The sequence below is a fragment of the Nocardia sp. NPDC052001 genome, from assembly GCF_040680615.1.
Lineage (GTDB): Bacteria > Actinomycetota > Actinomycetes > Mycobacteriales > Mycobacteriaceae > Nocardia.
Genome location: NZ_JBFAXC010000014.1, coordinates 56,858 through 166,722, shown reverse-complemented (window position 1 = coordinate 166,722; position 109,865 = coordinate 56,858). Strand labels below are relative to the sequence as shown.

General features: G+C 66.2%; 116 protein-coding genes and 1 pseudogene (1 of these 117 cut by a window edge). 62 read left to right on the top strand and 55 right to left on the bottom strand.

Translation table 11 applies throughout. From position 1 onward, the window contains the following. The first annotated feature begins 176 nt into the window (after positions 1-176). Positions 177-1,268, top strand: coding sequence for a hypothetical protein (locus tag AB0L82_RS38740; RefSeq protein ID WP_364648644.1), 1,092 nt, complete (start codon positions 177-179; stop codon positions 1,266-1,268). A 70-nt stretch (positions 1,269-1,338) separates the two neighbouring features. Here AB0L82_RS38740 and AB0L82_RS38735 read toward each other — a convergent pair whose 3' ends face one another. The 3 genes and pseudogenes from AB0L82_RS38735 to AB0L82_RS38725 all read right to left on the bottom strand — a co-directional run bounded on the left by AB0L82_RS38735 (position 1,339) and on the right by AB0L82_RS38725 (position 3,418). Beyond that, positions 1,339-2,178, bottom strand: coding sequence for an alpha/beta fold hydrolase (locus tag AB0L82_RS38735; RefSeq protein ID WP_364648642.1), 840 nt, complete (start codon positions 2,176-2,178; stop codon positions 1,339-1,341). 258 nt (positions 2,179-2,436) lie between these two features. Then, positions 2,437-2,772, bottom strand: a pseudogene (locus AB0L82_RS38730) (hypothetical protein); the annotation flags it as partial. 226 nt (positions 2,773-2,998) lie between these two features. Then, on the bottom strand, positions 2,999-3,418 hold the full coding sequence (locus AB0L82_RS38725) for a hypothetical protein (protein WP_364648639.1): 420 nt from the start codon (positions 3,416-3,418) through the stop codon (positions 2,999-3,001). Between the two features lie 257 nt (positions 3,419-3,675). Between AB0L82_RS38725 and AB0L82_RS38720 the strand changes: the two genes are divergently transcribed. Further along, the gene (locus AB0L82_RS38720) at positions 3,676-4,503 is read left to right on the top strand and encodes an alpha/beta fold hydrolase (protein WP_364648636.1); all 828 of its coding nucleotides are present in this window, start codon (positions 3,676-3,678) and stop codon (positions 4,501-4,503) included. Positions 4,504-4,587: 84 nt separating this feature from the next. Here AB0L82_RS38720 and AB0L82_RS38715 read toward each other — a convergent pair whose 3' ends face one another. After that, positions 4,588-5,070, bottom strand: a complete 483-nt coding sequence (locus tag AB0L82_RS38715; RefSeq protein WP_364648634.1) for a hypothetical protein — start codon at positions 5,068-5,070, stop codon at positions 4,588-4,590. A 6-nt stretch (positions 5,071-5,076) separates the two neighbouring features. Beyond that, positions 5,077-6,225 carry a DUF1152 domain-containing protein gene (locus AB0L82_RS38710; protein ID WP_364648631.1) on the bottom strand — a complete coding sequence of 383 codons (1,149 nt, stop codon included), beginning with the start codon at positions 6,223-6,225 and terminating at the stop codon, positions 5,077-5,079. Between the two features lies 1 nt (position 6,226). On the opposite strand from AB0L82_RS38710, the gene cutA reads away from it, so the two are divergent. Continuing rightward, positions 6,227-6,655, top strand: a complete 429-nt coding sequence (gene cutA, locus AB0L82_RS38705) for a divalent cation tolerance protein CutA (RefSeq protein ID WP_364648628.1) — start codon at positions 6,227-6,229, stop codon at positions 6,653-6,655. Between the two features lie 18 nt (positions 6,656-6,673). Here the strand turns inward: cutA and AB0L82_RS38700 are convergent, their stop codons facing one another. Together AB0L82_RS38700 and AB0L82_RS38695 are read right to left on the bottom strand one after the other, a co-directional pair. Then, complete coding sequence (locus tag AB0L82_RS38700; protein ID WP_364648625.1) at positions 6,674-7,378, bottom strand: dihydrofolate reductase family protein; 705 nt, start codon at positions 7,376-7,378, stop codon at positions 6,674-6,676. After that, positions 7,360-8,559 carry a hypothetical protein gene (locus AB0L82_RS38695; protein ID WP_364648622.1) on the bottom strand — a complete coding sequence of 400 codons (1,200 nt, stop codon included), beginning with the start codon at positions 8,557-8,559 and terminating at the stop codon, positions 7,360-7,362. The genes AB0L82_RS38700 and AB0L82_RS38695 overlap by 19 nt, the downstream gene beginning before the upstream one ends. A 396-nt stretch (positions 8,560-8,955) precedes the next feature. Between AB0L82_RS38695 and AB0L82_RS38690 the strand changes: the two genes are divergently transcribed. The 3 genes from AB0L82_RS38690 (at position 8,956) to AB0L82_RS38680 (ending at position 10,077) form a co-directional block, all read left to right on the top strand. Next, complete coding sequence (locus tag AB0L82_RS38690) at positions 8,956-9,210, top strand: hypothetical protein (RefSeq protein ID WP_364648619.1); 255 nt, start codon at positions 8,956-8,958, stop codon at positions 9,208-9,210. Positions 9,211-9,388: 178 nt separating this feature from the next. Beyond that, positions 9,389-9,667, top strand: coding sequence for a hypothetical protein (locus AB0L82_RS38685; protein WP_364648616.1), 279 nt, complete (start codon positions 9,389-9,391; stop codon positions 9,665-9,667). 113 nt (positions 9,668-9,780) lie between these two features. After that, complete coding sequence (locus tag AB0L82_RS38680) at positions 9,781-10,077, top strand: hypothetical protein (RefSeq protein WP_364648613.1); 297 nt, start codon at positions 9,781-9,783, stop codon at positions 10,075-10,077. Here AB0L82_RS38680 and AB0L82_RS38675 read toward each other — a convergent pair. After that, positions 10,067-10,774: a TetR/AcrR family transcriptional regulator gene (locus tag AB0L82_RS38675; protein WP_364648610.1), complete on the bottom strand. Its 708-nt coding sequence runs from the start codon at positions 10,772-10,774 to the stop codon at positions 10,067-10,069. The two genes, AB0L82_RS38680 and AB0L82_RS38675, sit on opposite strands and share 11 nt — an antisense overlap. A 216-nt stretch (positions 10,775-10,990) precedes the next feature. Here AB0L82_RS38675 and AB0L82_RS38670 point away from each other — a divergent pair, with 216 nt between their 5' ends. Then, positions 10,991-11,833, top strand: coding sequence for an alkylmercury lyase family protein (locus tag AB0L82_RS38670; protein WP_364648607.1), 843 nt, complete (start codon positions 10,991-10,993; stop codon positions 11,831-11,833). A gap of 68 nt (positions 11,834-11,901) precedes the next feature. Further along, entirely contained in the window at positions 11,902-12,570 is a 669-nt protein-coding gene (locus AB0L82_RS38665) for a maleylpyruvate isomerase family mycothiol-dependent enzyme (protein ID WP_364648604.1), read from the top strand. Between the two features lie 614 nt (positions 12,571-13,184). Here AB0L82_RS38665 and AB0L82_RS38660 read toward each other — a convergent pair. After that, complete coding sequence (locus AB0L82_RS38660; protein ID WP_364648601.1) at positions 13,185-13,760, bottom strand: TetR-like C-terminal domain-containing protein; 576 nt, start codon at positions 13,758-13,760, stop codon at positions 13,185-13,187. A gap of 205 nt (positions 13,761-13,965) precedes the next feature. Here AB0L82_RS38660 and AB0L82_RS38655 point away from each other — a divergent pair, with 205 nt between their 5' ends. After that, positions 13,966-14,796, top strand: coding sequence for an RNA polymerase sigma factor SigF (locus AB0L82_RS38655; protein WP_364648598.1), 831 nt, complete (start codon positions 13,966-13,968; stop codon positions 14,794-14,796). A 15-nt stretch (positions 14,797-14,811) separates the two neighbouring features. On the opposite strand, the gene AB0L82_RS38650 is transcribed toward AB0L82_RS38655, so the two are convergent. Together AB0L82_RS38650 and AB0L82_RS38645 are read right to left on the bottom strand one after the other, a co-directional pair. Next, on the bottom strand, positions 14,812-14,964 hold the full coding sequence (locus AB0L82_RS38650) for a hypothetical protein (RefSeq protein WP_364648595.1): 153 nt from the start codon (positions 14,962-14,964) through the stop codon (positions 14,812-14,814). 139 nt (positions 14,965-15,103) lie between these two features. Then, on the bottom strand, positions 15,104-15,865 hold the full coding sequence (locus AB0L82_RS38645) for a PAS and ANTAR domain-containing protein (protein ID WP_364648592.1): 762 nt from the start codon (positions 15,863-15,865) through the stop codon (positions 15,104-15,106). 150 nt (positions 15,866-16,015) lie between these two features. On the opposite strand from AB0L82_RS38645, the gene AB0L82_RS38640 reads away from it, so the two are divergent. Continuing rightward, a complete protein-coding gene (locus AB0L82_RS38640; RefSeq protein ID WP_364648589.1) occupies positions 16,016-16,357 on the top strand; it encodes a MerR family transcriptional regulator in 342 nt (113 codons plus the stop codon). Between the two features lie 51 nt (positions 16,358-16,408). Here AB0L82_RS38640 and AB0L82_RS38635 read toward each other — a convergent pair whose 3' ends face one another. Further along, complete coding sequence (locus tag AB0L82_RS38635) at positions 16,409-17,866, bottom strand: SDR family oxidoreductase (protein WP_364648586.1); 1,458 nt, start codon at positions 17,864-17,866, stop codon at positions 16,409-16,411. Between the two features lie 40 nt (positions 17,867-17,906). On the opposite strand from AB0L82_RS38635, the gene AB0L82_RS38630 reads away from it, so the two are divergent. Further along, positions 17,907-18,776 (top strand): MerR family transcriptional regulator, encoded by an 870-nt coding sequence (locus AB0L82_RS38630; protein ID WP_364648583.1) that lies wholly within the window; start codon positions 17,907-17,909, stop codon positions 18,774-18,776. 58 nt (positions 18,777-18,834) lie between these two features. On the opposite strand, the gene AB0L82_RS38625 is transcribed toward AB0L82_RS38630, so the two are convergent. Then, positions 18,835-19,707 carry a MerR family transcriptional regulator gene (locus tag AB0L82_RS38625; protein ID WP_364648580.1) on the bottom strand — a complete coding sequence of 291 codons (873 nt, stop codon included), beginning with the start codon at positions 19,705-19,707 and terminating at the stop codon, positions 18,835-18,837. Further along, entirely contained in the window at positions 19,704-20,102 is a 399-nt protein-coding gene (locus AB0L82_RS38620; RefSeq protein ID WP_364648577.1) for a hypothetical protein, read from the bottom strand. The genes AB0L82_RS38625 and AB0L82_RS38620 overlap by 4 nt, the downstream gene beginning before the upstream one ends. Positions 20,103-20,300: 198 nt before the next feature. Here AB0L82_RS38620 and AB0L82_RS38615 point away from each other — a divergent pair, with 198 nt between their 5' ends. Continuing rightward, positions 20,301-21,251, top strand: coding sequence for an SDR family NAD(P)-dependent oxidoreductase (locus AB0L82_RS38615; protein ID WP_364648574.1), 951 nt, complete (start codon positions 20,301-20,303; stop codon positions 21,249-21,251). A gap of 7 nt (positions 21,252-21,258) precedes the next feature. Here the strand turns inward: AB0L82_RS38615 and AB0L82_RS38610 are convergent, their stop codons facing one another. From AB0L82_RS38610 to AB0L82_RS38595, 4 genes are all read right to left on the bottom strand, one after another. Continuing rightward, a complete protein-coding gene (locus AB0L82_RS38610) occupies positions 21,259-22,578 on the bottom strand; it encodes a deoxyribodipyrimidine photo-lyase (protein ID WP_364648571.1) in 1,320 nt (439 codons plus the stop codon). Between the two features lie 113 nt (positions 22,579-22,691). Further along, positions 22,692-22,994, bottom strand: a complete 303-nt coding sequence (locus AB0L82_RS38605; protein ID WP_364648568.1) for a DUF6342 family protein — start codon at positions 22,992-22,994, stop codon at positions 22,692-22,694. A gap of 280 nt (positions 22,995-23,274) precedes the next feature. Further along, entirely contained in the window at positions 23,275-23,880 is a 606-nt protein-coding gene (locus AB0L82_RS38600; RefSeq protein WP_364648565.1) for a lipocalin family protein, read from the bottom strand. Positions 23,881-23,932: 52 nt separating this feature from the next. Next, positions 23,933-26,014, bottom strand: coding sequence for an MMPL family transporter (locus AB0L82_RS38595; RefSeq protein WP_364648561.1), 2,082 nt, complete (start codon positions 26,012-26,014; stop codon positions 23,933-23,935). A gap of 88 nt (positions 26,015-26,102) precedes the next feature. Between AB0L82_RS38595 and AB0L82_RS38590 the strand changes: the two genes are divergently transcribed. After that, positions 26,103-26,672: a MarR family winged helix-turn-helix transcriptional regulator gene (locus AB0L82_RS38590; RefSeq protein WP_364648559.1), complete on the top strand. Its 570-nt coding sequence runs from the start codon at positions 26,103-26,105 to the stop codon at positions 26,670-26,672. A 97-nt stretch (positions 26,673-26,769) separates the two neighbouring features. Here the strand turns inward: AB0L82_RS38590 and AB0L82_RS38585 are convergent, their stop codons facing one another. After that, entirely contained in the window at positions 26,770-28,260 is a 1,491-nt protein-coding gene (locus AB0L82_RS38585) for a dihydroorotase family protein (protein WP_364648556.1), read from the bottom strand. Between the two features lie 139 nt (positions 28,261-28,399). Between AB0L82_RS38585 and AB0L82_RS38580 the strand changes: the two genes are divergently transcribed. The 4 genes from AB0L82_RS38580 to AB0L82_RS38565 all read left to right on the top strand — a co-directional run bounded on the left by AB0L82_RS38580 (position 28,400) and on the right by AB0L82_RS38565 (position 32,988). Continuing rightward, the gene (locus tag AB0L82_RS38580; protein ID WP_364648553.1) at positions 28,400-29,587 is read left to right on the top strand and encodes a CoA transferase; all 1,188 of its coding nucleotides are present in this window, start codon (positions 28,400-28,402) and stop codon (positions 29,585-29,587) included. Next, positions 29,584-30,402 carry a cyclase family protein gene (locus AB0L82_RS38575; RefSeq protein ID WP_364648550.1) on the top strand — a complete coding sequence of 273 codons (819 nt, stop codon included), beginning with the start codon at positions 29,584-29,586 and terminating at the stop codon, positions 30,400-30,402. The genes AB0L82_RS38580 and AB0L82_RS38575 overlap by 4 nt, the downstream gene beginning before the upstream one ends. Continuing rightward, positions 30,399-31,826, top strand: coding sequence for an MmgE/PrpD family protein (locus AB0L82_RS38570; protein ID WP_364648547.1), 1,428 nt, complete (start codon positions 30,399-30,401; stop codon positions 31,824-31,826). Before AB0L82_RS38575 ends, AB0L82_RS38570 begins: the two co-directional genes overlap by 4 nt. A gap of 190 nt (positions 31,827-32,016) precedes the next feature. Then, the gene (locus AB0L82_RS38565) at positions 32,017-32,988 is read left to right on the top strand and encodes a hypothetical protein (protein ID WP_364648543.1); all 972 of its coding nucleotides are present in this window, start codon (positions 32,017-32,019) and stop codon (positions 32,986-32,988) included. Positions 32,989-33,039: 51 nt separating this feature from the next. Here the strand turns inward: AB0L82_RS38565 and AB0L82_RS38560 are convergent, their stop codons facing one another. After that, positions 33,040-33,930 (bottom strand): hydroxymethylglutaryl-CoA lyase, encoded by an 891-nt coding sequence (locus AB0L82_RS38560; protein ID WP_364648540.1) that lies wholly within the window; start codon positions 33,928-33,930, stop codon positions 33,040-33,042. Between the two features lie 78 nt (positions 33,931-34,008). Between AB0L82_RS38560 and AB0L82_RS38555 the strand changes: the two genes are divergently transcribed. After that, positions 34,009-35,223: a CoA transferase gene (locus AB0L82_RS38555; protein WP_364648537.1), complete on the top strand. Its 1,215-nt coding sequence runs from the start codon at positions 34,009-34,011 to the stop codon at positions 35,221-35,223. An 11-nt stretch (positions 35,224-35,234) separates the two neighbouring features. Then, on the top strand, positions 35,235-35,855 hold the full coding sequence (locus AB0L82_RS38550; RefSeq protein WP_364648534.1) for an isochorismatase family protein: 621 nt from the start codon (positions 35,235-35,237) through the stop codon (positions 35,853-35,855). 25 nt (positions 35,856-35,880) lie between these two features. On the opposite strand, the gene AB0L82_RS38545 is transcribed toward AB0L82_RS38550, so the two are convergent. Together AB0L82_RS38545 and AB0L82_RS38540 are read right to left on the bottom strand one after the other, a co-directional pair. Continuing rightward, complete coding sequence (locus AB0L82_RS38545; protein WP_364648531.1) at positions 35,881-36,585, bottom strand: flavodoxin family protein; 705 nt, start codon at positions 36,583-36,585, stop codon at positions 35,881-35,883. Positions 36,586-36,777: 192 nt separating this feature from the next. Beyond that, on the bottom strand, positions 36,778-37,671 hold the full coding sequence (locus AB0L82_RS38540) for a hypothetical protein (RefSeq protein ID WP_364648528.1): 894 nt from the start codon (positions 37,669-37,671) through the stop codon (positions 36,778-36,780). A gap of 100 nt (positions 37,672-37,771) precedes the next feature. Here AB0L82_RS38540 and AB0L82_RS38535 point away from each other — a divergent pair, with 100 nt between their 5' ends. Continuing rightward, the gene (locus tag AB0L82_RS38535; protein WP_364648525.1) at positions 37,772-38,485 is read left to right on the top strand and encodes a hypothetical protein; all 714 of its coding nucleotides are present in this window, start codon (positions 37,772-37,774) and stop codon (positions 38,483-38,485) included. 16 nt (positions 38,486-38,501) lie between these two features. On the opposite strand, the gene AB0L82_RS38530 is transcribed toward AB0L82_RS38535, so the two are convergent. Then, positions 38,502-39,287, bottom strand: a complete 786-nt coding sequence (locus tag AB0L82_RS38530; RefSeq protein ID WP_364648522.1) for an IclR family transcriptional regulator — start codon at positions 39,285-39,287, stop codon at positions 38,502-38,504. Positions 39,288-39,452: 165 nt separating this feature from the next. On the opposite strand from AB0L82_RS38530, the gene AB0L82_RS38525 reads away from it, so the two are divergent. The 5 genes from AB0L82_RS38525 to AB0L82_RS38505 all read left to right on the top strand — a co-directional run bounded on the left by AB0L82_RS38525 (position 39,453) and on the right by AB0L82_RS38505 (position 45,210). Further along, positions 39,453-39,935, top strand: a complete 483-nt coding sequence (locus AB0L82_RS38525; RefSeq protein ID WP_364648519.1) for a flavin reductase family protein — start codon at positions 39,453-39,455, stop codon at positions 39,933-39,935. Beyond that, complete coding sequence (locus AB0L82_RS38520) at positions 39,932-41,206, top strand: acyl-CoA dehydrogenase family protein (RefSeq protein WP_364648516.1); 1,275 nt, start codon at positions 39,932-39,934, stop codon at positions 41,204-41,206. The genes AB0L82_RS38525 and AB0L82_RS38520 overlap by 4 nt, the downstream gene beginning before the upstream one ends. Next, positions 41,203-42,591: an aldehyde dehydrogenase gene (locus AB0L82_RS38515; RefSeq protein WP_364648513.1), complete on the top strand. Its 1,389-nt coding sequence runs from the start codon at positions 41,203-41,205 to the stop codon at positions 42,589-42,591. The genes AB0L82_RS38520 and AB0L82_RS38515 overlap by 4 nt, the downstream gene beginning before the upstream one ends. Beyond that, positions 42,588-43,730 (top strand): FAD-dependent oxidoreductase, encoded by a 1,143-nt coding sequence (locus AB0L82_RS38510; protein ID WP_364648510.1) that lies wholly within the window; start codon positions 42,588-42,590, stop codon positions 43,728-43,730. Before AB0L82_RS38515 ends, AB0L82_RS38510 begins: the two co-directional genes overlap by 4 nt. Positions 43,731-43,794: 64 nt before the next feature. Continuing rightward, positions 43,795-45,210, top strand: a complete 1,416-nt coding sequence (locus AB0L82_RS38505; RefSeq protein WP_364648507.1) for an aldehyde dehydrogenase family protein — start codon at positions 43,795-43,797, stop codon at positions 45,208-45,210. Positions 45,211-45,352: 142 nt separating this feature from the next. Here the strand turns inward: AB0L82_RS38505 and AB0L82_RS38500 are convergent, their stop codons facing one another. The 3 genes from AB0L82_RS38500 to AB0L82_RS38490 are packed head-to-tail and all read right to left on the bottom strand — an operon-like array spanning position 45,353 to position 47,669. Further along, positions 45,353-45,940, bottom strand: a complete 588-nt coding sequence (locus AB0L82_RS38500) for a neocarzinostatin apoprotein domain-containing protein (RefSeq protein WP_364648504.1) — start codon at positions 45,938-45,940, stop codon at positions 45,353-45,355. Positions 45,941-45,957: 17 nt separating this feature from the next. Then, positions 45,958-46,542, bottom strand: a complete 585-nt coding sequence (locus AB0L82_RS38495) for a neocarzinostatin apoprotein domain-containing protein (RefSeq protein ID WP_364648500.1) — start codon at positions 46,540-46,542, stop codon at positions 45,958-45,960. Further along, positions 46,539-47,669 carry a hypothetical protein gene (locus AB0L82_RS38490; RefSeq protein WP_364648497.1) on the bottom strand — a complete coding sequence of 377 codons (1,131 nt, stop codon included), beginning with the start codon at positions 47,667-47,669 and terminating at the stop codon, positions 46,539-46,541. The genes AB0L82_RS38495 and AB0L82_RS38490 overlap by 4 nt, the downstream gene beginning before the upstream one ends. Positions 47,670-47,926: 257 nt before the next feature. On the opposite strand from AB0L82_RS38490, the gene AB0L82_RS38485 reads away from it, so the two are divergent. From AB0L82_RS38485 to AB0L82_RS38445, 9 genes are read left to right on the top strand one after another with little or no spacing between them, the layout of a single operon-like run. Next, positions 47,927-49,537: a nitrilase-related carbon-nitrogen hydrolase gene (locus AB0L82_RS38485; protein ID WP_364648494.1), complete on the top strand. Its 1,611-nt coding sequence runs from the start codon at positions 47,927-47,929 to the stop codon at positions 49,535-49,537. 36 nt (positions 49,538-49,573) lie between these two features. After that, positions 49,574-50,383 (top strand): oxidoreductase, encoded by an 810-nt coding sequence (locus AB0L82_RS38480; RefSeq protein ID WP_364648490.1) that lies wholly within the window; start codon positions 49,574-49,576, stop codon positions 50,381-50,383. Then, a complete protein-coding gene (locus tag AB0L82_RS38475) occupies positions 50,380-51,318 on the top strand; it encodes a dienelactone hydrolase family protein (RefSeq protein ID WP_364648487.1) in 939 nt (312 codons plus the stop codon). Before AB0L82_RS38480 ends, AB0L82_RS38475 begins: the two co-directional genes overlap by 4 nt. A gap of 10 nt (positions 51,319-51,328) precedes the next feature. Further along, positions 51,329-52,450 (top strand): aromatic ring-hydroxylating dioxygenase subunit alpha, encoded by a 1,122-nt coding sequence (locus tag AB0L82_RS38470; protein WP_364648484.1) that lies wholly within the window; start codon positions 51,329-51,331, stop codon positions 52,448-52,450. Then, positions 52,447-53,136, top strand: a complete 690-nt coding sequence (locus AB0L82_RS38465) for a hypothetical protein (protein WP_364648481.1) — start codon at positions 52,447-52,449, stop codon at positions 53,134-53,136. The genes AB0L82_RS38470 and AB0L82_RS38465 overlap by 4 nt, the downstream gene beginning before the upstream one ends. Continuing rightward, positions 53,133-54,056, top strand: a complete 924-nt coding sequence (locus tag AB0L82_RS38460; protein ID WP_364648478.1) for a hypothetical protein — start codon at positions 53,133-53,135, stop codon at positions 54,054-54,056. Before AB0L82_RS38465 ends, AB0L82_RS38460 begins: the two co-directional genes overlap by 4 nt. After that, the gene (locus AB0L82_RS38455) at positions 54,053-54,823 is read left to right on the top strand and encodes an SDR family oxidoreductase (protein WP_364648475.1); all 771 of its coding nucleotides are present in this window, start codon (positions 54,053-54,055) and stop codon (positions 54,821-54,823) included. The genes AB0L82_RS38460 and AB0L82_RS38455 overlap by 4 nt, the downstream gene beginning before the upstream one ends. Continuing rightward, positions 54,820-55,464 carry a hypothetical protein gene (locus tag AB0L82_RS38450; RefSeq protein ID WP_364648472.1) on the top strand — a complete coding sequence of 215 codons (645 nt, stop codon included), beginning with the start codon at positions 54,820-54,822 and terminating at the stop codon, positions 55,462-55,464. Before AB0L82_RS38455 ends, AB0L82_RS38450 begins: the two co-directional genes overlap by 4 nt. Next, entirely contained in the window at positions 55,461-56,204 is a 744-nt protein-coding gene (locus tag AB0L82_RS38445; RefSeq protein WP_364648469.1) for an arylmalonate decarboxylase, read from the top strand. Before AB0L82_RS38450 ends, AB0L82_RS38445 begins: the two co-directional genes overlap by 4 nt. A gap of 22 nt (positions 56,205-56,226) precedes the next feature. Here AB0L82_RS38445 and AB0L82_RS38440 read toward each other — a convergent pair whose 3' ends face one another. Next, positions 56,227-56,715, bottom strand: a complete 489-nt coding sequence (locus AB0L82_RS38440) for a hypothetical protein (RefSeq protein WP_364648466.1) — start codon at positions 56,713-56,715, stop codon at positions 56,227-56,229. Positions 56,716-56,856: 141 nt separating this feature from the next. Continuing rightward, positions 56,857-57,108: a hypothetical protein gene (locus AB0L82_RS38435; protein ID WP_364648463.1), complete on the bottom strand. Its 252-nt coding sequence runs from the start codon at positions 57,106-57,108 to the stop codon at positions 56,857-56,859. A gap of 230 nt (positions 57,109-57,338) precedes the next feature. Between AB0L82_RS38435 and AB0L82_RS38430 the strand changes: the two genes are divergently transcribed. Beyond that, positions 57,339-58,316 carry an AraC family transcriptional regulator gene (locus AB0L82_RS38430; protein ID WP_364648460.1) on the top strand — a complete coding sequence of 326 codons (978 nt, stop codon included), beginning with the start codon at positions 57,339-57,341 and terminating at the stop codon, positions 58,314-58,316. Between the two features lie 22 nt (positions 58,317-58,338). On the opposite strand, the gene AB0L82_RS38425 is transcribed toward AB0L82_RS38430, so the two are convergent. Beyond that, a complete protein-coding gene (locus tag AB0L82_RS38425) occupies positions 58,339-59,166 on the bottom strand; it encodes a CoA ester lyase (protein ID WP_364648457.1) in 828 nt (275 codons plus the stop codon). A 177-nt stretch (positions 59,167-59,343) separates the two neighbouring features. On the opposite strand from AB0L82_RS38425, the gene AB0L82_RS38420 reads away from it, so the two are divergent. Next, on the top strand, positions 59,344-60,294 hold the full coding sequence (locus AB0L82_RS38420) for an alpha/beta hydrolase (RefSeq protein ID WP_364648454.1): 951 nt from the start codon (positions 59,344-59,346) through the stop codon (positions 60,292-60,294). Between the two features lie 15 nt (positions 60,295-60,309). Here the strand turns inward: AB0L82_RS38420 and AB0L82_RS38415 are convergent, their stop codons facing one another. After that, the gene (locus AB0L82_RS38415; RefSeq protein WP_364648451.1) at positions 60,310-61,053 is read right to left on the bottom strand and encodes an arylmalonate decarboxylase; all 744 of its coding nucleotides are present in this window, start codon (positions 61,051-61,053) and stop codon (positions 60,310-60,312) included. Positions 61,054-61,090: 37 nt separating this feature from the next. Then, positions 61,091-61,654: a TetR/AcrR family transcriptional regulator C-terminal ligand-binding domain-containing protein gene (locus AB0L82_RS38410; RefSeq protein WP_364648448.1), complete on the bottom strand. Its 564-nt coding sequence runs from the start codon at positions 61,652-61,654 to the stop codon at positions 61,091-61,093. Between the two features lie 81 nt (positions 61,655-61,735). On the opposite strand from AB0L82_RS38410, the gene AB0L82_RS38405 reads away from it, so the two are divergent. Then, positions 61,736-62,629 carry a DUF4437 domain-containing protein gene (locus tag AB0L82_RS38405; RefSeq protein WP_364648445.1) on the top strand — a complete coding sequence of 298 codons (894 nt, stop codon included), beginning with the start codon at positions 61,736-61,738 and terminating at the stop codon, positions 62,627-62,629. A 6-nt stretch (positions 62,630-62,635) separates the two neighbouring features. Here the strand turns inward: AB0L82_RS38405 and arsM are convergent, their stop codons facing one another. Further along, on the bottom strand, positions 62,636-63,442 hold the full coding sequence (arsM, locus tag AB0L82_RS38400) for an arsenite methyltransferase (protein WP_364648442.1): 807 nt from the start codon (positions 63,440-63,442) through the stop codon (positions 62,636-62,638). A 118-nt stretch (positions 63,443-63,560) separates the two neighbouring features. Here arsM and AB0L82_RS38395 point away from each other — a divergent pair, with 118 nt between their 5' ends. The 6 genes from AB0L82_RS38395 (at position 63,561) to AB0L82_RS38370 (ending at position 66,840) form a co-directional block, all read left to right on the top strand. After that, on the top strand, positions 63,561-63,929 hold the full coding sequence (locus AB0L82_RS38395) for a metalloregulator ArsR/SmtB family transcription factor (RefSeq protein WP_364648439.1): 369 nt from the start codon (positions 63,561-63,563) through the stop codon (positions 63,927-63,929). Continuing rightward, positions 63,926-64,660: an aquaporin gene (locus AB0L82_RS38390; protein ID WP_364648436.1), complete on the top strand. Its 735-nt coding sequence runs from the start codon at positions 63,926-63,928 to the stop codon at positions 64,658-64,660. The genes AB0L82_RS38395 and AB0L82_RS38390 overlap by 4 nt, the downstream gene beginning before the upstream one ends. Before the next feature lie 21 nt (positions 64,661-64,681). After that, a complete protein-coding gene (locus AB0L82_RS38385; RefSeq protein WP_364648433.1) occupies positions 64,682-65,137 on the top strand; it encodes an arsenate reductase ArsC in 456 nt (151 codons plus the stop codon). Positions 65,138-65,216: 79 nt separating this feature from the next. Then, positions 65,217-65,924, top strand: a complete 708-nt coding sequence (locus tag AB0L82_RS38380; RefSeq protein WP_364648430.1) for a PAS and ANTAR domain-containing protein — start codon at positions 65,217-65,219, stop codon at positions 65,922-65,924. Between the two features lie 91 nt (positions 65,925-66,015). Beyond that, positions 66,016-66,342 carry a plasmid stabilization protein gene (locus AB0L82_RS38375; RefSeq protein ID WP_364648427.1) on the top strand — a complete coding sequence of 109 codons (327 nt, stop codon included), beginning with the start codon at positions 66,016-66,018 and terminating at the stop codon, positions 66,340-66,342. 90 nt (positions 66,343-66,432) lie between these two features. Beyond that, complete coding sequence (locus AB0L82_RS38370) at positions 66,433-66,840, top strand: hypothetical protein (protein ID WP_364648424.1); 408 nt, start codon at positions 66,433-66,435, stop codon at positions 66,838-66,840. Between the two features lie 16 nt (positions 66,841-66,856). On the opposite strand, the gene AB0L82_RS38365 is transcribed toward AB0L82_RS38370, so the two are convergent. Then, the gene (locus AB0L82_RS38365) at positions 66,857-67,483 is read right to left on the bottom strand and encodes a TetR/AcrR family transcriptional regulator (RefSeq protein WP_364648421.1); all 627 of its coding nucleotides are present in this window, start codon (positions 67,481-67,483) and stop codon (positions 66,857-66,859) included. A 78-nt stretch (positions 67,484-67,561) separates the two neighbouring features. On the opposite strand from AB0L82_RS38365, the gene AB0L82_RS38360 reads away from it, so the two are divergent. Next, positions 67,562-68,578 carry a GlxA family transcriptional regulator gene (locus AB0L82_RS38360; protein ID WP_364648418.1) on the top strand — a complete coding sequence of 339 codons (1,017 nt, stop codon included), beginning with the start codon at positions 67,562-67,564 and terminating at the stop codon, positions 68,576-68,578. 94 nt (positions 68,579-68,672) lie between these two features. Beyond that, complete coding sequence (locus AB0L82_RS38355) at positions 68,673-69,287, top strand: class I SAM-dependent methyltransferase (RefSeq protein ID WP_364648415.1); 615 nt, start codon at positions 68,673-68,675, stop codon at positions 69,285-69,287. Between the two features lie 35 nt (positions 69,288-69,322). Here AB0L82_RS38355 and AB0L82_RS38350 read toward each other — a convergent pair whose 3' ends face one another. Next, a complete protein-coding gene (locus AB0L82_RS38350) occupies positions 69,323-69,913 on the bottom strand; it encodes a hemerythrin domain-containing protein (RefSeq protein WP_364648661.1) in 591 nt (196 codons plus the stop codon). A gap of 102 nt (positions 69,914-70,015) precedes the next feature. Further along, positions 70,016-70,798 carry an SDR family NAD(P)-dependent oxidoreductase gene (locus tag AB0L82_RS38345; RefSeq protein ID WP_364648412.1) on the bottom strand — a complete coding sequence of 261 codons (783 nt, stop codon included), beginning with the start codon at positions 70,796-70,798 and terminating at the stop codon, positions 70,016-70,018. A 79-nt stretch (positions 70,799-70,877) separates the two neighbouring features. Between AB0L82_RS38345 and AB0L82_RS38340 the strand changes: the two genes are divergently transcribed. Further along, positions 70,878-71,483 (top strand): TetR/AcrR family transcriptional regulator, encoded by a 606-nt coding sequence (locus AB0L82_RS38340; RefSeq protein ID WP_364648409.1) that lies wholly within the window; start codon positions 70,878-70,880, stop codon positions 71,481-71,483. 11 nt (positions 71,484-71,494) lie between these two features. Here AB0L82_RS38340 and AB0L82_RS38335 read toward each other — a convergent pair whose 3' ends face one another. Both AB0L82_RS38335 and AB0L82_RS38330 read right to left on the bottom strand, forming a co-directional pair. Then, positions 71,495-72,019, bottom strand: coding sequence for a DUF4188 domain-containing protein (locus AB0L82_RS38335; protein ID WP_364648406.1), 525 nt, complete (start codon positions 72,017-72,019; stop codon positions 71,495-71,497). A 59-nt stretch (positions 72,020-72,078) separates the two neighbouring features. Further along, positions 72,079-72,654, bottom strand: a complete 576-nt coding sequence (locus AB0L82_RS38330; protein WP_364648403.1) for a hypothetical protein — start codon at positions 72,652-72,654, stop codon at positions 72,079-72,081. A gap of 503 nt (positions 72,655-73,157) precedes the next feature. Here AB0L82_RS38330 and AB0L82_RS38325 point away from each other — a divergent pair. Next, on the top strand, positions 73,158-74,084 hold the full coding sequence (locus AB0L82_RS38325; protein ID WP_364648658.1) for an amidinotransferase: 927 nt from the start codon (positions 73,158-73,160) through the stop codon (positions 74,082-74,084). Between the two features lie 60 nt (positions 74,085-74,144). Continuing rightward, positions 74,145-75,470, top strand: a complete 1,326-nt coding sequence (locus AB0L82_RS38320) for an MFS transporter (protein WP_364648400.1) — start codon at positions 74,145-74,147, stop codon at positions 75,468-75,470. On the opposite strand, the gene AB0L82_RS38315 is transcribed toward AB0L82_RS38320, so the two are convergent. From AB0L82_RS38315 to AB0L82_RS38300, 4 genes are all read right to left on the bottom strand, one after another. Next, on the bottom strand, positions 75,471-75,839 hold the full coding sequence (locus AB0L82_RS38315) for a hypothetical protein (protein WP_364648397.1): 369 nt from the start codon (positions 75,837-75,839) through the stop codon (positions 75,471-75,473). Positions 75,840-75,957: 118 nt separating this feature from the next. Beyond that, a complete protein-coding gene (locus tag AB0L82_RS38310; RefSeq protein ID WP_364648394.1) occupies positions 75,958-76,569 on the bottom strand; it encodes a TetR/AcrR family transcriptional regulator in 612 nt (203 codons plus the stop codon). Next, a complete protein-coding gene (locus tag AB0L82_RS38305) occupies positions 76,566-78,176 on the bottom strand; it encodes an FAD-binding oxidoreductase (RefSeq protein WP_364648391.1) in 1,611 nt (536 codons plus the stop codon). Before AB0L82_RS38305 ends, AB0L82_RS38310 begins: the two co-directional genes overlap by 4 nt. A 126-nt stretch (positions 78,177-78,302) precedes the next feature. Further along, entirely contained in the window at positions 78,303-78,626 is a 324-nt protein-coding gene (locus tag AB0L82_RS38300) for an antibiotic biosynthesis monooxygenase (RefSeq protein ID WP_364648388.1), read from the bottom strand. 353 nt (positions 78,627-78,979) lie between these two features. On the opposite strand from AB0L82_RS38300, the gene AB0L82_RS38295 reads away from it, so the two are divergent. The 8 genes from AB0L82_RS38295 (at position 78,980) to AB0L82_RS38260 (ending at position 87,406) form a co-directional block, all read left to right on the top strand. Continuing rightward, a complete protein-coding gene (locus tag AB0L82_RS38295) occupies positions 78,980-80,290 on the top strand; it encodes an FAD-binding protein (RefSeq protein WP_364648385.1) in 1,311 nt (436 codons plus the stop codon). Positions 80,291-80,354: 64 nt separating this feature from the next. Continuing rightward, a complete protein-coding gene (locus tag AB0L82_RS38290; protein ID WP_364648382.1) occupies positions 80,355-81,317 on the top strand; it encodes an NADP-dependent oxidoreductase in 963 nt (320 codons plus the stop codon). A gap of 219 nt (positions 81,318-81,536) precedes the next feature. Next, entirely contained in the window at positions 81,537-82,214 is a 678-nt protein-coding gene (locus AB0L82_RS38285) for a DUF4232 domain-containing protein (RefSeq protein ID WP_364648379.1), read from the top strand. Between the two features lie 103 nt (positions 82,215-82,317). Beyond that, complete coding sequence (locus tag AB0L82_RS38280; protein ID WP_364648376.1) at positions 82,318-82,668, top strand: hypothetical protein; 351 nt, start codon at positions 82,318-82,320, stop codon at positions 82,666-82,668. Between the two features lie 68 nt (positions 82,669-82,736). Beyond that, positions 82,737-83,726: a YihY/virulence factor BrkB family protein gene (locus AB0L82_RS38275; RefSeq protein ID WP_364648373.1), complete on the top strand. Its 990-nt coding sequence runs from the start codon at positions 82,737-82,739 to the stop codon at positions 83,724-83,726. A gap of 348 nt (positions 83,727-84,074) precedes the next feature. Next, entirely contained in the window at positions 84,075-85,523 is a 1,449-nt protein-coding gene (locus AB0L82_RS38270; protein WP_364648370.1) for an amidase, read from the top strand. 413 nt (positions 85,524-85,936) lie between these two features. Next, positions 85,937-86,632: a hypothetical protein gene (locus AB0L82_RS38265; protein WP_364648368.1), complete on the top strand. Its 696-nt coding sequence runs from the start codon at positions 85,937-85,939 to the stop codon at positions 86,630-86,632. A gap of 42 nt (positions 86,633-86,674) precedes the next feature. Next, on the top strand, positions 86,675-87,406 hold the full coding sequence (locus AB0L82_RS38260; protein ID WP_364648365.1) for a hypothetical protein: 732 nt from the start codon (positions 86,675-86,677) through the stop codon (positions 87,404-87,406). 57 nt (positions 87,407-87,463) lie between these two features. On the opposite strand, the gene AB0L82_RS38255 is transcribed toward AB0L82_RS38260, so the two are convergent. After that, positions 87,464-88,714, bottom strand: coding sequence for an amidohydrolase (locus AB0L82_RS38255; protein WP_364648655.1), 1,251 nt, complete (start codon positions 88,712-88,714; stop codon positions 87,464-87,466). Positions 88,715-88,731: 17 nt separating this feature from the next. Continuing rightward, positions 88,732-90,006, bottom strand: a complete 1,275-nt coding sequence (locus AB0L82_RS38250; protein WP_364648362.1) for an MFS transporter — start codon at positions 90,004-90,006, stop codon at positions 88,732-88,734. A gap of 64 nt (positions 90,007-90,070) precedes the next feature. Between AB0L82_RS38250 and AB0L82_RS38245 the strand changes: the two genes are divergently transcribed. Then, positions 90,071-91,141 (top strand): Lrp/AsnC family transcriptional regulator, encoded by a 1,071-nt coding sequence (locus AB0L82_RS38245; protein WP_364648359.1) that lies wholly within the window; start codon positions 90,071-90,073, stop codon positions 91,139-91,141. Positions 91,142-91,160: 19 nt separating this feature from the next. On the opposite strand, the gene AB0L82_RS38240 is transcribed toward AB0L82_RS38245, so the two are convergent. After that, the gene (locus AB0L82_RS38240) at positions 91,161-92,585 is read right to left on the bottom strand and encodes an amidase (protein ID WP_364648356.1); all 1,425 of its coding nucleotides are present in this window, start codon (positions 92,583-92,585) and stop codon (positions 91,161-91,163) included. Positions 92,586-92,801: 216 nt separating this feature from the next. On the opposite strand from AB0L82_RS38240, the gene AB0L82_RS38235 reads away from it, so the two are divergent. Next, positions 92,802-93,626, top strand: a complete 825-nt coding sequence (locus tag AB0L82_RS38235) for an alpha/beta hydrolase (RefSeq protein ID WP_364648353.1) — start codon at positions 92,802-92,804, stop codon at positions 93,624-93,626. A gap of 116 nt (positions 93,627-93,742) precedes the next feature. On the opposite strand, the gene AB0L82_RS38230 is transcribed toward AB0L82_RS38235, so the two are convergent. The 3 genes from AB0L82_RS38230 to AB0L82_RS38220 form a co-directional block, all read right to left on the bottom strand. Continuing rightward, on the bottom strand, positions 93,743-94,489 hold the full coding sequence (locus AB0L82_RS38230) for a hypothetical protein (protein WP_364648350.1): 747 nt from the start codon (positions 94,487-94,489) through the stop codon (positions 93,743-93,745). A 17-nt stretch (positions 94,490-94,506) separates the two neighbouring features. Further along, positions 94,507-95,226, bottom strand: coding sequence for a hypothetical protein (locus AB0L82_RS38225; protein ID WP_364648347.1), 720 nt, complete (start codon positions 95,224-95,226; stop codon positions 94,507-94,509). A gap of 140 nt (positions 95,227-95,366) precedes the next feature. Next, a complete protein-coding gene (locus AB0L82_RS38220) occupies positions 95,367-95,984 on the bottom strand; it encodes a TetR/AcrR family transcriptional regulator (RefSeq protein ID WP_364648344.1) in 618 nt (205 codons plus the stop codon). Between the two features lie 118 nt (positions 95,985-96,102). Here AB0L82_RS38220 and AB0L82_RS38215 point away from each other — a divergent pair, with 118 nt between their 5' ends. Further along, a complete protein-coding gene (locus tag AB0L82_RS38215; RefSeq protein ID WP_364648341.1) occupies positions 96,103-97,407 on the top strand; it encodes a family 1 glycosylhydrolase in 1,305 nt (434 codons plus the stop codon). Positions 97,408-97,416: 9 nt separating this feature from the next. Here the strand turns inward: AB0L82_RS38215 and AB0L82_RS38210 are convergent, their stop codons facing one another. The 4 genes from AB0L82_RS38210 to AB0L82_RS38195 form a co-directional block, all read right to left on the bottom strand. After that, the gene (locus tag AB0L82_RS38210) at positions 97,417-98,589 is read right to left on the bottom strand and encodes a family 1 glycosylhydrolase (RefSeq protein WP_364648338.1); all 1,173 of its coding nucleotides are present in this window, start codon (positions 98,587-98,589) and stop codon (positions 97,417-97,419) included. 26 nt (positions 98,590-98,615) lie between these two features. After that, a complete protein-coding gene (locus tag AB0L82_RS38205) occupies positions 98,616-99,896 on the bottom strand; it encodes an MFS transporter (RefSeq protein WP_364648335.1) in 1,281 nt (426 codons plus the stop codon). Beyond that, positions 99,889-100,719: an SDR family NAD(P)-dependent oxidoreductase gene (locus tag AB0L82_RS38200; RefSeq protein ID WP_364648332.1), complete on the bottom strand. Its 831-nt coding sequence runs from the start codon at positions 100,717-100,719 to the stop codon at positions 99,889-99,891. The genes AB0L82_RS38205 and AB0L82_RS38200 overlap by 8 nt, the downstream gene beginning before the upstream one ends. Before the next feature lie 100 nt (positions 100,720-100,819). Beyond that, positions 100,820-101,491 carry a GDSL-type esterase/lipase family protein gene (locus AB0L82_RS38195; RefSeq protein ID WP_364648329.1) on the bottom strand — a complete coding sequence of 224 codons (672 nt, stop codon included), beginning with the start codon at positions 101,489-101,491 and terminating at the stop codon, positions 100,820-100,822. 163 nt (positions 101,492-101,654) lie between these two features. On the opposite strand from AB0L82_RS38195, the gene AB0L82_RS38190 reads away from it, so the two are divergent. The 3 genes from AB0L82_RS38190 to AB0L82_RS38180 all read left to right on the top strand — a co-directional run bounded on the left by AB0L82_RS38190 (position 101,655) and on the right by AB0L82_RS38180 (position 104,217). After that, entirely contained in the window at positions 101,655-101,888 is a 234-nt protein-coding gene (locus AB0L82_RS38190) for a hypothetical protein (RefSeq protein WP_364648326.1), read from the top strand. Between the two features lie 382 nt (positions 101,889-102,270). Next, on the top strand, positions 102,271-103,497 hold the full coding sequence (locus tag AB0L82_RS38185) for a lipase family protein (protein ID WP_364648323.1): 1,227 nt from the start codon (positions 102,271-102,273) through the stop codon (positions 103,495-103,497). A 102-nt stretch (positions 103,498-103,599) separates the two neighbouring features. Further along, positions 103,600-104,217, top strand: coding sequence for a TetR family transcriptional regulator (locus AB0L82_RS38180; RefSeq protein ID WP_364648320.1), 618 nt, complete (start codon positions 103,600-103,602; stop codon positions 104,215-104,217). A 19-nt stretch (positions 104,218-104,236) separates the two neighbouring features. Here the strand turns inward: AB0L82_RS38180 and AB0L82_RS38175 are convergent, their stop codons facing one another. The 4 genes from AB0L82_RS38175 to AB0L82_RS38160 all read right to left on the bottom strand — a co-directional run. Continuing rightward, the gene (locus AB0L82_RS38175) at positions 104,237-106,453 is read right to left on the bottom strand and encodes a glycoside hydrolase family 3 C-terminal domain-containing protein (RefSeq protein WP_364648317.1); all 2,217 of its coding nucleotides are present in this window, start codon (positions 106,451-106,453) and stop codon (positions 104,237-104,239) included. A 35-nt stretch (positions 106,454-106,488) separates the two neighbouring features. After that, the gene (locus tag AB0L82_RS38170; RefSeq protein ID WP_364648314.1) at positions 106,489-107,841 is read right to left on the bottom strand and encodes an MFS transporter; all 1,353 of its coding nucleotides are present in this window, start codon (positions 107,839-107,841) and stop codon (positions 106,489-106,491) included. A gap of 104 nt (positions 107,842-107,945) precedes the next feature. After that, positions 107,946-109,511 carry a sulfatase gene (locus tag AB0L82_RS38165; protein WP_364648311.1) on the bottom strand — a complete coding sequence of 522 codons (1,566 nt, stop codon included), beginning with the start codon at positions 109,509-109,511 and terminating at the stop codon, positions 107,946-107,948. A gap of 106 nt (positions 109,512-109,617) precedes the next feature. After that, positions 109,618-109,865 carry the 3' portion of a PadR family transcriptional regulator gene (locus tag AB0L82_RS38160; protein WP_364648308.1) on the bottom strand. It continues 319 nt past the right edge of the window, so only the last 248 of its 567 coding nucleotides appear in the window; its start codon lies off the right edge, out of view; the stop codon is at positions 109,618-109,620.

The window sequence follows — 109,865 nt, the reverse complement described above, 5'->3', positions numbered from 1 at the left end:
GCTGGCGATCACCCGACGAGTTCGAAGGCGGTTACCATCAACAGGTTCCAGCCGGAACCAGATAATCCGCTCTCCGGATTAGCGGGGGAACCTCAGCGCCGCTGCATTCCACGGTGGTGGCGGCATTGCTGGCTGCTGGTCGGGCGAGTGGGCGGGTTGATACGCGGACTCTACTGGTGGAGTTGATGCGGGCGGATTCGGTGGGGCGCTGGGGACGGATCCAGCTGTATTCGGGAGATCCGGATGCTGTTGGGCGCAAGCCGGTTTCGGAGCCGGTCGGGTCGGGCTCGTTCAGTTGGAACGGGGTGCCGTTGACCGATGCTTGCGCGGCGGGGATGGAGGTCGCGGGGCGGCTGGCGTATCGGTATGAGCTGTGGCCATTGCCGGTGGGGATGTTGGTGTTGGGGTTGGTCGCCGACGAGAGGTCGGCGGCCGCTCGGGCGTTGCGGGAGGATGGGCTGGATCGGATCGGGCTGCTGGACGCGATTCAGTCGGATGTGCTCGGGACGCGGTTGGACGGCATCGACTCGGTGCTGCCGATGGTGCTCGGTGAGACCGGGCAAATGCTCCGGACGCCGCCGAAACGCCAAGCAGTGGTGCCCCGCGCACCGAGGTCACCAGCGACGCCGAGGCAACCGTCGAAGCCGAGGTCACCGTCGAAGCCGTGGTCGCGGCGGCGGCGGTGGGCGGTCGCGGGGGCGGTCGTGATCTGCATGGCTCTGTCCTACATCGTCAACATGCAATTGGCGAAGCGTGGTGAAAAGCCGTCGCTCGTCGCGAATACCGCTGAGGTGCGAGATGTCTGGGCGATGCGCGACGGATGCGACAGCCCGCGGACGTACTACCCGGCGATGGACGCCTATACCGGAAGCGGTCCGCATCGGGTCACCACGTACATCACCAGCGATATGGGGAGCATCGAGCCCTTGACCCTGTCCGATGCCAATGTGCCATCGCAGTGGGGGTCACCGGCATTCACACATCCTGATATGCACCGGATTCAGCTCATCGCGTGTCTGGGGCAGGCCGATGAGGGTGTGCTCATCAAAGACTGCTGGTTCGACGGAGGCAAGACGCTGCCCATGTATCAGGGCATCTACCAGGCGACCCTCTACGAAGCCAAGACCGGCCGGAAAGTTGCGTCCGAGCGGGTCATGGGCAAACGCGAGGAAGGTTGTCCAGTCCTGGTGATGACACTCGGCAAGCTGTATTCCGAACCCGGTCTCAGTGAACTCCAGCAGTCCCTCGGAAAGTACGTCGACCAGTAGCGCCGTGCAGCCGATGCGCGCACCGCTGCGTCGCCGAGTTCTGCATCCCTGCACCGATGCTCCCCCGCACTCAGCCCAAGGAGTAGAGCGGCACAAAGGTGCACGGCGGTGTGAGGGCATGCGCGGGGTCGAGCGCGTTCGCGACCATCGCGACCGCGGCCGGCGAGTATGGCTGCGCGAAATGCTGCGAAAGATCAATGGGGCAAGCGTCATTGATGTACCGGGTGACCGCGTTGGGCGCACCAGCCGGTGCGCGCATTCCGCCGAGCAGGCCGATCTCATCGGTGAGATCGGTGATCTGGGTGTACTCGATCGCCGGTTGCAGCGGTTGGATCTTTTCCCATGCCCACGGGTCGACGAAGTTCAGGTACAACGGTGGAATACGTCCGTTGTTCAGGATCGATTGGAACAGCGACTCGGGAATGATGTTGCGCGCCAATGCCGTAACATCGACCGGAAGTCCGGTCGGCGCATACGGCGATGACATCAGAACCATTTTCCCGACCTTGTCCGCACCGCCGAGGACATTGAGGTAGTAGCGATCGACGAGTCCGCCCTGGGAATGCCCGACCAAATCGACTCGCGCCGCGCCGGTCGCGGCCAGCACCCGATCCACCACATCGCGAACCTCGATCGCCGAATTCGGAATCGGATCCATACCGTTGAGCCCCGGCGGAATGCGGTAGACCGTGCGCCCGTAATCCACTGTGAAGACACAGAATCCGAGATTGCTCAGGTAGGGGGCGAGCGAGGTCCAATTCACCGCCGCGGACAGAAATGTCGAGCCGGTCAGGACCACCGGCGTGGGGTGGTCGGCGGACGGGCGGCACGAATAGTCGTTCGCGCCGGGAACAGGGCCGTCCCATCCGCTGACCGCGACCCGGATCATCTCGCTATTGCCAAAGGGCACAGGCAGTGACTGCGCGTGCGCGACTGTGCCGAAACCGGTCAGGACGGCGATTGCCGCGCACGCTGCGGTCGCAAATCGCCCGAATCCTGACATTAGGCATCTCCTGGTCGTAGACAACGCGGTTGGGCGGTCGGAAGTCTTCCGGCCGCGTCGGTGCAGTCTTACCGACCGAGACCTTGTCGACTACCGGCAGAGCGATGAAAATCCACGGTGGACACCGGGCACATGCATAGTCGCACTACCCGGTTCCGACGTCGTTCAGTGTTGGCAGAGCCATTCGGTGCCGTAGTGTCCGGCATTGCCGCCCTCGAGGTGAACCCAGCGGCCATCGCCTTCACAGGGTGCGCCCGCGACCTTGTCGCCGTTCTGCGCCGGGGTGGTCGTCTCGACCGGCGGGGGCGTCGTAATATCCGGTCCCGCACCGTGATTGGGGTTGGTGCAGATGGTGCCCTCGCACGGGACCCAGGTGCCGTCGCCGTTCGGATTCGGGATGGCGTTGGGGCCGACGTAACTGCCGAGCGGGCAGCCCGGATCTTGATTCTTCGCACAGTATTCGGCGCCGAGGTTGTTGCCGGTGGAGCCGTCCGCTCCACGCTTCTCGGTGGTCGTCGGAACGGGCTGCACCGAGGTGGGGGTGATCGACGTCGTCGTCGCGACCGCTCGAGTGGTCGAGGCGGCGGTGGTGCTCGGCGAGGTCGTGGAGCTGCTGGAACATGCTGCGGCACTGGCGATCAGAGCCAGCCCCGCTAGGGCTATGAATAGACGCTTCACTGGTCAGAGCCTTTCTCGAGTCACACGAGGATGGTCGCGACGCTGATTGCTACTGCCCGCGAGCGACGCAGCGGAACCAGCCATGGAAGCTGATTTCGCAGAAGGCGCCGGCATGAGACAGCTTCGGCCCGAACGGACCCTGGTCATTGGCGACCGCGAAGAAGTCGGGATTGCCACCGGGCTGAGTGAAGGGCTGGCTGAAGTCGTAGCTGGGGTGGAGACCGCCTGCGTCCTGGATGGACTGCGGCGCGGGAATCGACACCGGAATCCCGCCGCCCAGCGGAATCGACAGCACCTGAACCGGGCCCCAGCCATCGCACCCGATCACGCCGTCGGGGGTGATCGCGCAGTTCTTCCCGCCGTAGTTGAAGTACACCGAGCCCTCGGGTGCGGCGTTGGCCGCGGGCATGGCGGCAATCGGGACCGCGATACCCGCGATAGCGGCGGCCACCAGCGCTAGACGTTTCATGACGGAGCTCCTCACTGCCGGTTCCTGGAAGGTGATCATTGATCACAAAGCAAGCATCGAACACGTTGAGCGAATAGTTAGCAACTATGTGGCTAGCGTCACACATGAAGGTCATGACGCGCATGACCGCGCACCGAGGCGTGTCGAGGCGCGCACGGGGTGGATTTCCGTGGTGATTTCGAGCCCCGGCCACGAATCGAGCTGCAGCACAGAAATTCCCGCGACCGAGGGCCGCACGCAGTGGTATCAATTGGGGCGTGCGGCGATTCGAAATGGTCGACCTCGGCTACGAGCTGGCAGTATCCCTCCGCCCAGGAAATTCCGATGTGCCCGTCATCCACATCAATGCCCTGGGAACAGGACGAGATCAATGGGATCAGGTTCTGCTGCAACCGCATCGGCATCCCACGCTCACCTACGATCGACCCGGTATAGGTGACAGCGGCTCGCTCCCAAGACATTTGGCTGAGCAGCCACGCACACTCGGCTCCCTCGCCGACGAGCTGCACCAGCTGGTCAACGGACTGGGGATCGACTCACCCCACGTGGTGGTCGGACATTCGATCGGCGGCCTGATCGCGATGTTGTATGCCGCGCGATACTGCGCAGACACAGCCGGGATCGTTCTAGTCGACGCGACGACCCTGGATCACCTAATCGACGCGGACTGGCCCGAACACGAGGGCGACGAACGGGACCAACCCAGTCCCGGATCGTCGAAATTGGATCCCGCCGCATCACTGGTCGAGCTGCGAACTGCGGTCGTCCCGCCGATGCCGGCCGTGGTCCTGGCCAGTGCGCAGGGCCGATGGTTGCGACTGACACCGGACGAGGCAGCCGAGTATGCGCCCCTTACCCCCGAAGTACTCGAGGACCGGTGGCAGCACGGACAAAGAACGCTCGCCGACACCCTGGACGCGCTCCTCGTCGTCGCCGACACAGCCGGACACCACATCCCCGCAGACCAACCCGACTTGGTAGCCGCCTGCATCGCCGCAGTCCTCGCCGCAGTGCGCAACGATCAATCGGTCACCATTCCCGCAGACCAACTCCAGCGCGTCGGCGGCTCATGCCCCACCCACTGAATCGACGCCAAAGACGCTCTCCCCGATCACAACTCGCAGCCAAGACACCGCAGCACTCGGAACAATCCGGCAGCGCTCGCTCGGTCATCCTCGAGCAGCATCTGGCGGCCAAACAATATCGACGGGAACGCCTTTCGCTCGGGCCAGCTCGACCACGGTGCCGGTGCCGCCCTGCTCGCTGGGCTGGCCGTCCCACACCGCGATCAGCTGATCGCAGGTGCCGACAACCGCTTCGTTGGCGGCTTCGTACGCCTCGCGCCCCGCATCGTCAAAATCCATGACGCGCACGATTGCCGCGCGAGCGATCAAGCCATCGAACACTTCCGCGTGATCCGGCTTGACCTTCCGCTCTCGATAGCTCCGCGACGGCAGCACAACCTCCAACCGGCCGCCGACATCGAGGACAGCCTGCGCGAACACACTATCGGCGCCCCGCGCGATACAACTGACACCAACCAAACCGGCCGGATCGCCTGTAGCCGAGAGGATTCGAACGATCTCGCGATAGATCGCGGGCACCGAATCCCGCGTGATGTTCATGTGCCCCGTAACACCGATGCGAGTCATGCCCACCTATATACCGCGCCAACCATCCGATCGATCGATTCCCGCCGTCGGCCGGGTGAGGTAAAGGGGCGGACGAAAGTGGCTCGAACGCTTACGCATCAGCGAGATACGAAGTGCGTCAGTTGCTTCGAAGTCGGTCGCGTGAACCAACTCCGCAACTCGACGAATCGTCAATGCGTCGATGCCACGAGCGGAGGCATCACCCGCGTATCGATCGATGACATCCATCGCATCCTCGGCAGGTCGCCGTGTCGGCGGCCGTGTCCGCAATCGCCGCCGCTCGACATCAATGTCGCTGTAGCCACGATCTCGCCGAAGGAGTTGTTCGACCTCGGCGAGCGTCGGTGCATGAGACAGGCGCGAAGCCAACGACGATTCGTACAGATCAGCGGTGGAGACTTCGTACACCGCCGCCGAATCGTCGGTAATCCGAACCAGGGCATCACGTTGAGTTTCGGCCTGGCCACGCCATCCGCCTGCCGCGACCGCGAGCAGAGCGTTCGCTTCGGACGGATGCCATTCCCAAATTCCTTCATAGGCAAGGACATCCGATGGAACGAGTTGCTTCACGACTTGCCCACCAAGGCGATCCAGGCATCCGTGAAGCTCATCCTCGGTCAACTCTCCGTCGAGCCCGATCCCGGCGACCAGTACTCGCACCGGCAGCTTCGTCATCACTGCTGCCGCCAACGCCAACGAATCGGCAAGAGGACTCCGCAGACTCGCTTCATGCCCTTCGGCGAGGATATCTCCCCCGACATCGATAACCACAATGGAATCCGCGCCGAAAACCTCAGCAGCGCCGCAGATTTGAGATGCCAGCCCCGGAGCCCCCGCGCTGGCATCCATCAGGAGCAGCGGCAGCGAAAGATGTTGCGCGAGGCGGGGAATCGTAGATCGCCCGCCTGTCCGCAGGCTGGCCGTCGCAGGAATCTCCGCGACCGACCCGCTCAGGCTGATCAGTCCGTCGAAGTCCGCCACCGACCGCGGGCCGGGAGTCGGATCGATCATGAGCCGGTCCCACGAGTAGGTCAGTACGGCTGACACTTCAAGGTCCGGCATCGCAGACGCGATTACGGCCGCAGTGACGGCATCACCACCACCACCTGCGGCAACCGCCAACGCCCTGCTCATCGAAGCATCGACCTCGAGCACGATGTCCGCATCACCCTTGTATACCGGACGACTCGATCGGATTCCGGACTACCGCCACGGCCATGCAGGGCCCGGTCCGAATAGGGTCGAGGACATGACAGAGGCAAGGGTGTGGTCAGTTACCTCCACAACGCCAACCGTGGAGGATGCGCAGATGATCGCCCGGACCGTGGTGGCTGAGCGGCTCGCCGCCGGAGCCGAAGTGTCAGGCCCGGCCATGTCGGTGTTCTGGCACAACGACGAACTTGGCGAAGGTCAGGAATGGCGAGTCACGCTCAAGACGTCGGTCATGGTTCGGAACAAGCTCGCCAAGCGGATTCAGGAGCTTCATCCCTGGGCAGGTGCAGCCGAAATCGTCGCAACCCCCGTCGAATGGGCGACCGAGTACTACGTGGCTTGGGTCGAGAAGGTCACAGCCGCAGTGGAATAGCCGTGCTTCTGACAACCGCTACTGGCCATGCCCGGTCGTGCTGGTGTTCTTGGGGCGGTACCGCAGAACCACCACATCGTCGAGCGTACTGGCGTCAACGAACTCGAGTCGCCGACGCGTTCCTCCGGGAAACTGCGCCGGATTGACGAAGCGAGGTGCATCACTCTGGCCAATCAGCAAGGGCGCCAACGCATAACGCAACTCATCGGCGAGTCCAGCCTCCAGAAAAGCCGTATGGATGTGTGTGCCACCTTCTACAATCAACTGCCCGACCCCGCGCCGACCGAGGTCATCAAGGAGCGTTCCCCAGAAGTCGGCGTCCGGAATGGCGACAACATCCGCCACCGAGGCGAGCTTCACTCCGATCTTTTCCGCACCCTCAACCGTGGTGTACACCAAAGGTTTTCCGGCCTCGATGTGCTGGTGAAACATCCGAGCATCGGGGTCGATGTCACCCGATGCGGTCACGGTGACCTTCAGCAGGTTCGCCGGTTTCCCTGCGGCAACGCGCGACTCTCGCCGTTCCTGGCTGCGTAACCACAGCCGCGGGTTGTCTCTGCGCACGGTCTCGGCGCCGATCAGGATGGCGTCGGATTCGGCGCGTAACTGGTCAACACCGTCGAAGTCGCGCTCGTTGGACAAATAGAGGCGTTCGGGAATGGTGTCATCGATATAACCGTCGAGGCTGACGGCGACGGAGAGAACTACACGGGGTCGGGACACTCCTGCGCCTTCCAGGTAGAGAAGGCGTCCTGGAACTCCGCGACGCCCGGTTGCGTACTGGCGCCATCGATCATGCCCGAAAGGTGCCGGACCTTGTGCAGGATGCGGGCCGATCGCGTTCCCACTCCGATTTGCAACGCCTCTAATCCCAGCGCTGCGGCAGGTTCGATCTCACCCGCGTTCATATGGGCCACTGCGGCGCGGGCGAGATATACCCCTTTGTCCCGAGGGAAGCCCAGTTGCATGCGAGACATGGCATCAGCGAACTGATTTGTGGCTCTCACGAATTCACCACACTCCGCAAAGGTATGGGCTTGATGCGCATCGATGTAGGAGTCATCGAGAAACATCCCCCACCTCGGATCGTGGTCTGCCCGTTCGACGATCAAGCGCGCTTGATCGTATGTGCGTGCGCTTGCGACGAGGTCATCGTCGAGCGCGAGCGCGTGCGCACGGAACGTCAGGGACGCTGCGGCGAAGAGGGAATCGTCAGGCGCGCTACGTTGCGCCGCGACAGCCAACTCGTCAGCCTCTGCTCCGTCACCTTGGTCGCATGCCAGTTGGCTCATCCGAACCAACGACAGGCCGATGTAGTAGTCGTCAGCCAACTGGTGAGACCACTGCAACGCACGCGCGGCCCAGAACTGGGCATTGACGAAATCTCGCTGGTCCTGAAACTGCCAAGCTGCCGTCTCGGCGAACAGGGCACGCATCCGCAAGATGCCCTCAGGATCACCAACTTTCGACCGCTTGAGTTGGTCCAACAGGTCTAGGGCACTCACAACGTGCGGAAGGGTTTGCGCCGAGCCGTAGATGTTGTCGGACTCGATCAGAGACATTCTCAATGAGTCAAAATGCTTTGCGTGGTCGATCTGAGCATTCGAGAACAGACCGGCGAATACCTTACCCGTCAGCGAACGTCGCACCGGCACCTTGCTTTTGGACATCGCCGCCCAGATCGCGCCGGCCCCGATTCCCGTGACGAAGCTCCGACGCGGTACCGAAACGAGAACAAGCTCGCCGGTGAGGGTTCGAGCGGAAACGACGACGCAATCATCAGCGTCCGTTTCGGACGGAGTGTCGACCTCCGCTACTGCTATGCCCGATGTAGGTTCTGATTCGAGCAACGCCTGAAGGCGCCGTACCACATCAGAATCCGCAGCAGCCAGCTTCTGGTCCATGCGCGCCGCGTAAGCACTACTTAAGGTAATGGTCGCCCCACGACGTTCCCACTTTTTGACGGTGTCAAGTGATACACCGACATACTCCGCAAACGGCCCTTGCTTGAGCCGCAAAGCTATTCGAAACGCCTTGGTTTCAACGCCTGTCCATTGGGCACACGTGGCCATCGGCCTTCCCCTAACCGACTTGGTGGCCCGAGAGTACCCGCGCAGTACACCTCCAGTCACTTCTTTCCTCGGTTGACGACGGCCACAGTGGGAAGTAGCGCCCGGGACGCCGGATTGGGTCACTCTCCCACGGAGGGGATACGCGCTCGTTCCGGATGTAGTCCACACCGTGCAAGGAAAACATTTGCCGCCCAGCAGGTTCCACGCGGAGGGGAAGAAGTAACCGCCATGGCACTCACCGAACAAGAAGCGCGAGTACTGGGAGCCGTGGCCGCGATGGCCGGATCGGATTCGGCGACCGTGGCCGAACTCTCCCAACTAACAGGGCTGACCGAACCACCAGTTCGCAATGCCCTGATGCGGCTCTCGCGCACTGGATTGGTGCGCTGCACGCCACAGGGTCCGGCACGTTGGCGGCCGACCGATCGCGGCCGCATGGCAATCGGCCGATCCGCGTACCGCGAATATGTGGTGATGCGATGACCCACGTTGCGGGCAAATACCTGAGTCCAGGACTCGCGGGCAAGCGCCACAACGTCGGCTACCGAGGTGGTCGGCAATGAGGACACGGTCGGCTATTGGCTATCTGCGCGTCGACGTTTCGGGTAGCCGGCGGGAGCAAGACGAGGACGCCATGTGGTGCATGGCGAGGCTGCTGAGAATGGATCTGACGTTGGTCGTTTACGACTATGACGATGATCGAGACCCCGGCCGGTTGCTGAGCCTGCTGCGGGTCGAGGGCGCTGACGCGGTCCTCGCACCGGGGGCTGAACACCTCTCCGACAACGACATTGCGGTGTTGTTCCCTCTTGCGGAAGTCTTCTGCATCGAGGAAACGCGTTTGTACACCATTCACTGTGCAGACAGCACCGAGCCTGAAGGCACGCTCCGCATCACTGATATCGCCGAACGGATAGCAGAGGTGGAGTCATGGGTGTGAGGTCTTTGCCCTTGCGAACGGCAGTCGGATTTCTGCGTTGAGGAGTGTCCGGGGCGCGACGGCGGGCAGATGAGGATGAGATCCATGATGTCGCAGAGAGACTCGGGTACATCGTGGCGGCGATCGTTTATGACGTGGCGCGGCGGAGCGAGCCGCTAATGCAGTTGAAAACGGTCGCGTGGGGTCAGGATGCCGAGGCTGTAATCACGCCCAGCGCACGGCATTTGAGCTATGACGAAGCAGTCGGCGAGATCGTCGCTACCTCCGATGTGGTCTACCTCGACACTGCCCAGCGTTTCCGGAGGGAAAGGACCGGAGTGACCATGACCGATCTCTGGAATCCCGAACCCAGCGGCGGTACGAACGAGGCGTGCGTCGAACGCATTGCCTTGGACGGTGTCACTGACTGAAACCCATGCCGTGCATGACTGTTCGGAGGTGGGCGTCGAAGAGGGCGTCGGGGTCGGCGATCAGGGAGGTGAGGCTGCCGAAGACTTCGGCGGCGATGAAGCCGAGGATGGAGGCCCAGCCGTTGAGGATGATGCCGGGGATGGGGGTGTCGGGGAGTGAGTCTGTGTCTAGGAGTGATTTCAGGAGGGGGCCCGCGGTCAGTGGTGGGACCTGGGTTGCGGATGGGTCGGCTGCGCCGGAGGCAATGGCGGCGAGGTAGCCGGAGGAGACGAGGGTGAGTAGTCGGCCTGCTGCGGGGCCGGTGTCTTCGGGGCGGGCTTCGAAGCCGGGGATGGGGGTGCCGTTGATGAGGGCGAAGTCGGCGGGGTGGGTCAGGGCCCAGTGGCGAGTGGCCAGGCAGAGGGTTCGCCATTGCGCGGTGGGGTTGGGGTCCGCGGTGGCTTGGGCTTCGGTGATCGCATCGTTCAGCGCGTCGTACGCGTCGACGCAGAGGGCGGTGACCAGGGCGGTTTGGTTGTCGAAGTAGCGGAACAGGGCCGCGGGGGACATGCGCATCGAGCGGGCGATACCGCGCAGGGAGAGGCCGCCGGTGCCTTCGGTCGCGAGCTGCTGTCGCGCATGCGACTTGATCTCGGCCACCGTCGCGGCTCGGCGCTCGGCTCGGCGGGTGACCGTCCCGGGGGCGGGGTCCGGCATCGAGGGGCATCCCTTCGTCGCGGAGGCGGCGTACTCGCGGTTGGTTTCGCCGACCTGTTCACATTGTGATCACTGTACGCGAATCGACTGCCGCGTTCGGCCCGTCAATCGAGATGTGGCGACGCGATCGTTGACACCCATCCCAGAAGAGTGAACACTGATCGCATAGTGATCACTGGTTGCAGAAGAATGCAGGATCAGACCTAGGAGGGCTTCGTGGCCACACTCACTGCTCGCGCTCACCTCATTCGCGAACGCATCATGAGCCAGGTTCGGGACTCGGGAACCGTGCCGACCGTCGCGGAATTGCGGACGGAATTCGGTTTGTCGGACGACGAAATGCGCAGTGAGCTGCGCGATCTCGAGGGCGCGATCTGCGTAGCCGTGCAGGATGACGAGCATGCGGGCAGTCCGGTCTTTCAGGGTGAGCCGCTCGCGAATCCGCAACCGCCCCTCGGCGAGATCGTCTACGCGCGGCCCTTCGCCGCGTTCGCGAACCACTACCGCGTCACCGTCGACGGCGTGCAGCGCTGGTTCGCCGAATGCGCGGTCGAAGCATGTGCGATCTCCGGCCAGTTCCCCGGAGCCGAGGTGGTGGTCGACTCGGTGTGCAGGCAGACCGGTGCGCCCATTCAGCTGGTCGAGCGGGATGGCATTCTGGTCGACTTCGCGCCGCGAACCCTGCGCGTCCACCTGGGTTATCCGGTCCGGGAGATGCCGCACCGGGTCGTCGGATGGTGCGACTACAACAGCTTTTTCGCCTCGGAGGACGCCGTGAGGCAGTGGCAGGACGAACACCCCGAGATCCACGGCATCACCCGCGCCCCCGAACACATGGCGGCGCTCATCACCGAAAGCCTCGGCAAAGGACGCCTCGGCCACGACTATCAGCCGCGATTCTCGATGACGAACATGCTGCGCAACGGCCCCCGCTTCGGCCTCACCCGCGAATCTCGCTTGGGGATACCGCTTCCCGACCCGTTCTGGCTGCCGACCCCGAAGATGCTGGTCGAATGGCGGCGACACGGGCTGGGGAACTTCATCCGGGTCGGGCTGTAGGACCTCGGCGATACGTATATTCGCGCGAACCAGGTTTCCGCGCGAACCATCGTGAAAGGGCTTCGCCAATGACGAACTCGGTTCGAACGTCACCGTACGCGCTGTTCGGCGGCTTCGACCTGCGCCCGCTCATTCGCGCCGAACGCACGGATCTGGCCGCGCTGCTGCGCACCCTGTCACCGCCGGAGTGGGAAACGCCATCGTTGTGCGCTGGATGGCGAGTGCGCGATGTCGTGGCGCATCTGCTGCACGACTCCATGCCGGTCGCGACCTATCTCGGCGATGCCACGAAAGCGCGCCTATCCCTGCACCGGCTCAACGACATTCAGGTGCGGCGAGCGGCGACCTGGTCGACCGACGAGCTGATCGACCGCGTCGAATCCTCGATCGACGCCGGACTGGGCGCGACCGTGCTCCCCCGACTTTCCTTGGTGGACCTGGTGATTCACCATCAGGACATCCGCCGCCCACTGGGTCGCGAGCGGGTGATCCCCCCGGAGCGTCTGCGCGCCGTCCTCGACAATCCCGACCCGTTCGCGGGCGCGACACGACGCATGCGGGATCTGCGCCTGATCGCCGACGACATGGACTGGCAGTACGGGCAAGGTCCCGAAGTGCGCGGACCCGGCGAGGCGATCGCGATGAGCCTGGCAGGTCGCGCCGCCGCCCTCGGCGAACTCGAAGGCGATGGGGTGCAGGTACTTACCGCACGTGTGTCACGCTCTACGGCGGGCTGATTCGCCCGCGGATCCCAGCCCAGCGACGGGGACGGCGGCGGCATCAGCCTGAATGGGATATGTGTCGCTGGCATCGGGCATGAGGTGCTGGACAATCACGTGGCCGTCGGTCTCGTAGCGAGTGGGGACCGGCCGGCCCAGAGCGTCGTAAGCCCAGGGCGGGTTCGTGTGGGACACAACGTTGCCGACCGCGTCGAGGATGTCTATCGAGCGGTCGGGGTTCGCGCGGATCCGGCCGCCCGGCGGAAGGTCCTGCGGAAAGTGGTATTCACGTGGACAGTTCGGGCAGTGCATGAGGATGAAGGATTGTTCGTCCCCGGGGCCTGCCGATATCGATGCCGTCTCCGGCGTTAGCACACGTAGAGCACTCATGACGATGTCCCACCCTGTTACCTCGTCCTCTGAACCGATACGGTGCGGTTCCGTATCCAGGATGGGTTCGAGGTGTTCGGTTGGCAACCGGATCGGCTCGCGACAACGCTCGCGCAAGGGCCGCTTTCGCCGAGCCGATTCGGACATCGCCCCGGTCGGCGGCAGCCCAAGAAGGCGACGAATTCACATCGTGAGACAGATCACTATCGGCGAAATCCCCGGGACCGCGGCGCGGTCGGCAGCTACCGCGGAGTGGACGGCATAGTCAGCAGCGGGATGGTGATGTCGTCGATCAGATGCAGGACGAAATCCTCATCGAGCGGCCGGCCGAGGACCGCCACACGATGAAACATCATGGCCGGGAAAATATCCCGCACATACTCCCAGCCGTCGGGGCGGGCGATCTCCCCGCGCCGATGGGCATTGGCGAGGATGGCGGCGAAGGCATCGTGACGAGGCTGGTCTACGGCCTCGGTGATCGCCGCGCGGATGGCGGCGTCCTTTGCCATCGCGGTGGCCATGCCCGCCAGCACCTCATCACGTAAAGTGTTGCGCTCCAAGAAAACTCGCGCCAGTGCGAGGAGGTCGCCGCGCAGTGTCCCGATGTCGGGGGCTTCAGCCTTCCACTCCAGGGTTCGCACCGCGTCGACCACCAGTTCGGCTTTGCCCTTCCACCGCCGGTACGCGGCCGCCTTCCCCGCTCCGGCACGCGCCGCGACCGCTTCCATGCTCAGCCGGTCGTATCCAACCTCCGCCAGCAACTCCTGAGCAGCCCGCAATAGCGCGCTGTCGAGACGATCATCTCGCGGCCTGCCCATGCTCCGACGACTCTGCGGCATCCCCGTCCTGACCGTTGCGCTCACCGGTTTACGAGACGGTCTAGTCTCGCATCTGTTCATACGACAGAGGGGCCGACACGGCCGACTCGCCGGGTATCCGGAAACGAATCTCGCGCATCCTGTTTGAGGTTCGATCACCGGGGTAGCACTCGGCCAGTCGGCCAACTTTGAAAGAGGAATCGCCATGTCCGAGGCAATACTTCCCACCGAAGCATCCCGGCAGTCTCATGGAGCCGGGGACAGCTATGACGATATCGAACCCCTGTTCCAGGAGCTGGCCGAGTTCCCGGCCGACGACCCGCGGCGCGCACACAAGCGCGATCAGATCATCGAAGCCTGCCTGCCGCTGGCCGTGCATATCGCGCGCCGCTTCACCGGACGCGGCGAGTCGTTCGACGACCTGAACCAAATCGCCCGTTTGGGATTGGTGCAGGCCGTGGATCGCTTCGATGTCTCGCGCGGCACCACCTTCCTGTCGTTCGCGGTGCCCACGATCATGGGTGAGGTGCGCCGGTACTTCCGGGACCACACCTGGGCGGTGCGGGTGCCGCGCCGGGCCAAGGAATTGCAGCAACAGCTGGGACCGGTGACCGAGGCGTTGTCGCAGCGGCTCGGTCGCATGCCCACGGCCCGGGAAATCGCCGCCGAGCTCGATGTCGACCTGGTGGAGGTCACCCAGGCGATGATCGCGCGCAATGCGTACCAGACCAGCTCGCTCGACACCCCCCGCGGGGATGAGGAGTCCGGCCCGGCGCCGATCGCGGAAACCCTCGGAAGCGAGGAGCCGAGCTATCGACTGCTCGAGGACGCGATGGCGGTGCGGCCGTTGCTCGCGGCGCTGCCCGAGCGCGAACGCCAGATTCTGGTGTGGCGCTTCTTCGAGAATCGCACTCAGGCACAGATCGCCGCGCGGTTGAACATCTCGCAGATGCAGGTGTCGCGCATCCTTACCAAGACATTGACCGAATTGCGCGAGCAAGCCCTCGGTCCGGCCGAGTACGCGCGAAGCGCCTGAGCCGAACTCGGTCGGTCAGCTGCCACTCCAGCCGCCGGTGTACGCGCCGCCCAAGAGGCGACGCCGCCGGCGGCGTTTGGCGTCCTGATCGGATTGCTGCTGCTCGGTCGAGGATTTCTGCTCGGTCGCCGGTTCGGGATCGCGCTTCGTCTTGCGGAAGATTCCCATGTCGGACTCCTGTTCGGTAGGCGCGGGCTCACTTTCCCACTAGGAAAGTAACGATCCACTTTCCCACCGGGAAAGTCAAGAGCCCGCCCCCGCGAGAACCTCTCCGGGCCGGGAAATTTCGAGCGTCGGCTACCGCGCGCTAATGCGCCGGCACGCGCTCGTGCAGGGTGAGCAGAGCGTGATCGAAGACCGCCACGGTCGAGGGCACCTCGGGTGGCAGGCCGGGCAGTTCCTCGATGAGCTGTTCGGCCAGCACCCGCAGTTTCACGTTGGTCTCCTGCGAACGCCAGGTCAGCACCCGAAATGCCTGATCCGAGTTGATCCGGTACATCCGCATCAGCACGCCCTTGGCCTGCTCGATCGTCGCGCGCGCCTCCAGCATCTCCGGCAGGCGCTCATCGAGAGTGGAACGCGCTGCGGCGGCCAGGGTTTCGCTGAGATCGATGTAGAAGCCGGATGTACCGACCGGGGTGTCGTCGTCATCGAAGATGCGATCGGCAACGACCATGACCGTATGTTCGCGCCCGTCCCGGTCCATGAACCGGTGCCGACTGGAGAACGGCGCACCCTGATCGATCGATCGCGCGATCGCGGCGGCGACATGTTCGCGATCCTCCGGATGTTTGTGCGCCAGTAGCAATTCCGTGGTCGGCTCGATCTCGCCGGGGCGGTAGCCGTGCATGCGGTACAGCTCCGGGGACCACTCCCAGCGCTGCGATTCGAACCAGAATCGGAAACTCCCGGTCACCGGACCCGCATGCGAAGGCGCCGCCCGGTCCGGTGCGTGCGCACCGGCGTGTGTGGTCTTGGGATCGGTGCTCGTAGGCCCCGCCGCGGGAGCGCGGTGCCGGAGAAATACCTCGTGCGCGCCCGTGGTGCCCGGGTTCCGCTCGCGCGTCATCGGTTGTCCTCCTTGTTCGAAGCTGTCAGTGTTTATCTTCCGCGGATCGCACAATATCTGTGTCGATAGGTATAGATTTTGTAATCCCGCTACGATGAAAACACAAGCCCGCCGACGAGAGTTTCTCGCGCACAGCATGGAGGATTCGCATTGCCCCACCCTGAGACGACCCCGCAGGAGCCACATCTGCCCGCCGGTAGCCGCGGTGTGTACAGCATCTCGGTCGCGGCCGAGCTCGCGGGCATCAGCGTGCAGACCCTGCGGCTCTACGAACAGCACGGACTACTCACCCCCGCACGCAGCCCCGGCGGTACCCGGCGCTACAGCGGCGACGATCTGGCCGTGCTGCAACGCATCACCGCGCTGGCGGATGAGGGCGTGAACCTGTCCGCGATCGCGCGCATTCTCGAACTGGAAGACACCAATACCGATCTGCGGGCGCATAACGACCGCCTGGAGGAAGACAACCAGCGTCTTCGCGGCGGCAACTGAACGATGGGCGACCGGACCGGCACCCGGTCCAGCGCAACCTATTTCGGCTGTTTACTCGGGCTTTTCGGCGGCACCGGTGATGTTTCGAACCATGCCGCCGAAGATGACGGCATGAAACGGCGCAATGGCGTGCCAGTAGAGATGCCCGGCCAATCCGTGCGGTTCGAACAGCGCACGCTGGCGGTAGTGTGAGCCGCCGCCCACCCGTGGGGTGACGGTCAATTCCAGCCATGCGCGCCCGGGTACGCGCATTTCCGCGCGCAGCAACAGGCGATGGCCACGCTCGAGGCTTTCCACGCGCCACCAATCCAGGGCGTCGCCCTCGCGCAGCAGATTCGGATGCCGCCGGCCGCGCCGCAGACCCGCACCGCCCACCAGGCGATCGATCCAGCCACGCAAAGCCCAGGCCAGGGGGAACGAGTACCAGCCGTTGACACCGCCGATCGATTCCAGCACCGACCACAGGGTCGCCGGATCGGCGGTGGAATCCTGTTCGCGGACATCGGAATACGCCGAACCGCCGGACCATTCCGGATCGGTCGGCAGCGGGTTCGACGGTGCGTCCGAGGGGCTGGCATCGGACCAGCGGGTCAGGACGTCCAGGGTTCGAATCCGTTCCAGCGCCAGGCTCACCGCGCGCGGATACGGCGTGAGACCGCCGGGCGGATCGGGAATCCATTGCGCGATACGATGATCGGCGCAGACGACATCGTTGACCAGCGATTCCATCAGCGGTACCGCGATCGACCGGGGCACCGGGGTCACCAGATTCACCCATTGCGCCGACAGCCACGGTGTCAGCACCGGGACCGGCATGATCAGCCGGTGCGGCAGTTCGGCGACCTCGCTGTAGCCGCGCATCATGCCCAGGTAGGTGAGCACGTCCGGACCGCCGATATCGAAGGCGTCGTTGACCGTTCGCGGTAGCTCGGCGGCGGCGGTCAGGTAGTAGATGACATCACGCACCGCGATGGGCTGAATGCGGTTGCGCACCCAGCGCGGTGTCACCATCACCGGCAACCGCTCGGTGAGATAGCGCAGCATCTCGAAACTGGCCGAGCCCGAACCGATGATGACCGCCGCCCGCAGCACCACCGCCGGGGTGGCGCAATCCAGGAAGATCTGACCGACCTCGGCACGCGAGGCCAGATGCCGGGACAGGTTTTGCCCGGCCGGGGTGATCCCGCCCAGGTAGACGATCCGGGCGAGTTCGGCGCGGTCGGCCTCGGCGGCGACGATCCGCGCCGCGTCGCGATCGATATCGGCGAAATCGTGCCGGGTCAGCGAGTGCACCAGATAGTAGAGAACCTCCTGGTCCGCCACGGCGGCTCGGACGTCCTCGGCGCGGGTGACATCACCCTGGACCACCTCGACACGGTCCCGCCAGGGCGCGTCATCGAGTTTGCCCGGGTCCCGGGCGAACAGTCGCACCTCATGACCGGCTGCCAGCAACTCCGGCACCAGTCTGCCGCCGATGTAGCCGGTGGCTCCGAATACCACGCATCGCATGCGATCACTCCTCTCGGTGGCGAACAGGCACAATCAAGACATGCACCGCCCGATGTCCGCGCCCGAACAGACCGAGCTCTCTGTGCGCGCGGTCGCGGAAAAGCTGGACATACCCACCGCGACGCTGCGCAGCTGGAATCGACGCTACGGGATCGGGCCGCGTCAGGATCGGCCCGGACGGCACCGTCTGTACTCCGAGCGCGATATCGCCGTGCTCACGCGAATGGTGGAGCTCATCCGGGCGGGATCGACTCCCGCGGCGGCTGCCGAGGCCGTACGCGGGCCGGTGCTGTCGTTCGGTGATGAGGCGACGCTGCTGGCGGCGGCCTTCGCGCTGGATTCGAGTACCGCGTGCGCGCTGCTGGAGAATCATCTGCGCGAGTACGGGGTAGTCGATACCTGGGATCGCCTGTGCCGTCCGGTGTTCGCGGGCATCGTGGGCCGTCAGCTCGACGGTGAGGGCTGTGTGGATGTGGAGCATCTGCTGTCCTGGTGTGTGGTGACGGCCCTGCATCGCGCGGTGGCGCCCGTGGCGATCGATGAGTCCGCGCCGATCGTGCTGGCCTGCACCAGTGGCGAAACCCATTCGCTGCCCTTGGAAGTGCTGCGCGCCGCGCTGGCCGAACGGGGTATGGGCGCGCGCATGCTCGGGCCCGACGTGCCCTCGATCGCCCTGTCCGACACGCTGAATCGACTGCCCGCACCGGCCACGGTGCTGCTGTGGTCGCAACAGGAGGCGACCGCGCTCACCTCCGCGGTGCGTATCTGCGCCGACGCCGGTGCGCGAGTCCATGTCGGCGGCCCGGGCTGGGATGGCCTGCTCCTGCCCGAATCGGCGCTCCGGGTCGCCACCCTGGTCGAGGCGCTCGCACAATTGGGTGCACGGGAAGACCAACCTGCCCGCGTGTAGCCCGGCCCTCATGCGAGGGCATACGCACTCCCGCGTCATCGGCGAGATCCGGTCGGGATCACGAGGAGTCACCACACAACACCTCGACCGCTTCCTCCAGGCTGCGCAGAATGTGCCGGTCGGGGACGGACGCCGACTCCGCCCAGCCGGGGCCCGCCAGCAGGACAGCACACCGAGCGAGCTCGGCCGCGTGTACCGAGGCAACCGAGGCGGTCCGGGCCGATTGCGACCACAGCAGCACCGTCGGCGGGAGGGGGTATCGCGAGAGTGCTTGTCCGAGAGCGGTAGTGGGCACATTCGCGCCCAGCAGCAGTGCGGGGCGGCGGTTGTCGGCCAGCGCGGCGCGCAGCACCTCGAGTGGCAGCACGTGCTGCTCACCGGGAGTGCAGGCCAGCACGAGATCCACCTGCCCGCCCGGGGTGGCCACGGCGGGAACGCAGCGATGCAGGCTGGTGGTGAGCGCCCAGGACAGCAGATGCTCGACGTCGATGTATCCGTCGCCCTGGCGCTGATGTTCGACGATCACCGCGAATGCGGGGCGGCACAGTCGATTCCAGGTGGCGATCACACCGTAGTGGGCGAGATGCGCGTCCAGCAGATGCAGCAGGCGAGCGACGTCCATGCTTTCGGCGGCGGTGACCACCGGTTCGACCGCGCCGAGTTCGGGAGCGGGCTCGAGCACCAGACGTCCGGCCTTGGCGGCGCTGGCGGGACTCGCACCGGCCCGGACCAGCTCGACCATCCTGGTCAACGCGGCGAGATCGGCGGCGGTGTAATGGCGGTGTCGACCCGGTAGCCGGGTGGGGCCGATACCGTAGCGCCGATTCCAACTGCGCAGTGTGGCAACCGGAATGCCCAGGCGGCGCGCGACGGCGCCGACGGTGAATTCCGCCGGCTCCGCGGCCTCCGATGCCTCCGGCGCACCGGTCATGACCGATGTGCCGCCGAGCGTATCTCCGCGCGTCCACGCTGTTCGTAGCGCATCGCGGCCAGGCTCAGCAGTCCCCACAGGCTGGTCACCGCGAGGGTTTTCGTGCGTTCGGGGCGCCCGGCGAGTGCACGGGCGAACACGGCGGTGTCCGCGGTATCGGACGCGATGCGCACCAGCGCGGACATGGTGCGAGCTCGTGGCGTCGATGCCGCCGCGAGCGCCACCCCCGAGGCCAGATCGCGCAGCCCGACCATCCGAGCCAGCACGCGGAGCTCCGGTTCCTCGCCGATGCCCAAACCGGTGGGGCGCAGCAGTATCGCCGGTCGCACGGCGACCGCAGCACCGTAGGCGGCGGTGAGAACCCCGAGAATCCGTGCGGGAGTTGCGGGGTTCATCGGGTGCACCACGACTCGTTCATCGACATTTGCCCGCTGGGTTGAAGTTCATGAATCCTCCGCCGTCGAGCGCTCGATGCTGCCGGGTTCCTCCTTTCGACGCTATCATTGAATCGATGCAAATTCGATGCAATCGCAGCGCCGCATTCGAATCGGCTCGCGGACCGCACTCCGCGCGAACCTCGGAAGAGCTGATCAATGACCTTTGACGTCCGCACCGTTGTCGACGACATGCTCGACCGCACCGTGGTGCTCGGGTACGGCCGCACCGGATACGCGCTGCGCAGTCGCGGCTGGACGCCGCTGCCGCCGCAGGCGTTGCGCGGGCGAACCGCGCTGGTCACCGGCGCGAACTCGGGTATCGGCAAGGCCATCGCGGCCGGGCTGGCCGAGCTCGGCGCGGCGGTAACCCTGGTGGTACGGGATGAGAGTCGGGGTGCGGAGGCGGCGGCCGAGATCGCGGCGTCCGGATCCGGTCCGCGGCCCGGCGTCGAACGCTGCGATATCTCCGATCTGGCCGATGTGCACCGGTTCGCCGCAGACTTCGTCGAGCGGAACGAGCGAGTCGACGTGCTGGTGCACAATGCGGGCGTGCTGCCCGCGGCGCGCACGGAAAGCCCGCAGGGCCATGAGATCTGCCTGGCCACCCACGTTCTGGGACCGCTGCTGTTGACCGAACGACTCGCACCCGTCATGGCGGGCGGACGGGTGATCCTGGTGTCCTCCGGCGGGATGTACACCCAGCCCCTGCCCACCGAGGATTTCGAATACAAGACTGGCGAATACCGCGGTGCGACCGCGTACGCGCGCACCAAACGCATGCAGGTGGCACTGCTCCCGACGCTCTCCGATCGCTATGCGGCCGAGGGCATTTCGGTGCACGGCATGCATCCGGGCTGGGTGGACACCCCGGGCGTGGCCACATCGCTGCCGCGCTTTCGCACCCTGACCCGGCCGCTGCTGCGCACCCCGGCCGAGGGCGCGGACACCGCGATCTGGCTGGCCGCGACAGAGGTTCCCTCCGGGCGGTTCTGGCATGACCGTCGGGCCCGGCCCGAGCATTATCTGCGCAGGACCCGTGAATCCGACGCCGACCGCGAGCGCCTGTGGCGCTACTGCGCGGCCGTCGCCGGACTCCCGGAGCGATGAATCCCGTTCACATACCGTTGAATTCGACGATCGGCGGCGGATAGTCCCCGGCGAGCATGCCCGCGCGCCACGGCTTGTGGATCTCCGCGCCCGGCAGATCCGCCAGTTCCGGGAGCCAGCGCCGCACATAGTCGCCTTCGGGGTCGAAGCGCTCGGCCTGGCGCAGCGGATTGAGCACCCGGCTCGATCGCGTATCGGTGCCGGTTCCGGCCATCCACTGCCAGTTCATTCGGTTGTTGGCCACATCACCGTCCACCAACCACTGCTCGAAATAGCCCGCCCCGATACGCCAATCCACGCGCATGGTCTTGACCAGGAAGCTGGCGGCGATCAGCCGGGAACGACCGGGCATCAAGCCGGTCGCGGTGAGCTGGCGCATGCCGGCGTCGACCATCGGAATTCCGGTCCGCCCGGCCTGCCAGGCCGCGACCGCGTGTGGATCGTTGCGCCACGGCTCGTTCGTCTCGCGATAGTCCTCGATGGCCACTTCGGGGCGGTCCGCGAGCACCTGATGGTAGAAATCGCGCCAGGCCACCTGCCGCACGAAGGCATTGCCGCCCGGATCCGACGCATCGGTCCGGAAGGCGATCTCACCCGCGGACAGGCAACCGAAATGCAGGTACGGCGACAGCCCGGAGGTGCCGTCGACCGACGGGATGTCTTTGACGTCGGCGTACTCGCGCACCGGACCGGAAAGCCACTGCTCCAGCAGTTTTCGTCCGGTACTCTCCCCGCCGAGGGCGAGATCGGGCGACCCGCCCTCGACCGCGGTGGCATCCGGAATCGGCTCGCTCGCGACCTTCGGTACCCGAATGGCGGTCGGCGGGGCCAACGGACGCCGCATCGGGGTATCGAGCCAGCGCCGGAAATACGGGCTGAAGATGGCGTAGTGACTGCGCCCGGTATCGGGCCGCAGCGTGGCGGTGTCGACCGCGGTGATGGAGGCCGGATGACTGTGCAGCGCACAATCGCTGCCGGACAGCCGCTCCCGCAACGCCGCCTCCCGCTTGACGCTGTAGCGGGTGACGTCGGCGGCCATATGCACGCTCGGGGCTTTCACCTGCGCCGCGAGCCGCTCGACCTCGTCGACGATATTGCCGCTCCGCACCACCAATCGTCCACCACGCGAACGCAATTCGGCGTCGAGCTCCCCCAGTGCGGCGTACAGGAACCGTAGCCGGTTGGGCGCGTCGGAAACCTTGGCGAGCAGGTCCTCGTCCAACACGAATAGTGGGACCACCTGCTCGCTCTCCCGGCACGCCGCTTCCAGGGCGGGGTTGTCGTGCACACGCAGGTCTCGGGTGAAAAGCACGATCGATGCGCTCATACCTCCACCCTAGCGCTATTCGATGCACTATCGATGCAACCGGGTGAATCCACGAGGCCGGAGCGGCCGACCAAATACAAGAAGTCGGCCGTTCCGGGTTGCGATGTCTCGGACTACCGGTATTTCAGATCGGCTTGGCCCTGAATCACGCGCCCTGCGACGTAGAGATCTCCGTTGGAGTCCAGGATCGCGATGATTTTCTTGGTATTGCCGATGTGGGTGGTGAAGTAGATCTTGTCCGCTTCCTGGGAGCTGCTGAAATTGGTATTGACCGAGAGCTCGATGCTCACCGGCGAACTGATCAGCACATCCTTCTTCGGTGTGTTGGGGTAGACCTGGCTGTCGCGCAGCTTGACCCGGCCGTGGGTGTCCCCCTCTTCCCAGTCGGACGCAAGACCTAGATCGATATCGGGCATGGTGTTTCCTTTCCTTCTCGAAGCTGGTTGCCTCGAGCCGAAATGCGAACGCCGATGTCCCTCTCTACGTGAGCGGGATACCCTCCGGGGCGATCGAAATGCGTTGTGCCGCAACCGAGCATACGCCGCATCACACAGCCCGATATCGAGAATCACTGGCAGAGAAAACAACTCGTCATCCCTCAGCATGATCGAGTTGTATATCCGCTGATGGTGAGGTGTTTTCAAGAATACGGACCAGTCGCATCCGAAACGACGGACGGATCGGAGGACGCTCCGATCAGACCGAGCACAGCGGCGCGAGAGTCTCGAGCCCGCCGGTGGTGGGGCTGGTGAGGTACCAGCAGGTGTTCTCCCCCGCCGAGGTGATCGCGGCGCGGATATCGCTCCACTGGGCGGGGTCCAGGGCGGGGGTGCGCGAGAGCACGAAACCCGAGAGGCGATTCGGATCGGTGACCAGCGCCCACGAGTAATCCTGGCCGAGGGCGGTCACGATGTAGTTGGGTGACCCGTAGCGCGACTCCTGGGTGGGCACCCCGGGGAAGCTGACGTGCAGTTGCGCGTTGGTGACGGGGTCGGTCACGGTGGCGGTGCCGCGAATCTCGTTCGGCCCGCCGGTCCAGGTGGTGCATGAATTGTGCACCGACACATCGCCCTGGGCGTCCAGCGCGTATTCGGCGCGGGTGTCGCGGGCGCACACCAGGTTGAAATACTGTGGCATTGCGGCCAATTGGTACCAGGTGCCCAGGTACCGGCTCAGATCCAGTGAGGCGATCGGCTGCGGTTGATCGGATTGCGCATTCGCCACGGGCATGATTCCGGCGACGGATACGGCCGCGGCGGCGGCGAAAGTCGTTGCCAGCACTCGTAAGTGGTTCCGATTCATGATGCTTGTCCTTACCTAGCGGTGTACTCATCCGACGAGCTCGAAGGTTCGTTCAGTGCGCGACTGCGGGTTCGGCCTCCTTTCCGGACCTGTCGCCATGCCGGGTGCCGGGCCACCAGATACGGTCGCCGAGAATGGCGAACAGCGCGGGGACCGCCACGGTGCGCACGACGAACGTGTCGAGCAGAATGCCGATTCCGACCACGATGCCCAGTTGGGTGAGGGTGATCAGGGGCAGCACCCCGAGCACGCAGAAGACCGCCGCCAGCACTACTCCGGCGCTGGTGATCACCGCGCCGGTGGAGGAGACCGCGCGCACCATGCCGTCGACGGTCCCGTGCCGCTCGGCTTCCTCGCGCGCCCGGACGACCAGGAAGATCGTGTAATCCACGCCCAGCGCGACCAGGAACAGGAATCCGAACAGGGGCACATTGGTATCGAGCGCGGGGAAGCCGAACACGTGGTCACTCACCAGACTTCCCAGTCCCAGCGCCGCCAGCGCACTGAGCACGGTGACGGCCACCAGGATGAGCGCGGCCGGAATCGCGCGCAGCAGTGCGAGCAACACCAGCAGGATGACCGCGAGAATCAGTGGGATGACCAGCAATTGATCACGCCGAGCCGAATCTCGGATATCGAGCGCCTGGGCATCGGAACCCCCGATCATCGCCTCGGAGCCGGGGATGGCGCGCAGCTCGGACCGCAGGGCTTCGATGGTGGTGAACGCCTGGGCCGACGCGGGTGGGGCGTCCAGGACCACCGACCATCGAGTCAGCCCGCTGCCCGAGTCACCGCTGACGCTCGCCCGTGAGACTCCCTCGGTGTGGTCGAGTGCGGCCTGAACCGCGGCGCGCGTATCGGTACGGGCCAGCACGATAGCGGGATCGGATGTGCCGGAAGGGAAATGAGCGGCCAGGGTGTCCAGTCCGTCCACGGATTCCGCGCGCACGCGGAACTGCTCGGTCTGCGCGAGCCCGACCTTGGTCACCAGTAGTCCGCTCGCGCAGAGCAGTAGTCCGGCCAGCACCGGCACCACCACGAGCACCGGTCGCCGCACCACCCCGCGCGCGATCGAATACCAGACGCCGGACTGCGCCTCATCACGTTCATCGGGGCGGGGAACGAAGGGCCAGAAAACTTTTCGACCGCACAATGCCAGCAGCGGCGGCAGCGCGAAAAGCACGAACACCAATGCCACGACCAACCCCGCCGCGGCGAAGGCCCCGAGGCTGCGAGTGTTCGGGAGCGCGGCGAGCAGCAGGGTCAGCAGCGCCATCACCACGGTGGCATTGCTGGCCAGAATCGCGGGCGCGGCCCGGCGGACCGCAGCGCGTAGCGCGTCTCGATGAGACTCGTTGTGGTGCAGCTCATCCCGATAGCGCGACACCAGCAGCAGCGCGTAGTTCGTGCCCGCGCCGAAGACGAGCACACTGGTGATCCCGCTGGTCGATCCGTCGAACGCGAGTCCGGTCAGTTGCGACAGCGCGGTGCCGACCCCGGTGGCGACTCGATCCGCGAACGCCACCACCGACAGTGGCAGCAGCCACAGCACCGGTGAGCGGTAGGTGAGGATGAGCAGCACCATCACCACCAGCGCGGTCACCACCAGCAGCAGCACGTTCGCCCCGGAGAACGATTCGGCGATATCCGCCCCGAAGGCCGGACCGCCCGTCACCTGAAAGTCCAACTGCGCCGGTGCGTCCCGATTCGCCGCCGCCCGCAGGTCGGCAACCCGATCCGAGAGCGCGAACCCGTTCAGCGATGCCGGGACCGGAATCGAGACCAACGCGGCCTTGCGATCAGGCGAGACCACCGCCGGTGCGCGCTCACCACCCGAACGCATGCGATCCGCCGCCGCGTCGACCGCCGCGAGATCCTGGGGGCTCAGCTCCGCGCCATCGCCTCGACTAGCCACGAGCACGGCGGCAGCGGTGTCACCGCCCGGGAACCGCTCGACGGCGGTGGCGACACGCGCGGACTCCGCGCTGTCCGGCAATGACTTGGGCCCCTGCCCCGAACTGTCGTTACTCCCGGCCAGGCCCATGACCAGCGCGCCGAACAGCACGACCGCGAGCAGCAAGGCCCACGCTCTGCGCCCGGTGACCAGGTCCGCGTAGCGATCCCATACACCCATGCGAGCAACTATTTCAGAAACTTAACTAATGCGCAAAGACCGAGCCCGCAGGGGCACTAGGCTGGGTAGGACAACGAAGGAGGTAGCGGTGGCCGACCGCCCGGCGAGTATGCCCCCACCGGGGACCGAGCGTTCCGCGCTCGAAACCGAGATCGCCCGCGATGTCCGCGCACTGGCTGCGGTCTCCGAGCAGATCGGTCATTCGTTCGCGCGCTCACACGATTTGCGGCCCAATGATTTCCGCGCGCTGGTTCATGTGGCGACCGCGGAGGTCGAGGGCACGCCGCTGACCGCCGGGCAGTTGGGTACCCTGGCGGGCGTTTCTCCCGCGGCGATCACCTACCTGGTGGAACGCATGATCGAATCCGGGCACCTCGAACGCGCCGTGGACGCCACCGACCGCCGACGCGTGAAACTGCACTACACCGATCACGGAATGGCCGTGGCCGCGGCGTTTTTCATGCCGCTGGCCACTCGTATGCGGAGCGCGCTGTCATCGCTGTCGGAGGATGAGCTGGAGACGACCCATCGCGCCATGGTGCAGATTGTGAGCGCCCTGCGCGAATTCGCCACCGAACTCGATAACGGTCCCGAATCCGGCCCGCGCGCCGCGGGCACCACAGACGCGCCGGACGGCGGCAAGGCTCCCCGCGGCTGAGCTCATCGATCCGCGTCTCGGCGCGACCCGCATAGCCGCATCGAGATCGCCCGGCACTTCGGAAACGAGCGGGCGATTCGACGACCGAATTCGCACGTCAGGACGACGCGACTCCACGACGGGCGTCGGCGCGGGGATCGCGCCGCAGGTAGCGGCCGCGCGGATCGCCCTGCACCTTGCCGTCGCCGTAGATCCGATGACCGCGCAGAAAGACGGTGTCGACGCGCGCGTGCATCTCGAATCCCTCGAAAGGTGTGTATTCCTGGGCGGATTCGGAATCCGCCGCACGCACCGTCCACCGTGCGTCCGGATCGACGAGCACGATGTCCGCGTCGAATCCGGCCGCGATCTCACCCTTGTCGACCAGTCCGTACCGCCGCGCCGGGTTGCGCGCGGTGAGTTCGGCGATGCGCGAGAGCGGCAGTCCGCGGCGCATCCCCTCCCCCACCAAGCCGGGTAGCAGATACTCCGCACCGCCGAACCCGGATTTGGCCGCGAAGACATCCTCGCGGTCGGGCCCGAATTTCTGTTCGTCGCGACAACAGGCGTGATCGCTGACGACCCAGTCGATGTCCCCCGCCAGCAGATGCCGCCACAGCGCTTCGACATCCGCGCGCTCGCGCAACGGCGGATTCACCTTGCCGCCCAGGCCGTGTGCGGTATCGACATCGGCCAGCAGATGCCCGATGGTGACCTCGCGACGGAAGTCGACGTGCGGGAAGGCCGCGGCCATGGTGAGCGCTGCCTCTACGGCCTTGGCCGAGGACAGATGCAGCAGATTGATATTCGCCAACCCGGTTTCGTGCGCGAGGTAGGACGCGGTGGTGATGGCCAAGCCCTCCGAATGCGCCGGGCGCGAGGCACTGTAGGCGCGCAGACCGCTGAGCGTGCCCTCGCGTTCGACGAGTTCGGTATAGGCGGCCATGATCTCGGCGGTCTCGCAGTGCAGTGATAGCGAGAGGTGTCTGCCCACACTCGCGCGGGCCCGCTGGATCGCGCGCATGACGAATTCGAAGTGCGCCAGGTCGTAGCGCTCGGTGGGCGGGATCATCAGGAAGTCGGCCTGATCCGAGGACCGGCCGTGCAGGCCGTGGCCACCGTAGAACATGAAGATCTTGAACGAGGTGATGCCGAAATCCTGGACCAGGGACGGTATTTCGGCGATGTGCTCGGCGGTCATCGGCGCGAGATGCAAGGCATGGTCGACGAAGGATCGTCCGGCCATCGCGGCCAGCACCTCCGGTACGAAGTCCCGGTAGGCCCCGCCTCGATTGAGGTAGTAGCGCCCGGTGCGCATATAGGTGATCGAGGTGGTGACACCGCCCTGAGCACAGGCGCGACTCTCGGTATCGGTGTCCGCGGCTAGCTCCTGGTAGATGCCCCAATGCTGATGGGCGTCAACCACTCCGGGAAAAGCCAGCAGCCCGCGCGCGTCGATCACATTGTCCACACCGGAGGTCGGCAGCTGTGCGCCCACCGCGGTGATGGCCCCGCCCGCGACCGCGATATCGACCGCCGGGGGGCTGTCGGTGGATGGGTCGCCCGGGCGCACGACGCGGGCGTTCCGGATCAGCAGGTCGGTCGCCACGGCTCACTCCAGTTTCTCTGTGCGAAACAGCTTTTCCAATTGGGCGATCATCGCAGTAGTATGCGCTGACAGTCAATGCCGCACACCCACTTTCATGTTTCGCTGTGGGAAACATGCTGCGGCGGGTAGGAGTTGAGCGATGGACGGCCCACTGTCGGGAATCCGCGTACTGGATGTGGCGACGCTATTCGCCGGTCCGCTGGCGGCGACCATGCTGGCGGATTTCGGCGCGGAGGTGGTGAAGATCGAACACCCCGACGGCGATCCGGTGCGCAGCCACGGTGCGCAGCGCGACGGCGTGGGACTGTGGTGGAAGATGCTGGGGCGCGGTAAGAAATCGGTGACGCTCTATCTCGGGTCCGCACCGGGGCAGCAGATCTTTCGGCGCATGGTGGCCGATGCGGATGTCCTCGTCGAGAACTTCCGTCCGGGCACCTTGGAACGCTGGGGCCTGGGCTATTCCGAACTGCGCGAGATCAATCCGGGCCTGGTGCTGGCCCGGGTCACCGGCTTCGGACAGATCGGACCCTATGCCCGGCGTCCGGGATTCGGCACGCTCGCCGAGGCGATGAGCGGATTCGCCGCCATCACCGGCGAGCCCGACGGACCGCCCATGCTGCCGCCGTTCGGTCTGGCCGATGGAATCGCCGCGCAGGCAACCGCTTTCGCCATCATGACCGCACTGCGCGCGCGGGATCGCACCGGACTGGGTCAGCAGATCGACCTCGCCATTATCGAACCCATCCTCACCCTGCTAGGCCCCCAGCTCATCGCCTACGACCAGCTCGGCGAGCTACAAACGCGGATGGGCAATCGGTCCTCGAACAACGCTCCCCGCAATCTCTACCGCACCGCCGACGGCGGTTGGGTGGCAGTGTCCACGAGCGCGCAATCGGTGGCAGAACGGGTGCTGCGCCTGGTCGGGCGACCCGATCTGATCGAACAGCCGTGGTTCGGCTCGGGAGCCGAAAGAGCCTTGCACGCTGACGAACTCGACGATGCGGTCGGCGCGTGGATCGCCGCACGCGATACCGCGGAGGTCGTGAAAGCCTTCGAGCACGCCGAGGCCGCCATCGCCCCCGTCTACACCGCCGCCGACGTCCTGGACGATCCGCAATATCGGGCGCTCGGCACCATCGCCGACCTGCCCGATGCGGAGCTGGGGCGGGTGCGCATGCAGAACGTGCTGTTCCGGCTCTCCGACACTCCGGGCCGAATCCGCTGGACCGGGCCACCTTTGGGCGCGCATACCGCCGAGGTCCTGGGACGCTACGGGGTGGATCCCGATGCGCTGGCCGAGCTGCGCGCGGCGGGAGTGGTGCGATGAGCGCGCAGGACCCGCTGGTACGCGCGGTGCAGGGCGGCGTCCGGTTGATCGAACTGGGTCAGCCGTTCTTCACCGGGATGCCGTGTTCGCCGAACCATCCCGGTTTCCGAATGACGCTGGCGCGCAGGCACGGTGATCTGATTCGCCCGGACGGCGGATCGGCGGCCGCCGAGATCATCGTCACCGGTGGACATGTGGGCACCCATATCGACGCGCTCAGCCACGTCAGCCAGAACGGCATGCTGCACGGCGGCGTCGATGCCCTCGCGGCGCAGCAGGGTGGGGTATTCACCGAACACGGCGCGGAACAGCTGCCCGGGTTCGTGTGCCGGGGCATCCTGCTCGATATCGCCGGGTTGCACGACACCGACGTCCTGCCCGGCGGCTACGAGGTGACGGTGCGCGATCTCGAGCGGGCGGCCGAATACGCCGGGGTGCGAGTCGAACCGGGCGATGTGGTGCTCATTCGCACCGGATGGTCGCGCGGGTTCGACGATCCACCCACCTATCTGGGCACGGCGACAGGTGTGCCGGGGGTCGGTATCGCCGGGGCGCAATGGCTTGCCGCACACGGTATCTCCGCTACCGGAGCCGATACCACCGCGTACGAATGCCTGGCGCCGGGAGCCGGGCACAGCGTGCTTCCGGTGCATCGGGTGCTGCTGGTGGAGTCCGGGATCTACATCCTCGAACATCTCGCGCTGGAAGCGCTTGCGGCCCAGCGGCTTCACGAGTTCGTCTTCGTGCTCGCACCGCTGCGCATCGTCGGCGGCACGGGATCGCCCGTGCGTCCGCTCGCGGCGGTGAGCCGATGAGCGCTGCGACGATCGTCGAACGGCTCGCGGACTTCGCGGTCACCGCACGTCTGAACGGGGTGGGCACCGAGCTGCGCCGGGACGCGACCAGACGGGTCCTGGATGTGCTGGGCAACAGCTTCGCCGCACTGCACACACCCGCCGCGGCGGCGGTGCGGGCGCTGGTCCTGGAGTGGGCGGGCACGCCGCAGGCGACCGCATTGGGGCAGCCCGGCGGATTTCCCGCCGCCAGTGCGGCGCTGCTCGGTGGAACCCTGGCGCACGCAATGGATTTCGATGACACCCACCTGCCGTCCGTGCTGCATCCCTCCGCGACCGTGGTCCCCACGGCACTGGCCGTGGCCCAGGCCACCGATGCTTCGGGCGCGGAGCTGCTGGACGCGGTCGCGGTCGGCGTGGAGGTCACCGTGCGCCTCGGGATGGCGGGATATGACCGGGCACTGGGCAATTCGGTGTTCTTCGAACGCGGTCAGCACGCGACCGCCATCTGCGGCGCGGTCGGCGGGGCGGCCGCGGCGGCCATGCTGTACGGCCTCGACGCGGCCGGTATCGCACACGCTCTCGGTATCGCGTCGAGTATGGGTTCGGGGCTGCTGGAAGCCAATCGCACCGGCGGCACCGTGAAACGGGTGCACTGCGGATGGGCGGCACACGCGGCGGTCACCGCGGCCGGACTGGCAAGGCATGGGCTGACCGGACCGCCGACGGTCATCGAGGGCAGATTCGGTTTGCTGCAGGCCTTTTGCGGAGATCATGCGACGCCGGAAGTCGTCACCGCCGAACTCGGAGAGCGCTGGGAGCTGCCCGGTGTCTTCTTCAAGCCGTATCCCTGTAATCACTTCACCCATGCGGGTATCGACGCCGCACTGCGCCTGCGCGCTCGCGGCGTACGCGCCGACGAGGTCGACAGCCTGATCCTGGGCGCGCCCACGCCTGTCCTGCGCACCATCGCCGAACCCATCGACCACAAGCGCCGCCCCGAATCCGGCTACCACGCGGCCTTTTCCGGTCCATACACGGTGGCCGCCGCCCTGCTGGGCGGGGGCGGACTCGGCCTCTTCCACGAGGATTTCACCGACGCCATGGCGGCGGATCCACGCCGACTCGCCCTGGCCGCCAAGGTCGAATGCGTTCCCGATGCCCGCGCCGAGCAGATCTTCCCGTTCCAATTCCCGGCCGTGCTCACCGCGCGGCTTCGGGACGGGCGCACGCTCACCGAACGCGTGGAGGTCAATCGCGGTGGTCCCGGAAACCCGCTCTCGGCAACGGAACTCGCCACCAAGTTCCGCTTGAACACCGCGCGAACGTTGACCACCACTCGCGCAGACGCCATCACCCAAGCGGTCTACGAGTTGGCCGCGCCCGGCCGATTCGCGGGGCTGCTGGCACTGCTCGAAGTCAATGAACCGGAGGTCTCGGGCTAACCCCGAACCTTGTCGCCACAGCCCGGCCGCTCCGGTTGCCGGGCCATCGGTGTGCGCGTTGACCTGTTGCAGCACAACATCATTCGAGTATCGACGGAGAATTTCCAGGTATTGACTTGTGCGTGTTTCAGACCGCTAATGGAGCGCGAGAAACGAAACGGTGTTTCTCCATGAGAGACAAGGAAGTCCCTTGAGAATCCGAAGAGCGCTGGCCGCGTTATGTTCCATCGCCGCCGCAACCATCCTCCCCGCCCTGATCGCGCCCACCGCCCACGCTGACGCGGCAATCACGAAGGTCTCCAACAAGGTCGACATCCGCTGCGCGTTCAGCACCTTGCACCAGAGCAGCGACTGGTACTTCCCCGCGGGCACCCCCAAGGCACTGCTGTGGCTACAGCACGGCTTCGCGGGTTCCAATGACTCGATGGACGATTCGGCCCGCAAGTTCGCGGCCCAGGGCTTTTTGGTGTTCGCGCCGACCCTGCCCACCGCCAACCTGCTCGGCTGTACGCTCGAGAACCTCGGCAATAACACCGATTTCCTGCACAATGTCGCCGACCTGTTCGGCAAGGCCGCCGATGCCAACGACAAGCTGGGCCGCAGTTTCACCGAGGCCAAGACCAAAGCGGGCCGCACCGCTCTGACCCTGCCCACCGCCATGGTGTTCGCGGGCCATTCGGCCGGCGGTGAGGCGGTGCCGTATGTCGCGCAGCAATTGCGGGCGAACTACGCCTCCGCGTTCGCGAACCTGCGCGGGATGATCCTGTTCGATCCGGTGAAGAGCTTCATCGGCAATAACCTGAGCAGCTCGCTCAATCACCTGGACAACTCCGGATTGCCCATCGTGGCGATCACCGCGCCGCCTTACACCTGCAACCGGGACGGCGCGGGCTCGAAGGTGCTGCTCGATCAAATCCATCGATCGTTCCTGGGCGTCCGCTTGACCAGCGGCGCGCACATCGATGTCGAGGGCGCCAGCGCACCGGCACCCGACAAGGTTGCCTGTGGCACACCGCAGGCCAAGAACGTCGACGCATTGCAGAAACTATCGGTCGCGTGGGCCGGCGATTTCGTCAGCGGCTCCACGACCGCCGACTACTACCCCGGCGGCGGCTACTACGAAAGCCTGCGCACCGCCGGAACCATTCAGAATTTGTCCTGAAATCCACCCGTTGGCCCGGCCGCCGCGTGCGGCCGGGCCAACGGTCCCGATTCACGCGGGAAATCCGCCCGCCCTGCCCAGCAGCGCGGGCACCGGTGCGCCGAGTTGTTCGCCGAGCCAGACACCGGTCGCGCTCACCCACTCCATGCTGACCCCGGTGCCGATACCCATGCGGTCGAGCATGTACAAAAGGTCCTCGGTGGCGATATTGCCGGTGGCCGCCGGGGCGAAGGGGCAGCCGCCGATCCCGCCGGTACTGGCGTCGAGTACGCGCGCACCGGCCTCGAGGGCGGCAATGGCGTTGGCGTATCCGGTATTTCGCGTGTTGTGGAAATGGCAGCGCAGTGGGATACCGGGTGCGCGCTCGATCGATCCGGTCACGGCCGCACGCACTCGGTCGGGGGTGCCGACGCCGATGGTGTCGGCGAGCGCGATCTCATCCGGGTGCGCCGCCGCGACGCTCTCGACCAGGTCCAGCACCGCGCTGGGGTGCACCTCGCCCTCGAACGGGCAGCCGAACGCGGCGGCGATGGTGACGGTGCGGCGCAACCCGGCCGCCGCCGCCCGCTCGGCCAGCGCGGTCCAGCGGTCGATGCCTTCCTGGGTGGTGCAGCCCTGGTTGCGACGGCTGAAGGTATCGGTCGCGACCACGACCACATTGATCTCGTCCACACCCGCGGCGAGCGCTCGATCGAGACCGCGATCGTTGAACACGAGCCCGGCATAGGACACCCCGGGCATGCGGGGCACCCCGGCCATCACCGCTTCGGCGTCGGCCATCTGCGGAACCCGCTGTGGATTCACGAAACTCACCGCCTCGATACGGCGCAGGCCGGCCTCGATCGAACGCTCGATCAACCGCACCTTGGCCGCGGTCGCGATGATCTCGGACTCATTCTGCAACCCGTCCCGCGGGGCCACCTCGACCACCGTGACGTCCATGGTTCCTCCTGCTATCTTGCCGCATTGTTTCACTCAGGGATACAGTGTATCCATTCTCGCCACGGAAGGGGCCGCCGCATGCCACCCGAAACCACTACCGCCACAGGACCTTTGGCAGACCTTCGGGTCGTGGAAATGGGCCAGTTGCTGGCCGGGCCGTTCTGCGGACAGCTGCTCGGCGACTTCGGGGCCGAGGTGATCAAACTGGAGTCCCCGGGTTCGGGAGATCCCATGCGCCAGTGGGGACGTGAACAGGCACAGGGCAAATCGCTGTGGTGGCCGGTGGTGGCGCGCAACAAGAAATCGGTGACGTGCAATCTGCGCGATCCGCAGGGGCAGCGGCTGGCGCGCGAGCTGATCGCCGAGGCCGATATCGTGATCGAGAATTTCCGGCCGGGCACCATGGAGCGCTGGGGGCTGGGTTATGACGCTCTCCGCGAACACAATCCGGGGCTGATCATGGTCCGGGTGAGCGGATACGGTCAGACCGGACCGTACGCACCGCGCGCCGGATACGGCTCCATAGGCGAAGCGATGGGCGGAATCCGCTACACCACGGGCGATCCCGATCGCGCCCCCGCCCGCACCGGCATCTCGCTCGGGGATTCGCTCGCGGCGGTCTTCGCCACCATCGGCACCCTCGTCGCGGTGCATCACCGCACCCGTACCGGTCAGGGCCAGCTGGTGGACTCGGCCATCTACGAGGCGGTGCTGGCCATGATGGAATCGCTGCTGCCGGAATACGCGATCACGGGATATCAGCGCGAGCGCACCGGCTCGGTGCTGCCGAATGTCGCGCCCAGCAATGTCTATCCCACCGCGAGCGGTGACATGATCCTGATCGCCGCCAACCAGGACACGGTATTCGCCCGGTTGACCGAACTCATGGGCCGTCCCGAACTCGCATCGGACGCGCGGTATGCGAACCACACCGCGCGGGGCGCCCGGATGGCCGAACTCGACGATCTGATCGCCGCCTGGACCAGCACCGTCGCGGCCGAGACGCTGCTGGACCGACTGCACACCGCCGGTGTTCCGGCCGGTCGCATCTACACCGCGCGAGATATGTTCGCCGATCCGCATTTCGCGGCTCGCGAGGCGATCGTGCGCATCACCCATCCCGAACTCGGGGATCTCCCGATGCACAATGTGGTGCCCAAGCTCAGCGCCACCCCCGGCGCGATCCGGCACGCGGGACCGGATCTCGGACAGCACAATGCCGAGGTCTACGGCACCCTGCTCGGCCTGGACGCGGACCAACTCGCCGAACTCGCCCGCACCGGCGTGGTCTGAAGGGAATGGGCGTGAAGGATCTCGCCGAAGACGCCCGCCGTGCGGGATACGGAACACCGCTCGGCGCGGGCGATCACCCCGCGGTGCTGGTGATCGATATCTGCGCCGCCTACCTCGACGATGATTCGCCGCTGCGCGCACCGGTGGAATCCGCCGTCGCGGCGGCGGCCACGCTGGTGAATCACGCTCGCGCGAAAGGCTTTCCGGTCATTTTCACCCGCGTGGCCTACCGGCCCGGCACTTCCGAGGGTGGCCTGTTCCGCCGCAAGGTGCCGACGCTCGCGGTCTTCGAGGAGGGAAACCCGTTGGGCGACTTCATCGATGACCCCGCCCCACTGCCCGGCGAATCGATCATCACCAAGCAGTACCCCAGCGCCTTCCATGGCACTCCGCTGGCCGCCAACCTCACCGCCGACCGCATCGACACCCTGCTCATCACCGGCCTGACCACCAGCGGCTGCGTCCGAGCCACCGCCACCGACGCCCTCCAGCACGGTTTCCGCCCGCTGGTGGTCGCCGACGCCTGCGGCGACCGCGACCCCCGCCTGCACGATGCCAACCTCTACGACCTCAACGCCAAGTACGCCGACGTCCTGAATCTGGCTGCGGCACTGGATATCCTGACCCGATAGCCCGGCACGAGGCCGGGCCGAACGGTCAGCGGTACTCGGGATTCTCGAAGTCGAAACGGCAACCGGCGTCCCATTCACTGCGCTGGTTGCCGTGCGCGGGAAAGCCGCCCGCGTCGACGAGGATGCGCGCCAGATGCATGAGGTTCCAGGTCATGAAAGTGGTGTTGCGGTTGGTGAAATCGTTGTCGGGTCCGCCGGAACCGGGATCCAGATACGACGGTCCCGGTCCGGCCTCCCCGATCCAGCCCGCATCCGCCTGCGGCGGAATCGAGTAACCGATGTGCTGCAGGCTGTAGAGCACGTTCATCGCACAGTGTTTGATGCCGTCCTCATTGCCGGTGATCAGGCAGCCGCCGACACGACCGTAGTAGGCGTACTGCCCGGCATCGTTGAGCACACTGGAATTGGCGTAGAGCCGTTCGATGACCTGCTTCATGACCGAACTGTTGTCGCCCAGCCAAATCGGTCCCGCCAGCACCAGGATGTGCGCGTCCATCACCTGCCGTTGCAGGGCCGGCCATTCGTCACTCGCCCAGCCGTGTTCGGTCATATCGGGCCAGACACCCGTGGCGATATCGTGGTCGACGGCTCGGATATGCGATACCGCCACGCCGTTCTTCGCCATGATGTGGGCCGAGAGATCGATCAGGCCCTGAGTATTGCTACGGTCCGGGGACCGTTTCAGGGTGCAGTTGATGAACAGAGCACGCAGATCGTTGTAATCGGGCATCGCGGCGGACCTTTCAGTAGTCGTCCGATCGGGTGGTCACGCGTGAGCCGGGCGGGGCCGGACCGAGGGCGCGCCCACACCGTCACCACTGCGATTCTCGACCCCGCCCCGGCTCAAAATGCCGTTGTGCGATGGTCTGTCAGCGATTCGTCACCGTTTCTCCCACTCAGGGTCGAGCCCGAGGGCTCCACCTCACCGCGTTTCCACCGTGACAGCCGAATCCTCTCGTGGACCTGTCCGATACACGTAGTCGCGCGCGGTTTCGCTGCCCAACTGCGCGAGGAACCACATGGCGGTCCAGCGGGCAGCGGCGGCGATGGTCTGTGCGCGCGGTGCGGTTTCCCGGTGCGGATCGGGGGCGGCGCCGGGCGGATTGTCGACATCGGCGAGTCCGAAATGATTGGCGCCCACGAGGTTCACGAATTCGGCCGCCGGTGCGCCGGTCAGTCTGGTGAAGCTCTGGTGCGCCTCATCGGGCTCGCTGACCCCGTCCAGGGTGCCGTTGATGAACATGACCGGAATATCGCTGACCGCGACCGCGTCGATCACCGGGCCGATGGTGGTGTTGGTGCCGTGTCCGACAACGGCTTTCAGCTCCGGTGGATGGTGGTAGTCCGAACCGAGGCAGAAGGGGATCTGGCAACGGTCAGCGGCGGCGTACAGCGCCGCGGCGCCGCCGTAGGAGTGTCCGGCGACAACCAGTGTGGTGGGGTCGATGATCGCGCCGACCGGGGACGTGGGGTCCGAGGCCTGGGAGCGCGCCCAGGTGAGCACATCGGTGAGTTGGAATTCACTGGGTAGGCGGTAGTCGACCATCGACATCGGATACCGCTCGGGGACCACGACGACGAAGCCGTAATCGGCTACGGCGGAAGCGAATTGGCTGTAGTACTGGCGGCCGACATTGGCGCCGGGCAGAAACAACGCCACCGGTAGTCGATGGTCCGGGCGTGCCGCCGGGTACCAGATGGTGGCCTCGTCGGTGGAGATGCGCGCCGCTGCATGGCGAACACCGTCGATGTCGGCGTTGGCGGGTGCGGCGGTGAGCAGGAGTAGGGACAGGGCGGCCGCGGAGATGGCGCGCATGGGACTCCCGTTTCGCTTGTGGAAACACTGTTTCGATGTGAAACTATCGGCGGAGCATACTCCGAAACAGCGTTTCGCCCAAGAGAACGGAGACCCGCCCATGGGGTCGCATCCACACGGCTGGTGGATTCTGTTGCACCTGGTGTTGTTCGTGTTCTGGCTGGGCGGCGATCTGGGCGTCTACTACTCGAGCAGGTTCGTGATCAACCCGGATCTCACCCCGCCCGCGCGCGCCACCGCGCTGGCGATCATGAGCGGACTCGATCTCGGTCCCAAGATCTGCCTGGTGCTGTTCCTGCCCAGCGGTATCACCCTGATGGCATTGGATCCGCACGGCGCGTCACTGTTCGGGATCGACCTGTTCCCGTGGTGGCTCATGGTCGGGGTGTGGTTGTTCGCCGCTATCTGGTTGGCGCTCACGGTGATTCAGCACCGCACCCACGGCAGCCGCACTGTGGTGTACCGCGCCGATCTCGCCATCCGGTGCGCGGTCATCATCGCGATGGCCGCGGCCGGGATCTACACCCTGCTGGCGAGCGAACCCTTCGGCGTCACCACGAATCCGAAGTGGCTGGGCGGCAAAATCCTGCTTTACACCATCGCCATCGCGGCCGGGCTCGGCATTCGAATGACGTTGCGGCCCTTCGGCCCTGCCTTCGGCACGCTCATGTCGACCGGTTCCACCGCTCAGGTCGAGCGAACCCTGCGCGGCAGCGTGGACGGCTGCCTGCCGTATGTCTGGGCCATCTGGGGCAGCGTACTCACCGCGGCGGCGCTGGGCGTGTTCAAACCCGGCGCGCACCTGGGCGGCTAACCGGAACCACGAGACGCTAAGCGGTGTAACCCAATTGGGCCGAGAGCGCGGCCGCGGCCTTCTGCAGCAGCGGCACGTACTCCTTCATCTTCGGCTCGAACCGCGAGAGCGGGCCGCAAATGCTGATCGCCGCCACCACGCCGCCGTCATGATCGAGCACGGGCGCGGCGATCGACGCCGCGCCGATCTGCCTTTCCCCCAGCGAGATCGCGTATCCGCGCTTGCGCACCTCGGCCAATTCGGTGCGCAGTTTGCGCGGGGTGGTGATGGTGGCATCGGTGAACGGGGTCAGCTCGTGCCGGTCCAGGTACTCGTCGATCTCCTGCTTGCGCAGATTCGCCAGAATCACCTTGGACGAGCTCCCGGCGTGCAGCGGATACGGCACTCCGAGCGCGACCTCCATACGCAATTCCTGGTCCGGCACAACCTGATCCACGTACATGCGGGTATCGCCGCGTCGAATGGACAGCGTCGCGGTCTCACCGGTGAGCGGGGCCAGGCGGCGCAGTTCGGGGGCCGCCATCACGCGCAGATCGGTGCGGGCCAGATAGGCGCGCCCCAGCGCAATGGCCGCGTGGCCCAGTGCGTAGCGGCGCGAAGTCGGTTCCAGGGTGATGAGTTCGCGGTTGCGCAGCGCGGTGAGGATGCGGTGCACCGCGGCCTTGGTCAGGCCGAGTTCATTGGCGATCTCGGTGACCCCGAGATCGGGACGACCGGTGCGGCCGAACAGCAACAACACGTCCATGGCCCGTTCGACGGCGGCGATGGAACGACTCTGGTTCTCGGCCTCGGTGTCCGACACGCCCTCAGCTTAGGGCACCGAATTTCCCTATGGGAAACAGCCCGTCGAAATCCTGATGTATTCGCCGAAATCGCTGCGTCACAGCGCCGTTCCCACTTGCGCGGCCCCGCGCGCAGCGTTACCTTGTGCGTAACAGCGTTTCCTCTATCGAAACGGAGATGCAGGGTGGATACGACGTATCTCCGTGCTGTCATGGCGCAGTGGGCCAGCGGTGTCGTGGTGGTCACCACGGTGCGCGACGGCGGCGGCCGACACGGTATGACCGCCAGCTCCTTCACCAGTGTGGCCCTGGATCCACCGCTCGTCTCGGTATGTCTGGCCACCGCGAGCAGCACCTGCCGATTCCTCCGGCACAGCGGGGTTTTCGCGGTCAATGTGCTGGGCCACGACCATGAGGACATCGGCCGCCGCTTCGCCACCTCCACCGCCCGGGGCGATCGGTTCGCCACCGGACGCTGGGATACCGCGAGCACCGGCGCGGCCGTGCTCACCGATGCGGTGGCCTGGGTGGACTGCGTCGTCGCGGCCTGTCATCCGGCCGGTGATCACACCATCGTGCTGGGCCTGGTCCAGGACGCGGCCACCCCCAGACCCGCGCCGCCACTGATCTACCACGATCGCACCTACTACGAGGGGATAGCTCGATGATCGGCGAACGACTCGTCGAAGATATGACCGACGCCGAACGCGCACGCGCACAACGGGTGGACGAGGTCCTGCCCGCCCTGCGCGCCGCCGCCGAGGAGGCCGACCGCACCGCCACCTTCCCCGCCACGCATATCGCGCTCCTGCGCGAGGCGGGTCTGCTCGGCCTGGTGGTGCCGGAGAAATTCGGCGGTCTCGGAGGCACCCTGCGCGATCTGGCCGCGGCCACCTACGCCATGGGCACCGCCTGCCCGTCCACGGCACTGGCGTATTTCTTCCACAACACCAGCGCCTCGCGGGGCCTGCTCCCGCTGGAGGCGATCGACGCCGGATTGTTCGCCGACGACGAGATTCCGGTGGTGCGCGCCTTCGCCGAGAAGGTGCTGACCCGCATGGCCGAGGGCGTATGGCTGGCGAATTTCGCCTCTGAATCGGTCAAGACCGCCAAGGCCAATATCACCATCGCCACCACCGCGCGCAAGGTCGACGGCGGCTGGATCCTACGGGGCGAGAAGTCCTTCGGGTGCGCCACCGGCGTCGCGGACTACTACCTGACCTCGGCCAAACTCGAGGGCTACGACACCGCCGAGGGGCTGGCGACCTTCTTCGTCCCGCGCGCAGCGCCCGGGGTGAGCGTGCGCGCGCCGTGGGACGGGCTCGGGATGCGGGCAACGGCCAACAATGGCATCCGCCTGGACGAGGTGTTCATCGCCGACGACGAAGCGCTGGCGATACCCGGCGCATTTCCCAAGATGCTCACCATGAGCCGGGGCAGTTTCGTGGGCAATCAGCTCGCCATCGCGGCGGTGTACACCGGCTGCGCGCAGCGGGTGTACGACGAGACGCTGGCCGCGACGACCCGGAAGACCTTCGCCGACACCGGCGAACCGATCGCCTCGTCGCCGGTGCACCAGGTGCTCATCGGCGAGATGACCCGGCAATTGCAGTCGGCCTACCTGTGGCTGCGCTATCAGCTGGGCATCGAGACGGTGGAGCCGCCGATCAAACCCAAGCAGGAGGTGTTCACGCAGTGGCGGCTCGGCAAGGGCGCGGTCACCGAGGCGTGTTTCGCGGTGGCGCTGGGCGCGCTCAAAGCCGGTGGCACCTCGGCCGCTTCGATGAGTGGGGTGACGGGCCGGGCCCTGCGTGATCTCGCCATGGGTCTGGTCATGACCTTTCCCGCCGAGCGCGGCATGCTCGAGGTGGCGCGCATAGTGACCGACGCGACCGCGAACGAACTGTTCACCACCGCACCCGTCGAGGCCGCGCGATGACCGGCGAGCTGCCCCCGATCGTGGAATTCATCGATGGCGAGTGGGCGACCCCCGGCGTGGATCTCGATGTGGCACTGGAAGATCCGGCAACCGGTACCCCGGTGGCCCGAGCGCTGGCCAGTACACCGGAACGGGTCGACCGCGCCCTCGCTGTCGCGGACGGCGCGACCGGGATCATCACCCCCGAAGTCCTCGATGCCATCGCGGACGATCTCGAACCACGGCTGGCGTACATTGCCGAATGGGATTCGCGCGCAACAGGTGTACCGATCCGGCAGACCGAGTTGTTCGGCGTCATCGTCGCCGGGGCGTTCCGGCTGGCCGCCGCACAGGTGCGCGCCGGAATACTGCGCGAGGACCGCGAAGGCATCCGCGTGCGCCGGCTGCCGCTCGGACCGGCGCTGTGCCTGGTGCCGTGGAATGCCCCGGCCCCCATGGCCGCCCATAAGGTGGCCAACGCGCTCGCGGCGGGCTGTCCGGTGCTGCTGAAGGTCAGCGAGCTCGCCCCGTACAGTGCGATTCCGCTGGCGCAGGCGATCGCCGAACACGTCCCGGCCGGGATGTTCCAGCTGGTGCAGGGTGGGGCCCAGACCGGAGCACAGCTGGTGGCCGATCCGCGCGTCAAAGCGGTGTCCTTCACCGGCGGATTGGCGGGCGGGCGTTCGGTCGCGACCGCCTCGGCTCCGCTCTTGCGGCCGTGCCAGTTGGAATTGGGCGGCAACAATCCGCTGATCGTGCTGCCCGATGCCGATGCCGAGACCGCGGCGCGCATCGCGGCGGAACTGCTCACCACCCTCAACGGGCAGTGGTGCCGGGCGCTCGGGCGTTTGATTCTGCCCTCCGACCGCGCCGGTGAATTGCTCGACGCCATCGGAAAACGGCTCGGGGACTTGCGATTCGGTCCGCCGCTGGATCCCGGGACCGAGTTCGGCCCGCTGGTGCACTCGCGGCATCTGCGAACCCTACGAGACGCGTTGTCCGGCCGCGAATTCCAGACCTTTGGCACGCCGCCGCCGGAGGGAAACTATTTTCCGCCCGCACTCTTGGAGGGTGATCTCACCGAGGAGGTCTTCGGCCCGGTCGCGGGAACCCTCACCTATGAATCCGTCGATGAGGCGGTTCACCTGGCCAACGCGCTGCCCTACGGCCTGGAAGGCTACGTCTGCGGCACCGATGAGGAATCGGCGCTGGCTGTGGCACAACGGATTCGGGCTGGGGAAGTCAAGGTGAACGGCTCCTCGGTGATGAGCCTGCACCTGATGACACCGCGCCCGGCCTGGGGCTGGTCCGGACTCGGTGAGGAGGGCACCGGCGAGACGCTGCGATTCTTCACCGGCGCGCGCGTCGTGGGCGTGGAGGGCCGCTTCGCCCTGCATACCTCATGAGCACCGTGGTCGTGGTCGGCGCGGGGCCGGTGGGACTCACCGCCGCGCTGACCCTGGCCCGGCGCGGTATCGCGGTGACGGTGCTGGAGCGTGGCGAGGAGCTCGCCACCGAATCGCGCGCTTCCACCTTCCATCCGCCGACACTCGAAATGCTCGAAACCCTCGGAGTGCTGAAACCACTACTCGCCCGAGGCATCATCGCCACGACATTCCAGTATCGAGAACGCGGCGGCGGGGAGATCGCCACGCTCGACCTCGGCGTGCTAGCGCGCGATACCCCCTATCCGTTTCGTGTGCAATGTGAACAGAGCAAGCTGACTCCAATCCTGTTGGATGCCTTGCCCGATCACGCCCGGGTGCGCTTCGGCCACGAGGTGCACGGCCTGCACGCCGGACCGGACGGGGTCATTCTGCACACCTCGCACGGGCCGGTGCGCGCGGATTGGGTGATCGGCGCGGACGGTGCGCATTCGATCGTGCGCAACGGCGTACATGCCGGATTCGACGGCAGTACCTACCCCGAACGGTTCCTGGTCGCCTCGGTCGATGAGGATCTCGCGACAGCGCTGCCCGGCATCGCACCGATCAATTACGTCTTCGATCCGCACGAATGGCTGGTGCTGTTGCGCACCCCGCAGCACTGGCGGGTGCTGCTGCCCACACCCGCCGATACCGCGGACGACCTCGAAATGGATCGGCTCCCGGCACGTTTGGCCGCGGTCGCGGACCTGGGCAGGCCGTGGCGGGTGCTGCACGGTTCGCTGTATCGCGTGCATCAGCGGGTCACCGAATCCTTCCGAATCGGCCGGGTGCTGCTGGCGGGCGATGCCGCGCATGTCAACAATCCGCTCGGCGGCATGGGAATGAACAGCGGTATCCACGATGCCGTGCGCCTCGGTGACGCCCTGGCCGATGTGCTCGCCGGCGGCTCGGAGTCCGGGCTCGATGATGCCGCCGCACTGCGGCGGGCCGTCGCCATCGACCATGTGCAGCGCACCAGCCATGACAACTGGCGGCGGTTGCGCAGCGACGACGCGGCACATCGCGACCAATTGCGTTCGCTGGCAGCGGATCCGGTGGCCGCGCGCGCTTACCTGCGCAGAGCGTGTCTGCTCGATTCGCTGGCGGCCCCGCGTTGAGATCTCGCCCGGCCGACACCAGGCCGGGCGGAAATCCGGCGACCACACCGATCAGGAGATGATCATGAAGATCGATCGGGAGAATCCGGCGTATCCCCACGAGATTGTCGGATCGGTGCCGATGACACCACCCGACGCCGTGGAAGCCGTTGTGCGGCAGTCTCACCGGGAGTTCCTGGACCGGCTGGCACAGCCCATCGAGCAGCGCCTGGCCGCACTCGGCGCGGCGGCGGACTCACTCGATGCCCGCGTGAGCGATCTGGCCGCATTGCTGGCCCGGGAGAGCGGTAAGCCCATCGCCGACTGCCGCGGTGAGATCGGTTTCGCCGCAACGTATCTGCGCTGGGTGCGGGACAACGCCGCCGCCGCACTGCGCCCATCGGCGATCGATGACGCATACGGGCGACTGGCGCTCACCCCCGCACCGTTCGGAGTGGTCGCGGCGATCACGCCGTGGAACGCGCCGATCATCCTGTCGGTGCTCAAGCTCGGTCCCGCGCTGGCGGCCGGAAATACCGTGGTGCTCAAACCTTCTCCGCTCGCGCCGCTCGCGGTCACCGAGGTGGCCGCGCTCTTGCCCGGCGTCCGGGTCATCCATGGCGGTCCGGATACGGTGCGAGCGCTCATCGCCCATCCGCTGATTCGCAAGGTGGCCTTCACGGGCGGCGAAGAGGCCGGGCGCAGTATCGCCGCGGCCGCCGGTCAAGCCCTCACACCGGTGGTGCTCGAACTCGGCGGCAATGATCCGGCGGTATTCCTCGACGACTTCGCCCTCTCCCCCGCCGATTATGAGCGCCTCGTGCTCGCATCGTTCGCCACGGCGGGACAGGTGTGCATGGCCGCCAAACGGCTGTACGTGCCCGCGCGCCGCTTGGATGAGTTCCTGGAGTCGTATCTGGCCGCGGCACATCGGATTCTGATCGTGGGAGACCCGCTGGACGAGCTGGTGAGCATGGGACCGGTCGTGAGCCGCGCCGCCACCCAGCGCATGACCGACCTGCTGGCCGATGCCTGGAGTCGTGGCGGCTGGCTGGTGCCACTGGCTGAAATCCCCTCCGGCACGGACGGTTACTACGTCGCGCCCACCCTGGCCCTGGATCTGCCCGATGCGGCCTGGCTGGTCCGGCGCGAGCAGTTCGGCCCGGCGGTACCGGTGCTGACCTACACCGACGAACGCGAGGTGCTGGCCCGCGCCAACGATTGCGAACTCGGACTGGGAGCCTCGGTATGGTCCGCCGATGAGGACCGCGCCTTCGCCTTCGCCGCGCGAATCGAAGCCGGGTTCACCTTCATCAACACGCACAACCGGACCGGTATGTCACTGCGAGCCCCCTTCGGCGGCACCAAACAGAGTGGCTTCGGGCGCGAATACGCCGACGAGGGTCTCCGCGAATACGTTCAGACCACGGTGCGGCATGCACCGGCCGCTTTCCGCGCCGGTGGTTCCGGCCTCTCCGCGCGCGCCTATCCCCAACCGTGAGCTCGACCGAGGGGTGGTCTCGGGTGACCCTGCCATCGTGACGGACTTCTCTGTGCCACACGCCATCTGCCCCACGGACATGGCGAAGCGCCGACGGCGCCGGGCAGGGTTGCCGCGCACGCCGTCGGCGCATCACTCCGGGTCAGTGTGAAGTCCGGCCGCGCCGACGCACCACTACGAACCCCACCGCGGCGATTACCACGACAACGGCGGCGGCGATGCCCACCACCACACCGGTATTGCCGCTGTCATCGTCCGAATCCGCGGCCGCGGCCGCCGATGTGGTGGGAGCCGGGGTCCGCTCGGCGCCGAAGGTGAGGGGCACCGACGCCAGGATGCGAGTGGGGTCGGTCAGGCTCGTCACCGCGACGGTGCAGGCTCCCGGCGTTGCGGTGCAATCGGTTCCGCCGACCGCGCCGACCAATGTGATCGACCGATTGCCGCCGTTGGGCTGCCACTCCCCCTGTGCGTCGGCACGGCCCATCAGCGATCCGCCGAGGTTGCAGTCCGCCGGACTGACCACCGTCGGCTTGCACTGTCCCACCGCCACGGTGGGCAGATTCGCAGGCAGCCCGGCCAGCGATACCGTAATCACCTGTCCTGCGGCGAGACCCGAGTTGACGCTGAGCTTCAGGGCGGGGTCGGCGGTGGCCTCCGGGGTGCCCGCGCACAACATCACGGCGGTGGATCCCAGTGCGGCCAGCGCGATTCGGGCTCGAACGGATTTCATGATTCCTCCAGGAGGGTTCAGAGCCGTCGCCGGTCGGCGAGGGCCAGGACGGCGACGATGAGCATTAGCGCGGCGGTGGCACCCCAGAGCAGCGTCGACGGGCCGTTGGTGTCGGACTCGGCACGGACCGCCGCGACCTTGGGGACCGAGGTGGGGACGGGAGTGGGTGATCCGGCGAAACCTATTGCGACTTCTGCCGAATTCGCGTCGATCACAGCCTGGGGTTCGGTGCCGGGCAGCGGTGCGGCGGCGATCACGCACTGCCTGCGGGTGCAATCGATATCGTGGAAACGCGGTCGCGCAGTGAGGGTGACGGTGGGAAATGTTCCATCGCCGGAGATATTGACGAAGGTCGCGCCGCCCTCGAGATCGCAATCCTTCAACCCATTGGTGAAGCCCTGCTTGCACAGCCCGACCGCCACGGCGGCGAGTCCGGCCCGGAATCCGCTGCCGTTCACGGTGATTCGCTGGCCTTCGGTCAGATCGGCGAAGGCACTGACTTCGATGGCGGCTCCGGCATCGGGGGCGGCGTGCCCCGGAGCGAACCCGAGAGGCAGAGCCGCCGCGACAATGACCAGGCAGGGGGCGATGGTGCGGATCACGGGGCTTCTCCTTCGAGGACCTGGGCGATCAGAGGGGATCGGGACGCCCGCACCGGCGCACGCGGCACGCACAGCGGCGCGAGAGCCAGCGCCGGCAACGCCAGCACGGTCAAACCCGAACCGGTGCCGAACAATTCGCCCAGTGCGGTGACCATGGCGAGTCCCGCCGAACCAGCGCCGACCACCGCCAACATGGTGAGCGACGCCGCGCGATGCGAACCGGAAGTCTCGGCCCGAACCGCGATATCCAGCGCCCGCGCGGCGCGGGCGGCGGCGGTCAGCGCCACCCCGATCCCGATGGTCAGGGTCGCCCGACCGGGCGCGGTGGCCACCAGTACCGGTCCCCCGGCGGCCAGAATCAGCAGCGGGACAACGGCGCCGAGTCGAGGTGCGGGCAGCGCCAGCGCGGCGAGCGCCGGAATCGACGCGAGCACGAGCAGATTCGTCTGTTCGACTCCGAGCGCGTTCCAGCGAAACAGCAGCAGGTACAGCGAAGGCAGTACGGTGCCGCCCACTATCCAGCCGGCGACGGCGTATCCGAGCAGGTACCGACGCGAGAGCGCCCCACGCGCGACGATCAGCGAACCGGGCTGCGATGCGTTCCGGTTCGCAAGAGCGATGCCCAGACCCAGCACGATAAGCGCCGCGCCCGCGAGAATGAGTCCGAGCCCGGGCCTTTCGTAACACAGCGACGCCGTGCCCGCCGTCACGGCGACCCCTGCTGTCATCGTGACCTGCCATCCGGTCAGCGCACCGAACGATTCGAATGCGGCCGCGCGGCCCGTCACGACCAACGGCCCCGCCGCCACCCCGGCGACGACCGCGGCCGTGACGAACAGCCATGGCGCGGATACCGATCCGGCCACCGCGAACCCCGCGCCCGTGACCATCGCGCACACACCGGCTACCGGAAGCGACAGGCGCCGCCGCACGGTGAGCAGCGCCGCCGCACCACCCACGGTGAGCACCGTGAGCGCTATGTAGCCCACCACCGTGCCCGGGACGCCGAGTACGCCGCCCAGCGGTTTGGCCAGCAACACCAGCTGCCCGCCCGCGACTGGACCTGCCAGCGCGCTGCCGAGTACCAGCGCCGCAACACTTTTCGAGGATGAACCGCAGGTCGCCATACCTACCCTCCTGCGTCCGTTTCTCTGAGGGAAACGCAGTTTCGGAATTGCCATATTGAACCCGTGGTGGAGGCGGGTGTCAAGGCGAGCAACGGCGTAACCCTGAGGGAAACAAGACGATTCGGTTGCGCCGAATTACCGGGTCGTGAAATCCGGGACCACCCCTGGACAGATCATCGGCGCCGGTACAGAATCAGCATCATTGGAAACGGTGTTTCGATGTCCGAAACACAGCACCGAGTAGAAGGGTGCGACGCATGACACGAGTCGCGGCCGCACAGCTCGCCGCCGGGACCGACGTCGCCGAAAATCTCGACGCCTGCCTGCGCATGATCGACACCGCCGCCGAGGCGGGCGCAGAACTCGTGGTCCTGCCGGAGTTCTGTAATCACCTATCCTGGTACGACGATCGGGCTCATGCGCGGCGAATGGCCTGCACGCCCGGCGATTCCTTTCTCACCACCGTCGCCGAGCGGGCCGCCGCGCACGAGATCTATGTCAAGATCGGTGTCACCCTGGCTCGCGAGGACGGGCGCACCACCGCCACCAGCCTGCTCTTCGGTCCCGACGGAGACCTGCTCGGTGAGTCCGATAAGCAGATCCTGATGGGCGCGGAGAACGACCATCTCGATCGTGGAGTCGATGACTCACCCGTCATCGATACGCCGCTGGGCCGGATCGGCATGTACGCCTGCATGGAGGGCGTCATCAACGAGGTCACCCGATCCCTGACGCTGCGCGGCGCGCACCTGCTGCTCAACAGCCTCAACTCGTTCGCCACGGACGAAGCGAGCCTGCACATTCCGGTCCGGGCGGCGGAGAACAGGGTGTGGGTGGTCGCCGCCAACAAGATCGGGCCACTGCTCCCGGACGCACAGCTTCCGGCCATCGCCGAACGCCTGGGAGTACCGCCGGACCGATTGCACGGGGCGGGCGAGAGTCAGATCGTCGCACCGGACGGCACCTGCGTGGCCATGGCTCCGGCAACGGGGGAGGCGATCGTCATCGCCGATATCGATATCAGCAGTGCCGATGACAAATTCCGCGAGGACGGCACCGATATCATCGCCGCGCGTCGGCCCGAGCTCTATGAAAAGCTCGATACCGGCCCCCGCGAGCGGCTGGCCGGACCCGGCGCGCCGGCCATCTCCGCCGCCATTGCCACCGCGTCCGGCCGTGAGATTCGCGAATTGGCCACCGCCGGTGTCGATCTCATCGTGCTGCCGGAACTGGCCGATATCCCGATTCCCGAGGTCCTGCGCGCGCTCACGGGCACCAGCGGCTACGTCGTCACGACGGTGCGCGATGGCGCGGCGCACGAAGGTCTGTTACTTCACGCCTCGGGCATCGTCGGACGCCAGCGGCAGCTGCATCACACCGCTCGGCACCCGTGGTTGACACTGCTGGGCGATGAACTCACCGTCTTCGAATTACCCTGGGGCCGAGTAGCCCTGGTGGTCGGTGACGACTCGATCTTCCCGGAAACCTTCCGCCTGGCGGCCGTCGCCGACGTCGATGTGGTCGCCGTACCGTTCACACCGGCCGAATCCTGGGAACTGCGCCTGGGCCTGCCCGAGCGCGCCGCGGAGAATCGGCTCAATATCGTGGCCGCCGGATCCGCACCGTCCGGACTGACCGGCGAAATCTATGCACTGAGTCCGGATTTCACGCTGTGGACCGCCTGGAGCGGCCCGTTCACCGGCGTCATCAGCCACCCCGAGGTGACGACCCTACCGCCCGGCGCGCTCGCGGTCCGAGCCACCGTTCGACCGGCGCAGGCCGTGAATCGCACCGTCTCCCGGGGCACCGATCTGGTCGCGGGCCGCCCGCTCCGGCCGCTGGACACCCTGACCTCCCGCACGCACTGACGAAAGCAGCCATATGAGAACACCATCGGAGCAGCCATGAGTGAAACCCTGCGGCACGTCGAGCAAATGGTCGATGAGACTCCCCGGGTCGATGTGACCGAAACCTTCCGGGAGTGGCGCGACCTCACCACCGATCTCAAATCCCGTCTCGCCGAGCGCTTCACCCTGACCCGCGATCCGTCCACCGAATCGCTGGAGTCCTACGGTGACGCGGCGACCGGTCCCGCGGGCAGCCTCGCGGCCTATTCCGGTCCCGAGATCGACTGGCTGGTGCATTCGTGGATCGGCGATCCGCGCACGGGTTTCGTCAACCTGCATCTCACCGCCTGGCTCGGGCCGCAGGTGCGGGTACCACACCTGGGTTCGGCGCTGCTGCTGTGGCCCGAGGGCTGGTTCTACGTCGATGCCATTCCGCGCGGCGATCTGGTCGGGGACGGTGCCTATTTCGACCGCTACTACGCGGACGCGGACGCGCCGTGGCTGGCCTTCAAGCAGGAGCATCCGGACTTCACCTGGTTCACCAGCCGGACCGGGTTCATTCGCGCCAGCCTCTCCCCCACCGCCTACTGCTACTCCTTCCCGCCCACCCGGCCCAACCTCGATCTGGTGCGCGATCTGCTGACCGCGCGGGTCGAACAGTGGCTGGGATGGGTCGACGAGGCCGAATCCGTGCCCGCCGACGAACGGGCGGCGCTGGCGGAGCGGGATCTGACCGTGCGGCGCAATATCGCCGAGCGCGATCCGGCCAATGTGATGGGCGAGCGCATGTTCGGCCCGGATCTGACCCGGCGACTGGTGCGCGCACTCTGGGGCGGGGATCGCGAACTACCGAGGCCCACAGCATGATTCGTTCACTCTGGTGGTCCGTACGGACCGATGGCAAAGCCCCGTTCGATACCGCGCATCTCAAGGTCTACTACCCGGCCATCGCCTCGGGCGATGACGCCGAACGGCTCACCGGCGTCTTCGGACCGGATCCGGCCGCCGCCCCGTATCCGGTGGTGGTGTTCCTGTCCGGGGTCAATGTCGGTCAGGACTCCTATCGGCGGTTCGCCACCGCCGTCGCCGAGAGCGGATTCGTGGTGGTCACCATGGATCGCGTCGCCGAATTGTTCGGCGGCCAGATGGGATTGACCCCCGGCGTGGACCTGGACGCCGCCCGGCCCGACGCCTACGGCACCCGGCCCACCTGTCCGGCCATCGGCGAGATCCTGGGCGCATTGGCCGAACTGAACGATCTGCCCCCGCTGCGCGGAGCTCTCGACCTGGACCGGATCGCACTGGGCGGACACTCCGCCGGCGGCACCGTGGTCTTGCAGTCCGCACGCTACTTCCCGTCCGTGGCAGCGGTTTTCGCCTGGGGCGCGCACACCATGGTGGCAACCATGCTGGGCTGGGACCCGGGTACGGTCCTGCCCGCGCAGGTGAACTGCCCGGTCCTGTTGGGCGTGGGGACCAATGACGGCGTCATCCAGGGCAGCGCCGACCGCTACGGCGAAGACGGCGCGGATCGGCCGGATCCGGTGCGGCGCACCTTCACCGAGGCCCTGCCGCCGGGCGATCACCTGCTGGCGGTCATACCGGGGGCCAATCATTTCGGTATCGCCGATGCCGATCCCACCGCGGCGCGCGCGTTTCTGGACGGCCCGGCCGACACCGAGGCGCTCGACCCGTTCGCCCGCCTGACCGCGGCATTCCTGCGGACACATCTGCGCGGCGAGGCGGCGGCCGCGCACGAGCTGGCCGCATTGGGCGACGACGTGCGCCTTACGCGGCGATAGGAGCGAGACGATGCTGAAGAACTTCTGGTACGCACTGGAATTCGCGGACAGGGTGAGCAGAACGCCCCGGAAGGTGACCTGCCTGGGCCAGGATTTCGTGCTGTATCGCACCGAATCCGGTGCGGCGGTGTGTCTTTCGGATCTGTGTGTACATCGCGGCGGTGCGCTGTCGATGGGCACCGTGACCGGGGATTGCATCGCCTGCCCGTACCACGGATGGCAGTACGACTCCGACGGCGTGTGCGTGAAGATCCCGGCCAATGCCGAGGAACGCAAGATTCCGCGCAAGGCCCGGGTTGACGCCTACCCCACCACCGAACGGTATGGGATGGTGTGGGCCTTCCTGGGCGATCTGCCCGAGGACGAGCGGCCCCCCATCCCGGTCATACCCGAGCATGCGGATCCCGCCTTCCGCATGGTCCAGTTCGAGATGGAGATCGACGCCAACTACGAACGAGCCTTCGAGAATGTCGTCGACGCGGCGCACACCCCGTTCGTGCACGGCACCTCATTCGGGAATCCGGATAAGCCGCAGATCCCGGATTTCCGTATCCAGCAGACGGATTGGTCAGCCGAGGCAGATATCCAGCTGAGTCCGCCGCTGCCCAAGGGTTTATGGGGGCTGCTGGCCCGGCGGCGCGAGCGCGCGGAGTACGTCACCGTCACCAATGCCTGGTATCTGCCGAACATCGTGAAACTGCATGTGCGGCTGCCGATCGGGGATCTGCTGCTCTACGACTTCAATATCCCGCTGTCGCAGGACCGCACGCTCATCAAGATCCTGGGCTATCGCAATTTCTTCACCGGCGCGTGGGCCGATGCCAACGCGCGCAAACGAATCGAGAAGATCCTGCTCCAGGATCGGCCCGTGGTGGAATCGCAGCGCCCGGAGCTGCTGCCGTTCGACCTGTCCGATGAGCTGCATGTGCGCAGCGACAGTCTCCAGGTCGCCTACCGGCGCCGGCGGCTGGAGCTGATCAAACAGGGGTGGTGGGTCGGCGGTGACGACATCATCACCGGCGACTCCCCGCGCCGCACCGCGACGGTGATCGCCTCGCCCGCCCGTCGCGACAATCCCGAACTGGCCAGTGCCTGGGTGCACAAGGCCCGCACCGGAGGTAATCCGCAATGAGTCTGCCCGCCGCGCTCAGCGAGCGCACCCTGGATACCCTGATCTCCTCTTTCGAGCTGCGCGAGAGCGAGGATCTGGCGCTGACCAGTCCCATCTCGCCCGAACCCGTCGGACGGCTGCGTGTGCTGCGCGGCGGACCGATCGACAAGGTGGTGACGGTCGATCTGGTGGTACCGCAGCTCGGACTGGACAGCCACATGATTTTCGCCTTCACCCAAAGCGACAGTGCGGTACCGCATTTCACCCTCGACTCAGTGCACGGCGGCGAATACTTCGCCATGCACCTGGATTTGATCCCGCGGGTCGATCTGGCGGTCAACCTGGAGTATCTCGATGAGGTTTTCGCACCATTGAGTCCGCTGCTGGACCAGGCCTGGGATATCGACGGGATGTCCCAGGCCGCCATCGGCCCCCGGCAGCGGGCCATGATGTCGCCGTGGATGGTGGTGTGCCGCGCGTCCGAGGACGCGTTCCGAGCTCTGGACGGCACCGTGGAACGCTACCTGGATCATTGGCTCAGCTTGGTGCACAAGGGAGTTCCCGAAGTGGACGCGGACCTCGCGGCCCGAGATCTGGCGAATCGCGCCAATCTGTTCAGTCCCGAGGTCGATCCGGTGTGGGCGCGAGTGAGTGCCCTGCTCGGCGAGGAACAGGCCGAGCGGGTGCGCGGGGAGCTCGTCTCATGAACGAGTCGGCCACTCTGTCGCCCAGCGAGTTCCAGAAACGAATTGAGGGCGAATGGTTAGGCCGCCCTTCGCTTTTCGACGCGCAGGGCAGCTGGCGCGGGTTCGAGGATATTCGACGCTCCTCGGTCTTCGAGAACGGGAACACCACCTATTACATGGACGGCGGCCTCACCGGCGGCGGTGAGCTGGCGGGCAGATTCGCCCTCGGCGCACCGTTCGCGTTCGGGGTGCGGGACTCGGACCAGGATCGCCTCTACACCGGACCCGATTTCTTCGGATCCGGGCAGCCCTACGGCGGATTCGTGGACGCGAACTACTACGGGCCGGGTTGGCAGGTATCGCTCAACACCTGGAATCACACGCTCGGCGACACCCAGGTGTATTCGTCGGTGCTGTATCAGGGTCCGGCGATGGTGGGGGTATTCAATGGCGTCTACACCCGCGATCCGAATCTGACCGATCAGCGCCTGGAGTCCGAGACCCGCTGCGGTCCGGTCGTGTTCACCGTTCCTACGAAGGATAAGAGCCGCTACGCGGGTGAGCTCGAGCTCTGGAGCGCGGCGCAACGGCCCCTCGGCACGGCACGCATGGCACTCGAGATCGAGCCGACCAACCTACTCGCGGCCGAACATCGGGTGATCATCTCGGGCGCAATGCACGCGAACTGGCGCGCCACCGTGCGCAGGGACGGCGTGCGCTCGTTCCACGAAGGCCCCGACCTCTGGGGCAATGGAAACTCGTACGGCCGCGCCAATTTCGTGCGCTGGTACACCTCCGACGGACGCCGTGTGAGCGGACGAGAATTCATGATCGACGCCGAGCCCGGAATGGGTTCGGGCAACACGCTCGCGGTGGTGTACCAGGTGTTCGAGCACAACATCCTGACCGCGATCCTGCACGGTGTACTGGAGCGCTCATGAGTACCGTCGCGATCACCGGCGGCACCCGCGGTATCGGGCTGGGCATGGCGCGGGCACTGCTGCGCAACGGGCATCGGGTGGCACTGTGCGGCGTCGACCCCGAACGGGTGGACAAGGTCCGGGCGGAACTCGGCGGCGATGTGCTCGCGACCGTCGCCGATGTCACCGATCATGAACAGCTGCAACAGTTCTGGGACGCGGCGGTCTGCGAGTTCGGTCGAGTCGAGGTGTGGGTGAACAACGCCGGAATCTCGCACGAGCGAAAACCGCTGTGGCAGTTGCCGGTCGAGACAGCACGCGCGGTGGTCGACACCAATCTGCTCGGCGTGCTGCACGGTTCGGCGGTGGCGATGAACGGTATGGCGGCCGCGGGCGGGGGTCACGTCTGGAATATGGAAGGGCTCGGCAGCGACGGGCGCACCGTCCCCGGTCTGACCGCCTACGGTGCGACCAAACGCGCGGTTACCTATCTGACCAAAGCCCTCGCGGCGGAAACTCCTCCGGGCGTCTCGGTCGGACTGCTCAGCCCCGGCATGGTCGTCACCGATCTACTCACCCACGGGTACGACGATCCGGCCGAATTGGCGAAGGCGCGCAAGGTTTTCAATATCCTCGCCGATACGGTCGACACCGTCGCGCCCTGGCTGGCCGAGCAAGCGGTCACGCAGACCCGCAACGGCGCTCACGTGCGCTGGCTGACCACCTCGAAGGTGATCGGCCGGTTCGCCCTGGCTCCGATTCGCCGACGCGAACTGTTCGACACATGAGCACGGTGGACTATCCGATCTCCCTGGCGATCGAGGACTACGTACCGGTCCTGTGCACCGCGTTCGGCGTGCTGCTGCTGCATCGGATAGCACCGAGCGGCCCCGCGGTCCGCCTTGCGGCGGCCTTGCTCGGGATCGGCGGAATCGCCAAGGCCACAGCGAAACTCATAGCGGCGGCCGGGGGGCCGGACCTGATCTGGTTGCGCGGCATGCTCTTCCCCTTCCTGACGCTCGGATTCGGCCTGTTGACAGTGGCATTGCTGCGGGACGGGTCGGGCCGGGTTCCGCGCTGGCTGGCGATTCTGGTCCCGAGCCTGATCGCCGCGTGCGCGCTCGGAGCGATCCTGGCGCGCGACGCCCTGCCCATGCTGGTAAGCACCACGGTCTTCGCCACCATCGCCAGCATTCACCTGATCGGCCTGGCCCGTGCGCGCGGCGATACGGTCTCGGCCGCCCTGCTCGGCATCCAGCTACTGGTGTTCTTCCTCCTCGGTCCGCTCGCCTCACGCCCCGATCAGACGGTGGCGTTGCAGTGGATCGAACAGCTCTGCAATACCGCCGCGCAAGTGGCGTTCCTGGCCGCCGCCTGGCGACTCTCGGCCACGCACGCCGCACCGAAAGACCAGGAGATGATCCATTGACCGACGCCCTGGGGTGGAGACGCAAATTCGGCGTCATAGCCCCCTCCACCAACACCATCGTCGAACCCGACTTCTACCGCATGACCGTGCCCGGCGTGACCTCGCATTTCGCCCGCATCCACATCCGAGACCAGAACATGAGCGATGACGCCGGCATGGATCGCCTGCTGGAACAGATCCGCACCGAGATCGTATCCGCCTGCGAACGCGTCCTGACCTGCGAACCCGATTACATGGTCATGGGCATGTCCGCCGAAACCTTCTGGGGCGGAATCGAAGGCAACCGCCAATTCGTGAAACAGATCCACGACGTCACCGGCCTCGAGGTGGCCACCGGCGCCGAAGCCTGCCGCCGAGCCCTGGAACTGTTCGGCGCCAAACGAATCGGCGTCGTGACCCCCTATCAACCCATCGGCGACGAAAACGTCATCCGCTTCTTCGGTGAACTCGGCTTCGAAGTAGCGGCCATCAAAGGATTACGCTGCCCCACAGCCGTTTCCATAGCCCACGTCACCGAGCACGAGTTGCGTACCGCCCTGCTGGAAGTCGATTCCGACTCCATCGACGCCCTCATCCAGTGCGGCACCAACCTGTCGATGGTCAGCCTGGCCGACGAGGCCGAACGCTGGCTCGGCAAACCGGTCATCGCCATCAACGCCGCCACCTGGTGGATGGCCTTGCGCGACAACAACATCAACGACCGCCTCGAGAACGCGGGTGCGCTCCTGCGCGACCATTGAGCGCAGCCCGAGCCGGATCTCGTCATACGTTGGCCCGAAGTTCAACCACCATCTCCGCCAACAAAGTTCGCAGTCGCGCGTTGGCTCTGCGCTCGGCATCCAGCTCCGCTTTGAGTGCCGCGTACTCCTTCGTCAGGGCCTGGTGTCGATCCAGCAGTTCCCGCGCGACCGACGGACCGTCCTCCCGGGCACGCGCCTGTACGCGGAAATATTCGAGCAGCGGAGCGTGCTCGTACACGACATCACGGCGCAGGCCGGACTCGGCGATGAGTTCCGCCACCGTCAATCGCGCCGAACGTGCGCTCTGTGAGGAGCCGCTGATGAGCGTGTCGATCGCATCCAGGATCCGGCTGGCTTCCACGTCACGATCACGTCTGGTTCTTTGCACTGCGGCGAATCCGATCGGGTCGAGTAGCCGGGCCTGGCCTTCCACGAGCGTCGAGGGTGAGCACCCTGTCGCCGTAAGGGCAATAACACACCTGGCGTCGCCGAACTGGCGGTCGCCGCCCATATCTCAACTCGCACTCTCTACCAGCACTTTCCCATCAAGATGCGGAGGCAATGGTCATACTCCTGGCGAATTCCCGTGGGGTCCAGCAAGATCAGCAACCCGCGACACCGCCTCGGTTCACAGCCCGAAGGGGTTGACGCACTACCGAGAGATAGCCGGAACATCCAGCGCCGCACGCCCTATCGCGGTGTCCAGCCAACGGCGGGCGCGAGCACTGAGCTGCCAGCTTCGTTGCGGCGGACCGTCGGCCTGTTCGACCAAGCCCGAACGAATCAGCGTGGCAAGCGATCTGCGGATCACCTGCGTACTGAGCTGTGTTTTCATCTCGAGGCCGCGCAGACTCAATGGTGTCGTTCCGGCGTTCAGGGATGCGAGCACTCGCCCCTCGTTCATGGTGGTCATCGTCGAGATCGCTGCTCGCAGCGGAAACCGTCATCGCCAACCGGATGCATGGGGTTGACGATAGGAACCGCGTTCGATGCGCTCAACCGTTGTGCGCGAACTGGACAGAACTGGTCGAATCGCGCGTCGTTTTCCGGACAGGACCGAATCCCGCACCCGCATGAGCAACCCGGCGGATACTGCTTGCGAGTCGCGAGCTTCCACCGGAATGAGGTTCAGCAATGACCATGCATCGGATGATCGAGGCGCGCCGGGAGGAGCTTCTGTCGCGCGATGCGGAGGAGACCGTCGCCTTCGTGACCCAGATGTACTCCGATAACGCACTGCGCTTTTGGAATGCCCCGCCGCACTGCCGCGTCCGCACCAGCGCGATGATCTGGGGTGAGGTCATCGCCACCGAGATTCGCAGCACCATCGGTTACAGCTGCCATATCGCGCCGCTGCAGGACCACGTCTACTTCGAGCGGTCACTGCGTGGACGGGCCCGATTACGCGGCGGCGGCAACGACTTTCAGCAGCATCGCAACGATCTCGTGGTCTTTCCGTTCGGGGTGCCGATCATCGCGGACTGCGACAGCCACGATGTGAATCTGCTGCATATCCCCCATACCCTGCTCACCGAATTGGCGGCGCTGTCGGGAATCGAGCCCACCGCTTTTCAATTCACCTCGCTCGAGCCCAGAGACGCACGCAGTGAACGATTCTGGGGCCGATTGTTCGATCTCACCCACCATGAACTCACCGATCCGGGCTCTCCGGTACTGACCGAGTTGGTGGTGCAGAACCTCACCCGCACGCTCGCGGCGGCGGCCCTGGCGGTCTTTCCCAACACCACCATGGACCTGCACCTGCAACCGGGTCCGGGCGCGGTGCCGAGTTCGGCGGTACAGCGGGCGGTGGACTATATCCATGCCAATCCTGCCCGCCCGATCACCGTTGCCGACTTGGCCACGCAGGCCGGCAGCAGCGTCCGGGCGTTGCAGAACGCGTTTCGGGTGCAGCACGATATGACTCCCCTGGAGTATCTGCGACGTGTCCGATTGGAACGCGCACGCGCGGATTTGCTCGCGGCCGAGCCCAGCGACGGATATACCGTCGCGCTCATCGCCGCGCGCTGGGGATTCACCAATCCCGGCCGTTTCGCGCAGCTCTACAAACAGACCTACGGCAATTCCCCCAAGCACGAACTGCGGGGCTGAGCGCACCCGACAGGGTTTCCGATTACCCGGCGTCGTCGTCGAGCACTCGTCGCGCTTGGCGGATGACGGCTTGATCGACCATGCGGCCCGCATCGTCGAGAACTACTCCGCCGGAGGCGTTTTCGAAGCGGCGGATCAGGGCGCGGGCGCGCTCGACGGCATCGGGGCTCGGTGTGAAGACCTCGTTGGCGATCGGCAGTTGCGCGGGGTGAATGCAGGCTCGGCCACGAAATCCCAAGCGCCACAGTGCTCGCGTGGACTCGCGGAACGCGTCCAGGTTCCGGAAGTCGGTGCTCACCGGTGCCAGCGGCGGCGCGATATCGGCGGCGGCGCTGGCCAGCACCACCTGGGTTCGCAGGGCGAGCAGCTCACGGTCGTCGGCGCCGGGAGTGATCCCGAGTTGAGCGCGCAGATCCGCTTCGCCGATCTGGAGACGGGCCACTCGTGGGGCGGAGGCGATCTCGGGTGCGGCCAAGATCGCGGCGGCGGTTTCGAGCAGGGCACAGATAGCGATCGAACCGGGACGGACCTCGAGTTCACCCAATGCCACGTCGACGTCCCTGATCTGCTGCGCCGATTCGGTTTTCGCCAGACAGATCGCCGCGACAGCGGGTTGCGCCACCGCGCGCAGATCGGCCTCACCGACGTCACCGGTATTGACCCGCACCCAGATCCGCCGCCGGACATCCATGAGCGTGCGCAGCCAGGCCGCGACCTCGGCTCGCGCGAAGTCCTTGTCGCACAGCGGAACCGCATCCTCGAGGTCCAGCAGGATGACATCCGCCGGTCCGGTCAGCGCCTTCTCGAAGAGTTCCGGACGATTTCCCGGTACGTATAACGCGGATCTCATCACCACCCCCGTTCAAAAATGAAACGGCGTTTCACACATGGAAACATAGCGATCAATCACGAGGGTGTCCACACTTCAGCGCACCGCTTGACAGCGCTCTTCCGGTGGGCGCTAATGATCTCGCACCATCGAAACGCCATTTCGCCACAGGAAACGGCACGCTCCGCGGGAGTCACCATGATTCTTCGACGCCCGGTCTTGACCACCGTCGCCACCGCCCTACTCGCCACCGCCGCCGCCGCGCCCGCCACCGCCGCGACCCAACTGCCCGGCAGCGTCGATATCGGCTGTGCCGCAGACACACTGCACCAGACCGCCGACTGGTACCTGCCCACCGGAACGCCGCGTGCGCTCGTATGGGTCCAGCACGGTTTCGCCCGTAGTGACGCCCAGGTCGGCGCACTGGCCCGAAGTTTCGCGGATGCGGGCTATCTGGTCTTCACGCCCAGCCTGCCGTTCATCCAGATCTCCGGGTGCACGCTACAGAACCTCGGCGACAACTCCGGATTCCTGAACCATGTCGCCGACTTGTTCGGCACCGCACACGACCCCGGTGGCGCACTGGCCGCCAGCTTGGCGACCGCTGCGAGTCGGGCGGGACTGCCAGCCCCGGCATTGCCCCGCGATCTGATCTTCCTCGGCCATTCCGCGGGCGGTGAAGCCGTCACCTTCGTCGCCGATCGCATCCGCAGCACCTATCCGGACGCCTGGAGCGGTCTGCGCGGGGTGATTCTGCTCGATCCGGTCAAATCCTTCGTCGGTGACAATATCGCCCGCGCACTATCCGGGCTCGATCCTACCGGCCTGCCGATCCTCACGATCTCCGCGCCGCCCGCGCTGTGCAACAGCTTCGGCTTGGGCACCCTCGCCGTCCAATCCCAGCTGCACCGGCCATTCGTCGGCGTCCGACTGCACGGCGGCGCGCACACCGATGCCGAAGGTGACAGCAGCGATCTGCTCGGCACCCTGTTCTGCGGTACCCCGGCACCGGTCAATTCCGCCGCGCTGCGCACGCTGGCACTCGGCTGGTCGGACGACTTCGTCACCGGGACAGCGGGTTCCGCCGAACTCCAGGCCCGCGACCTGGTATCGAACGGGCTCGCCGCCGATCTGCTGCCCGGGTCATAAGGCCGTCGGCGATGGTCAGTGCTCGCGGAGGAGCTGCCCGGCTCCCGCGATCCGATCGTCGAATCCGTGCTCGCGCAACGCATGCCACAGGGTGGCGCTGTTGATCGCGATGACGGGTTTGCCGAGTTCGGCCTCGAGCCGATCCGCGAGCGCCACGAAGGACAGATTCGTGCCGACCTGGACGATGGCTTCCGCGTCGGCGCTGTCGATTTCGGCGACCATCTCGCGCAGCCGATCATCGGGTACCCGAGCGATATCCATCGCGGTCGGACAGCGCAGGCCGGTAATGGCGGTGACCTCGAAACCGGCCTCGGTGAAGTAGCGGCCGACCTCCCTGTCCGCGATCGGCTGATAGGGCGAGAAGACCGCGATGCGCCGGCAACCGAGTTCCCGCAGGGCGGCACGGCAGGAGCTCGCACCGGTGGTGACGGGCAGTCCGGTGCGATCCCGCAATCGTTGTTCGAAGGCGGCGTTGCCTTGCACTCCGCCCCAGAAGGTTTCGGCGGACATCCCCATCACCATGCGATCGGGTTCGGCGGTCAGCGCGTCTCGCACGGCCGTATCGATGGATGCCCGGATCTGCCCGAGCAGTCCCTGAAAATCCTTGTCGTCGCCCATGACTGGGTTCGGGATGTACATCGAACCCGCGCGATAGGCGATACCCGGTATGGCGGCACGCCAATAATCGTGCTCCACAACGGTGTTCGTACTGGGAACGATGACACCGAATACGGCACGGTGCCCGACGGCATTGGTCATGGTGAAGTCCTTGCGGCGCTGTTATTTTGGCGAAAGGTCAGGGCGCGGTGGTCTTGGCAAGCAGATCGTCCACAGCGCGGTGCGCGCGCTCGCGTGCCACGGGGCGATCGAGCAGCAGCACATCCACCAGAAGCGGGGAGGCGATCGACGCGGCGGCATCCTCGGCGTAGGTCTCATCACCCGCGTCCAGCGCGCGCACGGCCGCCCGAAACGGTTCGAGCAGATCCATGACATAGCGCCGCCGCAGTTCGCCGTAGCCGGAGTCTGCGGACGAGGCTGTCATCAGCGCGCGCAGGAACGCGGCAACGGGCTTGTCCCGCAGGCGATCACACAGCAGGTCGACCTCGGTGTGCAGATCCGCCGCCAGATCCCCGCTGGGCGCGGACGGTTGATGCGGAGCCACCGCGATCAATGCCGCGAGCACCTCGAGCGGGGTCGGCCAGTGCCGGTAGATCGTCGTGCGCGCCACACCCGTAATCGTGTGCAGCCGTTGCGGAGTCAGCGCTGTCGCGCCCTCACTCAGCAGCAGTTCCAGCGCGGCGGTCAGAACCAGGGCCTCGGTATCGGCGGCTGGTCCCGAGGGGCGTCCGGGTCCGGTCATGAAATTTACGATACATCTTGTTTTGGTTATTGATAACAACTACATTTTGTATTGTAAATACCGCTCCACCCAGGAGGACCGATGCGTCCACACGTAGAGCTCATCGACGACCGCGACCTCATCGACCACTTCGCCGAGTTCGAACACGCCACCGGCAGCGCCACCCAACGCCACCTCAGCTACGACGAGGAAGACGGATCAGCCTCTCTCAAGGTGCGTTTCGACACCGACTGGTCACGCCCGGCGGGCGTGCACCACGCGGAGACCGAGTGGTACGTCCTGTCCGGTCAGGTCACCATCGGCGATACCGTGCTCGGCCCCGAAGGGTTCTGGATGGCCCCCACCGGCGTACTCACCCCGCCGATCTCGGTGACCGCGGGCACCGAGATCCTGCTGTTCCGCGAGTACGGTGACTGGCACTTCGATCTCGCCGACGGCGATCGCGAATTCGTCCGCCCCGACCAGAAACTCGTCATCCTGAACTCCGCCGATATGCCGTGGATCGACGTAAAAGACGGCAGCCCAATGCGTTTCGACCTGGGTGGCACTCCAGTCCCCGGCCTCTACATCAAAATGCTGCACCGCGACGAACAGACCGGCTTCTACAGCCGTCTCATCAAGGCCAAACCGGGTTGGCGCGAAGTGCCCCTGGCACACCACCCCTGTTCGGAAGAGGCGTACTGCCTCGACGGCGGATTCGACTACAACTTCGGCAAGATGTGGCCCGGCACGTACTTCTGGCGTCCCGCGCTCATTCGGCACGGTGATTTCACCGCCGATGCCGTCCAAGGCTGCACGTGGCTGGTCCGCTCCGATTCAGACCTGGTCGATTGGTACACCGACGACGCCACCGTCACCATGTCAGGCACACCCACGAACTGGGGTCCCGGCTACGAGCAAACCCTCGCACCGCGTTTCATCGAACCGGTCCGCTCCCGCTCGATCGGCTCCTGGCCGGACCCCACCCACCAGTAGTGGGTATCACTCGCAACAACTCGGCCCGCAGCAAGGGGTTTCGGGCGCGGGTTTGACCGCCTTGACGATCGCCGAGACCATGCCGTCCGCCACGGAATGGGTTGGGGTGATCTCGATTTCGCCGAATCCGGCCGCGGCGAGGTGGTCTCGGTATTCGGTGAACGACAGCGCGCCGGCGATGCAGCCGACGTAGTCTCCGCGCTCGGCGCGCTGATCGGGGCTCAGCGTGTCTTCGGCTACGACATCGCTGATCCCGATCCGGCCACCCGGGACCAGGACTCGCGCCATCTCGGCGAATACCGCCGGTTTGTCGGTCGAGAGGTTGATCACGCAGTTGGAGATCACCACGTCGATGGCGTTGTCCGGCAAAGGGATCGACTCCATCGTGCCGTACAGGAACTCGACGTTACTCGCCCCGGCCTTGGCCGCGTTGTCCCGCGCCAGGGCCAGCATCTCGGTGGTCATATCCAGGCCATACGCCTTACCCGTCGGCCCGACTCGGCGCGCGGAGAGCAGCACGTCGATCCCGCCGCCGGACCCCAGGTCCAGCACCGTTTCCCCCGCACGCAGGTCGGCGACGGCGGTCGGATTCCCGCATCCGAGCGAGGCGGCTACCGCGGCGATCGGCAGCTGATCGCGGTCGCCCGCCGCGTACAGACTGGCACCGAAGTTCTCATCGAGGTCGATCGCCCCGGTCGCGCAAGATTCGCCACCGCAACAGTCCTGGGCAGTTTCGCCGTGACCGACCGCGAGGGCTGCTGCCGCATAGCGCTCACGCACGGTCTCACGCAGCTGATCGATGGGCTCCGACATGGAACTCACGTCCTTTCGACGCACCCGGGAACAGGTTAATCATCGCGTCCACCGGGCTGTATTGATATCTGTCGATGCAAGTGTGGCGCGCTGTATCGATATCTGTCAATATTGACGAGTGTCGAAACAAGAACTTCCAGTGATCGCCTCGGCGAACTGCTGCACCACCACGCTCTCGTCGCCACTGGACCCCGAGTCCGCGGTGGACCTGGCGGGCGCGTTCAAGGCGCTCGGCGACCCGATCCGGCTGCGCCTGCTGTCGCTGATCGCCGCCGCGGGCGGCGAGGAAGTCTGCGTGTGTGAGCTGACTCCCGCGTTCGAGCTGTCCCAGCCCACCATCTCCCATCACCTAAAGGTGCTGCGCGAGGCGGGCTTGCTGACCTCGCAGCGGCGCGGCACCTGGGTGTACTACCGGGTTGTTCCGCAAGCGCTGCAACGTCTTTCCGACATCCTCGCGCCCGCCGCTGCCACCCTCTCGCGCGCATGAGCGACTCCGGCACCCCGCCGTTGGCGCGGCGGCTGGCGGCCGAGGCCATCGGCACCGCCGCCCTGGTCGCGATCGTCGTCGGCTCCGGCATTGCCGCACAGCAACTCTCACCGAATCAGGTCGGATTGCAGTTGCTGGAGAACTCCACCGCGACGGTCTTCGGGCTCGCGGTGTTGATCCTGCTCTTCGGTCCGGTCTCGGGAGCGCACTTCAATCCCGCTGTCTCCCTTGCTGATTGGCTCGCGGGCCGCCGCACCGGCAGCGGCCTGACAGCACCGCACGCGGGCGCGTATTGCCTCGCGCAAACAGGCGGCGCGATCACCGGCGCGGTGCTGGCGAACGTCATGTTCAACCAGTCCGCCGCCCAGATCTCGACACACTCTCGCGCCGACACCGGCCACTTCATCGGCGAAATCGTCGCCACCGCAGGACTTATCGCGCTCATCTTCGCCCTCGCCCGCACCGGGCGCTCCGCGCTGGCCCCGGCGGCGGTCGCCGCCTGGATCGGCGCGGCCTACTGGTTCACCAGCTCCACCAGCTTCGCCAACCCCGCGGTCACCATCGGCCGGATCTTCACCGACACCTTCGCCGGAATCGCACCGGCGTCGGCACCGGTGTTCATCACCGCCCAATTGCTGGGCGCGCTGGCGGGACTCGGTGCGATCGCCTACTTCTACCCCGCACCATCCACGACTGCCGACGATGTCGTCATCCCCCACCCGGCACCGTGAAGTGAAAGGCACTATCTCGCAATGACATCCGCAAAACCCAGTGTGCTGTTCGTCTGTGTCCACAACGCCGGCCGCTCACAAATGGCCCAGGGCCTGCTCACCCACCTGGCAGGCGAGAGCATCGAAGTCCGTTCCGCCGGAACAGCACCCGCCGACACCATCAACCCCGTCGCCGTCCAGGCCATGGCCGAACTCGGCATAGACATCACCGATCACACCCCGCGAGTCCTCACCCCCGACACCGTCGAAACCTCGACGATCGTGATCACCATGGGGTGCGGCGACACCTGTCCCTACTTCCCCGGCGTCTCCTATCGCGACTGGAAACTCGACGACCCCGCCGGTCAGGGAATCGAACAGGTCCGCGCCATCCGCGATCAAATCGACACCCACATCCGTGCCCTACTCACCGAACTCGGGCTGCGGATTTCGCCGGACGACTTTCGAGCAGGTCTGTCCGAGCCTCACCGTCCCTGACGGGTGTCAGCATGATTTCAATTGCGACCGGACAGCCGCCTTACCGTGCGAAAGGTTTTGTTGGGGCGATAATTGGACAGTGAGCGAACCACTGGACCGGACCGTTGCCGCAGCCCTCGCGGGCAGTGCCGCGCCCGTGAGCCGTCCCGGTGCGGGCAGTTTCCGGTTCTGGTTCGCGACGCAGCGGTGGGAGTGGTCTCCCGAGGTGTATCGCATGCACGGGTACACCCCGGGCGAGATCGAGCCGACCACCGATCTGCTGCTGGCGCACAAGCATCCCGACGATCGCGAACATGTCGCCGAAACCATCGCGCGATCGATCGATCAGGGCACACCGTTCTCCAGTCGCCACCGCTTCATTGATGTCTCCGGCGCCGAGCACACCGTGATGGTGGTCGCAGATCGTATTGTCGACGACGCGGGAACGCCCGTCGGCACCGCGGGTTTCTATATCGACCTGGGCGAAATGCTGGCGGAGATCGAACACGAAACCCTGCACGCGACCCTGCCCGAAGTCATCGAGGCCCGCGCGGAGATCGAACAGGCCAAAGGTGTGCTGATGCGCATGTACCGCATCAACGCCGAGCAGGCGTTCAAGGTCTTGACCTGGCGTTCGCAGGAAACCAACACCAAACTGCGACAGCTGGCCGCGCAACTGCTGTTCGAACTGCCACAGGTCCCGCAGGCACCACCTACGACAATCGCCGCGTTCGACCACATTCTGCTGACGATGCACACGCGCGTACCGAATCACACCGCGTACCGCGCACCCGAGCACGACCGCTGAAAGCACGATTCGCGATCCGGCAATTCCGTTCCGCACGTTTGGGCGCTGGCGTTCCGGGAACGGCGATGGTGTCACCGATCAGGAGGACACCATGCCGAAGGAATGGACCGACAAGCAGGAACGCCAATACGAACACATCCGCGACGCGGCCGAGGATCGCGGTCAGAGTGAGAAACGCGCCGAGGAAATCGCTGCGCGCACGGTCAATAAGAACCGCGCCAGGGCCGGGCAGACGAAAACCGCCAGCCGAACCTCACTGGAGGGCAAATCACCGCAGCAGCGCGGTGGACAGCGGTCGGGGCGCAAGGGTCCCAAAGGTCTGACCCGCGATCAGCTCTACAACGAGGCTCGCCAGCGAAATATCAAGGGCCGCTCCGCCATGACGAAGGCCCAGCTCGCCAAGGCGCTCGGTAAGTAGCGCACCCCACCGATCCGGCATCGCGATATTCGATAACCGCGCACCCGGTGGCTATCCCGCGATGTCCTGCAATTCTTCGAGGAGCCTGCGATGCATTTTGACGAATCCTACGGTGAGACACCGAGCACACAGTTCACCGATGAGACCCCGAGCGCACACTCCACGCTGCTGCGCCTCAACGCGGTCATGAAAGACCTGAATTGGCACGCGGACACGCTCCCGAACCCGCCCGTGGATCCCCCCGAGCCCATCCCGGCCGAGCCGCCCGTCGAGCCGGTGCCCGCACCACCGTCGCCCGTGCCCACACCGCCGTCACCTACCCCGGTTCCGCCCGTGCCCGAACCGTCGCGGCCATTCCCGGAACCGCCCGCACCGGGCGAGCCGGCACCATTCCCGGAGCCACCCTCGCCGGGCCAGCCCGCGCCATTCCCGGAACCGCCCGGACCGGGCGAGCCCTCCCCCATGCCGAATCCGCAGGTTTTCCAATACGTCCGCTGAGCGGTCGTCAGCGCGATCAGTGATTCAGGGCCGCGGGCACGAGTCGATCGGCCCAGTCGCGCGGCAGCGCGGCACAGGAGACCTCGGCTATCTCGCGTAGCCGAGGTGTGGGAGTTCCCAAGCGGCTCAACTGAATCAGGCCCTGCGCGACCATGACGATATGCGCGCTGAGCGCGGACAGGGTCGCTTCGTCGACCTCGCCTGCCGTTGCGATGGCAGGGCGAAGACGTTCGGCGACACCGTGTTCCATGGCGGTGGTCGTGCGGGTGCCGATGGCGGCGACCTCCGGAAAACGGTCACCGAACAGTGCGATGGAATTGATCATCAGGCAGCCGCGGCGATCCGGGTGCGCGGCGCAATCATTCACCACAGCCTCCAGCAGCGCGCGTACCGCCGCGCGAGGAGTGCCGGGCGCGGTGACGATGACTTCGCGAATGAATCGGGCGCGGCGAGCGCAGTAGCGTTCGAAGGCGGCCAGGAACAGCCCGCGTTTGCTGCCGTAGGCGGAGTAGATGCTGCCGTTGCCGACACCGGTCGCGAGTGAGACATCTTCCACAGACGTGGCATCGAAGCCCTTGGCCCAGAACAGCTCCGTCGCGGCGTCGAGCAGGTCCGATTCATTGAATTGCCGCGGCCGTGCCATGCCTCACCGTATCAATCGGTTCGTCGGGGTCGCGCTCGCGGCTTGTTCTGGAGGCATGACTCCAGAATAATGGTTGTCATGTCCTCCAATCGCACCGCGTCGTTACGCCGTAGAGTCGGGATCCTGGTCTTCGACGGTGTCAAAATGCTCGACTTCGCCGGTCCGGCGGAGGTATTCGTCGAGGCCAACCAATCGGTCGACGGGTACGAGGTGGTGCTGGTCTCGCCCGACGGGTCCGATGTGCAGACCTCGATCGGGGCGCGAATCCAAGTCAGCGGCGCGGCGGCGGACTCCGGATCGTTCGATACCGTCGTGATTCCGGGCAGTGAACAGCATCCGTCCAAGTTCGTGACGCCCGAGGTGCTGGCCGCGACCAGGTATCTGTCCTGGAATACCCGCCGACTGGCCTCGGTGTGCAGCGGCACCTTCGTACTCGCCGATCTGGGCATGCTCGACGGTCGCAGTGCCACCACGCATTGGAAGTTCACCAGGGATCTGGCGGCTCGCTTCCCCAAGATCGCGGTGGATCCCGACGCGATCTTCGTGCGCGACGGAAACCTCTACAGCTCAGCGGGAGTGGTGGCCGGGGTCGATCTGGCGCTTGCACTGGTGGAAGAGGATCACGGTGCCGACGTGGCACGGCGGGTGGCGCAATCGCTGGTGGTGTACATGCAGCGCGCGGGCGGGCAATCCCAGTTCTCGGCATCGCTGAGCGGGCCTGCCGCCCGAAGTCCGCTGGTGCGCAAGGTGATCGACCTGATCTGTGCGGATCCCGCGTACCCGCACACCGTGCAGACCCTGGCCGCGCACGGTCAGGTCAGCGTCCGCCATCTCACCCGCCTGTTCCGCACCGAAGTGGAGCGCTCCCCCGCCGAGTACGTCGCCTATATCCGCTTCTGCCTGGCGCGGGACATGTTGCACGCCGGGCAGAGCGTGACCGAGGCCGCCATGGCGGCCGGATACGGCACCAGCGAGGCATTGCGCCGGGCTTTCATTGCGCGCCTTGGTATTTCGCCACGCAAGTATCAGCAGCGGTTCCGCTCCACCGGATCGGCCGCCGGGCTGGATCCGGCTTTCGAACAGGCTGTGTCCTGATGCCGAACCCTGCCCACCTCCCACCGGGCGCGAACCCTCGAAGCCGGTGGTGGCACAGTGGACCCGACACCGTCCGAACCACGAGGAGCAGCCGATGAGCGGTCGTACCCCCAGCCATTGGGAGGAGCTCATCGCTGCCGATCCCGCGCATTCGACCTGGTACGTGGAGCGGTTCCGGACATTGGCGGCCGAGGGCACCGATATCGCCGGGGAAGCGCGCATGGTCGATGCCATGCTCGACCGGGGTAGCCGGGTGCTCGACGCGGGGTGCGGTCCGGGCCGCGTGGGCGGATATCTGCACGGTGCCGGGCACACCGTGGTCGGCGTCGATATCGACCCGGTGCTGATCGCCGCCGCCGAACAGGATTACCCCGGCCCGACCTGGCTGGTCGGCGATCTCGCCGAACTGGACTTGCCGGGACGCGGTGTGACCGCCGACTTCGATGTCATCGTGTGCGCGGGCAATGTGATGACCTTCCTCGCGCCGTCCACGCGCGCAGCGGTGCTCTCCGGATTCGCCGGACATCTCGCCCCGACCGGCCGGGTGGTCACCGGCTTCGGCGCCGATCGCGGCTACGACTTCCCCGAATTCCGCGCCGACGCCGAAAAGTCCGGTCTCACACTGGATTTGCAGCTCGGGACCTGGGATCTGCGCCCCTTCACCGACGATTCGGACTTCCTGGTGGCGGTGTTCTCCCGCACCCCGTGACCGCATCCGCGCGAGAATGACCGCGCACCAATCGGTTACACCCAACCGCGACGCCGACTGACATAGCGCGGCTCGAGCACAAAGCGGTACAGGCCGCGCACGGCGCCCGGCATGAAACCGAGCATTTTGGCCCTGGATTCGGCGGGCGCGTCATCCAGCGCCCACGGCAGATATTCGGTGATGGCGCGGGTGCCGTTGCGCTTGCGCATCTCCTCACCGAACGCGGCCCATCCGCGGCCGCCGACGGTGCGGTCGATCAGCGGCAGGGCCACCTGTTCCTCATGCGTGAAATGGGTGTCGAGCGCCGCGGCCAGTGCGTCCACATCGGCTCGCAAGCGCTGGGCGCCAACGGAATTGGCGACACCGTATTCGACCTTGGACAGCAGATCCACGATGCCCTCGTGCTCGGCTTCCATCTCGTCCAGGATCGCCAGATCCGCCGGATCATCGGCCGCGGCGCGCACCAGTGGCCACAGCGCCGCATCCTCGGTGCTGTGATGCCGGTTGAGCTGGCGCAGGAAGGTCTCCCAGCCGATGCGCACCGATCGCTGTCCGAGGCGGTCCTCGGCGACGGCGGCCGATAGGCGGATCAGATCGCGCATGCACGCGTCGTGAGCCAGATACATTCCGAAGAAATCGATGGTCGTTGTCGGCCTGTGGTCGTTTAGCATTCTCGTCAACCGTTCTCGTTCAACTCTTTTGGGTGTGTCAGGGGCTCGGGCACGCGGTCACGGCATGACCGAACCACCGGCGATATCGAGCGTGATGCCGGTGATCCAGGACGATGCGGCCGAGACCAGGAATAACGTCGCGGCGGCGATATCGTCGGGTGTGCCGAGCCGTCCCAACGGGTAGCCGCGCCCCAATTGCTCTCGCTGTTCCTCGGACATGAAGCTCCGCATGCGATCGTTCTCGACCGCGGCGGGCGCCACGCAGTTGACTCGAACCCCCTGCGGTGCAAGCTCATTGGCCAGATGGCGAGTCATTCCCACCACTCCCGCCTTCGCCGCGGAGTAGGCGGCCGCGGCGCGACTGGCCTGCCGGCCCGCGGAGGAGGCCATCGTGACGATCGCGCCGCCGTGTGCGGTCAACTCCGGCAGGAAGGCCGAGATGGTCAGGAAGGTCGCGGTGAGGTCGGAATCCACCACGTGCCGCCAATGGTCTGATGTCTCCTCGACCGAGGGCACCGGCTGGCCGTAACCACCGGCGAAGGCGATCACGATGTCGACCTTGCCGAATCGAGCCAGGACCTGGGCATGTAGCCGGTCCAGGTCCGTTGCGGAGGTGCAATCGGCCACCGCCGCCAGCGCCCGGCCGCCCGTGTCGGTGATCGCGGCCGCGACGCCGTCCAGTGCGGCTTGATCGCGGCCGACCACCGTGACATCAACTCCGTTGCGGGCCAACGCGATTGCTGTGGCAGCGCCGATTCCCCGCGAGCCGCCGGTCACCACGGCGGTCTTGCCCGCCAGATCCGGGTGGTTGCCCAGCACCACAACCCCTGAAGTAGTCACGCCACTGTCCTTTCGCCCTCATTTAATTAATTAGACGGTCTGTATGAATGAATCAGGTTCACCAGGTACTGTCAAGGTCATGAGCCCGCGTCAATACAATCTGGGGAAGCGCACCGCGCAGATCGAGCAGAGCCGCCGACAGGTTCTCGACGCCGCTCGGGAAGTGCTGGGCGGGGCCGATAACTACACCGGATTCACCCTGGACGCGATTGCCAAGCGCGCGGATGTGGCCCGCGCAACCGTCTACTACCAGTTCAAATCCAAGACCGGTCTGCTCGAAGCGGTCTGCGACGACCTCGCCGCCGAGGGGGGCCTGTCCGAACTGGTCAAAGCCTTCACCAACCCCGAACCACCCGCGGCGCTCACCGAATTCATCGCCTGCTTCGCACGCTTCTGGCAGGCCGATCGCCCCGCCATGCGCCGGCTACGCGCGCTGGCCGCGCTCGACGCCGATGTCCACGCGGTCATCAGCGCCCGCGATGAGCGCCGCCGTGAAGGTTTGACGGTGCTGGCCAAACGCTTCACCGACGAAACCGCGGGGGCCACCGACCATCAGGTTCGAATCCTGCTGGCCCTCACCAGCTTCGAAACATTCGACACCATGATCGGATCGGACGACGACCTGTTCGACGCGGTCCCGGTGATCGCCGATCTCGCCGCCACCGTGCTGGGAGCGAACGCGTAGCAGCGACGTAGTCATTCTCGTTCGTCAGTGGACGACCCATACAGGTCGGCTTCGGAGACGGCCGCATCAGCGGAGTCGGCGCGCCCCATCCGCGCCGCCGACCCGAACATCGGCCCGCGCGCAGGCACATTCGGCGCGAATCGCATGAACCCGATGGCCTCGGGCACATCGACGTAGACCGCCTCCATACCCCCTGTCATGGAATAGGTTTCGTGCCAGAAGCCTGTTCCCCCACTGTCGCGCAAGAAGTCTCGCCACCACACCCGATGGGGCTCCGATCGCGCGAACGCCAGCAGCGATTCCATATCCCGCCAGTACTGCCGCATCCCGACATTCGCCGGAAACAGCGAGTAGACAACGGTTTCGTGCAGCAGCAGCCCATCCGGCTGATCCTGCGCCGATGCCGCGATCTTGGGCCCGAACCCCAGCAGGGTCCGCAACCCGTACAGTCGATTGACCCGCATGCCCAGGTAGATGACGATCAGATCGGGATAGCCGGACAAATCCACGGTCTGCCGATTCACTCGCGTTCCCATACGAATCATTCAACGCCCGACACCGACTCGCGCGCACTACTCATTCCCGATCGCCCTGGTTAGGCAGGTGGCAACGCACGCTGCCGCACCGCGATCATGTGCTCGCGCGGAGTCCACGCGTCCACCCACACCGGTGCTTCGAGCTCGGCGTCGGCAACTTCGAGGTCGGCGCGCGCCGCGACGCTGAACTCCTTGCGCAGCCGGTATGCCTCCCGAATGATCAGCAGCCAGTCATCGTCCCCGCTCATCTCCCCCTGCGCGAACCACTCCATGGTCCACGTACACCTATTGAGCTCATCCCCCACCGCCACCGCCTTCGGACTCCCCAGCAACTGCACCTCCTGCCACCGCTGAATCCGCTCCCGCTCCAACTCCCCCAACCGAACAATCCCCTCCTGCAACGACATCCCCTCCACATCACTCACCCCCGCCCGTATCCGCACCAGCCGCGCCGCCAACGTATGCATCCCCCTACTGACAATCAAATACTCCGAATACACCTGCAATCGCCGCTCATCCCACCGCGCCCCCTGAGTCCGATTCCACTTCGACCGTTCATTGACATACGACGCGAGAAACGTAATCGCCCCACCGATCACCACCCCGCTCAACGTCCCGAGCAACTGCGCAAACACACCCAAATACTATCCACCCCAACACCTTCGCCATCGAATCGAACAATCGATCTGGAATCCGCTGTGGGACGAGCTGCATCAGCAACACTTGGCGCTGTTCGGTTGCACCACAGTCTCGCCGGGACGGTCACCAAGTTCGATCCCGCCCTGACTTGATGCAGGAAACGGTCGTGGCGGGTGCTACGGGTACGACCGCTCAGCGATTGTCCCGCAACCACGATTGGCAATCAGGAACATAACGCGCGTGAATCGTGCGCCGCGTCACGTGAGGACGGCCACCGCGGCGATAACGATATCGAATACCGGAGGTTTCCATACGGTCGCGTTTCATACGAGTGCTGATGGCGCAGTCAAGGAAAACCTATGGTAGATCCATATTTCTCATCGGAGTGTGGCGTGGCGCGCCGATGGAACCGCGACCCTCACTCCCGATATCGTGACTCGTTATGCCCGATAGCGATCGTCGAGTACGTGTAGACAGTGAATTTGCGCCGTTGCGCACCGTGGTCGTCTCTCAGAGCGAATTCCGAGCACCCGACGCCCCGGAGGTCCTCGGGCATTCGATGCCGGTGGAGGCGAGCGCCGTGGAAATCCTGGAGGCGGTGTGGGGTCGGGACTTCGGGGCGGTGTATCCCGATAAGCAGCGGGCGTGGGAGGCCGAGCGCGATGAGCTTGCCGCAGTGCTGGGACGGCACGGCGTGGAAGTGCTGCGGCCCCGGCTGTTCACCGCGGATGAGAAGGCCGCGGCGGGTGCGACCGGTTATGCCAATTTCTTCGTGCGTGATCCGTGGTTCACCGTGGGCGACCATGTCATCGAGGGCGTGCTGCAATTCCCGCACCGCCGCATGGAGGTACTGCCGAGTCGGGATCTGTTGCTCGAGCGGGTCATGCCCTCCCCCGCGCACTACGTGTCGTTGATGCAGCCGGGCATCGCACCGCTGGGCGATCCGGGGCCGGGTCCGTTCCTGGAGGGCGGCGATGTGCTGGTGCTCGGCACCCAGATCCTGGTGGGCTGTTCGGGTATGGCCACCAATGAGATCGGCCACCGCTGGCTCGCGAAATATCTCGCGCCCTTCGGTTTCACCGTGCTCCCGGTGCGGCTCCCCTCGCATGTGCTGCACCTGGACTGTGCGATCGGCCTGGTCCGTGAGGGGCTGCTGATCGCCTGCCGCGACCGGCTGCCCGATGGGCTGCCCGCACCGCTGCGCGAGTGGGAGGTCATCGAGGTGAGTGAGGACGAGGCGGCCGCGATGGCCACCAACGGTCTGCCCATCGATTCGAGCACCTACATCACCGACCCCGAATTCGACCGCGTCGGAAGCGAATTGCAGGCGCGCGGGATCACGGTCGAATACATCGACTTCTCGGTGTCACGGCTGTTCGGCGGCGCGTTCCGCTGCTCGACCCAGCCCCTGCTGCGCGCCAACTGACCGCCGATGACATCGCAGGACGGCAGCGACCGCCCGCACCGGAATGATGCACTGAATCGGTTGCGACACAATACTACTCGCGCGACGGAGCACGGCGTCGAGCTGGTGAAGCACGCCGCGCGAGCCAATGGAGCACTGGAGTCCGGGCTCACCGCGCTCCTGCGGGCGACGGTCGCCAATTTCGCGACGGACGCCGCCATCGCGGTCGCCCTCGCGAATACGCTGTTCTTCGCCAGTCCGGCCACCCAGTCCCGGGTGAATGTGGCCCTCTACCTTCTGATGACGGTCGCACCGTTCGCGGTGATCGCCCCGGTGATCGGACCGCTGCTGGATCGGGTGCAGCGCGGACGGCGCGTGGCATTGGCCGCGACGTTCGCCTTGCGGGTCGTGGTCATCGTGCTGCTGATCTTCAATCTCGACGGTTGGGCGCTGTACCCGCTGGCATTGACCACGATGGTGCTGAGCAAATCGTTCTCGGTGCTCAAGAGCGCGATCACCCCGCGCGTCCTGCCGCCCGGAATCGACTTGGTGCGCACCAACTCCCGGCTCACGGTGTTCGGATTGGTGGGTGGTTCGATCATCGCGGGCGGTATCGCGGCGGGGGTGGCGTTGCTGTTCCATTCCACCGGTGCGCTGGTCGTGGCCGCACTGTTGGCCGGAGCCGGAGCCATACTGAGCCTGCGCATTCCGAGCTGGGTGGAGGTCACCGAAGGTGAAGTGCCCGCCACCCTCGGACACTCGCGAGAGCAGGGGAGCGATCACCGCTCTGTACTTCCGGCGCGACAACCCCTGGGACGCAGGGTAATCGCGGGCCTGTGGGCCAATGGCGCAATTCGGGTACTGACCGGCTTCCTGACCTTCTATGTCGCGTTCGTGGCCAAAAGTAGTGGCGAATCGGCCCTGCGGCAGGCGGTCATGCTGGCCGCCGCCGGTGCCGCGGCCGGAATCGGAAACTTCACCGGCAATTTCGTCGGCGCGCGCACCGAACTCGGCAGGCCCAGAACGGTCATCGTGGCGTGCGCACTGAGCTGTGTCGCGATCGCGGTGGCGGCGGCACTGCTGGACAACCTGGTGGGCGCGGTGCTGGCGGCATTGGTCGCATCGGCTTCCACCGCGCTGGCGAAGGTGTCGCTCGATGCCACGATTCAGGACGCGCTGCCGCCCGAATCGATCGCGTCGGGTTTCGGGCGCAGTGAGACGGTCCTGCAGCTCGCCTGGGTCACCGGCGGCGCACTGGGAGTGTTGCTGCCGACACAGTATTGGAAGGGATTCACCGTCGTGGCGGTACTGATGGCGATCGCATGCATCGGATCGGCGGTCACCTACCGGGGGCATTCACCACTCCCGACCCGCCATCGCGAGCCGAAATCGGCTGGGCCGCAATAACTATGCGCGACGGCAGTCGCTGACGGTCGATATCGTCGCGTTGTCGTTGATATCGGAATCCGCGAGCTCCACGTGGACCGTGCACAGCACCCGGTCACCCGTCCGCAGCTCCGCGATCGCGGGCTGCGGCACCAGCGTAATGGCGGACAGCCCACTGCCGCGGATGGCCAGGGGCGGTGTCTGCTCCGGCACACTCTTGATCACGCAGGAGATCTCGGGCGAACAATTGGCGATGAAGGCCAACTCACCATCCCATCGCGGATTCCCCAGGGTCGTATTCAGATTGACCAGGAGCAACCAAATCCCGCCCACCGCGATCACGAAGGCGCACACCATCCCCACCAGCACCCACATCGCATCGTCAAGCATGCGCCGCACCCGCGACCAGTCCATAACGTTCCCTTCCCCGCCGCCGGATTCCGGCGTGAGGTCTGACGTTATCGGTTGGGCGTGTGGCGTTTTCGGCGGAACTGTGGAGATTCGGTGATCATTCCCGTGCGGGTTGCCTTATGGCGGTGAATACGCGCAGGCAGCGTTCGGTCATATCGGCGGGGGTGTGGTCGGGATGGTCGGTCCACCAGGCGATAGTGCTCGATACGATGCTGAACCACCAGGTGAGCAGGAGTGAATGATCTTCCGCGGCGGCGATTCCCGCGCCGGAGAGGACCTCGGCGACGCCTTCGGAGCCCATGGTGTTGAGCGCGTCCTGGTAGGTCCGGGCGAGATCGTGGGCCGCGCTCGGGCGGGGCAGGGTGCTGTCGTAGATGATTCGCCAGTTCTGAGTGCGTCCGTCCAGGGCGTGGAAGATGCCGGTGAGGGTGGCAAGGGCTTTGCCCTGTGCACCGTGCACGACCTGGGCGCGGGCGACCGCCTCGACCAGGCTCTCGCCCGCGTTTCGTACGCACGCGGCGTGCAGGCCGTCGCGGGAACCGAAGTAGGTGTAGATCAGCGGTTTGGAAACCCCTGCCGCACGGGCGATTTCGGCGAGCGAGGCATGGGTGTAGCCGCGCGCGCCGAATTCGGCGGTGGCGATATCGAGGATCTGCTGTTCGCGCTGCTCGCGCGGTACGCCTTTGGTTCCCGCCCGGCTCGCGGTCATCGCCGTGCCACGGGGTCGATCAGCACGCCGGGGTTGAGGATTCCGGCCGGGTCCAGTGCCGATTTCGATGCGCGCAGGGCGACAGCGAACGGCTCGGGGCGCTGCAGGTCGTACCAGGGCCGGTGGTCACGTCCGACGGCGTGGTGATGGGTGATGGTGCCACCGGCGCTCGAGAGTGCCTGCGACACAGCGGCTTTGATCTCATCCCACTGTTCGACCGTCCGGCCCCAGCGACCGGCGGCGTAGATCCCGAAATACGGTGCGGGACCGTCGGGGTAGACGTGGGTGAACCGGCAGGTCACCACCCCGGCGATGCCCAGGGATTCGAACGCCTTCGCCGCCGCGGCATGCACCGCATCCCGCAATTCGTCGAAACGGTCCCAGGTGCAAGCGGTTTCGAAGGTTTCCACGATCATCGACTGCGCGGCCAGCGCGTCACGCTGATACGGCATGCGCAGGAACGAGGACCGCCAGGTGTCCGCCGCCCCGGTGCGCGCCTGCTCCTGTTCGGAATCGGCCGAGCGCACGCCTTCGGGGGCCTGCCCGCCGTGGTCGCGGCAGATCTGCAATGCGCGCGAGATCGACTCGTCCACAGGGTGATCCGCGGATTCGAAGCCCAGCACGAGCACCCCGCCGGAGGTGGGCGTACCCGCGTTGAGGAACGCCTCCACCGGATCCAGCAGTCGGCAATTCGCCGGGAACAGCCCCGACTGCGCGATCTCGCGGGTCGCGGTCACGGCGGCGGAATAGTCGTCGAAGATCACCGATGCGCCCGCCCGCCAGCGCGGGCGCGTCTGCAATCGCATCCACGCCTCGGTGATGACGCCCAGGATCCCCTCGGATCCCAGGAACATGCGGTCCGGTGACGGTCCCGCACCCGAACCGGGCAGGCGGCGGGATTCGCTGATCCCGACCGGTGTCACCACCCGCATCGATTCGACCATGTCATCGATATGGGTGTAGACGGTCGCGAAATGCCCGCCCGCCCGCGTCGCCAACCATCCACCGAGAGTGGAGAATTCGAACGATTGCGGAAAGTGCCGCAGCGTCAGCCCTTCGGGGCGCAACGCCTGCTCGAGATCAGGTCCCAGCATTCCGGCTTGGATCCGCGCCGCCCGGCTGACCCGATCGATCTCCACGACCCGGTTCAATCGGCCGAGGTCCAGGGACACCACCCCGGCGTAGTCGGCGATACCGCGGGGCTCCACCCCGCCCACCACCGACGTGCCGCCGCCGAATGGGATCACCGCGACCCCGGCCTCGGCGCACCAGTCCAGCACATCGACCACATCGCGTTCGGTGCGCGGCCGCACCACCAGATCCGGCACCTGCTCGATCTGACCGAGCAGCATGCGCACCACGTCCCGGAATGCCTGCCCGTGACTGTGCGCGACACGATCCCGCAGATCCCGAGAGCCCAACTCCGCCAGCGCATCCGGGAGCTGAATCCGTGACTCGGGTATCGCCAGCGCATCGAGTGCCGGCGGCTCGTGCACCGACAGGTCCGCTCCCGGAAGCAGATTCGCGACCCGCTTGGTCAGCGTGGCTCGCTCCGCCTCGCCGACCGCGTTCTCGACATTCCCCCAGCCCCACCACGACCGCGTCATCAGGCGTCTCCTCTCGACCCGTCAGGCAATTGACTGCAAGGTAATTTACTCACGGTTCAATTGCAACGGCGCGCGTAGAACACCCAGGTCACGACCTCTGGGTCGCTTCAGCCGGTGAGCAGTGGGTTAGTCGGCGATTCCGCCGTGAAAGTGCACTGTCTGGCCGTAATGCCCTTCGGGCTGTCCAGCCAGCAGCGCGGGAACCTGTCGGCTCACCGCCGCGACCGGCTCGGACCGCGTGGTCGCGTCATGTGCCGCTTTATCGACCCACAGCTGTGTCAGCCACACCGTGTCCGGATCGTCGACGGCCGCATTGATACTGAAGGAGATCAGCCCGCCATCCTGATCGCCCGCGCGCAATCCCGCCAGCAGCACGGCGATCAGCTCGTCCCGCCGACCAGGTAGCGCGGTCATGCGCCCGTAGACGCTGAACATATTCTCGCCGGACATAGTCGCCCTTTCGCATGATCGAACCGCGTTCGAGGCTACCCGCCGCGATGTCGCGGTACCGCGATCGCAAAGCGCACTGTTCCCAATCGATTTCATCGGTCACCCGCGCGGAGCCGTCCGCGATCGCGCGCAATCCCCGGGCAAATCAGGCAACACATTAGGGCACATGACCGATGCGCCGGAGTGTGCCCGCTTCATACGGTCGGTGGCCGGGATCGGACTGCGGGAATGGGCGCAGCGTCGTGACTGGTGGCCGGGACACGCGATGCTCCGGCGGGTTGATGTCACACATCCGGGTGCTGTGTCGTCAACCAGGCAGTAACCCGGCAAACAAGAGTGGATGAGGGAAGAGAATGGGTATCGAGAACCTGCGCACGAACCTTCGCGGTGGTGTGCTGCTGCCGGGCGACGCTGAATTCGAGCGGGCGTCACAGCCGTGGAACTCCGCGGTGCGGCAGTCGGTGGCGGCGGTGGTCGAGGTGGCCGACGCGCAGGATGTGGCGGCGGTGCTGGAGTACGCCGGCGGATCGGGGCGGGTGGTGGTGACACAGCCGACCGGACACGGGGCGACCGGGGATATCGACGGCGCGATCCTGTTGCGCACCAAGCGATTCGACCGCGTCGAGATCGATGCGGAGCAGCGGGTGGCGCGGGTCGGCAGCGGGGTGGCGTGGGGTCGGGTGCAGGCCGCGGCCGCCGCGCACGGGCTCGCCGGGCTGTCGGGCAGCAATCCGGTGGTGGGCGTGACGGGGTATACGCTCGGTGGTGGATTCGGTTGGTTCGCAAGGAAATACGGCTGGGCCACGAATGCGGTGCGCGCACTGGAGATCGTCGATGCCGCGGGACGTCCGCAGCGGGTCACCGCCGAATCCGATCCGGAACTGTTCTGGGCATTGCGCGGTGGCGGTGGCGATTTCGCGATCGTCACCGGGCTGGAGTTCGAATTGGTCACGCTGCCCGAGCTTTACGGTGGCCGGGTGATGTGGTCGGCCGAGCGCACTCGGGAGGTGTTCGACGTGTTCACCGAGCTCACCACCGATGCGCCGGACGAACTGTCGGTGTGGTTGCAGCGCTTCCAGATTCCGGGTGCGGCGCCGATGATCGCCCTCGACTTCGCGTACCTGGGTGATCCGGCGCAGGGGCGGGAGCTGACCGGCGCGCTCGATTCCCTCGGCGGCGCGGCGGTCGATACTCGTGGCGCGCTCACCCCGGCGCAGATTGGCACCATTACCGCCGAGCCGACCGATCCGAGCCCCTCGCTCTCGCGTGGCGAGCTGCTCACCGATCTCGATGACGCGGTGATCAAGACGCTCATCGACGCTCCGGTAGCCCCGCTGCTCAATATCCAGATCCGCAATCTGGGTGGTGCGCTCGCCCAGGACGCACCCGGCGGCGGCGCACGCGGCGCAGTCACCGAACCGTACGCGCTCTACCTGCTCGGGCTCGGCCTGCCGCAGCTGATCGATGCGGTCGGCGAACGATTCGAGCAGATCGTGGACGCCCTGGGCTCGCACATCACCGGGGCCAAGCCGTACACCTTCCTCGCCCCCGGCGAGTCCGCCGCCGCGGCCTTCGATCCCGACACGCTGGCGCGACTGCGCGAGATCAAGCGAAATCGCGATCCGCACAACGTTATTCGCGCGAACTTCCCCGTTCAGGACTGACTTCCCGGTGGTGCGGGGCAACGACTGTCCCGCACCACCGGCCTACCACCGATCTGGAGCAATCATGACTTGCACCACCATGACCGCGGCCCGCATGCCCAAGGCGGGCCGTGCCGCCGAACTCGTCGTCGAGCCCGCGACCTACCCGCGCGCCGCGGTCGGCGACGTGATCGTCCAGGTGCATGCTGCCGCCTTCACCCCCGGTGAATTGGATTGGGAGCCAACCTATGTGGACCGCACCGGCCGGGACCGCACTCCGGCGATTCCGGCCCGGGACGTGTCGGGCGTGGTGGTCGAACTCGGATTCGGCACCAATCCGAGCGATCTGCGGGTCGGCGACCGCGTCTTCGGCATGATCGACCGCTACCGCGATGGGGCCGCCGCCGAGTACGTCGCGGTGGAAGGCCGCGATCTGGCCCTGCTGCCGCCCGAGGTCGACCATGTTCAGGCCGCCTCGCTGCCCATGTCCGGTCTCACCGCCTGGCAGGCGCTGTTCGTGCACGGCGGCCTCGGTGCGGGGCAGCGGGTGGTGATCCACGGTGCGGGCGGCGCGGTAGGCCAGCTCGCCGTTCAGCTCGCCCGCAATATCGGTGCGGAAGTAATCGGCACCGGTCGCACGCGCGACCGCGACGCCGTCCTGGGGGCGGGCGCGACGACCTTCCTCGATCTCACCGGCGACCCGCTCGAACCTCTCGACGGCACAGTCGATCTGGTCTTCGACATGATCGGCGGCGATATCCTGGCCCGCTCCTCCACGCTGATCGCTCCCGGCGGCACGCTGGTCTCCATCGCCGCTCCGCCCGCGGTGCAGCCTCCTACCGGGCGCGCGGTCTACTTCATCGTCGAGCCCAACCGCGCCCAACTCACCGAATTGGCGCGCGGCGTCGCCGCCGGTGAACTCGTGATGCCCACTCCCGTGCTCTATCCGCTGACCGAGGCCCAGAAAGCGTTCTCCGACAAGGAGAACGGCGTCCCCGGCAAGTTCATTCTCCGCAACGACGACGTTGTCTCGAACGGATCACGCTGAGCATGCGGACCGGCCCCCACTTCCTGGGGCACCGGGCGCGTTAACGTTTTGCCCGAAGGTATCCGGAGCAGCGGGTATTGGGCAGCGATGCGGTGAACTGCGTTGACCCGCAGCCGATTACACAGCTCACCGCCGTCGCTGTCGCGTAACGGGCATTCCCGCTGCTCGATGTGCTGCGTGCGAAGCAACGCTCGCACCACCGAACCCGAGGGGGATCCCATGCGATTCAAATCATTGATTGTCGCCGCCGTCGCGGCGGGTATCGCTGTCTCCACCAGCGCGTGCGACCCGACCTCCACGACCGGAGCCCAGCCCACCACCCCGGGAGCCCAAACCACCGCGCCACCGGCACAAACCACGCGCTCCGGCCAGCCCACGCAACCGGGCACCGCGACCGATTCCGGCGGCACGGTCACCGAAACCGTCACCGCGCCGCCGACCGGGAGCCCGGTCTCGGACCCGACGACCACCGCGAACAACGCGATCCCGAAATGCGTGACCGCCCAGCTCCGCCTGGACAAGGGTGTAGGCGCCCCGATCGGCGGCCAATGGTACCTGCGGTTCTACAACAACAGCTCCAAAACCTGTGTCATGCAAGGCTTCCCGGGCATCTCACAAACCAACGACCCCAGCGGCGATCCCGTGGGCGAGCCCGCCGAACGAGACCATGGCGCGGACGCCCCCAAACCCACACCGGTCGTCCTGGCCCCCGGTGCCGCAGCCCAATTCCAATTCATCACCTACCCCAAGCAGGTCAACGACTGCGACGCGCTGCGCACCAATACCCTGCGCGTCTATCCGCCTGACAACACCGAATCCCAGTGGCTCCCCTGGGACAGCCTGATCTGCCCGAGCCCGCAGCGCATGCTCGTCGTCCGGGCGGTCACCCCGATGTAAGGAGGCCGGCGGGGCGGTCGGCGCACCGCCGAGTTGCCGATTACGCCCCCGCCGCAGGACCGAGCAGGCAATACACCGGGCGGTCAGGGCTAGCCTGTTGATCATGAGCGCCATTCCCGCCCACTGGATTCCGCACCGTCGCGAGGACGGTGAAGTCATCGGCTGGATCGATCTGGAATCCCAGGCCCCCGAGCTGATCCCGATCGATCGCCTGGGCCGATCCCTCACCGCGGTCCCCGACTGGGTGACCGCGGAGGAGGCGCTCGAAGAGCACGGCCTGCGCTTCCTGATGAACCGATTCGACTACCGCGGCCACACCGTCCGCATCCGCCATCTCTACGACGACCGCATAATCGTCACCACTGCGATCACCGACGCCATCGGCGATGTCGGCGAAGAATTCGTCCTGCCGTTCCCCGCCGGATCGGACCTGACCGAGATCCGCTCCAATTGATCCGACACGTCTCCCGCCCATGTTTGAAGACAGACGGCGATGTCAATGACCTGCGGGGAGGTGTGGGTATGAACGTGAAATCGCAGTGGGCGCGACGCTATTCGATCATGCGCGTTCCATCGATCCGCGTGGGTATTCACACGATCAGGGCCGCGTGGTCGGATGAGTTGTCCGATAGAGCCGCGACACTCACCTATCACAGCATGCTGTCGCTTTTTCCCGCCCTGCTGATAGCCATGGCGGTCCTGGGGCTGCTCGAACCGCGATCCGCCGATTCGATCGCCGACGCGGCCCGCCATCTCGGCCCCGGCGACGGCCGCGCGGCATTGGTCGAGTCCATCCAGCACCTGCAACCGTCCACCAACTGGCCGGGTCCGGTCGCGATCATCGGCTTCGTTTCGGCGATCTGGACGGTCTCGAGCTATGTCGGCGCCTTCATACGCGCGGCCAATTCGCTGTACGGGGTTTCCGAAAATCGTTCGGCAGCAAGAACAATCGGGCTCCGACTGCTGTTGAGTGTGCTGCTGGTCAGTTCGATCGTCGGCATCGTCGTAGGGCTCGCTCTCACCGGGGGTGTGGCCACCCGGATCGACGGTTCACTCCATCTCACAACCACCGTGCTCACCACCTGGCGAATCCTGCGGTGGCCGGTGCTGGCGCTCATCGCCAGCGTGGCTCTGGCACTGCTGTACTGGGTCGCTCCGAATGTCGCCGGTCAGCGAATACGGTGGGTGACCCCGGGCAGTCTGCTCGCGGTGGCGATATGGATCGCGGGCTCGGCGGGCCTGGCCTTCTACGCCGATCATTTCGATTCGTTCAATCGACTGTATGGCTCGCTCGCGGCCGCCGTCATAGTGCTGGTGTGGATGTGGTTGTCGAACTTCGCGCTGCTGCTGGGAGCGGTCATCGATTCCCAGATCTCACGCCAACGTCTGCTCGCGAGCACATCCACCGGCGAAGCTCGAGACAACCAGTTCATCGAGCGCAGCGCCACTACCTACAACGTATGTGACCCCAGGCGCGTTCTGCAGCACCGCCGGAGCGACCGGCTTCAGTAAGACCGGAAAAACCATGGTGTGCGAAACCACTGCCACCGACTCGCGACTGCGGTGGCGGCAAGCATGATCGCCACCGCCGGTGCTCACCGCGTAGAACGCCTCCGCGGTCACATCTGCATCGAGCAGCACCACCAGGTGAAGCCGGCAGCGGGGGAATCGCCTGCCGACTACCAAAACCGCATCGCGGTAAGCGGCATCAACGGGGCACCGTTGCCCTGACAGCGAGAGCGCCGCAGCGGGACTCTGCCCGGTCGGCACGCCGTCGAATATCTGCGTGGAGACGTTCGGCTCGACCGGATTCGTGCACCGCGGGTCGAAGTGGCGCGGGATCCGGTAGATACGGCAGGTATGACATCAAGTGATTCCACGGCCGACCTGTCGTACCTCGACGCCACCGAAGCGTTGCGACTCTTCACCACACGCGAACTGTCGCCGGTCGAGTTGATGCGGGCTGTCATCGAGCGGACCGAGCAGGTCGAGCCGACTCTCAACGCGTTCGCGGAGCGGCTCTTCGACGAGGCGATGGCTCAGGCCGTCCAGGCCGAGCGCCGGTATCTGGGCAAGGATGGCGAGGCTCCGCGGGCGTTGGAGGGATTGCCGATCGCGGCCAAGGAGAAGCATGCGATCGCCGGGCGGTCACTTACCGAGGGGTCACTGGTCAACGCGGGTGTGGTGGCCGAGGAGAACGCGCCGGTGATCGATCGAGTCCTGAACGCGGGCGGCATTGTTCACGCCCGCACCACCACGCCGGAGTTCTCCATCGCGACATTCACCCAGTCACGGTTGTGGGGTGTCACTCGTAATCCGTGGAATCCGTATTTCTCGACGGCCGGGTCCTCGGGTGGTTCGGGGGCGGCGCTGGCCGCCGGCACCGCCGCGCTGGCCACCGGATCAGATATCGGGGGATCGACGCGACTGCCCGCCGCGCTCAATGGGGTCGTCGGATTCAAGGCCCCGTACGGGCGCGTTCCCGGGGCGGGCATCATGCCAAATGACCACTATCGAGGTGACAGCCCGATGGCCCGCACCGTCGACGATACGATCCTGTTGCAGAATGTGCTGGCCGGACCGGACCCGCGGGATCACACCAGCATCGCACCGAAGTATGTGCTGCCCACCGAATTCGACGATGTCGCGGGTATGCGAATCGCGTTGTGCGTCAACCTCGGTGAGTATCGGGTGCATCCGGAGATGGCGGCCAATACCCGCGCTACCGCGCAGGCGCTCGCGGCGGCCGGCGCGACTGTGGAGGAAATCGAACTGCCCTGGGCCCAATTCGACATCCTGATCGCGACGGCCGGGCACTTCGGGCATATGTTCAGCACCTTGGTCGAGGAGTTCACCGCCGGAAAACGGGACCTGGTCTGCGTTTACACCGCCGCCTACCTCGATGTCACCGCGCAGGCCCGGCAGAACATCAGCTATATGGACGCGTTGCGCGCCGAGAAACGACTACAGCTCCAATTGGCGGCGGCGATGACCGGATTCGACGCGCTGCTCTGTCCTACCACCGCAGTACCCGGCTGGCCCGCCGATGACGCACTGCAGGGTGAACGCCTGATCGTGCACGGTGAGGATGTCGGCGAAACCTTCTGGGCCGCAATGACAATGCCCTTCAACATCAACAATCGCTGTCCGGTGCTCAACGTCCCGTCCGGCCGCTCCGAATGGGGCATCCCGACCGGCGTGCAGATCGTCGGACACCCCTATGACGATGCGGCCGTATTCCGCGTCGGCAAGGCGCTGGAACAACTGCGCCCGTGGGCATACCACCCCGCGAGCCGCCCGGCCCTGTAGCCGGACGGATTCAGCACGCGATTGCGTCGACCGCGACGGCGACCACAAGGCCGCCGCCGCGGTCTTGCGCGCACGAGGCCTATCGCCACGGCGGCGGCGTTCACCAGTGCCACGCGTCCGGTGACCGATGAGTAGAGCTCGGAGACGGCAGAAATTCCCGGGGAGGAACTTGCTCCTACGGCGCCTGTTGATCAGGCTCTCCCGCTGCGTGTCATCGGCGTATTGAGTTGTCTGCGGGCAGATAACCCCGTGATCGCCGAATCTGCGCGACATGGTTCGGCGGCTGTCGAATCTCGGCGAAAGACCACCCGAGTCTGCCGCTATCCGGCAAATTCCCGCCCGCACTTTCCGGACGCCGCACGGTGACTGCCATTACACCGACCCGCCTCGAGAGGCGAAACATGAGGGATCACATGAGAATTCGCGTATCCACCGTCACCGCGATCGCGGCTGCCGCGTGCGTCACCGTAGCCGCCGCGACGGCGGCCGCCGAACCGGAATCGGTCGCCACCCCGGCGGTCACCTATCACACCGAGCTCGCCGGTGCCTCCATCGTCACCGCGCTCGAAGGCGGCGCCTTCGCACCGGCCGTGGATCAGCGGTCGATCGAAGTACGTGACGCCGCGGGCCGCGCACTGGACACGCTGCCGCTGACAGCCGTGCTGGACGGCGTGAGTTTGCCGCTGCGCCAATCGATCTCCGCCGACGCGCGCACATTGACCCTGACTCCCGACCTGTCCGGAGTGGATCGCACCACCGTGCGTCCGGTGGCCTCTCCGGTGGAGAATCAGCTGGCCATGAACGATCTGATCAACTCGGTCAGCATCAGCACCTCGATCGGCAGCCTGGTCGGCACCGCGATCGGCGCGGTCGCCGGAATCGGTGTGGGTCTCGCGGTCGCCGGGGCATCGTGCCTGGTGCTGAGCCTGGGCTGTGTGGTGGCGGTGCTGCCGATCCTCACCCTGGTCGGTGCGGCGGGCGGGCTGACCGGGCTGGTGCTCGCGGGCGGGCCCACCGCCGCGGTCGCGGCCTTCAACTACTTCAGCACGCTCAATGCCGCGCCGGGCGCCAGTATCTACGCCCAGCAGGTACCGGGCGCGAACCGCTGACGGGAGGGATACCAGATGCGCATCGGCACAACGGTTCTCGCAATGACCGTGGCAACGGCCGCGATCACGGTCGCGACGGTCGCGGCCGTTCCCGCCACCGCCGAACCCGATCCAGGCTGGCGGGCGACCGTTGATACGGACGCGGTGATCAGCACGCTCGAGGCGGGCGCATTCGCGCTCTCGGCGGATCAGCGGTCCGTCACGGTACGCGATGATCGCGGACAGCAGATCACCGAGCTGCCCCTGATCGTTCAGCTCGACGGCCTCGAATACGTTCTTCGCCAGGAGATTTCGCCGGATGCCCGGCGACTGACCCTCACTCCGGATGCGGCGCTACGGGCGGTCGCGGCGGCGCGGCCGATAGCCTCTCCGGTGGAGAATCAGCTCGCCCTCGGTGAACTCGCGGGCAAGATGACCACGGCCAGCCTGCTGGGCACCGTGGGCGGCACCGTCATCGGCCTGCTGGTGGGCGCGGCGATAGGGCTCGGCTCCTGTCTGATCGTGGGTCCGGGCTGTCTGGCCACCGCACCCGCCGCGCTCGCCGCCTTCGCGGGCGCGGGCGGGCTGGCCGGGACGCTGCTGGCGGGCGGCGGCACCCTGGCCACCGGTCTGTGGAAGTACCTCAGCACGGTGCAGGCGGCACCGGGTGAAAGCGCCTACGCCGAGCAGGGTGGTTTGCTGAACCCGGACGGCACGGGCGTACCCGATGCGAACCTTCGGCTGCCGAAGATCAGTATTCCGAGCGGTTCGTCCAGCCTGTCCGCCGGACACTGACAGACACCGAAAGCGCCGGACCCGTTGGGGTCCGGCGCTTTTCGTTCGGGCGCAGAGTCAGGCGCGGCGCAGCCAGGCCATCGCCGCTGACAGCAGCGCCGTGACGCCGACCTGAATCGTCGGCTCGGGCACGGGAGCGTATCGCGAGGAATGGTTGACCGGAATATGTGCGGGCAGACCGTCTTCCAGAATCGATTCGACCGCGATGCCCTCGAACAGCAGTGGGTCCGCGCCGCCGAAATGCCAGAACACCGAAGGCACACCGAGCGCCGTGCCGAAGGTCGAGAAGTCCTCACTGCCGCTGAATGCCTGCGGCAGGGTGAAAACCCTTTCCGCGCCGAAGTTTTCGGTCAGCGCGTCGAGCACGATGCCGGTGGCGGTGGCGTCGTTGACCGTCAACGGAAGGGCATGAGTGGGGGTGATCTCGGGCTCGCGATCGGCGCCCGACGCAACCGCCTCCGCGCGCACGATTCGCTCGACGGCCTTCGACACATTTTCCCGGACACGGGAATTCATGCTCCGGATATTGATCAGCAGTTCGACGACATCCGGAATGACGTTCTCCTTGACCCCACCGTGAATCGCGCCCACCGTCACCACCGCGGCCTCCGCCGGGGCCACCTCGCGGGCGACGATCGACTGCAAACGCATGATGATCGCCGCCGCCATCACGATCGGGTCCACGCACAGTTCCGGAGTGGACCCGTGCCCGCCGCGACCGAACAGCCGGATGCGCAGACTGTCACTCGCGCCCATGATGACCCCGGGCCGGGTGCCCAGGAATCCGACCGGTGCGGGCTGCACATGCTGGCCCAGGCACACCCGCGCTCGCGGGAATCGATCCAGGAATCCATCGGCGATCATGGCGGGTGCGCCCCCGATCTCCTCGGCCGGTTGGAATACCGCGACGACTGTGCCGCACCAGCTTTCCCGATTGTCGGCGAGCTGACCGGTCGCACCCAGCAGACAGGTCACATGCATATCGTGCCCGCACGCGTGCATGACCGGCACCGCATGACCGTCGGCGTCGACGCCGGTCGCGGTCGACGCGTAAGGCAATCCGGTCTCTTCCGCGACCGGAAGCGCGTCCATATCCGCCCGCAGCAGCACGACCGGGCCGTCCCCATTGACGAGCACGCCGACGACACCGGTGCCGCCGACGCCCTCGGTGACTTCCCAGCCCTGCTGTTTCAGTTGCGCGGCAACGACTCCTGCCGTGCGGTACTCCTGGAAGGACAGTTCCGGGTGGGCGTGCAGATCCTCGTACACGGCCCGCAGAGCGGGAATGCGGGCGTCGAACCCGGACATGAGCGGGGCGATGGAATTCACGAATGCTCCTCGAGGGATCGATCGGTATCGATATGGCGGTCGTCGGGAAATGCGGTGGCGGCGAGGAACGCCTCGGTGTCCTGCGGGGTGAATACGGCCATGACGGCGGCGATCACCGCGCCGACAACCAGGAAGCCGAAGGCGGCCTGAAATGAGAGGAGATCGGCGAGCACACCCATGGCGGCAGGCGACACAATGCCCGCGAGCTGCCCGCCGAACCCGATGATCGAACTGCCCACCCCGACGTACGCGGGCGGCAGACTGCGCATCGGCACCGCATAGATGGGCATATAGGCCAGCGAGGCGGAGAACACGGCAATGGTCGAGCACACCGCGAAACCCACGAACGACGTGGTCTGGGACAGCACCAGCAGCGCGATCGCGGCTACAGCCATGGCGGGCACGATCATCAGTCGGTGGTTGCCGGCCAATCGATCCGAGAGGCGGCCGCCGACAATGGTCGCCAGCGCCGCGCCCAGCGCCGGGATCGCCATCAGCGGCCCGACCGTGGTGAGCGGCAGGCCGCGCTCCTCGCTCAGATACGTGGGCGCCCAGGTGCTGAGCCCCCAGCCGATCACGTTGTAGCCGAACATGATCGCCGCGAATCGCCATAGCACACCCGACCGCAGCACCGCGCGCACCGGCACCCGGGACTCCGATATCCGCTCGCTGTGCGAGGGCTCGGGCAACCAGCGTCGCACCGCCAGCGAGACCAGCAGGCCCACCGCCGCGGCGGACCAGAAGATGGACCGCCAGCCGAAGGCCACGATCAGGATCGGGGCCAATACCGGAGTCAAGACCGCCGCAATGGAATTCGAGCTCATGATGATGCCGTTGGCACTCATCCGCTGACGCAGGGTGGTGCGCTCCACCAGTACCTTGATCGACGCCGCGGGGAACGCGCCCTCGGCCAGACCGAAGGCGAATCGCAGGGCCAGCAGCGCGGCGAACGACCACGCGAAACCGGTGAGCGCGGTGAACAGCGACCAGGCCAGCAGCGCCCACAGCATGACCCGCGCCCCGCCGAACCGGTCGGCGATCATGCCACCGGGAATCTGGCACAGCGCGTACGCGAGGAAGAACGCGGAGACGACCAGACCCTGCTGGCCCCGGCTGAGATCGAATTCCACACCTATGGCGGGTAGGGCCAGACTGATCACGAAGCGATCGACGTAGTCGACCAGCCATGCCGAGAACAACAGCACGACCGTGGTTCGAACGATCCGGTCGGCGGACAGCGCGGACGCCGCGCGCGATGTCGGTACCGGCATCGCACTCCTTTCGGGGAACCCTTGCGCTCGGTGTCGGGCGCGAGGTGCCCATACGATGGGCGGCATGAACGAAGGTGTCCGATATTCGCCGGAAAGCGGCACAGATCACTCAATGCCGCCGGGTTTCGGCATCTCCGAACAGGATCTGGCGGTGATCGACGCATTGCAGGTCGCACCGCGCGCACCCTGGTCCCGCATCGGGCAGGCGCTGGATATCGATGCCACGACCGCGGCCCGGCGCTGGGAACGATTGCGTGCGGACGGTTCGGCCTGGCTCACCGCGTATGTCTCGGCGCGGGTGGCCACGGTCGGGTTCGTCGAGGTGCGCTGCCGGCCCAAGTTCATCGATCAGGTCAGCGCCGCGGCCGCCGCGCTGCCCTGGGTGTTCAGCGTCGACGAGACCGCGGGCGATTTCGATCTGATGCTCTCGGTCGGGGCGGCCGACCTGTCCACGCTCGGACGCTGGGTGCGCGACGGGATCGGCGGGCTGCGCGGAATCCGTTCCACCCGAATGCGATTGGGCATCACCCTGTACGGCGAGGGCAGCGATTGGCGGGTTCGCGCCATTGAACCCGCCCAGCGCGCCGAACTGTCCGAACCGCGGGTTCCGAGCCGCACCGCCTACGGCACACACGGTCTCAGCCAGTTGTCACTCGAGGATCAGACATTGGTGACCGCACTGCACGGCGATGCGCGCATGGGCTACACCGCGCTCGGTGAGGCCGCCGGTATCAGCGAGCACACCGCCCGGCGGCGCCTGCACCGCATGCTCCGTGACGGTGTGGTGTTGCTGCGCTGCGATTTCGCCTATCCGCAGGCCGGACTCCCGACCATGGTCATCTATCGGATATCGGTGCCGCAGGCACAGTTGGTGACGACCGCGGCCGAGTTGGCGCGCATGGAGCAGGTGCGCATGTGCGCGTCGGTCAGCGGGCAGCACAATCTGCAGGTGCAGGTACTGCTGCACGGGCTGGGCGGGGTCGATCCGTTCGAAGCGGTTCTCGCCGAACGGTTTCCGGACCTCGAGGTCAAGGATCGCGCGGTGGTGCTGCACACGCCCAAACGCATGGGCTGGCTCCTGGATCAGCACGGCCGCGCGGTCGGACGGGTGCCGCTGGGGCCGTATCAGCCCTGATGGTCCCGGTCAATGTGGATCACCACACCGGGCGGCGATCACCGCGGCGGGTCGCCTGCTCGAACGTGTATCCCGCACGCAATACCGATATTTCGCGGCGGTATGGGCCGACGAGTTGCACGCCGATCGGCAGGCCGCCGGTGCTGAATCCGGCGGGCACGCTCAACGCCGGGCATCCGGTGGCGCTGACGTAATACGCCGAACGCATCCAATCCAGATAGTCGTGCATGGGCTGAGCGGCGATCGTCTCAGGGTATTCCCACTCCACCGGAAATGGCGGCAGCTGACTGGTCGGCAGCAGCAGAATGTCGTAGCGCTGGAAGAACTCTCGCATGCGATGGAATATCTCGGCGTGCAGGAATTCGGCCCGGCCCAGATCCGCGCCGGAGAGACCGCGACCGAACTCGATATTGGCGGCCAGCGTCGGCTTGATCCGGTCCGGCTGTTCGGCCAGCGCCGCGCTCAGCGAGGTCGCCATCTGCCAGCCGCGCAGCACCCGGAAGACCTCATCGGCCCCACTGAAATCGGGACAGTCCCGCGCGACAACGCAACCGAGGTCTGCGAACACCTGGGCGGCGGACTGCACGGTGGCGCGCACCTCGGCCTCGACCGGGAGCGCACCGCCGAAATCGGGCGACCACGCCACCTTCAGGCCCCGTGGATCGGCAGCGAGTGATCCCGCGAACACCGCTGGATCCTCGGCAATCGAGATCGGGCACCGCGGATCCGGTCCCGCCATCACCGACAGGAGCAGGGCCACATCGCTCACCGTGCGCGCCATCGGCCCCTGCACCACCTGGGTGCCCCATGCAATCATATTGGGCCACAATGGAACTCGTCCCGGCGACGGTCGCAGACCGACCACATTGCAGAACGAGGCGGGGTTACGGATCGATCCGCCCATATCACTGCCGTCGGCGATGGGGGTCAACCCCGCGGCCAGCGCGGCCCCCGCACCGCCACTGCTGCCACCGGCGGAACGCGTGCGGTCATACGGATTGCGCGTCGCACCGAACAGCGGATTGAAAGTATGTGAGCCCGCACCGAATTCGGGCACATTCGTCTTCCCGAGTGTGATGGCCCCAGCCGCACGCATCCGCTCGATACCGATGTCGTCGTGCACCGGCACATACTCGGCGAGAATCGGTGATCCATGAGTGGTGCGAATCCCGGCGGTATTGTGAGTGTCCTTGTGCGCCACTGGAAGACCGTGCAGCGGTCCCACCGGCTCGCCGTGCGCCAACCGCTCGTCGGCCGCGGCGGCCTCGGACAGCGCCCGCTCCCCTACCAGCGTCACAATGGCATTGATCTGCGGATCGAGCTGCTCGATCCGCTCCAGATGCGCCGTCACCACCTCCCGGGCCGACAGCTCACGAGCCCGCAGGCGGCGCGCGAGCTCCACCGCCGGCGCGTCACAGATTTCCGGGTGCACAGGATCGGTCACGGATCTCCCATCGCAGCGGTGCGGCACCACGGGCGATACCGCACACGCCAGAACACTGGCCGAACCGGCAGTCGCGGGCGCTCAACCGCCCGATACTCGAGCCCGATGCCACACTGACGCCGAAATCCCTCGAGCTGAACCGATCCGGTGCCCGCTGCCGTCCCGATTCATTCCCCGCTAACCTGCACTGTCACGTCTCCGCACGGAAGAAGAAGCATGCCTGTTGTCACATTGAATGGAATCGGCCTCAGCTATGAGGTTTCCGGTTCCGGTCCGCTGGTCGTGCTCGTCATGGGTACCGGTAGTCCCGGGCGGGTCTGGCGGACCTATCAGGTGCCCGCGTTGGTGCAGGCGGGCTTCCGGGTCGCCACCCCGGACAATCGTGGCATCGCGCCCTCGGACGAGAGCGCCGCCGGTATCCGTATGGAGGACATGGTCGGCGATATCGCCGCCCTCATCGAACATCTGGGCGGCGGACCCGCGCATATCGTGGGCACCTCGATGGGTTCGCGCGTGGTGGCCGAACTCGCGCTGGCAAGGCCGGATCTGATCGGCAGCGCGGTCATGATGGCGGCGACCGGGCGGCCGGATCCGGTGGCGCAGTTGCTCAATCGCGGCGAGCAGGCGCTGATCGACAAGGGCATACAACTGCCGCCGGAGTATGCCGCCGCGATCAAGGCCATGCTGAACCTGTCCGAGCGCACCCTCACCGATGCGAGCAAGGCACAGGAATGGCTCGACATCTTCGAATACACCGCGTCGGTGAGTAGCCCGTCGGCCGGGCTGCGAGCGCAACTGGGCATGGATCGCTCCCGCGACCGACTCCAGGACTACCGCCGAATCCGCGTGCCGAGCCTGGTCATCGGATTCGCCGACGACAAGATGGTGCCCACCAAGTTCGGCCGTGAAGTCGCGGCCGCGATTCCCGGCGCTCGATACACCGAGATCGCGCACTGCGGTCACTACGGATACCTGGAACGACCCGACGAGGTCAACCGCACCGTCATCGATTTCCTCACCGCCGCAACCATTTCTGGATAGACCACGGTTGGTGAAGTCCGACCCACCGGCAACCGGCCGGAGCGCGAGCGGTGGTCACTCGTGGTCCGGCCGACCGGCTGTCGAACTGGATGCTCGTTCAGCGTGTCAGCGGCAGGTCATTTCGCCGACCCGCTCGCCGAACCCGAACTCGAACCCGAGCCCAGCGCACCCTTGGGCAGTCGCAGGTTCGCGTCGGGGACACCGGTGCCATTGGGATCGAGGATGCCGTCCTGGTTGGCGTACCGGCTTTCGCCGGGCGCCGCCTGCAGGGTGGTGACGTACTTCCACAGGCCGTCGGCCATGGCGGCCCCGCCGATCAGCAGCGTGCCGAGCAGGCCGCCGCCACCGGCGAACGCACCGATGGCGGCGGGTGCGGTCGCCAGGCAGGCGGGGCCGACCACCAGGCAGGAACCGAGGCCGATGACCGCACCCACGAGCGCACCGACAACCGCGCCGACGAGACCGCCGACCAGAGGTCCGGTGCTCATATTGGTGGCGAGATCATTGAGTGCGAGTTGGTCCTCCATCGGGGACGCCACGGGGCGAATCCCGTTGTCGGGGGTCAGGATCAGGGTGCGGCCATCGCCGGTGATGCTGTGCTGAATCGTTCGGCGCTGCCCGTCGAGCAGGAAGGCCAGCGGTAGCTCGAGCAGCTGTTGCCCGTCGGCGGCGTGCACCGCCACCGCCTGCCCGCCGGGTTCGAGCGCGAAGGTCGCGTGGTCGAGGGTGGTGACGACGGAATCGGCCACCACCGCGGCGCGGTATTGCACCACACCGGCGGGCTCGGCGTTGGCGCCCGCCGCGGTGACCGTAACGACGCATGCGCAGATAGCGGCGGCGAAAGCCGTTCTAGGACTGTTCATTACGACAGTTCTCCGGTCTAGTTCGCCGGGGCGGCGGGAGCGGGGATCCCGGGCTTACCGGCCAGGTTCGGGGCATATTTGCTCTGACCCGGGGCCGACTGCAAGGTCGTCACGTACTGGTAGAGCGCGTAGGCGGTGGTCGGCCCGCCACCCAGGACCAGCCCGGCGAGACCACCGACACCACCGACCAGCGTGACGATCGGCAGCACCGCGACCACACAACCGAGGCTGAGCACTACGCAGGAGGCCCCGGCCATGGCGAGCCCGACGCCGATACCGAGCGTCGCGCCGATGGCGGTGCCGATCAGGCTGCCGATGGAGGTGCCGATGCTGACCGCGTTGATGAGGTCGTTCATGGCCAACTGATCTTCCAGCGGAGAGGCCACCGGCCGCAGGACCGTGCGATCGACGGCCTCGGCCCGGGGCGTCAGCCGCAGAGTGTGCCCATCCTCGGAGATCTGCTGATCGATCGGCATGCGCTGGCCGTCGACCACGAAGGCTAGGGGTAGCGAATCCAGCACCTGGCCGGCGGCATCGCGAATCGCGACCGCGGCCGAGTCGGCAACCGGGGCGAAGGTGCCGTTGTCGAGGGTGGTGATCACCGTCCCCTCGGTGAGCGTGGCGTGGTAGCCGACGGGCGGTGGTGCGGTGTCCGGGGCGGCCCCGGCGGTGGTGGCGCTGACGATGACACCCGTGGCGGCAATGGCCGCGGTCAGGGTGGCTCGACGAATGTTCATGTACTTCCTCATCTTCGCGATGCGCCGGGACCGGCGATGTGTCCGACGCCACGGAACATACCGTGTGATCGGTCAGCCAGCTCGAAAATGCGTGAAACTCGCGCGATGAAGGAGGGTTTTCGCAGTTCAGGCGGTGACCCTCAGTCCAGCACGGCCACCAATCGACGCAACTCGACCACGAATCGCTCGAACGATCCGACCATGTCGACCTCGGGGTCGAGCAGCCACTGATTCTCCAGCCCCTCCGCCATGGCGATGAGCCACTCGGTGATGCCACGGCTGTCGACGTCGGCGCGCACCGTTCCGGCGTCGATACTGCGACCCAGCGCATCGCCGATCAGCGTTTGCAGAAACCGGAATCGGCCCGCCACCCAGTCGTACGCGGGGTGGTCCGGGCCCGACGCCTCGGCCGCGACCAAATGCGCCAGCCGGACCAGGTCGGGGCTGTTCACATTGTTTCGCACCACGCGGACCAGGAAGTCGAGTAGCGCGTCGAAGTCCATCTCGGTGAAGTCCTCGAGACTGGTACCCGTTGCCACCAGGTCCTGAATATCGCGCGCACCGAGCACCGCTTGCAACAGAGCCGCCTTGGTGCCGAAGTGATGCAGGAGGCCCGATTGCGAAATACCCGCTTCGGCGGCGATGCGCGCCAGCGATCCGCCCCGATATCCGTGCTGCCCGAAGTGCTGCAGGGCAATGCCGATGATCTTGGTACGGGCCTGTTCGCCCGAGCGCTGCGCGGATTCGGTGGTCGCCATGAGGTGGAGCTTAGGACAAAGAACCGCACTACGAGCTGGCTGACCGATCGGTCTGTCAGCTATGGTCTTGGCCAGACTGCCCGGATCGATCCGGGACCTGCGAGCACGAGGAGAACTGATGCGCCGACGGACCGCCCTGGCAGCGGCTGCCGCGGGACTCGCCCTGATGGCCATGCCACCGGCCACCGCGTCACCGGACCCAGCACTCGCCCGGCGAGTCACCCCCCTGCCCGCCGACTTCCTGTGGGGCGTCTCGTCATCCGGCTTCCAGAACGAAGGCGACTCCCGCGACAGCAACTGGACGCGATTGGGAGCCACCGGTCAGCTCACGGACCAGGTCGGCACCTCGGTCGATTTCCTGCACCGGTACCCGGAGGACATCGCGAACGCGAAGGCGCTCGGTGCGAAGGTATTCCGCATCAGCGTCGAATGGGCTCGCCTGGAACCCCAACCGGGACAGTACGATCCGACTGCCTGGCAGTTCTACGACCAGGCGCTCACCGCCATTCACGCCGCGGGTATGCGGCCGATGATCACCCTCGATCACTGGGTGTACCCCGGCTGGGCCTTCGACCGCGGCGGCTGGAACAACACGGACATGTCCGGGGCCTGGATTGCCAACGCGCGCAAAGTGGTTGACCGCTACTCCGGGCTCAACCCGCTCTGGATCACCTTCAATGAACCCTCGGCCTACGCGTTCCAGGAAGTCCGCACCGGCGGGGTAAGCGCGGAGAACATTCCCGCCGCGCTCGATCAGTGGGTGCGGTTGCATCGGGATATCTACGACTACATCCACGCCGTACAACCCGGCGCGCAGGTGTCCTCCAATATCGCGTACTTCCCCGTCGCGGAAGCAGCCGTGGACACCACGTTCTTCGATCGCGTGGTCGACAAGCTCGACTTCATCGGCCTGGATTACTACTACTCGATGTCGCCGACCGACCTGAGCTACAGCAACACCTTCTCCGAACCCTGGAAGTCCAGCATCGCCGCCGACGGGATCTACTACGCACTTCGCCACTACGCCAAGGCGTTTCCGGGAATGCCGCTCTACGTCGTGGAGAACGGGATGCCCACCGAGAACGGCGCGCTCCGGCCCGACGGCTACGACCGCGCGGACCATCTCCGAGACATCGTCTACTGGGTGCAACGCGCGGTGACCGACGGCGCGAACGTGATCGGCTACAACTACTGGAGCATCACCGACAACTACGAATGGGGAACCTACACATCGCGATTCGGCCTCTACACCGTCGATGTGAAGAATGACCCGGCGCTCACCCGCAGGCCGACGACCGCCGTCGACGCGTACCGCACCCTCATCGCCGAGGGCGGGGTTCCCGGGGACTACCGCCCGTCTCGGCCGTCCACCACCTGCTCGGTGGTGGACGGACTCGACAGCTGCCTCGATCCGGCCGGATAGCCGAAAGACCTACAGCCCGTTGTTCTTCGCCACTTCGCCGAGCCATGCCAGGCTCGGCTTCGGGGTGCGCGCGAAGGTGGTTCGGTCCACCGCGATGAGACCGAAGGTCGGGGCCCAGTGACCCCATTCGAAATTGTCCAGGGCGCTCCAGTGCAGGTAGCCGCGCACGTCGACCCCGTTGTCCACCGCCGCCTCGAGATGCGTCAAAGCCGCAGCGGTGTAATCGATTCGGCGTGCGTCATCGCTCGTCGCGATGCCGTTCTCGGTTACCAGCAGGGGTAGCCCGCCGCTGGTGTCCCATGCCCGCCGCAGTGCGATGCCCAGCGCGTCGGGGCGGTAGGCCCAGCCGGTGAGCGTGTTGTCCGGATGCGGCGGGTGCGGAATCGGACCGTCCGCGCCGACGGGCTGGCTGGTGTAGGACTGGACGCCGAGGAAGTCATCACCCCGCGCGCCTTCGGTATATCGGTCCTCCCAGGTGTAGTTGGCGCGGGCGAAAGCGTCCGCATTGCCGGGCGTGGCCTCGAATGCCTGCTGCGCCACCGTCCATCCGACTTTGGCCGAGGTCTCCGCACGCAGAATCCGCACGGCCCGACGATGCGCGAGCACCAGCAGATCACCGATTTCATCGTCCGGGACCAGGCGGCCCTGTGCGATACCGGCCGCCGCTCCCCCCGGTTCGGCCACCAACTGGAAGTAGCGGTGGCCCAAGGCAGCGATATTGGGTTCGTTGATGGTGCAGACCCAGCCGACATCGCCCAGGATCGAACTGACCCGCTCGATATAGCGGGCAAACCAGTCGATCGCCTGCGGATGCCGCCAGCCACCGGCTCGACTGAACCAGCGCGGCGACGTGAAGTGATGAAGCGTCACAACGGGTTCGAGCCGGAACAGCCGCGCGGTGTCGATCATCCGCCGGTAATGTGCGAGCGCCGACACCGAAAAGTGCCCCTGCTCCGGCTCGATGCGCGCCCATTCGATGCCGAAGCGATAGGCATTGAGACCGGCGTCGGCGAGCAACTCCATATCCTCGATGTACCGGTGGTAGCTGTCGGTCGCGTCGCCGCTGCGTTCGGGAACGAGACCCCGCTGCTCGTAGCCCCACCAGTCGGCATTGGTGTTGTTACCTTCGGTCTGATGCGCGGAAGTGGCCGCGCCCCAAAGAAAGTCATCTCTCAATGGCATGGGAATCCTCTTCGTAGGATGACGTGCTACCGCACGGCGGTGACGCGATAGATCGAGACGGCACCGGCCAGACAGGCCACGGCACCGAGCAGATACCAGGCCGAGTAGCCGCCCAGGGCGGTCGCGTTACCCACCGCGATGACCGCGGGCGCGATCACCGGCCCGATCGATTGCGGGAGACTCCCGGCCAGGGCCAGCAGGCCCAGATCCTTCGCGGTGTCGTCCGGATTCGGCAGCACCTGCGTGGACAGCGCCTGGTCCACCGCTGTGAACGCGCCCAGACCCATTCCGATCACGCCCTGGGCGAGGAGGACCGCGCCGAGTGTGGGCGCGAAGGCCAACAGCGCCAAGCCCATTGCCATGATCAGTCCCGATACCGCGACGAAGGGTCGCCGCCGCGCGATCCGATCGGACAGGAATCCACCGATGGGCGCGGACAGCGACAGGCTCACGACGGTAGCCACATTTACCAGCAGCACCGTGCGGGTGACCTCGCGCTCAGCGAGTGCGAACTTCTCGGCCAGGAAGAACGGGAAGAACGTGCCGATTCCGGCGTAACCGAACATCACCAGGAATCGGGATGCCATCACCCAGGAAAAGCTGGCGTGCTTACGCGGATCGAACCCGAATGAGCGCGAGAACTGTTGCCAACCATAAGGTTCCAGGACGCCTTCGAAGGGCCGATCATCCAGCCGTAACAGCAACGGAAACACCAGCACCAGCGCGATCAACCCCGGCACCAGAAAGCGTGGCACATCTCCGGAGAGCACCGTGATGAGCACGCTCCCAGCCAGGATGCTCAGCGGAGTGGTGACTCCGGCGAGACCGGATATGCGGCCCAGCCGATCCCGGGGAACCTGATCGGCGACCGCCGCCTGCACCGCGGTCATCGCCGCATTGAGTCCCGCCTGCGCGAGACACCAACTGATAAGTACCAGTGGCACATTCGGTGCGAGCCCGACGCAGCCGAGCCCGATCACCCCGGTGATCGTGCCGCCGAGAATCCACGGCCTGCGACGGCCGAACCTCGAACGCGTGCGATCGGACAGGCGGCCCGAGACCGGGTGCACGATCATGCCGACCACCGCACCAACGCCCGCGACCAGACCCAGTGCGGCCGTCGCGCGCTGTGAAGAGTCGGTGATGTGCTCCAGCTTGAAGGCCATCGAGACCATGACCGGGGTCAGGACCGCGAGGTAGAGACCGAAGTAGGAGAGCAACAGTCCGGAGAGGAAGCCGCGCGGCAACTCCGGCGGGAGCTCGCCCTCCGATGCGGTGGCACGGTGGCCGGACGCGTCGCTACGCACGGTCGGCGAGGGCATTGTCGGCCAGCCGCCACATCTCCTCGACCTGCGCCCGGAACATGTCGTACCCGTGCTCGGGCAGCGCGAAAACCATTGGTGCGTCCCGCATTACAGCGTCCACGGCCAGGCGCGCGACTTCCTCCGGTGCGATCGCCATCGGGATGATGCCGGTGCCGAAGGGTTCGGAGGCCTTGCGGCCGAACGCCTCCGGGCGGTTGCGCTGCGAATCCATGATGCGAGTCGCGGCCTGCCCGGGGCACAGCACGGTGACACCGATCTCGTCGGCCGCCAGTTCGGACCGCAACCCGAGGGTCATGCCCAGGATCGCGTGCTTGGTCGCGGAGTAGAGCGAAGTGTGGCCGGGGTCGGCGAGGAAGGCGTGCGTCGAGGCCGTGTTCATCACGTGCCGCCAGCCGGTGCGCACGCGCATATCAGGCAGGAAGGCGTGCAGGCAATTGAGCATGCCCTCGACATTCACCGCCGAGAGCCACCGCCAGTCGCCGATCGAGGAGTCCGCGATATCGCCGAACAGCAGTACACCGGCGTTGTTGCACAGCAATTCCACCGAGCCGAATTCCTGGTAGGCGGCGTGTTTGAGAGCCTGCACCGACTCCGGATCGGTCACATCCACCCGCACCCCCAACGCGCGCACACCATCGAGGATTAGTTTGTCCGCGACGAATCTCGCCCCTTCACCATCGATATCGGCTACCACAACCGACATCCCACGAGCTCCGAGTTCGGCCGCCAGCGCAGCCCCGATACCGCCTGCGGCACCGGTGACGACGGCCGTCCGGCCCTGAATTGTCTTGTCCACCTCGGACATTCGTGTCCTTCCTGAAGCCCGCCGGCGTCGGCGAGCTCACTAACCAAGCAGTCAGTCTGTTAGACCGGACGCGAGCATACCGTGTACACGGTCGGTGTGCTCACGGCTGGCACTCACTCCCGGCGAATCGGTCTATGTCGATGACCTCCGCCATGACCCGATAACCCTCCGGGTTCGGATGAAGATTGTCGGCACCGGCGTACCGCTTGTTCAGCACGCTGGGATTTCCGGGGTCGCGGAGCGCGGCATCGAAATCTATGACGCTGTCCGCGAGCCTCTGGGCTCGGATCCAGGCATTGATTCTCACCCTGACCGGATCGGCGGGAGGAATGCTGAGGTACCCCTGCAGCAACGCATTCGACGCCGGAAGAACTGTTCCGAGGTGGACGGCGAGGCCGGCCCGATGGAATAGAGCGATCATCGTGGTGTACGCGGCGATCATTTCTTCATAGCCCACGCCGATCGGAGTACCGAGGTCATTGATCCCGATCAGGACGATGACATCGCTGACCCCGGATTGTGCGATCACATCCGCGTGCAGACGTGACAGGCCCGACGGTCCGAAGCGCGGCATGATCGGAATCGCGTCCCGGGTGAGTCTGTCACCGCCGATTCCGGCGTTGGTCACCACCAGCTTGCGGTCAGCCGCGTCCAGTCGGCGCTGTAGAAAATCCGGGTATCGAACATTCTGGTCGAGTACCCCATCCACCCGCGGGTTTCCGAGGAAGTCGGCGCCGACGAATCCTTCGGTGATCGAATCGCCGAAGGCCACAACGGTTGCCGTATCGGGCGCGGCCAGTACATCGATCTGCGAAAGGAAGGGCACGCGGGTCGTGGCATCGACGAACGCGTCGCCCACCACATCCAAGGCATGGTCGCCCGAACTGCCACCCGTGTGGTAACTCGTCGCGTTCCCGTTATCGTGACCGGGAACCGTGGCGGGCGCGGAGTCCAGATCGATGCTGACCGCCAGTGGCGCGAAATTCGCGAACGCGATGGACACCGGATCACTGACGACGTCGACGCCCGGCGCGACCGTAATCGATTCAAGGCCACCGAACAAAACGGTGTTCACCGAATCCGGCTGGACCGCAGCGCCGATCGCCTGCCTTGCCACGGTCACGCGGGTGAACCTCACCGGCTCCTTGCCGAATCGATTGGTGAGATGAACGCGCACACTATCGCCACCCAGGTGCGGCGTGGCGATCACGCGAAACGTCTGAGCCCGCCCGGGTGTGACACCGAGGTCGGTGGCCGGGCGCGCGTCACTCGGACTCGCGGACCAATTGCTCACCCAATGGAGACTGTCGCAGCCGTCCGGCCGGGCGTTCGCCGGCTGTGGCGCGATCAGCAATGTCGCGACTGCCGCGACCACCATCGCGGGTACGGCTCCGCGCCCGGTAGACCTGATCATTTCGGCCCTCTCGTTGCTTTCGACCGAATGGGTTGCCACCCATCGCGAGCCGAAGACTAACCGACCGACCACTCCGTCAGCTAGTCTGTGCCGATCATGCCGCCGGCCGGTTTCCGGCGGCTACGGAAAGGCAGAAAATGTTCTCGCGTCTTGCGGCGACGACCGCACTCCTGGCCCTCGGGGCGGCGGTAGCCGTCCCCGCGTACGCGCAGGAGGAGCCCACCCTCGCCAGTGTGGTTGTGCCGGATCAGGATCCGTTCTATGTGGCACCACCCGACATCGACTCGTACGCCAACGGCGCGATCGTCGCCAGTCGCGAAGTCGGTATCGTGACCACCACCCCGGCCCGCGCCTGGCAATTGGCGTACCGCACCAACGACTCTCACGACATGCCGGAACTCACGGTCACCACCGTGCTCGTCCCCATCGCACCGTGGACCGGGGAGGGAAATCGCCCGGCGGTGTCGATTCAGTCGGCCGAGGATTCCACCGGGACACGATGTGCCCCTTCGTACACGAGCCGAATGGGCATATTCCAGGACAAGAAGCGGGTCGAGGCCATGCTCGCGAAGAACTGGGCCGTGGTGACACCCGACTTCGAGGGTCCGAAATCGGCATTTCTGACCGGCCCACAGTCCGGGCACGCGGTACTCGACGGGATCCGCGCGGCCGGCCACTTCGCACCAGCGGGCATAGGCACGGACGCCCGCTGGGGGCTGGACGGATTCTCCGGCGGCGCAGCGGCCTCCGGGTGGGCCGCGCAATTGCAGCCGACCTACGCGCCCGAACTCGACTTCATCGGCGCGGCACTCGGCGGTCTCCCGGCGGATCTGTCGGCAGTCATGGCGAATGTCGATGGCACGATGTGGTCCGGTTTCATTTTCGGCGCGTTGATCTCGTACACCCGCGAGTTCCCTGAAGCCGGTATCGACCAGATGCTCAATGCCACCGGCCGTGGGGATCTGGCCCGCGCTGCGGACATGTGTGTGGTGGATCTGTTGCTGGCGTTTCCCTTTCGACGTGTGACGTCCGTGACCACTGCGCCCGATCCACTGCGTGACCCTCGTTTGGCCGATGCGCTGCACCGAAATTCGCTCGGTGGAACCGCGCCGACCATGCCGATCTTCAACTATCAGGCCGACACCGACGACGTGGTCCCCGTCGGTCAGGCCGACGCGTTGGTGCGGAGCTGGCGGGCGGCGGGCGCGAGCATCGAGACGACCCGTAAGCCGCAGGGCACCCATGTGAGCGAGGCCGGGGGCGGGCAGATTCCAGCCCTGGAGTTCCTCGAAACCCGGTTCATGGTCGACGGCCCACCCCCGGTCAATATCGACCGGGATCGGCAGCTGGGCTCGGTGCGCTGAAACACGGGCACACCGTGCACTCGGTCGGCAAGCTTGGAGACCCCTCCACCGGCGGCTAGGCTGCCGACAACGACGTAATCGACGATCAGGAGAACACATCCGATGGCGCGGACCCGCGACGCCGAGCTGACAGGGCCGGTCCGCCGCGCCGAGATCATCAGTGCGGCAATCTCCCTGTTCGCCGCACATGGGTATCGCGGAACGTCCCTGGCCGCCGTCGCCCAGGCGGCCGGGATATCGCAGTCCGGACTGCTGCACCATTTCCGCAGCAAAGAAGTCCTGCTGACCGAGGTACTCGCCGAACTGGACCGGCAGACCCTCGAATCCGCCGAGATCGACCATGAATACGAAGGCCCGGCCGTGGCGCGCGCGTTCGATATCGTCGATGCGATCGTCGCCCGCAATCAGCGCAATCGCGAACTCACCAAACTCGCGCACGTCAGCATCTTCAATTTCGACAGCGTGCCCGACGCGGCGCGCGAGTGGGCGCGCACGCGAACGCGGATCTTTCGTACCAACCTCACCCGTCTGATCGAACAGGGCGTCAGCGCGGGCGAGGTGCGTACCGATATCGACGCCGCCGCACTGGCTTCGGTCATTATCGCGGCGATCTCGGGCCTCGAGGAGCAGTGGCTCCAGGACGAATCCTTCGATATGGTCGCCGCGATGCACGCCCTGACCACCGTACTGCGCCGCGACCTGCTCATCATCGGCGAATAGCGCTCTCGCGGAGCACCTTTCAGACCGAGGCCGGAGCTGTTGCCGCGGTGATGATCTCCTGGATCGCAGCGACATCGCATTCGACTCCGGTGCGGCCCAGGCGATCGAGCGGAATGCTCTGCAGCATCCGGTAGCGACCGGGATTGGTTTCCGGATTGTCCAGCAGCAACCCGACCAAACCGCCGGCGGCCTGAGACAGCACAGCGCGCAGCGGCGGTCCGTAGTCGGGGTCGGCGAGCCAGGCTCCGGCCGGTGAACCGGGGGTGAGCCGTCGGGGCAGTTTGTCACCGTCGAGCCGGATCGTCTGTGCCAGGCGGACATCGGCGCTGGACGCGCAAACCTGGACGATGAACTCGCCCGCCTCGACATGCCAATCACCTTTGACCGGGTGCCAGTACGCGAAGGCGCGACGATCGAGTTCGATGCTCAGGCGGCGCGATTCACCGGGGGCGAGGTGAGCGCGAGCGAATCCCTTCAACTCATGGATCGGCCGGGCGAGTTCCGATTCGGGATCGGCGATGTAGACCTGGGCGATCTCGTCGGCCGCGATATCACCGGTATTGGTAATGGTGAATTGCGCTGTGGCGCTGTCGCCTTCAACGGCCACCTCGAGATCGGAGTACGCGAATGTGGTGTAGGTCAGGCCGTGCCCGAACGGAAACGCGACCGGTAGCCCACGTGTTTCGTACCAGCGATAGCCGATGAAGATACCCTCGCGATAGTCGACCGTGAACCCGTCACCGGGAAAAGCCGTGTGCGCGGGGGTATGTCGTAGATCCGCCGGAAAGGTCTCGGCCAGTTTGCCGGTCGGTGAGTACGCGCCCGAGAGCAGGTCGGCGATCGCCGCACCCCCGGCTTGCCCGCCGAGCCAGGCGAACAGGATCGCATCGGCGTGGTCGGCGAACGGCAGGGTGACCGCCGAACCCGCCTGGACCACGACGGTCAATCGACCGTTCCGGCGGCGTAGCAGCTCCAGCAGATCCAGCTGATCGGCGGGCAGATCGATGACCGTGCGGTCGAAGCCCTCCGATTCGGCGTCTTCGGGCAGCCCGGCGAAGACGATCACTTCGGCGGCCTCGGCGGCGGCGGCCGCGGTGACCAGGTCATAGCGCGGGAAGTAGTCGATTCGCCGGTCGGGCAACGCCGTTCGCAACGCGTCGAGGGCGTTGTCCAGGCGCGTCGGGACCACACGCGAACTACCCGCCCCCTGATAGCGCGGAGTCTCGGCGAACGGACCGACCACCACAATGGGAGCGCCGGTCGCCGCCAGTGGCAGCGCACCTTCATTGCGGAGCAGCACCGCGGACCGTCGCGCGGCCTCGCGGGCCAGTTCGTGGTGGGCGTCGGCATCGACAACCGCAGGGCCTTCGGACGCGCGCGCCCGATCGATGAGCGTCAGCACCCGCGAGGCGGCGAGATCGAGAGCGGCGCGGTCGAGCTCACCCGACTCCAACGCGGCCAGCACCCGCGCGGGTCCGTCCGGGCTGGTGGGCATTTCGAGGTCGAGCCCGGCACCGATACCGGCCGCGCGGTCATTGACGGCCAGCCAATCGGACACCACCAGACCCTCGAAACCCCACTCCTCGCGCAGTACTTCGGTGAGCAGCCATCGATGTTCGGAGGTGTAGGTGCCGTTGAGACGGTTGTAGGAGCACATCACGGTCCACGGTTGCGCCTTGCGGACAATGGTTTCGAACGCGGGGAGATAGATCTCGCGCAACGTCCTTTCGTCGACCTCGGCCGAGACCGTCAGCCGATGGTCCTCCTGGTTATTGGCCGCAAAATGCTTCAGCGACGCGCCGATCCCATTGTCTTGCAAGCCGTTCACTATGGCCGCGCCGAGTTCGCCTGCGAGATGAGGGTCTTCGGAGAAGTACTCGAAGTTGCGCCCGCACAGCGGGGATCGCTTCATGTTCACCCCCGGTCCGAGCAGCACGCCGACACCGGCGGCCCGCGCCTCGACCGCGAGCGCGGCCCCGATCCGTGCGAGCAGCTCCGGATCGAAACTGCTCGCCAATCCGGATGCGGGGGGAAAGCAGGTCGCGGGAAGTGAATCGGCCATACCGAGATGGTCGGCTTCACCTCCCTGTCTGCGCAGCCCGTGCGGGCCGTCGGCGACGCTGATGCCCTCGACTCCCAGTCGTGGCACTCCATTGAGGTCCCAGAAACTCGCTCCCGTACAGAGCGCGGCCTTTTCGGCATCGGTCAATTGGCTGATGAGCGGGTGTAGTGGCATGACTGTTCCTTCGGTAGTTGAGTGCGAATCGCCGATCAGGGGGCCGATGTCAAAGCGGCTCGCACCCTGGCGGATTCGCGCAGGAAGGGCCGGTACATGGCGGACATGTACAGGCCGTTGACAATGGTGAGCAGTACGACCAGGTAGAGGAAGGCTCCCTGCAGCCCGATCCGGTCGCCCACATAGCCGATGATCAGGGTGAGCACGGCCCAGCCCGCGGATTCGGCCCCGATCATCAGCGCAAAGGCCCCGCTGCGTAGTTCGGGCCGGGTGACCGACATCAGCACCGGCCGGTTGCAGCCCGGGATGAAACCCTGCAGGAGTCCCAATATCGCGAACCAGATCGCGTAAATCCAAATGGACGGCCAGGCGACCTGTGTGCACAGTGCGGCGACGAAACCCCAGCCGAGTGTCGATGCCTGCCAGACCGCCAGCCGGCCGACCCCGGGGAAACGCTGTTGCACGCGGTCCACCACGAACCCGCCGACGACGGTGCCCAGCACGTACGACACCATCGCGAAGGGCAGAATCATCGTGGCCGACGCATTGCTGAAACCACGCTCGTCGACCAGGAACACCACCCCGAAGCTGGTCAACGCGAGCTGGGATGCCATCAGCCGCTGGCCGATGATCAGCTGCAACGTCTTGCTCCCCAGCAGTTCTCGAATCTGCGACCACCGGAGACCGTTCGAGTCGGTGGAGGTTCGCGCACCATCGGCCGCGCCGACGCGGGGATCTTCGAAGTACCGCCAGACCAGCAGGCCGAATACAACGGTGAGCCCGCCCGAAGCGAAGAAGCCATACCGCCAGCCGTCCGGAATCCTGGACAGCTGGCCCAACAGCGGTCCGATGACCGCCGACAGGACGGCGAACCCCCCGTACAGCAGCCCCGCCGCGCGGCCTCGGCTGCTGTCGTCGAACAGGTCCGCGAGAATACCGTTGATCAGCGGACCACCCGCGGCGAAACCCAACGCGGCAATTCCATACAGCACCAGCAACTGGGCGAAGTTCTGCGACAATCCCGCCGCGGCGGTCCACACACCCCAGAGCCCGCAGCACACCACCAGCACGCGCTTGCGCCCGATCCGCGCGGCCACCAGCACCCACACCGGCCCGAAAATCATCTGGATGATCTTGTGGACGGCCACCATCAGACCCAACGCCGACAACGGCAGCCCCAGTGCGACACGCACCACCGGGAACAGCGTCGAGGCCACCGCGCCCTCGCTGTTGTCCATACTGATCAGCCCGCTCAGCAGTGCGAGCTGCCGCCATCGATTGGCAACCGGTTGCGGTGCGGCGGACGTCGCGATATCCGGGGCCGTGACCATCGCAGGACTGATCGGCTTGGAGGACATCGGCTCCGGCGGCGATGTGGACTGGGACATGGTGGCGACTTCCTTGTCGGAGATATCGGGGGCGCAGGGGATCCGCCCAACACCGTCGAGCGTGGGCTGAGTGGTTCGATTCGTTTGTCTACGAAGGGATTCGGCTACCGTTGGGTCGGTGTGGCCTCGGACAGCACCTGCATCCAGCGGTTGCGCAGGGCCTCGACGCGGGGGCGATCGGGGGCATGCCAGGAGACCGGGATCGTGAGGGTGCGGAGCCGCTCTTCGAGGTCTGCGGCCAGGTGGGCGCGGCCGGTGTCACGCAGGTGCTGGGCGTACCGGACCGGGTCGTTGTAGTAGGTGGGGCCGGTCTGCAGGGTCGTCTGCATCGGATCCGGAAGCGCGCCAGGGTGTCCGGCGTAGGTGTTCCACCAGTGGGCGAGGCGGGCGCGCATCGCGTCGGCGAGTTCGGGTTCCGCGGCGAGCAGGTCGCGGGTCAGGTAGGGGTCGGCGGTGACATCGAAGAGCTGCTCCCATTCGGCGCGGAAGCAGCCCGGATGATAGGTGCGGATGTAGAGGTGGTCTCGGGTGCGAACCGCACGCTGGTAGGTGTGTGCGCCATGGCCCAGGACGAGGTACTCGCGCGAGTCGATAGTGTTGCCGCGCAAGGCTTCCGAGAAGGACTCCCCCTGCCAGCCCGCCGGTATGCGCAGGCCGAGCAGATCACACAGGGTGGGCGCGAGGTCGATGTTGTAGAGCAGGGCGTCATTGCGGCGCTGTTCGGCGCTCAGGTCATCGGTGAGGCCCGGCCAATAGACGACCAGCGGTAGTCGATGGGTCGGTTCGTTGGCCAGGCCGTGTTCGGCGTAGGAACCGTTCTCCCCGAAGGATTCGCCGTGATCGGCGCTGACGATGACAGCGGTGTCGTCGGCGATGCCGAGCTCCTGCAGTACCGCCATGAGTTGGCCGAAGTGGTTGTCCCAGTAGGCGATCGAGCCATCGAACCCGTTGATCAGGTGTTCGAAGTCCGCGCGGGAGGTGATGGCGTCGGGCATATTGTGCGGGACCGGAGAACCGCCGTCCCCGCCCAGGGAGTAGTTCAGGTCCAGCGCACTGCGGGGGCCGTAGATTTCCGCGTGCGCCGCAATGGTTTCCGCGTCCGGCCAGGCTTGCACCGGCCCGGAGTCGGCCATCTTCTCAGTCCATTCGACCGGCTGGGTGTAATTGGTGTGCGGCTCCCAGTAGGTCAGATGCAGATACCAGTTGTCTTCGTCGGCATGGCGGCGAATCCAGTCGATCGCCGCGCGATTGACGTCGGCGGCGTCCTCGTCGCCCCAATTGCTCGTCGCGCGAATGGATTCGCGGAAATTGGCATGAAAGTAATAGGCGCGGTGGCGTTCGGCGAAAACCGACACCTGTGCGGTGTAATAGCCGCCGAACTGGAGCGCCTGCCCCAGCATGGGGCGATCGGGTTCGGGGGCGTGCCCGGCGTCCAGGCGGAACTGGGCCGCCTGACCGAAATGGCCGATGACACCGTTGGTAATTCCGAACTGCCCGCTGGTCAGCGCCGTCCGCGAGGGCATACAGGGTGAGTCCGAGCAGTAGTAGCGGTCGAACACCACCGACTTGTCCGCCAGGCGTTGCAGATTCGGCGTTGTCGGACGGTGATAGCCGTACGGGGTGGTGTGATCGGCGCGAAGGGTGTCGACGTCGACATAGATAATGCGCATGACAAATCTCCCGGGGGTGCGGTGTAGTTGATGTGGAGCGCCCGCGGGTCGGGGGCGGTTCAAAGGGTGGTGCGCGCTTCGAGCCGCTGCGGTACAGCGCGGCGGATCAGTACGCGCGGCCCCTTTCCAGGCGTGCGAGGGTCAGCTGTAGCCAGGCGATGTAGGCGGCTGTCGAGGCGTAACCGTGCTCATGGCCCATGATGTGAATTTGACGCGCCCACTCCGGATCGAGATCCGGAATCTGCGGTTCGTACTCGGTCGGACTCGGCGCCTCGGCGGTGAGATTGTCGTGCTTCAGCCGGTATTCGAGTTCGGTGCGGACGATATCGATCGCGATCTCGCGGTCCAATTGCC

Bases quoted from the DNA above. Each gene is read 5' to 3' on its own strand.
- AB0L82_RS38725 (WP_364648639.1), bottom strand. From the start codon at position 3,418: ATGAAACGTCTAGCGCTGGTGGCCGCCGCTATCGCGGGTATCGCGGTC.
- AB0L82_RS38715 (WP_364648634.1), bottom strand. From the start codon at position 5,070: ATGACTCGCATCGGTGTTACGGGGCACATGAACATCACGCGGGATTCG.
- cutA (WP_364648628.1), top strand. From the start codon at position 6,227: ATGTCCGCATCACCCTTGTATACCGGACGACTCGATCGGATTCCGGAC.
- AB0L82_RS38695 (WP_364648622.1), bottom strand. From the start codon at position 8,559: ATGGACCAGAAGCTGGCTGCTGCGGATTCTGATGTGGTACGGCGCCTT.
- AB0L82_RS38690 (WP_364648619.1), top strand. From the start codon at position 8,956: ATGGCACTCACCGAACAAGAAGCGCGAGTACTGGGAGCCGTGGCCGCG.
- AB0L82_RS38685 (WP_364648616.1), top strand. From the start codon at position 9,389: ATGGATCTGACGTTGGTCGTTTACGACTATGACGATGATCGAGACCCC.
- AB0L82_RS38675 (WP_364648610.1), bottom strand. From the start codon at position 10,774: ATGCCGGACCCCGCCCCCGGGACGGTCACCCGCCGAGCCGAGCGCCGA.
- AB0L82_RS38665 (WP_364648604.1), top strand. From the start codon at position 11,902: ATGACGAACTCGGTTCGAACGTCACCGTACGCGCTGTTCGGCGGCTTC.
- AB0L82_RS38660 (WP_364648601.1), bottom strand. From the start codon at position 13,760: ATGGGCAGGCCGCGAGATGATCGTCTCGACAGCGCGCTATTGCGGGCT.
- AB0L82_RS38655 (WP_364648598.1), top strand. From the start codon at position 13,966: ATGTCCGAGGCAATACTTCCCACCGAAGCATCCCGGCAGTCTCATGGA.
- AB0L82_RS38650 (WP_364648595.1), bottom strand. From the start codon at position 14,964: ATGGGAATCTTCCGCAAGACGAAGCGCGATCCCGAACCGGCGACCGAG.
- AB0L82_RS38645 (WP_364648592.1), bottom strand. From the start codon at position 15,865: ATGACGCGCGAGCGGAACCCGGGCACCACGGGCGCGCACGAGGTATTT.
- AB0L82_RS38635 (WP_364648586.1), bottom strand. From the start codon at position 17,866: ATGCGATGCGTGGTATTCGGAGCCACCGGCTACATCGGCGGCAGACTG.
- AB0L82_RS38630 (WP_364648583.1), top strand. From the start codon at position 17,907: ATGCACCGCCCGATGTCCGCGCCCGAACAGACCGAGCTCTCTGTGCGC.
- AB0L82_RS38625 (WP_364648580.1), bottom strand. From the start codon at position 19,707: ATGACCGGTGCGCCGGAGGCATCGGAGGCCGCGGAGCCGGCGGAATTC.
- AB0L82_RS38620 (WP_364648577.1), bottom strand. From the start codon at position 20,102: ATGAACCCCGCAACTCCCGCACGGATTCTCGGGGTTCTCACCGCCGCC.
- AB0L82_RS38615 (WP_364648574.1), top strand. From the start codon at position 20,301: ATGACCTTTGACGTCCGCACCGTTGTCGACGACATGCTCGACCGCACC.
- AB0L82_RS38610 (WP_364648571.1), bottom strand. From the start codon at position 22,578: ATGAGCGCATCGATCGTGCTTTTCACCCGAGACCTGCGTGTGCACGAC.
- AB0L82_RS38605 (WP_364648568.1), bottom strand. From the start codon at position 22,994: ATGCCCGATATCGATCTAGGTCTTGCGTCCGACTGGGAAGAGGGGGAC.
- AB0L82_RS38600 (WP_364648565.1), bottom strand. From the start codon at position 23,880: ATGAATCGGAACCACTTACGAGTGCTGGCAACGACTTTCGCCGCCGCC.
- AB0L82_RS38595 (WP_364648561.1), bottom strand. From the start codon at position 26,014: ATGGGTGTATGGGATCGCTACGCGGACCTGGTCACCGGGCGCAGAGCG.
- AB0L82_RS38580 (WP_364648553.1), top strand. From the start codon at position 28,400: ATGGACGGCCCACTGTCGGGAATCCGCGTACTGGATGTGGCGACGCTA.
- AB0L82_RS38575 (WP_364648550.1), top strand. From the start codon at position 29,584: ATGAGCGCGCAGGACCCGCTGGTACGCGCGGTGCAGGGCGGCGTCCGG.
- AB0L82_RS38570 (WP_364648547.1), top strand. From the start codon at position 30,399: ATGAGCGCTGCGACGATCGTCGAACGGCTCGCGGACTTCGCGGTCACC.
- AB0L82_RS38560 (WP_364648540.1), bottom strand. From the start codon at position 33,930: ATGGACGTCACGGTGGTCGAGGTGGCCCCGCGGGACGGGTTGCAGAAT.
- AB0L82_RS38555 (WP_364648537.1), top strand. From the start codon at position 34,009: ATGCCACCCGAAACCACTACCGCCACAGGACCTTTGGCAGACCTTCGG.
- AB0L82_RS38545 (WP_364648531.1), bottom strand. From the start codon at position 36,585: ATGCCCGATTACAACGATCTGCGTGCTCTGTTCATCAACTGCACCCTG.
- AB0L82_RS38540 (WP_364648528.1), bottom strand. From the start codon at position 37,671: ATGCGCGCCATCTCCGCGGCCGCCCTGTCCCTACTCCTGCTCACCGCC.
- AB0L82_RS38535 (WP_364648525.1), top strand. From the start codon at position 37,772: ATGGGGTCGCATCCACACGGCTGGTGGATTCTGTTGCACCTGGTGTTG.
- AB0L82_RS38520 (WP_364648516.1), top strand. From the start codon at position 39,932: ATGATCGGCGAACGACTCGTCGAAGATATGACCGACGCCGAACGCGCA.
- AB0L82_RS38515 (WP_364648513.1), top strand. From the start codon at position 41,203: ATGACCGGCGAGCTGCCCCCGATCGTGGAATTCATCGATGGCGAGTGG.
- AB0L82_RS38510 (WP_364648510.1), top strand. From the start codon at position 42,588: ATGAGCACCGTGGTCGTGGTCGGCGCGGGGCCGGTGGGACTCACCGCC.
- AB0L82_RS38505 (WP_364648507.1), top strand. From the start codon at position 43,795: ATGAAGATCGATCGGGAGAATCCGGCGTATCCCCACGAGATTGTCGGA.
- AB0L82_RS38500 (WP_364648504.1), bottom strand. From the start codon at position 45,940: ATGAAATCCGTTCGAGCCCGAATCGCGCTGGCCGCACTGGGATCCACC.
- AB0L82_RS38490 (WP_364648497.1), bottom strand. From the start codon at position 47,669: ATGGCGACCTGCGGTTCATCCTCGAAAAGTGTTGCGGCGCTGGTACTC.
- AB0L82_RS38485 (WP_364648494.1), top strand. From the start codon at position 47,927: ATGACACGAGTCGCGGCCGCACAGCTCGCCGCCGGGACCGACGTCGCC.
- AB0L82_RS38480 (WP_364648490.1), top strand. From the start codon at position 49,574: ATGAGTGAAACCCTGCGGCACGTCGAGCAAATGGTCGATGAGACTCCC.
- AB0L82_RS38475 (WP_364648487.1), top strand. From the start codon at position 50,380: ATGATTCGTTCACTCTGGTGGTCCGTACGGACCGATGGCAAAGCCCCG.
- AB0L82_RS38470 (WP_364648484.1), top strand. From the start codon at position 51,329: ATGCTGAAGAACTTCTGGTACGCACTGGAATTCGCGGACAGGGTGAGC.
- AB0L82_RS38465 (WP_364648481.1), top strand. From the start codon at position 52,447: ATGAGTCTGCCCGCCGCGCTCAGCGAGCGCACCCTGGATACCCTGATC.
- AB0L82_RS38460 (WP_364648478.1), top strand. From the start codon at position 53,133: ATGAACGAGTCGGCCACTCTGTCGCCCAGCGAGTTCCAGAAACGAATT.
- AB0L82_RS38455 (WP_364648475.1), top strand. From the start codon at position 54,053: ATGAGTACCGTCGCGATCACCGGCGGCACCCGCGGTATCGGGCTGGGC.
- AB0L82_RS38450 (WP_364648472.1), top strand. From the start codon at position 54,820: ATGAGCACGGTGGACTATCCGATCTCCCTGGCGATCGAGGACTACGTA.
- AB0L82_RS38440 (WP_364648466.1), bottom strand. From the start codon at position 56,715: ATGGGCGGCGACCGCCAGTTCGGCGACGCCAGGTGTGTTATTGCCCTT.
- AB0L82_RS38435 (WP_364648463.1), bottom strand. From the start codon at position 57,108: ATGAACGAGGGGCGAGTGCTCGCATCCCTGAACGCCGGAACGACACCA.
- AB0L82_RS38430 (WP_364648460.1), top strand. From the start codon at position 57,339: ATGACCATGCATCGGATGATCGAGGCGCGCCGGGAGGAGCTTCTGTCG.
- AB0L82_RS38425 (WP_364648457.1), bottom strand. From the start codon at position 59,166: ATGAGATCCGCGTTATACGTACCGGGAAATCGTCCGGAACTCTTCGAG.
- AB0L82_RS38420 (WP_364648454.1), top strand. From the start codon at position 59,344: ATGATTCTTCGACGCCCGGTCTTGACCACCGTCGCCACCGCCCTACTC.
- AB0L82_RS38415 (WP_364648451.1), bottom strand. From the start codon at position 61,053: ATGACCAATGCCGTCGGGCACCGTGCCGTATTCGGTGTCATCGTTCCC.
- AB0L82_RS38410 (WP_364648448.1), bottom strand. From the start codon at position 61,654: ATGACCGGACCCGGACGCCCCTCGGGACCAGCCGCCGATACCGAGGCC.
- AB0L82_RS38405 (WP_364648445.1), top strand. From the start codon at position 61,736: ATGCGTCCACACGTAGAGCTCATCGACGACCGCGACCTCATCGACCAC.
- arsM (WP_364648442.1), bottom strand. From the start codon at position 63,442: ATGTCGGAGCCCATCGATCAGCTGCGTGAGACCGTGCGTGAGCGCTAT.
- AB0L82_RS38390 (WP_364648436.1), top strand. From the start codon at position 63,926: ATGAGCGACTCCGGCACCCCGCCGTTGGCGCGGCGGCTGGCGGCCGAG.
- AB0L82_RS38385 (WP_364648433.1), top strand. From the start codon at position 64,682: ATGACATCCGCAAAACCCAGTGTGCTGTTCGTCTGTGTCCACAACGCC.
- AB0L82_RS38375 (WP_364648427.1), top strand. From the start codon at position 66,016: ATGCCGAAGGAATGGACCGACAAGCAGGAACGCCAATACGAACACATC.
- AB0L82_RS38370 (WP_364648424.1), top strand. From the start codon at position 66,433: ATGCATTTTGACGAATCCTACGGTGAGACACCGAGCACACAGTTCACC.
- AB0L82_RS38365 (WP_364648421.1), bottom strand. From the start codon at position 67,483: ATGGCACGGCCGCGGCAATTCAATGAATCGGACCTGCTCGACGCCGCG.
- AB0L82_RS38360 (WP_364648418.1), top strand. From the start codon at position 67,562: ATGTCCTCCAATCGCACCGCGTCGTTACGCCGTAGAGTCGGGATCCTG.
- AB0L82_RS38355 (WP_364648415.1), top strand. From the start codon at position 68,673: ATGAGCGGTCGTACCCCCAGCCATTGGGAGGAGCTCATCGCTGCCGAT.
- AB0L82_RS38350 (WP_364648661.1), bottom strand. From the start codon at position 69,913: ATGTATCTGGCTCACGACGCGTGCATGCGCGATCTGATCCGCCTATCG.
- AB0L82_RS38340 (WP_364648409.1), top strand. From the start codon at position 70,878: ATGAGCCCGCGTCAATACAATCTGGGGAAGCGCACCGCGCAGATCGAG.
- AB0L82_RS38335 (WP_364648406.1), bottom strand. From the start codon at position 72,019: ATGGGAACGCGAGTGAATCGGCAGACCGTGGATTTGTCCGGCTATCCC.
- AB0L82_RS38315 (WP_364648397.1), bottom strand. From the start codon at position 75,839: ATGCTTGACGATGCGATGTGGGTGCTGGTGGGGATGGTGTGCGCCTTC.
- AB0L82_RS38310 (WP_364648394.1), bottom strand. From the start codon at position 76,569: ATGACCGCGAGCCGGGCGGGAACCAAAGGCGTACCGCGCGAGCAGCGC.
- AB0L82_RS38305 (WP_364648391.1), bottom strand. From the start codon at position 78,176: ATGACGCGGTCGTGGTGGGGCTGGGGGAATGTCGAGAACGCGGTCGGC.
- AB0L82_RS38300 (WP_364648388.1), bottom strand. From the start codon at position 78,626: ATGTCCGGCGAGAATATGTTCAGCGTCTACGGGCGCATGACCGCGCTA.
- AB0L82_RS38295 (WP_364648385.1), top strand. From the start codon at position 78,980: ATGGGTATCGAGAACCTGCGCACGAACCTTCGCGGTGGTGTGCTGCTG.
- AB0L82_RS38290 (WP_364648382.1), top strand. From the start codon at position 80,355: ATGACTTGCACCACCATGACCGCGGCCCGCATGCCCAAGGCGGGCCGT.
- AB0L82_RS38285 (WP_364648379.1), top strand. From the start codon at position 81,537: ATGCGATTCAAATCATTGATTGTCGCCGCCGTCGCGGCGGGTATCGCT.
- AB0L82_RS38280 (WP_364648376.1), top strand. From the start codon at position 82,318: ATGAGCGCCATTCCCGCCCACTGGATTCCGCACCGTCGCGAGGACGGT.
- AB0L82_RS38275 (WP_364648373.1), top strand. From the start codon at position 82,737: ATGAACGTGAAATCGCAGTGGGCGCGACGCTATTCGATCATGCGCGTT.
- AB0L82_RS38270 (WP_364648370.1), top strand. From the start codon at position 84,075: ATGACATCAAGTGATTCCACGGCCGACCTGTCGTACCTCGACGCCACC.
- AB0L82_RS38265 (WP_364648368.1), top strand. From the start codon at position 85,937: ATGAGAATTCGCGTATCCACCGTCACCGCGATCGCGGCTGCCGCGTGC.
- AB0L82_RS38260 (WP_364648365.1), top strand. From the start codon at position 86,675: ATGACCGTGGCAACGGCCGCGATCACGGTCGCGACGGTCGCGGCCGTT.
- AB0L82_RS38255 (WP_364648655.1), bottom strand. From the start codon at position 88,714: ATGTCCGGGTTCGACGCCCGCATTCCCGCTCTGCGGGCCGTGTACGAG.
- AB0L82_RS38250 (WP_364648362.1), bottom strand. From the start codon at position 90,006: ATGCCGGTACCGACATCGCGCGCGGCGTCCGCGCTGTCCGCCGACCGG.
- AB0L82_RS38245 (WP_364648359.1), top strand. From the start codon at position 90,071: ATGAACGAAGGTGTCCGATATTCGCCGGAAAGCGGCACAGATCACTCA.
- AB0L82_RS38235 (WP_364648353.1), top strand. From the start codon at position 92,802: ATGCCTGTTGTCACATTGAATGGAATCGGCCTCAGCTATGAGGTTTCC.
- AB0L82_RS38230 (WP_364648350.1), bottom strand. From the start codon at position 94,489: ATGAACAGTCCTAGAACGGCTTTCGCCGCCGCTATCTGCGCATGCGTC.
- AB0L82_RS38225 (WP_364648347.1), bottom strand. From the start codon at position 95,226: ATGAACATTCGTCGAGCCACCCTGACCGCGGCCATTGCCGCCACGGGT.
- AB0L82_RS38220 (WP_364648344.1), bottom strand. From the start codon at position 95,984: ATGGCGACCACCGAATCCGCGCAGCGCTCGGGCGAACAGGCCCGTACC.
- AB0L82_RS38215 (WP_364648341.1), top strand. From the start codon at position 96,103: ATGCGCCGACGGACCGCCCTGGCAGCGGCTGCCGCGGGACTCGCCCTG.
- AB0L82_RS38210 (WP_364648338.1), bottom strand. From the start codon at position 98,589: ATGCCATTGAGAGATGACTTTCTTTGGGGCGCGGCCACTTCCGCGCAT.
- AB0L82_RS38200 (WP_364648332.1), bottom strand. From the start codon at position 100,719: ATGTCCGAGGTGGACAAGACAATTCAGGGCCGGACGGCCGTCGTCACC.
- AB0L82_RS38185 (WP_364648323.1), top strand. From the start codon at position 102,271: ATGTTCTCGCGTCTTGCGGCGACGACCGCACTCCTGGCCCTCGGGGCG.
- AB0L82_RS38180 (WP_364648320.1), top strand. From the start codon at position 103,600: ATGGCGCGGACCCGCGACGCCGAGCTGACAGGGCCGGTCCGCCGCGCC.
- AB0L82_RS38175 (WP_364648317.1), bottom strand. From the start codon at position 106,453: ATGCCACTACACCCGCTCATCAGCCAATTGACCGATGCCGAAAAGGCC.
- AB0L82_RS38170 (WP_364648314.1), bottom strand. From the start codon at position 107,841: ATGTCCCAGTCCACATCGCCGCCGGAGCCGATGTCCTCCAAGCCGATC.
- AB0L82_RS38165 (WP_364648311.1), bottom strand. From the start codon at position 109,511: ATGCGCATTATCTATGTCGACGTCGACACCCTTCGCGCCGATCACACC.